Source organism: Methylobacterium sp. CM6246 (assembly GCF_054818005.1).
In genome coordinates this window covers 4,519,651-4,631,704 of the sequence record NZ_JBTXKY010000001.1, presented here as the reverse complement: position 1 = coordinate 4,631,704, position 112,054 = coordinate 4,519,651, and the positions used below count along the sequence as shown (strand labels likewise).

Sequence of the window (112,054 nt, the reverse complement as noted above, 5' to 3'; positions counted from 1 at the left end):
GACGTCGCCGGCGGCCGCTGAGCCGCCCCCGACACCTCTCTTCTCTTCGACCGCCCCAGGCGGCATGACCGACCGGAAGCGAACTCTCATGTCCTACGATCTCGTCGTCATCGGCACCGGCCCAGGCGGCTACGTCTGCGCGATCCGCGCGGCGCAGCTCGGCCTGCGGACCGCCGTGGTCGAGAAGCGGGCGACCCACGGCGGTACCTGCCTCAATGTCGGCTGCATCCCGTCGAAGGCACTGCTGCACGCCTCCGAGGCGTTCGAGGAGGCGACCAAGCATTTCGCCGATCTCGGCATCGAGGTGAGCGGCGTGAAGCTCGATCTCAAGAAGATGATGAGCTTCAAGGCTGAGGGCGTCGCCGGCAACACCAAGGGCGTCGAGTTCCTGCTCAAGAAGAACAAGGTCGACACCTTCCACGGCACCGGCAGGATCGCGGGCGCCGGCCGGGTCGAGGTCGTGTCCGAGGATGGCGGCAACCAGATGCTCGAGACCAAGAGCATCGTCATCGCCACCGGATCCGACGTGACGCGCCTTCCGGGCGTGACCATCGACGAGACGGTCGTGGTCTCCTCCACGGGCGCCTTGGAGCTCGACCGGGTGCCGAAGAAGCTCCTGGTCATCGGCGCCGGGGTGATCGGCCTGGAACTGGGCTCGGTCTGGCGCCGGCTCGGCGCCGAAGTCACCGTGGTGGAATACCTCGACCGGGTGCTGCCCGGCATGGACGGCGAGGTCGGCAAGCAGTTCCAGCGGATCCTGACCAAGCAGGGCATCCAGTTCAAGCTGTCGACCAAGGTGACCGGCGTCGAGGTCGGCAAGAAGGGCGCCAGCGTCAGCGTTGAGCCGGCAGCGGGCGGCGCGACCGAGACCGTGCAGGCGGACGTGGTCCTCGTGGCGATCGGCCGGGTGCCCTACACCGAGGGTCTCGGGCTGGACACCGTGGGCGTGCAGCGCGACGACAAGGGCCGGATCCTCACGGATTCCCACTACGCCACCAACGTCACGGGCATCTACGCGATCGGCGACGTGATCGCGGGGCCGATGCTGGCCCACAAGGCGGAGGACGAGGGCGTCGCCATCGCCGAGATGCTGGCCGGCCAGTCAGGCCACGTCAATTACGGCGTTATCCCGAACGTGGTCTACACGTTCCCGGAGGTGGCCTCGGTCGGCAAGACCGAGGAGGAGCTGACCAAGGACGGCATCGCCTACAATGTCGGCAAATTCCCGTTCACGGCCAACGGCCGCGCCAAGGCGAACGGCACCACGGACGGGTTCGTCAAGGTGCTGGCCGACGCGCAGACCGACCGGGTTCTCGGCGTGCACATCGTGGGCGCGGATGCCGGCAACCTGATCGCCGAGGTCGCGGTGGCGATGGAGTTCGGCGCCTCGTCCGAGGATATCGCCCGCACCTGCCACGCGCATCCCACGCTGACCGAGGCGGTCAAGGAGGCAGCCCTGGCCGTGTCCAAGCGCGCCATCCACGTCTGACCGGTCCAGCCGATCCGGCGCGGGATCAGGCGATCTTGCGCCGGGCGTTCGGGAGGTCCGCGATCCGCAGGAGCGCGCTTGGGGCCGGCGGCGCCGTCAGGGCGTTCAGGAGATACGGCCGGCGCAAGCCCAGGGCGTTGTGCAGCGCCAGGTCGATGTCGCGGGCGTAGAACGGCATCCGCAGCACCGCATCGACCCCGAAGTAGCGCCCGGCCTGTGCGATCGGCTCCAGCTCCGACGTGGTCAGCAGGGTGATCCGTGTCGGCAGCCCGAGGGGCTGGATCTGACAGGCGAGTTCCATCCCTTCGATGCCACCGAGCTTCACGTCGAGGAACGCGAAATCGTAGGCACGGAGCTTGAGCTGGCTCAGGGCATGGTGGCCGCAATTGGTCTCTTCGAGTTCGATTGCGAAGCCGCTGCGGGCCACCACCCGGCTGATCGCGGTCCGCCCGGCGGGGGACGAGCAGGCCAGCAGCGCCCGGGTCGGGGTGCGGCGGCGGGCATCGGCATGCAGCAATGGCTCGATATGGCCCGGGTCGAGCGGCGTCTTCAGCACCTCGTAGGCGCCGAGGCTCTGGGCGATCTCCTGCCAGTGCGGCAGCACCCGGTTGGCGACCAGGACCAGGCAGGGCGGCTCGGCACCGGCCCGGCGTGCGACCGCGACCGCCTCGGGCCCGCTCAGGTCGGCGAGCTGGAGCCCCACGAAGGCGAGGCTCGGGCGTTTCTTCAGAAGGATGTCGCACAGCGCCTGACCCGACGTGGCCTCGTCGATCACGGCGCGGGAGTCGAAGCGTTCGACGATTGCCCGCAGGGCGGCGCGGCGTCCCGCATCGCAATCCGCGATTGCGACACGCGCCGGCGACCCCGCCTGATCAAGCTCCATGGCCATGCCCCGACACTCGCATCCCCCAATCCGGATCATGGATGCAGGTGATGACGAAGCCCTTAAAAAGCAGCCTAATAAGCTCAGTCTACGGATTATTCGAACGGACAACCCATAAGAATAGCAACTTGCACTATCACCGACAGTCTAGATCACCGGCCCGCCCGCGGATGCGCCGCCGTGTAGGCGCTCATCAGCCGGGCGGCGTCGACCTGGGTATAGAGCTGCGTGGTCGACAGGGAGGCGTGGCCGAGCAGTTCCTGGATCGCCCGCAACTCGCCCTGGCGGGCGAGCAGATGCGTCGCGAAGGAGTGGCGCAGGGCATGGGGCGTCGCACTTTCGGGCAGGCCGAGCGCCCCCCGGGCGCGGGCCACCGTGTACTGGATGATGCGCGGCGAGAGCGGCCCGCCGCGGGCCCCCACGAAGAGCGGCCCCTCCGGCGGCAGCGGCAGCGGGCAGGCGGCGACGTAGTCGGCCACCGCCCGCGCCACCACGGGCAGGATCGGCACCATGCGCTGCTTGCCGCCCTTGCCGAGCACCGTGACCTGATCGCTGCCTGGGAGCGGGGCGTCGCGCCGGGTGAGGCCGAGGGCCTCGGAGATGCGCAGGCCGGCGCCGTAGAGCAAGGCGAGGACGGCGGCGTCCCGGGCCAGCACCCACGGCGCGCGCTCCTCGCCGGCCCGGATGGCCGTGTCGGTGAGCGCCACCGCGGCGGCGACGGGCATCGGCCGGGGCAGCCGGCGCGGGACCTTGGGCGCACGCACGCCGCCGAGCGCCGAGACGCTGCCGTAGCCCTCGCGCTCCAGGAAGCGCCCGAACGAGCGCAAGCCCGCCAGCATCCGCATCAGCGAGCGTCCGGATACCTCGTCGGCCCGGCGGGCGGCCATGAAGGCGCGGATGTCGCGGACCTTCAGGGCCACCAGCATCGGAATGGTCGGGGTGCCGAAGCGCGAGGCCAGGTGGACCAGGAACTGGCGCAGGTCCCGGCTGTAGGCCTCGACGGTGTTGTGCGACATCCGCCGCTCCCGCGCCAGCCCGTCGGCCCAGGCATGGACCACCTCGCGCAGGCGCGCGTCGCCGGGAATCAGGATCAGGTCGTCTGCCGTGTCGCGCGCGCTCATCGCCTCACTCGACCGGTATTTTATTGTCGGGGACTTAACGACGCGCAGGGCCGCGCGTCAGTTCAGAATTCCATCCTTGCCCTGGAAACCCGCCAGCGGCGCGGTGAGGACGCAGAGCAGACCGGTCTCCCGGTACTCCAAGGCGACGTCCCCGGCGACCGTGCCCGCGAAGGCGCGCTCGATCAGGCGGGTTCCGAACCCCTTGCGCGACGGCGCGGTCACCGGAGGCCCACCGGACTCGGCCCAGCTGAGCCGAAGGTGCGGATTGTCGTCCCGGGTCTCGATCTGCCAGGTGACGCCGACAGCGCCGGCTGCCGCCGAGAGGGCCCCGAACTTCGCCGCGTTGGTCGCCAGCTCGTGGATCATCAGCGCCAGGGCGAGGGCCGCCTTCGGCCCGATGTCGAGGGGCGGCCCCTCGATCCGCAGCCGGCCGGCGCGGGCGTTGTCGTGGAGCGCCAGCGCGCCGCGGATCACCGCCTCCATGCCGGCCCGCTCGGCATTGCCGGCGAGCAGGATATCGTGCGCCTTGCCGAGCGCCAGCAGGCGCTGCAGCAGGGCGTCGCGGGCCGACGCGACGTCGGGGGCGTCGCGCAGGGTCTGCGAGGCAATTGCCTGGACCATCGCCAGGGTGTTCTTCAGCCGATGGCTGAGTTCCTGGCTGAGCATCTCGCGGTGGGCGTCGGCCTCGGCCTGCTGGGTCGCATCCAGCATCACGCCGGTCATTCGGGTGGCCCTGCCCTCCGAGCCCCGGACGATGATCGCCCGGTTGAGGACGGTGGCATAGCTCCCGTCGGCCCGCCGGAAACGGTATCCCTCGCTCCAGCGCAGGGGTGCGCCGTCGATGGCCGCCTGGACGCTGCGGCGAACGCGGTCGCGATCCTCGGGATGGATGTGCGCGTACCACCAGTCGTTGCTGGGTTCGATCTCGCCCGGCTGAAATCCGTACAGCGCCGACAACCCGTCATCCCAGTGGATCCGGCCCGTCTGCGGGTTCCAGTCCCAGATCAGGTCCGTGGTCGCCCGCGACGAGAGGCGGTAACGCTCCTCGGAGACCGCCAGGGCGTCGCGGACCAGGCGCTCGGCCGCCAGCGCCGCCTCCCGCTCCCGGACCGCGCGGCGCAGTTCGAGCTGCGCCATCACCTGCCGCGCCAGGGCCCGCAGTGCGAAGGCCTGATCCGGCTTCAGCCCGTCCGGCCGAGGTTTCGTGTCGATCACGCACAGGGTTCCGAGCGAGACGCCGTCATCGGTCCGCAGCACAGCCCCGGCATAGAACCGGATGAACGGCGTTTCCGTCACCAGCGTGTTCTCGCGGGTGCGCGGATCGGCCGTCAGGTCGGGGATCACCAGCAGCCCGTCCTCGGCGGTCAGCGCATGGGCGCAGACCGACTGGCTCAAGGGCGTCTCGCAGGATGGGAAGCCGCATTGAGCCTTGAACCATTGCCGGTCGGCCGCGACGAGGCTGACGAGGCCCACCGGCACCGCGCAGATCTGCGTAGCCAGCGTGACGATGTCGTCGAAGGCCGGCTCGCGCGGCGTATCGAGGATACCGTAGCTGTGGAGGACCTGGAGGCGGGCGGTCTCGATCGGGTCTGACATGGCCGGGGTGGTGGATCGGGCGGGGCCCGGGAAGCACGCGGAAGCGATCGGGACAGGTCTTAGCCGATCTTGCGCGCGTGAGCATCTTGCACTTCGGGGTAAGGTTTTCCGAGGATGCGGCGTCGCCCGCTTGTCCATCTCACCTCGCCCCTGGTCGATACCCATGCCAAGGCTCGTGCGATGACGCTCCTCGTCTATGCCGGCGCCGCCCTCGCGGAAATCGCTGGATGCTTCGCCTTCTGGGCCTGGCTCCGGCTCGGCCGCTCGGCCTGGTGGGCGCTGCCGGGGACCGCCTCCCTGGTGGCGTTCGCCGGCCTGCTGACCCTGGTGGACAGCCCGGCGGCGGGGCGCGCCTTCGCGGCTTATGGCGGAGTCTACGTGGCCGCCTCGGTGCTGTGGTTGTGGCTCGCGGAAGGGCAGCGGCCGGACCGCTGGGACCTCGCCGGCAGCGCCGTCTGCCTCGCCGGCACGGCAATCATTTTGCTCGGGCGGCGGGGGTGAGGGCGCCTCATCGCCCCATCGTGTAGAACTCGTCGTTGGGCCGCAGATCCGTCACGCTGGCCAGCCGGTTCGACAGGGCGAACAATGCGGTGATCGCGGCGACGTCCCAGATGTCGTCGGGGCTGAAGCCGTGGCCCGCCAGCACGTCATGGTCTTCGGCCTCGACCGTGTGGGCCGCCTGGGCCACCTTGAGCGCGAAGGCCAGCATCGCGCGCTGGCGCGGGGTGATGTCGGCCTTGGCGTAGGCGACCGCGACCTGGTCGGCGAGCAGCGGGTTCTTGGCGCGGACCCGCAGGATCGCCCCGTGGGCGATCACGCAGTAGAGGCAGTTGTTGGCCGCGCTGGTGGCGACCACGATCATCTCGCGCTCGGCCTTGGTCAGGCCGCCGGGCTTGTCCATCAGCGCGTCGTGATAGGCCATGAAGGCGCGGAACTCGTCCGGGCGGTGCGCCAACGCCAGGAAGATGTTGGGCACGAAGCCCGCCTTCTCCTGCACCAGGGCGATGCGGGCGCGCAGATCCTCGGGCATCTCGGACAGCTTCGGCACCGGGAAGCGGCTGATCGGTGCTGACGCGCTCATGGTCGGGCTCCCTGAATCCCGGTCCCTTGGTGAAACCAGGCGTTCACGATACGTACGGCACGCTCGGGCCGATCGTCGAGGGCGGACGGCCGATAGGATGCGGCCGCCTTTCGGAACACGACGATGGACGAGACAAAAAGCCCTGGAGCGTCATGAGCAGCATCGTCCGCATCCTGGGGATCGACCCGGGGCTCCGCCGCACCGGCTGGGGCCTGATCACCGCGCAGGGCAGCAAGCTGAGCTACGGCGATTGCGGGGTCGTCACCTCGGACGGCGACCTGCCGCTGGCGCTGCGCCTGCGCGAGCTGTTCGAAGGGATCGGGCGCATCGTGGCGGCGCAGACACCCGACGAGGTCGCCGTGGAGGAGACCTTCGTCAACAAGGACGCCCAGGCTACACTCAAGCTGGGCCATGCCCGGGCCATGGCGCTGGTGGTGCCGGCGCTCGCCGGCCTCCCGGTGTTCGAGTACGCCGCCAACCTGATCAAGAAGACCGTGGCGGGCTCCGGCCACGCCGAGAAGGTGCAGATCCAGGCGATGGTCCGCTTCCTGCTCCCGAAGGCCGAATTCCGTGTCGCCGACGCCGCCGACGCGCTGGCCATCGCGATCACTCATGCCAGCCACCGCGACGCGCACGCCCTGCGCAAGACGCACCTGCCGGAGGGCAAGCGGCGCAACCTCACCGGACAGGCGGCCGCTGGGCAGGGGCTGGCCGGAAAGGGATTCTCGGCCGCGGCCGCCGCGCGCATCGAGGCGGCCCTGGCGAAGCAGGTATGATCGGGCAGGATCTTCAGAAAGCTTGGTGGGGGAAGTAGGACTCGAACCTACGAAGCTTACGCAGCGGATTTACAGTCCGCCCCCTTTGCCGCTCGGGACATTCCCCCAAGGCAGGTTTCTCACCCGCGGCGCCCTTATGGTGAGGGGCTGGCCGGGTGTCAACGCTTGTCGTGGCCGGATCCCGCCTCCCGGGCTGGGTTTACGACACTTCTGCGGGGTTGAGGGAGCCGAACCGCTGCGCGGCGCATGCGGTGCTGGGTCCCGGATCAGGTTCCGCTCCGCTCCACATGCCGGGAAAGCGGCCGTGCGGAATGCGGCCCGGAATTCAACATGGGATGCCCCGCGCAGCGGCTCAATCTGAAAGAACCTGCGCCAGCGACCTCAGCGCCCGGGAAGAAAACGCGAACGTTCCGTGTCCCGAGGGATTCACAAAGGAATCCGGATCGGCCACGGTGCGCCGATGTCGCCCTGCTTCGCCGGCCCTTGACCCGTCCCGCCCCGTCCCTGCGGTCGCACCAGCGTACGTTGATGGCCCTCGTCGCGGCCATGGCGAGCGGGCAGGCGGGGCATGTCCAGAAGATCCTGGCGGCGGTGACGCCTGGCGGCGGCAAGTCGCTGCTCCCGGTGATTGCGGCGCATACGCTGATCGCCGCGGGCCGGGTGGACCGCGTGGTCTGGGTGGTGCCGCGGGACTCCCTGCGCCTCCAGGCCGAGGAGGCCTTCGCCGATCCGCTTTGGCGGGCGACGTTCGGGCATGCGCTCAGCGTGCGCGCGGCCGACAACGAGCGCGATCCCGCCCGGGGCCTGGCCGGCTACGTCACCACCTATCAGGCGGTGGCGGCTGCCCCGGCGCTGCACCTCGCGGAGGCGCGGGCCCACCGCACCCTGCTGGTGGTCGACGAGGTCCACCACCTGCCGGTCCCGGGACGTCCCGGCGCGGAGGAATCCTCCACCGAGGAGGCCGAGGCCGGGGCGTGGTCCCGGGCGATGCTGCCCGTGATGGAGGCGGCCGAGATCGGCCTGTTCCTGTCCGGCACCCTGGAGCGGGCGGACGGGCGGCGCATCCTCGGCCTGCCCTACCGGCCGTCCGCCCTCGGTCGCGGGCCGGAACTGGAGCTGGAAGCGCCGGGGCTCGCGGTGATCGGCTACTCGCGTTCGCAGGCGCTGGCCGAGCGGGCGGTGCTCCCGGTCACCTTCGGGGCGATCGACGGCGAGGCGAGCTGGCTCGAAGGCGGCCGCATCGCGGGCGACAGCCCCCGGGTCGGGCCGCACCGGCTGGGCGCCGGCTCGGTGCGGGTCACCACCCGGCCGGCCCTGTTCACGGCCCTGCGAACCGGCTTCGCCCGGGATCTCCTCAGCGAATCCTTTTTCGCCACCAAGCGCCTGCGCGCTCGGCGCCGGCTCGAACGCGACCTGCCGGCCGGCGAGATGGCACGGGGACTCGGCAAGCTCCTAGTGGTCGCCCCGGACCAGGCCAGCGCGCGCGCCTACCTGACGACCTTGCGGAGCTGGATGCCGGCCGGGCAGGGCGAGCGCGACGTCCGCCTGGCAACGTCGGGGCAGGGCGATGCCCATGCGGCCCTGGCGGCGTTCCGCCTGACCGCGGAGCCGGCCGTGCTGGTCACCGTGGCGATGGCCTACGAGGGGCTCGACGCCCCCGAGGTCGCCGTGGTGGCAGCCCTGACCCATATCCGCTCCCGGCCCTGGCTCGAGCAGATGCTGGCCCGGGCAACCCGGGTCGATCCGCATGCGGGACCCTACGAGTTCCAGCAGGCGCTGATCTTCCACCCGGACGACCCGCTCTTCGCCCGGTTCCGCCTGGAGCTGGAGACCGAGCAGGGCAGCAGCGTACGGCCCAAGCGCGAGCGGCCGGCCACCGCGCTCGTGCCGGAGCGGACCCCGTGGCGGGACGAGGATCCCGGGGGGATCACGCCGCTGGAGAGCAATGCGATCGGGCTGCGCTACGCTCTGCTGCGTCCGCGCCTCGCCGAACCCGCCCCGATGGCGCCGGCGCCCGAGCCGCCGTCGGTCACGGAGCGGACCCTGCGCCAGCGGCTGGCCGTCGCGGTGGCGAGCCAAGCCGTGGAAGACGAGGCGTCACTGCGCGTTCCCCGCGGCAGCAACCTCGCGCATCGCTATAACGCGGTCCTGAAGCGCGTGCTCGGCAAGGGTCGCGCGACCATGACCCTGCCCGAACTCGAGGCCGCGCTCGCCTGGCTTGAACGCAACCGGCTTTCGGACCATCTCGACCGCCTCGACGGCGATACCCGCTACGCGTGGTCCGCCCGCCAGCGCCGCAGCCGCTGGCTGCCGGAGCGCGCCGCGGGACGCTGACCCGTCGCGGATGGGGAGGAGTGCCCGATGACCGAGACCCTGCCGGCCGCCTTCGCGGCGACGCTGACCGAGCCCGAGCCGCCTTCCGCCTGGCCGGCGCCGCGCGTCGCCCTCTGGTGGCTCGCCAAGGATGGCACCGAGACCGCCGACGCTGCCTGGGCGCAGGCGCATGCCCTCGTCCAGGACGCCTCCGGGCCGGACGCCGCCTGGGTCCACGCCCATCTCCACCGGATCGAGGGCGATGCCGGCAATGCGCGCTACTGGTACGACCGCGCCGGCCGCCCGGTGCCGCGCGGCACGCTCGCCGAGGAACGCGCGGAGCTCGCCGCCGCCCTGTCGGGCGCGGATTGAGCGTCGAACTCACGGTCGTCGTGGGGCAGGGGAGGGTTCCGGTCCTCAGCCGGTCGGCCAACCCTGCTGATGTCTGCTGCCGACCCTATCGGGGAACCAAGACCGAATATCCGACCGACATATCCTTCAAATGCGGTGTGACAGGATTGATTTTCCGACCGATATTCAAATCGAGAGCGTCAGAGGTTCTACATCGACCGAGTCTGCTCAGATCGAACCCTGTGCATTTCCCGTTGACTACGTGGTCTTCGGTACCGCACAGCGCCCAGATCTGACTAAGGCTGGACCCGTCGAGTTCGGACCACGAGGAACGTGCCGGTTATCGTAATGAGCCTGGGGTGCTTAGTCTGCAGTGTGGGTCTGGCGGGTCTTTCGCTGCGCGACCCGGCGCGCGCCGTCGTCCTCGAACGCTGGAGCGGCATCTTCCTGGTGCTCGGGCTGACCCTGCTGGGGATCGCGCTGCACGGCGCCCGCGGCTAGTCTCGGCACCGCGCAAACCGATTCTCGGAACGCCTGGGCCGACAACCGGTTGACAGCCCGCCCGGCGCACAGGTCGGGCCTCGATTATCGGAGCGGACCTATGAGCCTCCTCGGCAGCATCGTCGGCAAGATCCTCCATCCGTTCGGCGGCGGTTCCGCGGACGCCGCGCCCGCGTCCACGTCGGGCTCCGCGAGCGGCTCGACCGGCTCGGGCACGGCTTCGGCCCCCGGCAGCGCGGGCGGCGGCGAGCCCGTGGACGTGGAGGCGGTGCTCACCGGCCTCGCCGAGAAGAACGGGCAGAAGCTCGACTGGCGCCACTCGATCGTGGACCTGATGAAGCTGCTCGGCCTCGAGTCGAGCCTGACCGAGCGGAAGCAGCTCGCCGACGAGCTGCACTACACCGGCGACAAGGACGACTCGGCTTCGATGAACATCTGGCTGCACAAGCAGGTGATGAAGAAGCTCGCCGAGAACGGCGGCAAGGTTCCGGAAGACCTGAAGAACTAAAACCGAGACCTGAAGGCCCGGCGCATCGAGCGGCGCCGGGCCTTTCTTTCAGCGCCCGGTGCGGACCCTGGTCCAGAGCCGGGTGACGTAGCGCTGAGTCCGGTCGTCCCAGGCCGTGTTGATCGACAGGCGCTGCATCGTCGCCTCGTCCGGGTAGATGCCGGGGTTGCTCAGGATCTCCGGTTTCACGAACTTCTTCGCCGCGAGGTTGCCGCTGGCATAGGCCACAAAGTTCGTGTTGGCCGCCGCCACCTCGGGCCGCAGCATGTAGTCGATGAAGGCCAGGGCCTCGGCCGGGTGGGCGGCATCCTTCGGAATCGCGAAGGTGTCGAACCACATCAGCGCGCCCTCCTTGGGCACCACATACGCGATCTCGATACCGTTCTTGGCCTCCTCGGCCCGGCGCTTGGCCTGCAGCACGTCGCCCGAATAGCCGACCGCCACACAGATATCGCCGTTGGCGAGCGCCTGGATGTATTCCGATGCGTGGAACTTCCGCACGGTGCCTCGGACCTTGTAGAGCGCGTCGGTGACCAGGGTCAGGTCGTCCAAGCGCTTGGAATCGGCCTTCGCGCCGAAGACCGGCAGCATGCTGGGGATCAGATCCTCGGGACTGTCGAGCATCATGATCCCGCAATCCTTGAGCTTGTTCGCGGATGTGGGATTGAGGACGACGGTCCAGGAGTTCAGCGCCGCGTTGACACCCAATCGCTCGCGCACGGCGGCGACGTTGTAGCCGATGCCGGTGGTGCCCCACATGTAGTCGACCGCGTAGGTGTTGCCGGGGTCGTAGACGGCCAGCCGGCCCGCGATCTCGGGCCAGAGATTGCCGAGATTCTTTAGCTTCGCCTTGTCGAGGGGCAGGAAGGCGCCGGCCCGGATCAGCCGCTGGAGATAGGGGCCCGACGGCACCACGATGTCATATCCGGAGCGGCCGGCCAGCAGCTTGGTCTCCAAGATCTCGTTGTTGTCGTAGGTGTCGTAGACGACCTTGATCCCGGTCTCCCGGGTGAAGGCGTCGAGCACCTTCGGGTCGATGTAGTCCGACCAGTTGTAGATGTTGACGACCCGCTCGTCCGCGGCCCGCACGGGCGCGGCCGGGCCGAGGACGAGGAGGGCGGCGAGCAGCGCTGCCATCCCGGTCCGCAAGCCGCTCTCCGAGCGCGCAGCCGCCCAGCGTCGGGCCGGGACGAGGCGCCGGAGCGATCGTCCGACCCGGCCCGTCCCGGCCGCGATCACGCCAGCCTCGCCGCGACGACCACGATCTCGACCAGATATTGAGGATCGCACAGCCGCGCCTCGACGGTGGCACGCGCCGGCGGCTGATCCTTGGACACCCAGGCATCCCAGGCGGCGTTCATCTCAGCGAAATGGCCGATGTCGGCGAGGTAGATCGTTGCCGTGAGGATGTGATCCTTGTCGCTGCCGGCGGCCGCGAGCAGGCGGTCGATCTGGTCCAGGATATTCTGGGTCTGGGCGGTGACCCCGGTGCCGACCGGGTCGGATGCAACCTGGCCGGCAAGGTAGATGGTGTTGCCGTGGATGGCGCCCTGCGACATCCGCGAGCCCGGTTCGATCCGTTCGATGTTCATTCAAGTCTCCAGCCGGCGAAACGCCGGTATCTGCCGCGGCTCCGGGCCGATCGTAAAGGGCCGCGCGCCGACGCGCCGCGGGAACCGGCGGAAAATTCTCCCTTCGTGTGCAGTTGCGAGCAACCGGTGCCGACCGACGTGCGTTCACACGGCATCGCTTGTCACGCCTTGGGGTTCGTCATGGGTATTCTCTGGACCATCATCATCGGGTTCCTCGCTGGAATCATCGCGAAGTTCCTCATGCCCGGACCGAACGAGCCGTCGGGCTTCATCCTCACCACCATCCTGGGCATCGTCGGCGCCTTCGTGGCGACCTTCCTGGGCCAGGCTATCGGCTGGTACGGACCGAACCAGGGAGCGGGCTTCATCGGAGCCATCGTGGGCGCCGTCGTGGTGCTGTTCATCTACGGCATGATCGCCGGCCGCCGCCGCACGACCATCTGACCGATTCCGGCACATCGGAAAACGAAGGGGCGCCTCGCGGGGCGCCCCTTTTTTGTGGCCGGTCGATCCGGTCGGACCCTCAGAGGTGATCGGCGGCCGCCTTGACGGCGCAGTGGCCGGTGGCGCCGCGCACTGCCAGGCCGACGCCGACGACCAGCGCCAGCAGGCTGAGGATCTTGTTCGGCCGGGGCTGCGCGGCCGCCGCGGCGATCCCCAGACCGAGCGCGACCGACACGGCCCGCTCGGTGGTGGACAGGTTCGGCTGCCCACTGAAGATGTCGTTGATCATATCGTTGGCCATGAAACGCTTCCCGTTGTGAGATCGCGGTGCGAACGCGGGCGCGGAGCCAGCGTTCCGTCCGCGCCGCACGATGGAGCGCTGCATATCGCGCACGGCGATCAGTCGTCGCAGCTGAACGCGGCCGGCAATCTCGGCCCCGGGACGGCGGCGGTGCCGGCTGCGCGTCGGCCGTGACGCGGTGCAGTCAGAAATCGGCCTCACCGCGGCAGACATGCGTCGTCACGCATGAAAAAGGCGCGGCCCCGGGGGACCGCGCCTCGCGCATCGTACCCGTGCGGGCCAAAGCCCGCACGGGAATGTCTCAAGCGATTACTCGCCGGCGGGTTCGCGGCGACGCTCGCCACGGTGGCGGCCGCCGTTATCCTCGCGCCGGGGCTCGCCGTCCCGGTCGCTGCGGCTGGAATCGCGCTCGGACTTCACCTTCTCGGTGATGTCCTCGCCGGTCTGCTGATCGACGACGCGCATGGACAGGCGGATCTTTCCGCGGTCGTCCTGACCGAGGAACTTCACCTTGACCTTGTCGCCTTCCTTGACGACGTCCGTCACCTTGGCGACCCGCTGGGCGGCGAGCTCCGAGATGTGGACGAGGCCGTCCTTGGCGCCGAAGAAGTTCACGAAGGCACCGAACTCCATGCACTTCACGATCGTGCCGTCGTAGATCATGCCGTTCTCGGGCTCGGCGACGATCGAGCGGATCCAGTTATAGGCCGCCTTGATCGCCTTGCCGTCGGCCGAGGCGATCTTCACGATGCCGGTGTCCTCGATGTTGATCTTGGCGCCGGTCTTCTCGACGATCTCGCGGATCACCTTGCCGCCGGTGCCGATCACGTCGCGGATCTTGTCGGTCGGGATCTGCATCGTCTCGATGCGCGGGGCGTATTCGCCCAGCTCCGGCCGGGCGTCGGTGAGGGCCTTGGCCATCTCCTGCAGGATGTGGGCGCGCCCGTCCTTCGCCTGGTCGAGGGCGACCCGCATGATCTCCTCGGTGATGCCGGCGATCTTGATGTCCATCTGGAGCGAGGTCACGCCCTCGTCCGTGCCGGCCACCTTGAAGTCCATGTCGCCGAGGTGATCCTCGTCGCCCAGGATGTCGGACAGGACCGCGAAGCGCTCACCCTCGAGGATGAGGCCCATGGCGATGCCGGCCACCGGGCGGCGCAGGGGCACGCCGGCATCCATCAGCGACAGCGAGCCGCCGCAGACCGAGGCCATCGAGGACGAGCCGTTGGACTCGGTGATCTCGGACACGACGCGGATCGTGTACGGGAACTCGTGGGCCGGCGGCAGGACCGGCCGGATCGCCCGCCACGCCAGCTTGCCGTGGCCGATCTCGCGACGGCCCGGGGAGCCCATGCGGCCGGTCTCGCCCACCGAATAGGGAGGGAAGTTGTAGTGGAGCAGGAAGCGCTCCTTGTAGGTGCCGTCCAGCGAGTCGATGAACTGCTCGTCCTCGCCGGTGCCCAGCGTGGCGACCACGAGGGCCTGTGTCTCGCCGCGGGTGAACAGCGACGAGCCGTGGGCGCGGGGCAGCACGCCGACCTCGGAGACGATCGGGCGGACCGTCTTCAGGTCGCGGCCGTCGATGCGCGAGCCGGTGTCGAGCACGTTCCAGCGCACGACCTTCGACTGCGCCTCCTTGAAGGCGGCCTTGACCTTCTCGGCCGGGAACTTCTCGGCACCCTCGGCGCAGAGGGCGGCCATCACCGTCGCCTTCACGGCGTCGACGGCGGCGTAGCGCTCCTGCTTGACGGTCTTGGTGTAGGCGGCGCGCAACTCGGTCTCGCAGACCTCGAGGACGGCCTTCTCGACGTCGGCGTTCTCGGGGGCCTTGAAGTCGCGCGGCTCCTTGGCGGCCTTCTCGGCCAGGCGGATGATCGCCTCGATGACCGGCTGGAAGTGCTTGTGGCCGAACATCACGGCGCCGAGCATCACGTCCTCGGACAGCTCCTTGGCCTCCGACTCGACCATCAGGACGGCGTCCTGGGTGCCGGCGACGACGAGGTCGAGGCTCGACTCCTCCTTGGTCTCGGTGACCAGCGGGTTCAGCCGGTAGCCGCCGTTGATGTAGCCGACGCGGGCGGCGCCGATCGGGCCCATGAACGGCACGCCCGACAGGGTCAGGGCGGCGGAGGCGGCGACCATCGACACGATGTCGGGATCGTTCTCGAGGTCGTGGGTCAGGACCGTGATGACGACCTGGGTGTCGTTGCGCCAGCCGTTGATGAACAGCGGGCGGATCGGGCGGTCGATCAGGCGGGAGACCAGGGTCTCCTTCTCGGAGGGACGGCCTTCGCGCTTGAAGTAGCCGCCCGGGATCCGGCCGGCGGCGTAGGCGCGCTCCTGGTAGTTCACGGTGAGCGGGAGGAAGTCGATGCCGGGCTTCGGCTCCTTGGTGGCGACCACGGTGGCGAGCACTGAGGTCTCGCCGTAGGTGGCGATCACGGCGCCGTCAGCCTGCCGGGCAACCTTGCCGGTCTCCAGGACGAGCTTGCGGTCGCCCCACATCAGCTCTTCACGTTGAACGTCGAACATTCTTGTCTCTTCCTTACCTTCGGCGGGCCCGGCCCGGCGCCGTCGGGGGCAAGACGGCGAGACACTTCGTCCAATGAAGTGTCTCGCGATCCTGCCCCGACGCTGGCGCCTCGAAGCGGCCCGTTTTCGAGCGGCCGGACCCATTCCGGCAGCCCGAGATTGTGAAACGCGGCCCCGAGCCGGGCTCGGAACCGCGCGTGGTCGGTCTTAGCGGCGGATGCCGAGGCGCTCGATGAGGGCGCGGTAGCGGGCCTCGTCCTTGCGCTTGACGTAGTCGAGCAGCGAGCGGCGCTGCGAGACCATCTTCAGCAGGCCCCGGCGGGAGTGGTTGTCCTTGCCGTGGGTCTTGAAGTGGCCGGTCAGGTTGGTGATCCGCTCGGTGAGGATCGCGACCTGGACCTCGGGGGACCCGGTGTCCTTGGCGTCCTTGCGGTGTTCCTTGATGAGCGCGGTCTTGCGCTCTGCCGTGATCGACATCGCATACCTTTCGGGTTGTGCAGGTCAGATGCGGCGCCCCGATCGGGGCGCTCGAGCTCGGCGTTCGGCCGGTGCCGGGATGTCGTCCAGCACGGTCACAGCGCCAAGCGGCTCAAGCCCCGCCCGGTAACCCGGGCCGAGGCTGCGCGATCCATACACGAAACCACCGGATAAACCAGCCCCGGGCCCGGGCGGCCCGCCGAGGGAAGGTTTAACACCGGCGTGCTAGAGCATCGTCCCGAAAGGTTGCCGCCGGCTTTCGGACAAAGACGATGCAGGATCAGACACTTACGGCTTCATCCCGGCTGCCGGGACGAGGCTGGGGCGGGAAGGCCCGACGCAGAGCGGCCCGCCGATGAACGCCAGTCTCACGGACGCGTGCGGGATCCTGGCGGCGACGCTGCTCGGTGTCCCCCTGCTGCTGCTGCCGGGCTACGCGCTGGGCGCTCTGACCGGGATCCTCGGCTTCCGCGCCCTCTCGCCCGGCGATCGGCTCCTGTGCGCGGCTCTGCTGGGCATCAGCCTGCTGCCAGTTCTCGACAGCCTGCTGGTCCAGGCCGCCGGCATCCCGGCCGCAGCGCTGGCCAACCTCGCGCTGGGGCTGGCCGGGCTGGTGCCGGCGATCCGCGCGCTGCGGGGCCGGATCGATCTCTCCGCCGCGGCGTGCGGCCTGGCGCTCGCCGGGCTCTGGCTCGGGATCGTCGGTTACGCGCTGATCGACATCGATACCGGCACGGGCCTGTACCAGCCCGTCACCGTCATCGACCTCGTGAAGCACGCAAGCCTGACCCGCGCGATCGTCCAGGACGGCCTGCCGCCGGTCGATCCGTTCTTCGCCCGGCCCGAGCGCGCCGGCTACTATTACTTCTTCTACACGCTGTGCGCCCTGATCGACCGGGCCGGCGGAACGCTCGTGGACGGGCGCACCGCCTTCGCGGGGCTCGCGTTCTGGACCGGGGTCGGGCTGCTCGGCCTGTTGGACCGGTTGCTCGCCGCCACCGGCCTGGTGCGGGAGGCCTCCCCGCGCCTCGTACGCCGTGCGACCCTCCTGCTGCTGCCGGCGGCCGGGCTCGACATCCTGCTGGTCCTCCGCGACCGAATCGCCACCGGGCTCTGGATCCCGATGCCGGAATGGCTGAACGACCAGGTCCTGAATTGGCCGAGCTCCCTGGTCTGGGTCCCGCACCACGTCGCCGCCACCCTTGCGGCCTGGCTCGGGCTTCTGATCCTCGCGGAGGCGGCGGACGGCACCCGGCGCGCACCGGGCGTCGCGGTCGCGGTGGCGGGCATCGCCTTCGCGGCCTGCGCGGGCCTGTCGGTCTGGGTGTGCCTGGGCGCGGTCGCGGCGGCCGGAACCTGGCTGACGCTGCTCGCGCTCGAGCGCCGCTGGCGCGATGCAGGACGCCTCGTCGCGGCCGGGCTCGTCGCCGCACTCCTCGCAGCACCCTACCTGTCCGGGCTCGTTGCGAGCCGGCATGAGGCCGGGCAAGCGATCGTCCTGGCGGTCCGGAGCTTCGGCCCCCTGGAGGGATTCGCGGACGGGCCGGTCCTGAGCCTGCTCCGCCTGATCCTGCTGCCGGTCAACTACTACCTGGCCTTCGGCGTCTTCGCCGCCGGCGCGTTCCTGTTCTGGCGTGTCGTCCCCCGGCGCGCCGCGCATGCGCGCGAGGCGGGACGCCTGCTCACCATCGTGGCGGCGTCGTCCCTGCTGATCGGCGGCTTCCTGCGCTCGGCGATCCTCTACAACGACCTGGGCTGGCGCGTGGTGTTGCTGGCGCAGGTCGCCGCCCTGGCCTGGACCGTCGCGGCGCTGGCGCGGGGCGCCGGCACGCGGCTCCGGCTGCCCGGCCTGCTCGCGGCGCTGCTCCTGCTCGGCTATGCGACGACGCTCTACGGCTTCGCCGGGATGCGGGCCTACCGCATCTCCGGCCATCCGAGCTTCGCGTTCCTCAACGCACGCCCCGACATCGATCGTGCCCTGCGGATGGCCTATGAATGGGCCGGCACGCATCTGCCGCGGAGTCTCGTGCTTCAGCACGCGGCCGCCGAACCGCGCGTGTTCGACTTCGGCCTCTACGGACGCCAGCCGGTCGCGGTGGCCGACCGGGAGGCGCGGCTGTTCGGGGCCTCCCCCGAAGCGGTCGCGGCGCGGCTCGCGCAGGTCGGGCCGATCTTCTCCGAGACCCTCGGGGCAGACGACGTCCGGCTCCGGGCCGCCGCCGCCGGCATCGGCGCACTCATCGTCACCGCCCGAGACGCCCCCTGGACGGACCCTGATTCCTGGGTCTGGCGGAGCCGGCCGCTCTACGCGTCACCGTTGGTCCGGATCCTGTCCGTTCAGGATCTCAGCCAGGACTCGAGCGGGGCAGCGCGATGACCCGGCCCGCCCCCGCACGTCTGAATGGGGCGCTGCGCTGGCTCGCGGCCCAAGGGGCGCTGCATGCCGGAGCAATCCTCATCGGGTTCGGCTGCTTCGTGCTGCTGTTCCGGACGGACCTCGCATCCAACGTGACGATCCTGTTCTATCGCGGCCTGATCCTGCTGCTGGTGGCTTTCGCGGTCACGGCCGGCGCGATGACGACGCTTGCCGGCCTCGGCCGTCCCTGGGGCCTGCATCGCAGGGATGCTCTAGGAGCCTGCGTGCTATCGCTCGCCCTGAACCTCAGCGTGTTCGTGATTCTTCCGGTGACGATCGACCGCTCGATCAGCGTCTTCCTGCTCGGCCAGATGGCGGCCCGTCCCGAGGAGAGGTTCAGCGCCGCGCGCGCGCGCGCCTTGTTCGAATCGGTCTATCTCGGGGAGTACCGGCAGATCGAGCGGCGCCTGGCGGAGCAGACCGCCTCTGGCAACGTCGCGCCGTCCGGGGACGGCTACGTGATCACCCCGCAGGGCCGCGCCTTCATCAAATTCTCGGCCTCCGTGGCCCGACTCTTCCGAACCGATCCGCGGATGGTCGAGGTACAGCCGCCGGCCTCGGACAAGGCAACGCCATGAACACGACGCCGGCACCAAGAAGCAGAAAGCTTCAATGTGCCTAAAAATTCGACCTTTTGCATATTTTGTATTCCATTTCGGTATAAAAATCTATTCGATACCAGAAACCGATCAAACACCAAAAATTACATTGATAAAATTGCGAGATCGATCAAAGATTTTACTGAGTTATAATAGGGGTTGAATTTCATTGGTGCATTGCACTCGTGATCTCAAGTGGGATCCCCTGCACCAAGCAGGACGCGTGATCGTCGCCAGGTCGGCGGGATCCTCGACCCCGGCGCCGTCGAGTCTGGCGGCCGGCACCGCGGCCACGAAGGCGGACCGGTCCCTGTCTGTGGCGGCCTGCGCGGGGGATGCCGCCTTCGAGGTCCAGCGGGCCTCTGCGGCCGCCGCGGAGCTGGGTTCGTCGATCGTCGAGCTCGGCCGGCAGGTGGGCGCGTCGGCGACGTGGCGGCGCTGATCTCGGACATCGCGGGCCAGACCCAACTGCTGGCTCAAAGCGCCAGGGTCGAAGCGGCACGGGCTGGGGCTTCGCGGTTGTGAACGCCGAGGTCCAGGAACGCGACCAGCAGACGGCCCGGGTGACGCAGGCGATCGCCACGCAGGTCTACCGCATCCAGACCTCGACCGGGCAGGCCATCACGGCCGTGGACGGCATCACCGTACGGATGCGCGACATGAGCGGCGTCGCCCCGGCGATTACCACGGCGGTCGAGGAGCAGGGCGTGGCAAATCGGGACATCCTCAGGACCGGCTCGGAGGCCGGCACCGGCACCGGCACCGGAGCGATCACCGCCACCCTGACCGATGTCACCCGAGACGTGCAGGTCACGGGCTCAGGGGCCGGCCCCGTGCTCGCCTCGGTCACGGACCTGCCGCAGGTTTTCACGAGCCTGCGCGCCGAAGCCGGCGGCGTCCTGAACGCCGTACGTGCGGCTTGACGTCGCGGCTCGGATCTTGCTCACCGGGTTCCCATCCGACACAGCTGATGCCGGATGACCGTGAGCCGCGACATGACCGACACCGCTGCAATCGCCCGGATCGAGAGCCCGGCGAACGGTCATCCCGAACTCGCGCGGAGCCTTACGGCCCCCGGCCTCATCGCCATCGGGCTCGGCGCCACGATCGGCGCCGGCATCTTCGTTCTGACAGGAACCGCGGCGGCGCAATATGCTGGGCCGGCCCTCAGTCTGTCCTTCGTGATCGGCGGCATCGCCTGCGGCTTCGTCGGCCTGTGCTACGCCGAGCTGGCCGCCATGATCCCGGAGGCGGGATCGACCTACACCTACACCCGGGCGACCCTCGGGGTTTTCCCGGCCTGGATCATCGGCTGGGACCTCGTGCTCGAATTCGCCCTGGCGGCGGCCACGGTGGCGGTGGGATGGTCCGGCTACGCGCAGTCGCTCGCGGCGGATTTTGGCCTGACGCTGCCGGCCGCGCTGTCGGGGGCGCCGGGGGATGGCGGCTGGTTGAACCTGCCGGCGGTCGGCATCGTGCTGGCGCTGACCGCGCTCTTGACCCGCTCGACCCGGGACGCCTCCCTGATCAACGGGCTCCTGGTGGTTGCCAAGATCGCGATCATCCTGGCCTTCGTTGGCGTCGGCGCCGTCCATCTGCAGCCGGCGCTGTGGCACCCATTAGTGCCCGAGAACGCCGGCACCTTCGGCAGCTACGGCTGGAGCGGCGTGTTCCGCGGGGCCGCGGTGGTGTTCTTCGCCTTCATCGGCTTCGAGACCGTGGCCACCGCGGCGGGCGAGTGCCGGGCGCCTCAACGCGACGCGCCGGCCGGGCTGATCGGCTCGCTGGCGATCAGCACGGTCCTGTACGTGGCGGTGGCGGCGGTGCTCACCGGCCTCGTGCCCTACCGGGAGCTCGACGTCGCCGACCCGATCGCCAAGGCGATCGACCGGCTGGCGCTGCCCAGCTTCGCCATCGTCATCAAGATCGGTGCGCTGATCGGGCTGACCACCTCGGCGCTCACCGCGCTCTACGGGCAGGGCCGGATCTTCTTCGCCATGGCCCGGGACGGGCTGCTGCCGCCCCTGTTCTGCCGGGTCGATCCGGCGACCCGGGCGCCGGTGTCGAGCCAGGTGGTGATCGGACTGTTCACGGCGGCGGTGGCCGGGCTGGTGCCGATCGACATCCTTGGCGAGCTCGTCAGCATCGGCACACTCCTGGCCTTCAGCCTCGTCTGCGCGATCGTGCTGATCCTGCGCCGCACGGACCCAGGCAGGCCCCGGCCGTTCCGAGTCCCGGCGGCGACCCCGATCGCCGTGCTCGGCATCCTGTCCTGCGTGATCCTGATGGCTTCGCTGCCGCCGGACACCTGGATCAGGCTCGCACTCTGGCTGGTGATCGGGCTGGCGATCTACGCCGGCTACGGCCGCCGCAACGCCCGGCTCACCCGAGAAGGTTGAGCGTCGCCCGGCTCACCGTGTCGATCGACGCCTCGGCGCTGAGGTTCAGCTCGTAGTTGCGGATCACGCGCTGCAGGTCGGCCGATTCGAGGGCGACGTTGACGTTGGGCAGGCGGACATAGCCCTGCCGATCGGCGGACACGTTGGTCGGGTCGTAACGCCTGCGGAAGTCGCTCGAATCGCGCACGATGCGGCCGACCGGCTCGCGCCCCGCCTCGACATCGACCGGACGGAACACCGCGATCTTCCGGGCGTAGGGCGCCCCATTGGGATTGGCCGGGACCGAATCGGCGTTCGCGATGTTCTCGGAGATCGCACGGATCTGGCCGCTCTGGATCCGGCGGCCGTAGGCCAACGCATCGGTGGCCGCCTTGAGGGGGCTTGTATCCGGCATGCGATCGGGCTCGGTCGGAACGGGACGTTGGGCTGACCGATCCTTCTCGAAACAGGCTTAAGGGCCGGTTAACCGGCCCGGCCCGACAGGCTCACCGCCTCGCGCAGGTCCCGTCCGTCGGTCAGGCGCAGGCCCCTCCGGCGCAGGGAAGCGAGCAGCGCGCGATCCGGAAACGGACAGTAGGGCAGGACGGCGGTGCTACGGCCCTCGGGCATGCGGCCGGTGCAGGCGATCTCATCGAGCAGGCGGTCCAGCAGACCGCGGCCATGGGCGTGAAGCGCCATGGCCGCCCGGGTGGCGGTGGTGTCCGCGGGCAGCGGCACGGCCTCCTGGGCGAGGATAGCCCCGGTGTCGATCGTGGCGGCGAGCCGGTGCAGGGTCATGCCGAAGGCGCCCGGGCCGTCCGCCAGGGCGTGGATCGTCGGGACCGGCCCGCGATGGCGCGGCAGCAGCCCGGGATGGCCGTTGATGCCGCCGAGCCGCGCCAGCCCGATGGTCTCGGCCTTCAGGATCTGATCGAAATGGTAGGTCAGGATCAGGTCGGGGGCGGTCTCGCGCACCCTCTGTGCGACCTCGGGACCGTTGACGTCGTCCACCGTCAGGGTCGGGATGCCGAGGCGCCGACACAGGGTCTTGAGCGGCGTCGATTCCGGCGCGTCGCCGCTGCCGGCCACGGCCTGGGTCAGGGGCGCCAGCGGCCGCAGCAGGTCGGGCAGCCCGAAATTCACTGCCAGATACGGAAGGATCCCGGTCCCCGACCGCGTGAGGTGGCGCCGGACCTGCCCGGTCAGCCCGCCGCTCGACGGCCGCTCCGCGTTCGAGAGCCCGACGAAGGCGATGTCGGCGCTGTGATCGGCCACGAACCGGCGCACCACCCGGGCATTCGGCAGCGCCTCCAGCACGAACAGGGCGATCCGGGCGCGGCTCATCAGCGGCGCGGCCGCCGCTGGAACCGGAAGGCGTAGAGCCCGGCCCGGCGAATGCTCTCAGGAAGAAGCAGGACGGTCCTGGCCAGGGCCGCCAGCGCGAACGGGAAGGCGATCACGTCGCGATCCTTGGCGACGCCCTTGGCGATGCGCAGGGCAGCCTGCTCGGCGCTCATCTCCAGGGGCCGCCAGCCCTTCAGCTCGCCGCCCATCGGGGTCTTCACGTAGCCCGGCGCAACGACGTTGACTTTCACGCCCCGTGGCCCGACCTTCTGGCGCAAGGCCAGCCCGTGGGCGACCAGGGCGGCCTTGGCGCCGCTATAGGCCGGGGCATCCTGCAGCGGCGCGTAGGCCGCCAGGGAGGAGACGAGCACGATCTGGCCGCTGCCGCGCTGAAGCATCAACGTCAGGGTGGGCAGCACGATGTTGAGAGAGCCTGTGTAATTGATGTCGGAGGTCTCGAAGGCCGTCTCCTCGGACTCGACCTCGCCCTTCTGGTTACCGCCGTTCACGGCCGCGTTGGCGATCACGAGGTCCAGCGGCTGCGCGGCGTGAAGCCTGTGGATCAGGGCGATCGCGGCGGCCCGGTCACGGGTGTCGAGCCGCACGGGCTCGACGGTCGCGCCGCTCGCCCGGCAATCCCGGGCCACGGCTTCGAGCCGCTCGACGTTGCGTCCGACGAGGATGAGGCTGGCGTCGGCACGCGCGTAGTGGCGTGCGAGCGCAGCGCCGATACCGCTCGACGCGCCAGTGATCAGAATGCGGGGCATGGTGCGGGTGCTACGCCGCGGAGCACGGACAAATCAAGGCCGGGGACGGCTCTTCGGTGACTTAATGGGTCGGCCGGCCCCGGAAACTGTCAGCCGGAACCGACACGTTTGCCGCCACGCTTCAGTAGACGGGCGCGAGTTGCCCGTCGCTCTCGCCGCCTTCGCGGATCACCCGCGCGGCGGCCAGCATCGAATCGGGGAGGGCGGATTCCATCCGCGGCACCGAGCCGGCCACCGCCCGCTCGATCGCCCCCTTGGAGAAGAAGCCGCCGTTGACCTGTGTCCGGTGTAGCACCACGCGGCGGAAATCGGCCATCAGGCCCATGTCCGGCGGGGTCGGGTTCGTCCAGAACCCATCGAGGTCGGCCTGATGGGTCAGTCCGGCCATGTTGTAGATCGCGGTGCCGACCGCATGAGTCGGCCGGCCCATCTCCAGCGACAGCATGCCGACGGTCGAGTTGACGATCACGACGCCGCGGGCGCCCTTGATCAGCGACGGAAGGTCGCCGCCGTCGATGAAGTCGAGCCGGTCGCTGACGCCGTGGCGCCGGGCCGAGGCACGGGCGAACTTGCGCCAGTTGATCAGGCCGCTGTCCAGCGGATGCAGCTTCACGAGGAGGCGCGTCGGCGCCGAGGACGCGTCCGCGAAGGACTTGATCACCCGGTCCATGAAGCCTTCGACGCCCAGGAACGGCGAGTGCACCCGGATCTGGTAGTCGCTGTCGAGCTGGAGCGGCAGAAGGAAGTAGTCGCAGCCGACCGCACGGTAGATCTCGTCGCAGCGCGCTGCCTCGCGGCGGGTGTGGGAGCGGCGGCTGAACTTCTTGATCCAGCCCGCGTACTCGGCCGCGATATGGGTCGGCCGGTGGCTGCGGAAATGTGGGAAGAGATAAGGAAAGGCGATGTTGGCGATGTTGTAGCCGACATCCCAGACGCTGCGGCGGGCCATATCGCCGGTTGAGGGCATCGCCCGGCCGGGCTGGGGCAGGCGGCGCGCCAGCGCGCGGACTTCGGCCGCCGTGCGGGGCAGGGACGAGAAGCCGTTCACCCCACCGAGCTCGCAGGTGATCCAGTTGGGACGGATGTAGCCTTCCTCGAAGACGTGGACGCGCAGGCCGCGGACCTCCGCGATCATCCGGGCCGCCCGGTGGAACGGCCGGCAATCGCCGAACAGCACGATGTCCGTGACGGCCTCGCGGTCGAGATATGATTCGAGATACGTGCCCCACGCCTCGCGGCGGCCGCGGTAATTGTCCGCCTTACCGTTCCAGAACAGCCAGTCGCCGGGGCACAGGTTGATGCGCCGGACCTCGTGTCCCCGGGCGCGCAGCGCCGTGCCGAGATCGGAGAAGAACGGAGACGCGATGCCCTGCAGGAACAGAAAGGTTGCGGGGCGGTCGCGGAGGGCGTCGGGGGCGGTCTTATGCATTCCGCGGCGCTTCTATCCTTGACCCTCGGCCGGACGGAGCCGGACCGGAAAGACTGACCTGAGGTGGCACGCCTCGGCGCGAGCCGGCAATCCGAGGCCGCGTCGCAGGAGGGCGTTTCCGCTCCGGCGTGGCCCGTCTGCAACGGTCGCACTTTCGCGGCCCCCGCCTGGATTGAAGGGTCAATCACGGCGACGATATGTCCAAATCCTTTCCGCGACGTGACGCTTTGCGCGAACGGCCGCGCTTGTCCCTGTGATTTCGGTGGTTTTGGGCCGGCCATCCCATGCCGGGGAAAATGCGCTACACGACGGCCCGAACGAGTCAGATGACCGGAGCCGGGCGCCCCATCATGTCCCTTGAACCGACCCCGTCGCTCTATGCGACCGGCCGGACGATCCACCGCCTGCGGACGGAGATCGAGGCCGCGACGGGTCTCGCCTTCGGGCCGGTGCGGCCCGGTGCAGTCGGCGCCGTCTGGCAGGCGGGAAGCCTGGCGGCGCGGCTGCTCGCGCTGACCGGCCGGCGCAGGCTCGTCGTCGCGCCGGGTCCCCTGGTCAGCCCGTACGATCGGCCGGAGACGGGCTTCGCATCTTTGCGGATCAGCCTCGACGACGTGCCGCTCGGCGGGGAGGGCGGCATCCACTACCTCGATCCCTGGACCCGCGCGCCGATCGGCCGCGAGGCCTGCGCCGAGGCGGTGGCCTGGCTCGCCGCACGCTTCGCCGAGAACGACCGGCGCGTCGTCTATGTCGGCATGTCACGCTGGAAGAGGCCGGCCCTCGACGTGCTCGGCACCGGGCCCGCCGGGCGCCCGGTCCACACCATGACGGCCGAGGCCGCGGTCGAAGCGGGCCAGCGCCATCACGGCCGGATCCTCGCCTGGGCGACGCGGGCCCCGGGCAAGCTTGAAGACGCCTGCACGCTGGCCGGCCTGCCGCTCGCCCGGGTGGAGGACGGATTCCTACGCTCGGTGGGCCTCGGGGCGAGCTTGCAGCCCGGCGCCTCGATCGTGGTCGACGACCTCGGCATCTACTACGATCCCCGCAGGGAGAGCCGCCTGCAACGGCTGCTGGCCGAATCGGATTTCCCGCCCGAACTCGTGAGCCGGGCTAAGCGCCTGCGTGAGGAGGTCGTGGCCCGCCGCCTCAGCAAGTACAATGTTGGCCTGGACGCCGCATCGCTCGATTGGCCGGCCGGCCGCAGGATCGTGCTGGTGCCGGGACAGGTGGAGGACGACGCCTCGGTGCAGCACGGCTCGCCGCTGGTCCGGTCCAACCGGGCGCTGCTCGAGGCCGCCCGGCGGCGCAACCCCGACGCCTTCCTGCTCTACAAGCCCCATCCCGACGTCGAGGCGGGGTTTCGCCCCGGCATCATCCCGGAGGCGGAGGCGCTGGCGCTCGCCGACCGGATCGTGGCGGGGGTCAGCATCGTCGACCTGCTCGACCGGGTCCACCACGTCGAGACCATGACCTCGCTCGCGGGCTTCGAGGCGCTGATCCGCGGGCTCACCGTGGCCACTCATGGCCGTCCGTTCTACTCGGGCTGGGGCCTGTCCGAGGATCTGGCGCCGGGAGCCGACCGTGGCCGCAAGCTCACCCTGGACGAGTTGGTAGCCGGGGCGATGATCCTCTATTCGCGCTACCTCGACCCCGTGGCGATGAAACCCTGCAGCCCCGAGCAGCTTCTCGACCGGCTGAGCGCCGCCCGCGAGGCCGCACCGCGCAGCGCGCTCTCGATTGGCCGCACCGCCCATTGGGTCATGCGCGCCCGCTACGGCTTGTTCAATCCGATCGTGCGGGCGTTGCGCCGGCGCCGCGGCGTCGGCCGCGAGGCTGGACCGCGCTGAGGGCAGGGAGCACCGCCGTGACATCCGGTGTCCCGGATTTTTCGAGCCCGCAAACGGGGATAGGGCCGGCTTCTCTTGTAGCGGAAGAGGGGGTGACGCCGAGGCCCCCGCTTCAGGGAACGTCCCGAAGCCCTTGTTTCAACATGTTCTTCCGTGCCGGGTCGGATGCCGTATCGCTCGCTCGCGCGCTTGCCCCTCTCCGAGTTCCAGGACCTTGACGACGTTCCTCACCGCCGCCAGCCTCGCGCTGGCCCTCTGCCTCGCCCTCGAAGTCTTCGTCGGCGATTCGCTCACCCGGGCCAGTCTCGCGCCGCGCGATCTCGCCCTGCGGTTGCTCGGCTACTCGCTGATCCTGCTGTTCTGGTTCTGCTTCTCGTGGCGGCCGTGGCTGGCTGCCCTGACCTGCGTGGTCTCCGTGGCGGCGCTGATCTATGTCAGCCGCGCGAAGCGATCGGTGATCGGCGAGCCGCTGCTGTTCAGCGACTTCGTCCTGCTGCCGCAGGTGCCGCGACACCCGCAGCTCTACTACATCCCGCCGCTCTGGGATCCGCGCATCGCGGTCCCGGTGATCCTGACCCTGATCGCGACGGTGATCTGGTACCGGACCGAGCCCAGCGTCTTGCCGGGCGGGCCGCTCCTGCGCGTCGCGGCGCTGCTCGGCTTGCCGCTCGCCCTGTGGATCCTGTTCCGCGCCGCGTCCCGGCCGCCGCTCGCTGGCCTCGTCGCGCAATGGTTCCCGGAGCCCGACCTGGAGGCCGATGTCGCGCAGGTCGGCCTGCCGGCGAGCCTGCTCGGCTACACGGCCCGGGCGCTGGCGGGCAGCGCCCCGGTCCCGGACGTGCCGGTGCTGCCGGCCGGCCCGGGCGACGACGTGGTCGTGGTGATCCAGCTCGAATCGTTCATCGACCCGGAGCGCCTCGGCGGCCCGGCACTGCCCGCGATGGAGCTGTTCCGCACCCGGGCTGCGCAATACGGCCGGCTGCGGGTCCCGGCGCACGGCGCCTACACCATGCGCAGCGAGCACGCCGTGCTCACGGGCCGCCCCTCCGAAAGCCTCGGCTTCGGCCGGTACGATCCCTATACCTCCCGCAGCGGCGACGAGCCGACCAGCCTCGCCCGGCTGGCCCGGAGCCGGGGTTACGGCACCCTGTTCCTGCACCCGTTCCACCGGGATTTCTTTCGCCGGGCGAAGGTCATGCAGGCCTTCGGCTTCGGCGACCTGGTGATGGGCGAAACATTCGCGGCCGCCCCCCGCATCGGCCCCTATGTCGGCGACGTCGCCCTCGGGGAGCGTCTGCTCGACGAGGTCCGGGGGCGGCGCACCCCGCTGTTCCTGTTCTGCGTCACGATGGAGAATCACGGACCGTGGAAGCCCGGTCGGCTGCCCGGGATCGACGCCCCGGAGGCGCAGTACCTCCACCACGTGGTCAATACCGGGCGGATGGTCGAGAACCTCGTGGCCGGGCTCGACGCCCTGGCGCGCGAGCGCGGCCAGACCGTCACGCTCTGCGTCTTCGGGGACCACGCCCCATCGCTGCCGACCTGCAAGCCCGGGTTCGGCGGCCAAGCGACCGATTACGCCCTGTTCCGCTTCGGCGGGCCCCCTGTCCCGCCGAACCGACGGGACATCGCTGCCGATGCCCTGGGGCGGGAGCTGCGGTCCACCCTGGCTGGCGCCCTTGCGGACATGCCGGCAAGGACGCGATAAGGTTAAGCTTGACGGTAACAAGCTCGGCAGTGCCACGCTGGTGACGCATTGCCGGCCGATAGCGAAGCTGTCCGAGAAGTGGGTTCCGCACGGCGCCCGCCTGTTCGACGCGGCCGTTAAAGCGATCGCAGCGTTTGGCGGTCACCATGGATGTCCCGGTCCGAGCCAGCGATGGCGCGGAGGCCGGCGAGGAGAAGTCTCTGTGATGCTGCGTAAGACGGCGCTCTCAGCGCTGATGGCCGCCCTCGCGGCAGGGTCCATCGGCGGCTGCACGTACCTGCCCGCGGCGGGTCCGACGGCCAGCGCGATCGAGGCTGGCGCGGAAGTCGCCACCGCCGACGGCGGCGTGCTCGCCCGCTACGAAATCATCGACGTCACCCCATCCGTGGTCGAGGCCCTGCGCGGCCGGCCCCTCGACAGCCTGCTCGCCTCCTTCGGTGACCACCGCCCCTCCACCGAGCCGGTGATCGGCATCGGCGACATGGTCTCGGTCTCGGTCTGGGAGGCCGGTTCCGGCGGCCTGTTCTCCGGCCCGCTGGTGGCCGACCGCTTCTCCGCCGGCTCCAAGTCCGCCCTCATCCCCGAGCAGCCGGTCGGCCGCGACGGCGCGATCTCGGTGCCCTATGCCGGGCGCATCAAGGTCGCCGGCCGCCGGCCCCAGGACGTCCAGGGCCTGATCGAGAACGAGCTCGCCGGCAAGGCGATCCAGCCGCAGGTGCTGGTCTCGGTCACCCGGCCGATCAGCCAGGCGGTGACCGTCACCGGCGAGGGCGCCGCCGGCGCGCGCCTGCCGCTGTCGGGCCACGGCGACCGCATCCTCGACGTCATCGCGTCGGCGGGCGGCAACCGCTCGCCGGTCTCGGAGACCTTCGTGCGCCTGTCGCGCGGGCCGCTCACCGCCACGGTGCCGCTGACCACGGTGGTGTCGAACCCCAAGGAGAACATCTACCTGCGGCCCAACGACGTGCTGACCCTGGTGCGCGATCCGCAGACCTTCCTGGCGGTGGGCGCGCTCGGCCAGGCGACCGAGCTGCCGTTCCAGGCCGACGGGATCACCCTGGCCCAGGCGCTCGCCAAGGCGCGCGGCCTCTCGGACTTCGCCGCCGACCCGGCCGGCACCTTCATCTTCCGGTTCGAGCCCGCCAGCGTGGTGCGCCGCCTCAACCCGGCCACCAAGCTCACCGGCACCCCGCTGGTGCCGGTGGTGTACCGGATCAACATGCGCGACCCCAACAGCCTGTTCACCACCCAGGCGTTCCGCATGCGCAACCGCGACCTGATCTACGTCTCGAACGCCCCGTTCACCGAGGTCCAGAAGGTGCTGACCGCCTTCAGCGGCGTCACCGGCCCGCTCAGCTCCGCGGCCACCGCCTACGCCTACGCCAAGTAGGCTGGCCGACACGCCGGCCTCTGGGCCGGCGTGGGATCCGGAGCCCACATGCAAACAGGGCGCGGATGCCATCCGCGCCCTGTTTGCATGTGGGGGTGGTGGAACGCGCCGTGACCGGCGCGGTCCGGATGCTCAGCCGCGCTTGGCCAGAAGCTGCTCGATCAGCGAGCCGCCCTTGTCGATCGCCGTCATCTCCTCGGCCACCGCGTTCACGGTGTCGCGGATCTGGTCCGCGGTGTGCTCGGAGGTGAGGAAGAAGCGCAGGCGCGAGGCCCGCTCGGGCACGGCCGGGTGGATGATCGGCTGCACGTTGATGCCGCGGCGGAACAGGCGGTCCGACAGGGTCACGGCCTTGAGCGAGTCGCCCACGATGATCGGCACCACCGCGAGGCCGAGGCTGAAGCCGGTATCGAGGCCGAGCTTCTTGGCGGTGGCGAGGAACAGCGTGCCGTTCTGGCGCAGGCGCTCGACCCGCTCCGGCTCGGCATGCATCACCGCCAGCGCCGCCTCGGCGGCGGCGGCGAGGGGCGGCGACATGCCGACGCTGTACACGAAGCCGCCCGCCGTGTGCTTGAGGTACTCGATCAGCGCGATCGGGCCGCAGATATAGCCGCCGCATGTCGAGAGCGTCTTCGACAGCGTGCCCATCCAGAGGTCGACCTCCTTCGGGTCGACGCCGCAATGCTCGAACAGGCCCGCCCCGGTGCGGCCGGTGACGCCGAGGCCGTGCGCCTCGTCGACCATAAGCCACGCATCGTAGCGCTTCTTGAGCGCGACGAGACCCGCGAGGTCCGGCGCGTCGCCGTCCATGCTGTACAGGCCCTCGACCACGATCAGCGCCCGGCGGTGCTCGTGGCGGGTGTTCTGGAGCAGGCTCTCCAGGGCGTCGAGGTCGTTATGCGCGAAGGAGCGGCGCTGGGCGCCGGAGAGCTGCGCGCCGGTGACGATGCTGTTGTGGGACAGCGCGTCGTGGAAGATCACGTCGCCGGCTTCCAGGAGCGCCCCGATGGTCGTGACGTTGGTGGCGTGGCCGCTCACCATCACGATGCAGCCTTCGGTGCGGTAGTGCTTGGCCAGGGCCTGCTCGAGGCTGATATGGCCCGGCCGCTCGCCCGCCACCACACGGCTCGCCGACGCGGAGGTGCCGTAGGCGTCGATCGCCTCCCGGGCCGCGTTGCTGACCCGGGGATGCCCGTTCAGGCCGAGATAGTCGTAGGACGAGAAGTTGGTGAAGGTCTTCTGGTCGATCCGCGTGGTCGCACCGGCCTTCGCGTCGTGGACGCGAAAGAACGGGTTGCCCAGCCCGATCAGCTGCGCCGCCTGGCGCTGCAGCTGCAGCTCGCGGTAGCCCGGCAGGTTCTCGAAGTTCTGTGCGGCCGATTGCCCGGCCGGCGAAGCCGCCTTGACGGGCGCCGGGCGCGGCGTCGCGCGTCCGAGGCGGTTCGTCACGAAGCCGGCGAGCGCCGCGCGCCCGCCGTCAGGCCGTGCCGTATCGGTCATGAGTTGGTCTCTTTGAGCTCGCTGTTGGTCTTCTCGATGAGTTCCCTGAGCGGCGCCATCATCTGCGCGTCGATCTCACCACCGATATGCTTCGAGACGAGGCTCATCGCGACACCGGCCGCTTCATCCATGGGCGCGGAAACCGCCTGAATTAAGGACTCCGACAACTCGTTGACCGTCATGCCGGACGACAGGCCGGCGGGCGGCGCATCGAGGGCGAAGCGCTCCTGAAGGCTGGCGCCGAGCTCGACGCCCATCAGCGAGTCGAGACCGATCTCGGAGAGCTGGCGTACGCGGCTGATATCGTCCTTGGGCAGGCGCAGGATGCGCGCGATGTCCTCGACGATCGCGTCCGACACCGTCTTGCGGACCGCATCCACGTCGCCTCCCTTGAGGAGCGCGCCGATGTTGATCGCCTGGACGCCGCCGGCCTCCGCCTGCTGATCCGACCCGAGACCGGCGTAGCTCGGCGAGCGCATCGTGGCGAGCCGCTCGCGCGCCTTGCCCCAATGCATCGCCGCGATGGCGATCACCGCCTCGTCCGGCGAGGTCCCCTGGCTTTCCAAGGCGTCCGCCATCAGCTCGAGGCAGCGGCGCGCCTCCATCGGTGTGACGCCGACGCGGCCGGCGAGGCCTTCCATGACCGCCTTGTTGCGGGCGAGCATGCCGACATCGCCGATCGCGCCCCAGGCCACCGCCAGCGCGGGCAGGCCGCGACGACGGCGCTGCCGGGCCAGGCCTTCCATGAAGCCGTTGGCGGCGACGTAGGAGCCCTGGCCGGGGTTGCCGATAAACGTCGTCGCCGACGAGAACATCACGAAGTAGTCGAGGCTGCGGTCCCGGGTGGCGGCGTCCAGGTGCTGGGCGCCGACCACCTTCGGGCCGATCACGGCGTCCAGCGCCGCCGCGTCGATGTTGGCGATCAGGCCGTCCTGAAGCACCGCCGCGGCGTGGAGAACGCCCGCGAGCGTCTTTCCACCCTGCTCGATCTCCACGATCAGGCGATCCACCGCCGAACGGCTGGTGATGTCGACGGCCTTGGCCTCGACCTTGACGCCGCGCCCGGCGAGTTCGGCGACGATCGCCTTGGCCTCGTCGGTGGTCGCGCCCTTGCGGCCGGCGAGAACGAGGTGCCGGGCGCCCCTGTCGACGAGCCAGCGGGCCGCCTCCAGGCCGAAGCCGCCGAGGCCGCCGGTCACGAGGTGGACGCCGGTCTCCGAGACCGTGAACGGCCGCTTGGTCTCCTTGATGATCGTGCCGGCCTTGGGCGGGCTGATCACGATCTTACCGATGTGACCCGATTGCTGCATCAGCCGGAACGCGTCGGAGGTCTCGGCCGCCGTGAACGGCTGGTAGGGCAGGGGCTTGAGGCCGCCGTCGTTGAACAGGGCCATGACCTCCCGGAACATCCGCGCGCCGTCGTCGCCCTGGTGCTGGATCACCTGATCCAGGTCGACGCCGAAGTAGCTGAGGTTCCGCCGGAACGGACGCAGGCCGATATGGGTGTTGGCGACGTAGTCGCGCTTGCCCAGCTCGACGAAGCGGCCGAACGGCCGGAGGGCGTTGAGCGAGCGCTCCATCGCCTCGCCGAACAGGCTGTTCAGCACGATGTCGACGCCGTCGCCGGTGATCGCCCGGATCTCGTCCACGAAGGCGAGGGAGCGGGAATCGAGCACGTGCTCGGCGCCCAGCGCCTTCACCAGGGCCCGCTTCTCGCGGGAGCCGGCGGTGGCGATGACCCGCGCGCCCTTCAGCTTGGCGATCTGCAGCGCAGCGAGGCCGACGCCGCCCGCGCCGCCATGGACCAGCACCCACTCGCCGCGCCGCATCCGGGCGCAGGAGACGAGGCCGTAATAGGCGGTCAGGAACGCCACCGGGACGGTCGCGGCCGCCATCGGGTCCAGGCCCTGCGGACTCGGCGCGACGACGATCTCGGGCACCACGATGTGGGTGGCGAAGCCCGATTGGGCGAAGGCGACGACCGGGTCGCCGGCCTTGAAGCCCTTCACGCCGGGGCCGACGGCGGTGACGCGGCCGGCGCATTCGAGGCCGAGGCGGGGGCCGGCGAAGCCGTCCTCCAGGATCTCCTCGGGCAGCATCGAGAGCGCCCACAGGACGTCGCGGAAGTTCAGGCCGGTGGCCTCGACCGCGATCTCGATCTCACCCTTGCCGGGGGTGCGGCGCTCGGCCGGACCCCAAACCATCTCGTTGAGGCCGCCGGTGTTGCTGCGCTCCAGGCGCGCGGCCTCGGCGGGGACGGCATCCGCCGGATCCCGGTGCTTCGGCCGGCCGGCATGGAAGCGCACGACCTGCGTCCGCTCGTCGTCGAGGACGATCTCGGTCTCCGGCGTACCGGAGAGGATGAGGTCGCGCAGGCGCTCGGACGCCCGCTTCGACGACATCTCGGGCGAGAGGTCGATGCGGCGCACGTCGAGGTTCGGCGCCTCGTTGGCGAGCGTCCGGGAGAACGCCCACACGCCGGCCTCGATGTTGGTGGTCTGGCCGCCGCGGTCGCGGGTGGCGCCCGGCGCCACGACCCACAGGCGGGTCTGGCGGGCACCGAGATGCTCCGTGCAGCGCTTCAGGCTGAGGCAGCGGTCGCGCAGCCGCTCGGACGCCTCGCCGCCGCGGGTGAAGGCGCCGGCCAGGAACACCACCGTGTCGGGGGTCTCCTTCTCCAGCTCCATCAGCGACGTCTCGGAGTCGAGGATGATCGAGACGTGCACGCCGCCCGCGACCAGCAGGGTCGCCAGGGACGAGGCCGTCTCGGCGGCGAACTCGTCGTCCGAGCCGATCACGAAGGCGAAGCTCTGCGCCGGGGCGGGGCCCGGACGCACCGGGGCCTCGGCGACCAGCAGCAGGTCGTCGCCGTTGGCCGACGCCGCGCGCTCCACCGCGACCTTGACCAGGCCGTGGGCGCTGAGCGTGCGCTGCCAGCCCTCGATATCCTCGAGGCGGCCGACGGGCATGCCGCCCACGGCCTCCTCGAACCAGCCGCCCGTGAGGCCGAACACGAGGTCGCGGAACAGGGACGCGCCCGGCTCCACGGCCACCAGCAGGCCACCGGTGGCGAGCGCCCCGGAGAGCTGCCCCGGCAGGGCGCGGTCGCCGCGATGCAGGCTGCCGGCCGCCAGGATCAGGTCGAAGCTGCCGGGGGCGAGTTCGTCGGCAGCCTCGACGACGGCGGCGCCGTTGGTGAGCGACAGGCGGGCACGCTCGGCGAGCCGGCGATCCGCCTCGAACACGGTGAGCCGGGCCTCGGCCGCGGCGGCGAAGGCCGCAGCCTGGGCGGAGAGCGGGCCGAATCCGACCTGCAGGACCCGCAGGGCGCGCTCCTTCGGCAGGTGTCCGCGGCTGGCCTCGATCAGGCCGGCGACCACGTCGGCCGTGTGGCGGGCGGTGGCCGAGCGCATGACGAAGGCGTCGATCGCGCCCTGAGGCAAGGCCGGGGCCTCGGTCAGCTTGCCCGCGAGCAGGCGATCGACCATGGCGCCGACATCGGCAATCAGCACCAGTTCGGCGGAGAGATCCGGGTGGTCGCCCGCGATCCAACGCATGATCTCGTCGGGAGCCGGCAGCGCCGAGCCGTCTTCGCCCAGGGTCCAGTTCTGGCCGGCACGCTCGGCCAGGCCGCTGCTCTCCAGAGCGTAGAGCGCGTTCAGCACCCAGGGGCGCAGGGCCTCGGGCACCCGCCGGTCGGCGACCGAGACGGTCCCGCCCTCGGCCAGCCCGGAGGCGAGACGATAGGCCAGCGAGGTCGCCCAACCCTCCAGCAGGAGGTGGCCCGGGGACAGGGCGGCGTCGGCCGGCCCCTTCGCCTCGGCGGTGAGCGGACGCAGGCGGGCGGCCACGCTCGGCCGGCGCTCCATCGGGATCGCGGTCGGCTCGGTGGCGAGTTCCGGCACCTGCGAGATCGCGAAGGCCGAGAGGTCGCCGCCGCCCTTGGCGCGCAGGGCCTGGAAACGGCCCTCGCGGATCGTGGCGACCACTGCGCCGTCGGCGTCGAGCAGGGTGAAGTCGGCCAGGATCGAGCGCTCGTTGCAGCGGCGCGTCCGGATGATCGAACGGGCGATCACCGCACCGGGGCGCAGAAGCCGCACCTCGCCGAAGCGCACCGGGATGTAGGCCTTGCCGGCGTTCTCGCCGAGCAGGTCCGCGAACAGCAGGATCAGCCCGTGGAAGCAGGCGTCGAGGCGGGCCGGGACCAGGGTGAACCGGTCGTCGGCCACGGCCGGCAGCAGGTCGGACACGATGGTGGTGTCATCCAGCCGGGCGCTCATGGCGACCTGCTGGAAGCTCGGGCCGAAGCCGAGGCCCGAGGCCCGGGCGCGGCCGTAGAGCGCGTCGCCGGACAGGACCTGCTCGCCGGCGGTGTCGAAGTCGAACCCGTTCAGGTCGGGCGCCTTCGGAGCCGTGAACGTGCCGTCGACGATCTTGGCCTGGGCGTGGAGCTGCCAGGGGGTCTGGGTCAGGCGCGGGCGGCTGAGGACCTGGATGCCGTTGCCGGTCCCCGACAGACGCACCGCGACCTCGCGCAGGGCCTCCTCGGCGAACACCATGGGCGACAGGATCTCGAAATCGGCCAGCACCACCTCGTCGTGGCGCATCGCCTCGCGGACGCAGGCCAGCGCCATCTCGACGAAGCCGGCGCCGGGCATGATCACCTGGCCGTCGACCCGATGATCCTCCAGCTCGGGCAGGGTGGCCGGATCGACGAAGCCGTTCCACTCCAGGCCGTCGAAGGTGGTCCGCGATCCGATCAGCGGGTGGTAGGGGCGGGCGCTCATCGCGCCGACGCTCTCCGGGGTGTCGGCCAGGCGGAACGGACGCCGCTGCCACGGATAGGTCGGCAGGCGCACGTCGCCCCGGGGGGCGTCGCCGAAGAGCAGGGATTCGTCGACCTGCGCGCCCTGGACCAGGGCGGCGCTGACCGCCTTGGCGATCGGGTCGCCGCCCGACGCCTTGCGGTGCATGACGCCGACCGTGGCGGTCTCGATGCCGAGCGGCTCGACCGCGTCGCCGACATGGGACATCAGCGTCGCGCGCGGGCCGACCTCGACGAACACGCGGGCGCCGCGGCGGGTGGCATCCTGCACGGCCTCGCTGAAGCGCACCGGCTCACGGATGTTGCGCCACCAGTAACCGGCGCCGAAATTGTCGCCCTCCAGCACGCTGCCGGTGACGGTGGAGACCATCGCGGTGGTGCCGGCCTTCGCCTTCAGCCCGGCGAGATCGCGCAGCAGCGGCTTCTCGGTCGGGTCCATCAGGCGCCCGTGGAAGGCGTAGGCCAGGTCGAGCTTGCGGCCGCGACGGCGCTTGCGCGACAGCGCCTTCAGGGCGGCCTCGATGTCGGCCACCGGCCCGGCGACCGTGACGGCCTTCGGGCTGTTGTAGGCGGCGATGTCGAGGGACGGGTAGTCCTTGAGGAAAGCCTCGACCTCCTCGGACGGCATCAGCAGCACCGCCATGGTGCCCTGGCCGTGCGTCGTCTCCTGGTGGTGGCTGCGATAGTAGATGACCCGGACCGCGTCCTCGAGGCTCAGGACGCCGGCCGCCTCGGCGGCGGCGATCTCGCCGACGCTGTGGCCGAGCACGTAAGAGGGGATCAGGCCCTTGGCCTTGAGGGCCGCCGTCGAGGCGCTCTCGATGGCGAAGATCAGCGGCTGCGAGACGCTGGTGAGCGCCAGGCGCTCGTCGAGGTCCTCGGCGTAGAGGGCCTGCTTCAGCGACCAGTCGGCATAGGCCTGGAACAGGGTGTCGACCCGGTCGAAGGCGGCCCGGAAGGTCGGGTTCTCCTCGTAGGCCTCGCGGCCCATGCCGGCCCACTGGCTGCCATTGCCGGAATAGACGAACGCCACCTCGGCGGCGCGGTCGACCGCGGTGCCGGTGAAGGCGTCCTGGGCATCCTCGCCCTCGCCGACGGCGCGCAGGGCGGCGGCCACGTCGGTCTTGCCGTCCAGCGTGATCGCCAGGCGGGCGGGCAGGCGCTCGCGCCGGTGCGCGACCGCGGCGGCCACCGTGGCGATCCGGCCGGGCTCGGCTTCGAGCCGCTCGGCATAGTCGAGGGCGAGCTCGTTCAGCGCGGCGCGGGTCTGGGCCGAGAGCAGCAGAACCTGCGCGGACGGCGCCGGGGTGGCCTCCGCCGCCTGCGTGCCGACGTTGCCGTCGGTGATCACGACGTGCGCGTTGGTGCCGCCGAAGCCGAAGGAGTTCACGCCCGCGTAGCGCTCGCGCAGACCGCGGGTGATCGGCAGCGCCTCGCGGACGACGCTGAGGTTCAACTCGTCGAACGGGATGTCGGGATTCAGCTCGGCCGCGTGCAGCGAGGGCGGCACGAGATTGTGCTCCAGCGCCAGCGTCGCCTTCATCAGGCCGGCGAGGCCGGAAACCGGCTCGGTGTGGCCGATATTCGTCTTGATCGAGCCGATCGGCAGCGGCGACTGGCGCCCGCGCCCGAGCTTGGTCCCGATGGCCGAGGCCTCGATCGGGTCGCCCACCGGGGTGCCGGTGCCGTGCGCCTCCATGAAGGCGAGGTCGTCGAGGCCGATCTCCGCGTCGCGGTACACCCGCTCCAGCAGGGCACCCTGGGCGTAGCCCGACGGCAGCGAGATGCCGGTGGTGCGACCGTCGGAATTGATGCCCGATGCCACGATCCGGGCGCGCACGGTGGCGCCGTTGCGCCGCGCGGCCTCGGCCGATTGCAGCACGAACACCACGCCACCCTCGGAGCGCACGTAGCCGTCTGCGTTCTTCGAGAACGCCTGGCACAGGCCGGTGCGCGAGAGCATCTGCGCGGTGGAGAAGCAGATGAAGTTGAACGGGCTCGCCAGCACGTTGACGCCGGCCACGACCGCGGTGTCAACGCGGCCCGACTGGATCGCCTGCACAGCGTTGTCGAAGGCGACGAGGGAGGACGAGCAGGCCGTGTCGACCGTGAAGCTCGGGCCCTTCAGATCGAAGATATACGAGATGCGGTTCGAGATGATCGAGAGCGTGTTGCCGGTGGCCGCGTAGGCGTCGCCGGAGGCCGCGTCGAGGATGCGCAGGTTGCCGTAATCGAGCGACGAGGCGCCGACGAACACGCCGATGTTGCTGCCGGCCACGCTTGACGGGCGCAGGCCTGCATCCTCGAGGGCTTCCCAGGTCAGCTCCAGCAGCATCCGCTGCTGCGGATCCATCTGCTCGGCCTCGCGGGGCGAGATGCCGAACACGGCCGGGTCGAACGACCAGATATCGTCGATGACGCCCGCGGCCCAGGTGTAGCTCTTCCCGCGCTCCTGGGCGCGCGGATGCGCGAACCGGTCGAGGGAGAAGCGGTCACTGGGAACCTTGCTGACGGCGCAGCGTCCCTCGGACAGGAGTTGCCATAGCCCATCGACGCTGGGGGCCCCGGGCAGTCGGCATGCGCGTCCGACGATCGCAATGTCTGTACGTTGTGTCACGTTCGGTTCGCACACGCTCGTTATCGGAAGTCGGCTCGGCTCGCGACGAGTGAGTACCGTCTCACCCCTTACTGTGGCACCATTGCGGTGTCCAACCTGCCCCCAGGCAAGGTCATCCCCGCCCGGCCAGATTGCGCCGCGCTGTGACATGTATTCATCAGACTGCAGTCCAGTGCCGGCGGCCGAAATGCCAAGTTTGCTCGGCATGACGGCCTGTTGAGACGGTCGCGCGACCATCGAAATGCCACAGTTGCGCGTCGGCGGACGGAGCCCGTCTACCCGGGCCGCGAGGGTTTTCCAAAGAGATCTTTGCAGCAGCCTGCAGATCTAGAACCGCAACGGGACGGCTCATCGCTGGTCCGCCAACGCTCAAGACGTGCCCGGAGCGGCATAATCCTTGGCGCTATCCTTGGATCGTCCGACGCCGCGATAGGTGAAACCGTGGCGCTCGGCCGTCTCGGGATCGTAGATGTTGCGCAGGTCGATGAGCACGGGCGCGGACCCGGCCGGCGCCATGATCTGCCGCAGCCGGTCGAGATCGAGCGCCCGGAACGCGTTCCACTCGGTGACGATCACCAAGGCGTCCGCGCCATCCGCGCAAGCGTAGGCGTCTTGCGCGAAGTCCACCCCCGGCAAAAGCGGCCGGGCCTGCTCCATCCCCTCCGGGTCATAGGCGCGCACCTTGGCGCCGGCATCCTGAAGGCCGGCCACGATCGACAGGGACGGCGCCTCGCGCATGTCGTCGGTGTCGGGCTTGAAGGTCAGGCCGAGCAGCGACACGGTCTTGCCCCGGACGCTGCCGCCGCAGGCCTTGATCACCTTGCGGGCCATGGCGCGCTTGCGCTGATCGTTGACCGCCACCACGGTCTCGACCAGCCGCAGCGGCGTGCCGGCATCCTGGGCGGTCTTGACCAGAGCCAGCGTGTCCTTCGGGAAGCACGAGCCGCCGTAGCCAGGGCCGGCATGCAGGAACTTGCTGCCGATCCGGTTGTCGAGGCCGATGCCGCGGGCCACCTGCTGCACATCGGCGCCGACCTCCTCGCACAGGTCGGCGATCTCGTTGATGAAGGTGATCTTGGCGGCCAGGAATGCGTTGGCGGCGTACTTGGTCAGCTCCGCCGTGCGGCGACTGGTCACCACGATCGGCGCGGCGTTGAGATAGAGCGGCCGGTAGACCTCGCGCATCACCGCCTCGGCCCGGGGATCCTCGCTGCCGACCACGATCCGGTCCGGACGCTTGAAGTCGGAGATCGCCGCGCCCTCGCGCAGGAATTCCGGGTTCGACGCCACGGCGACATCCGCCTCGGGCCGCAAGTCACGGATGATGCGCTCGACCTCGTCGCCGGTGCCCACCGGGACCGTCGACTTCGTCACCACCACGGTGAAGCCCGAGAGCGCCCCGGCGATCTCCCGGGCGGCATCGAACACGAAGGACAGGTCGGCGAAGCCGTCGCCGCGCCGCGAGGGGGTCCCCACCGCGATGAACACCGCGTCGGCCTCGGCCACGGCGTCCTGCAGGCTGGAGCCGAAGGCGAGGCGGCCCTGGCGGACGTTCTCGGCGACGAGGGCGTCGAGCCCGGGCTCGTAGATCGGCATGCGGCCGGCGTTCAGGCTCGCGATCTTGTCCGGGTCGCGGTCGATGCAGACCACGCTGTGGCCGAAATCGGCGAGGCAGGCCCCGGACACCAGGCCCACATACCCGGCCCCAATCATCGCAATCCGCATACGGCCCTCCCGGCGACCCGCCGTGCGGCTCGTTGCACTGCAGCATGGTCCGAGACCAGCGACGATGCAACCCGGGCCGCTCGGCAGCGCCCATTTCTATCATGCGCGTGCAACACCGCGGAAACACGACTGTTTTTTGACAGCGTCGACGCTCGCAGCTTGACGGGGCCCGGAGCTTGTCGCCGGCGCGGGCCTTCCGCAGGCGCGTTCGCGGCTTCGCAGCGCGGTCGGCTTCCTGTAGAAGCGCGCCCGCCGGCCGAACGAGGCCGGGCGCCGCCAGGCCCCATACATAGGATCGGCGAAGGACCGCGATGACCGAATTGCCGAACGTGCACGTGCGCGCCGAAATCCTGGCCCAAGCGCTGCCCCACATGCAGCGCTACGACCAGGAGATCGTGGTCATCAAGTATGGCGGCCACGCCATGGGCGACCGCGCCGCGGCCGAGGATTTCGCCGAGGACATCGTCCTCCTGGAGCAATCCGGCGTGAAGCCGATCGTGGTGCACGGCGGCGGCCCGCAGATCGGCAAGATGCTGGACCGGCTCGGCATCCAGTCCGAGTTCCGCGGTGGCCTGCGGGTCACCGACGAGGCCACCGTCGAGGTGGTCGAGATGGTCCTGGCCGGCTCGATCAACAAGCAGATCGTCGGCTGGATCTCGGCGGAGGGCGGCCGGGCCATCGGCCTGTGCGGCAAGGACGGCAACATGGTCCGCGCCAAGCGGGCGATGAAGACCGTCATCGATCCGGAGAATCACACCGAGCAGACCGTCGATCTCGGCCTGGTCGGCGAGCCGGACCATGTCGAGCGCGGCGTCCTCGACGCGGTGCTGAAGGCCGAGCTGATCCCGGTCCTCGCGCCGGTGGCCTACGGGGCCGACGGGCAGACCTACAACGTCAACGCCGACACCTTCGCGGGTGCCATCGCGGGGGCTCTGCGGGCCAAGCGGCTGCTGCTGCTCACCGATGTCCCGGGCGTGCTCGACAAGGACAAGAAGCTGATCCCCGAGCTGACCGTGGAGGATTGCCGGCGCCTGATCGCCGACGGCACGATCACGGGCGGCATGATCCCGAAGATCGAGACCTGCATGTACGCAATCGAGCGGGGTGTGGAGGCGGTCGTCATCCTGGACGGCAAGGTCAACCACGCGGTGCTGCTGGAGCTGTTCACCGATTACGGTGCCGGCACCCTGATCCGCCGGAGCTGATCTCCCTGGGACGGCGATGGGCGGATCGGACGCGGCAACGCCCGCGCCGCTCGCGCATTGTCGTCGTCCCGGCTCAGCCTCGCGCAAGCCCGCGCTGCAAGCCTGACCGCTCCAGGGCGCCGATTCCGGAGGGATCGTCGGCCGGGCCCGCATCGCACCGAGGGTTTTGGGCTGCATCCGATTGCAACGCGATCGGGCCTGGCCCTAGAATCCCTCAGGTTCAGGATCTCAAAGGGACACGGTGCACCACCCGGAGAAAGCCCAGTTCACCACACCCGCCTCCCGTGGGTTTGCCGATGTCGACACCTGGGTGTTCGACCTCGACAACACGCTCTATCCGAGCGACGCGCAGGTCTGGCCGCAGGTGGACGAGCGCATCACGCTCTATGTCATGCGGCTCTATGGGATCGATGGCATCTCGGCCCGCGCCCTGCAGAAATACTTCTACCACCGCTACGGCACGACCCTGACGGCGCTGCTGACGGAGGAGGGGGTCGATCCGCACGACTTCCTCGATTTCGCCCACGACATCGACCACTCGACGATCAAGCTCGACCAGAGCCTCGGCGACGCGATCGAGCGGCTGCCCGGGCGCAAGCTGATCCTGACCAACGGGTCGCGCCGCCATGCCGAGAACGTCGCGGCCAAGCTCGGTATCCTCGACCATTTCGAGGACGTGTTCGACATCGCAGCCGCCAACTTCGTGCCGAAACCCGAGCGCTCGACCTACGAACGGTTCCTGGACGCCCACGGGGTCGAGCCGACTCGCGCCGTCCTCTTCGAGGACATCGCCCGCAACCTCGCGGTACCGCACGATCTCGGCATGGCCACCGTGCTGGTCGTCCCCAAGATCGTCGACCCCTACCGCGAGGCCTTCGAGCAGGAGGCGGTGCGCGAGCCGCATATCGACCACATCACGGACGATCTGGCCGCCTTCCTGTCGGCCTGCGTGCTGCCCGAGGCCACGCGGGGCTCAACGCCCGCGGATCGCCCCTGACGCGACGGCCGGCATCGGCAATCGACAAGCCGTCGGGGATCCTGTAGAGGGCTGCGCAACTCACAACAGGATCGCCGAAATCCTGGTGCCGGACGCCCATGAGGGGCGGCACGGCGCAACGGCTGGAGCTATGCCATGAACATCATCGAGCAGCTGGAGCGCGAGGAAGTCGCGCGCCTCGCCAAGACCATTCCCGATTTCGAGCCGGGTGACACGCTCATCGTCAACGTCCGCGTCAAGGAAGGCGAGCGCACCCGCGTCCAGGCCTACGAGGGCGTCTGCATCGGTCGCCAGGGCGGCGGCCTCAACGAGAGCTTCACGGTCCGCAAGATCTCCTACGGCGAGGGCGTCGAGCGCGTCTTCCCGGTGCATTCGCCGATGATCGATTCGATCAAGGTCGTCCGCCGGGGCAAGGTGCGCCGGGCCAAGCTGTACTACCTGCGCGACCGCCGCGGGAAATCGGCCCGCATCGTCGAGCGCACCGATCGCTACAAGTCCAAGGATACCCCGAAGGCGGCCCCCGCCGCCGCCGAGTAAGGCCCTCGGGTACCCCGGCTCGCAGCCGGGGAACCCGCAGTTTTCAACCGGCCCGGCTCAGCCTGGCCGGTTTTTTCATGCAAGCGGCTCAGGCGGCCCGGACCCGATCGAGGAAGTGGGTGATCTCCGCGGAGAGCAGCCTGGACTTCTGCGACAGTTCGGCGGCGGCACCGAGCACCTGCTCGGCCGCGCCCCCGGATTCCTGGGCGGCGGTCGAGACCTCGGCTATGTTGCCGGTCACCGTGCTGGTGCCGTCCGCCGCCTGCGCCACGCTGCGCACGATCTCGCCGGTGGTCGCCTCCTGCTCCTCGATCGCGGCCGCGACGCTGGTGGCCAGCGTGTTGACCTCGGTGACCGTGCGGCCGATCTCCTGGATCGCCTCCACGGCCTGCCGGGTCGAGACCTGCACGGCGCCGACCCGGATCGCGATCTCCGCCGTCGCCTGCGCGGTCTGGTTGGCCAGTTCCTTCACCTCGCTGGCCACCACCGCGAAGCCGCGCCCGGCCTCGCCGGCGCGGGCCGCCTCGATCGTGGCGTTGAGCGCGAGGAGGTTCGTCTGGCTGGCGATCGCCGCGATCATGCTGGCCACCGCGCCGATCTTCTCCGCGACCTCGGCGAGGTCGCGCACGATCGCGTCGGTCCGCTGCGCCTCCGTGGCCGCCTGGCCGATCATGGCCGACGAGCGCGCCATCTGGCCGGAGATCTCCCGGATGGTCGTCGACATCTCCTCGGTCGCAGCGGCCACGGTCTGCACGCTGGCGGAGGTCTCCTGCGCGGCCTCGGCGACCTGGGCGGAGCGCGCGCTCGTCCGCGTCGCGCTCTGCGCCATCGTGGCGGCGTTGGCCTGCATCGCCGTGGCGGCTGAGGTCAGGCCCCGCATCAGGGTCCCGGCACTGCCCTCGAACTGCCGGGTCAGGGCATCGAGAGCCTGAGCGCGCTCGATCTTGGCCTCGGCATCCCGGGCGGCCGCGACGTCCATCTCGCCCTTGGCGACCAGGGCCTGGCGGAACACCTCGACGGTGGCGGACATCCGGCCGATCTCGTCGCGCCGCTCGCTATCGGAGACCGGGCTCGTGATGTCACCCTCCGCCAGGGCCTGCATCCTCCGGTGCAGGCGGCCGAGCGGCCGGGTGATGCTGCGCCCGATCAGCAGCGAGCCGAGCACCGAGACGCCGACGATGCCCAGGAGCAGGCCCACCACTGTGATCGCCAGCGACCGGAACGCGGCCGCGATGTCGTCGGTATAGGCGCCGGTGACGATGAAGATGTCCCAGGGTGCGAAGCGGGACGCCACGGACACCTTCGGAAAGACACCCTCCCGTCCGGGCCGGAGGTAGGTGTATTCCAGCATCGTCGAGTCTGACGATCTCAGGCCAGCGATGAAGGCGCGAATGATCGGTATGCCGTTGACCGTGAGATCCAGCTGGTTCTTGCCGACGTCCTTCCGGTTCGGCGCGGCGATGGTCCTGCCGTCCATCGCGTAGATCGATATGTAGTTGGTACCGCCACTGTAGCGCATCGCCATGGTCGATTCGGCCAGCTCGGTCAGGGCCGCTTCCTTGGTCATGGTCCCGGCCTTGACCCGCTCGTCGAGGGCCTGGGCGTGCGACTGGATCAGCTCGACCATGGCGCGCAGCGACTGGACGCGCTCGTCCAGCATTTCACGGTGGAATAGATTGAGGCCCAAGCCACCGATCGTAGCAATAATCAGACACGTCAGTATCGTGAGAAGCGAAAGCTTGCGTGACAGCGTCAAATTCGCGAGAGAAAAGCGCATATTGATCTTGATCCTATACGATTGAGGATCAATATGCTCAGCGCAGCGCATAACTCAAGATTTTCTATCAAAAAACCTTTCGCGGACAGTAAAATAATTTCTATATTTGCAACCGTAGTGCGATTAAATACCGACAATCATTATTTGATCTTAAGTAATCGTTCGACCAAACGCAGATCATATCAACAATTTATATTGGAGAGTACGACAGTTCGGATACAGTGCAGCCGATCCATCTCATCGCCGCATGGCAGATCCGCGATGGTGAATGTGAGCGTGCGGATCGTGGCGGCGGGACAGGCCTGGCCCGCAGGGACCGTTCGAGCAGGAGCCGTGCGCCACAAGGGGGCAAGCCGCGCCGATGGCCGTGGCGGTCACCCTCCAACGTCCTCGAGCGCGCGATACTCCGGGCGGCGCGGGGCCGACCAGCGGCGAAGGGCAGGATGCGGGTCTCCGTCCGATTCGAGCGCGAGACAGGGTGCACCTGTTCCACCGAACCCCGGTCCCTCACCCCGCTCCTTTCCGGAGCGGGGGGGCGTCACTGCGCTCTCGCGTCGATTCCGGCCCAAAACCTTCGGGGACCATCCTGCCTCTCTTGGCGAGCCAGGATGACTTCCTTGGCGAGCCAGGATGACTCCCCGCGAAAACCACCGCGTCGGCCGCCGTGCGTGGAGACCCAAGCGGCCTACACCCTCTCAGCTTCCGCGCAGGGCTTCCAGCACCTTGCCGCCGGGGCGACCCGTCGGAGTCATGCCGAGCTTGCGCTCGACGTCCTTGATCGCGTCGCGGGTCTTCTGGCCGACCTTGCCGTCCGGCTCCCCGACATCGTAGCCGCGGGCGGCCAGCCGGGTCTGGAGGTCCCGCCGCTCGGCCCGGGACAGGGGCGGGTCGTCGGTCGGCCAGGCCGCCTGGACGCCGGCCTTGCCGCGCAGCCGGTCCGACAGGACCGCGATGGCGAGACCGTAGGATTCGGCCGCGTTGTAGGAGTAGATCGCGTCGAAGTTCCGGGTGACCAGGAAGGCCGGTCCGTCGATGCCGGCGGGTGCGATGATGCCGGCCGGTCCCTCGCCCGAGAGCGAGCGGCCATCCGCCCGGGTCACGCCGAGCGCGGCCCAGTGGGCGATCGGCTTCTTGTTCTTCCGGCCGGCGGAGGCGACGCTGAAGCCGCGGGGCAGCTTGACCTCGTAGCCCCAGACCTGGCCGTTCTGCCACTTGGCCACGTGCAGGAAGTTCGCCGTGGAGCCGACAGCATCGGCAACCGAATCGACCACGTCCCGCCGGCCGTCGCCGTCACCGTCCACCGCGAGCCTTTGATAGGTGGTCGGCATGAACTGGGTCTGGCCGAAGGCGCCGGCCCAGGAGCCGGTGAGCCTCTCCGGCGCGATGTCGCCGCGCTCGATGATCCGCAGGGTGGCGATCAACTCGCCGCGGAAGAAGTCCCGGCGGCGATTGCTCGAGCAGGCGAGCGTCGCCAGCGACTGCACCAGCGGCATCTTGCCGAGGTTCTTGCCGAAGTTGGACTCGACGCCCCAGACCGCCGCGATGGTGTAGCGGTCGACCCCGTAGCGCGCCTCGGCCTGGGCCAGGGCGGACGCATTCTGGCGCATGGCCGCGCGTCCGTCCTCGACCCGCTCATCGTCCACGAGCGCCGCCATGTAGTCCCAGATCGGCGTCTTGAACTCGGGCTGCGCCTGCGAGAGCTCGATCACCTTGTCGTCGAAGCTGATGCCGCGGGTGGCCGCCTGGAAGGCCTGGGCCGACACCCCGGCCGCCGCCGCCTGCCTCTGGATGCCGGCGAGGCACGAATCGAAATCGGCGCGCGCCGGCACCGCGGCGAGGCCGGCGAGCAGACCGACCCCGAGCGCGACGCCCGATCCGAGGGAGTGAATCCGCATCCTGGCGATCCCGTTCGACGTCCGTTGCATGAACTTCGAATCAGGCAACACCAGGGTTAAGGAGCGGTTAGGCCGCACCGAATCCACCGGCCCGCCCGACGGGCCCGGACGCCGCCGCGCTGCGCCCGAAGTCCGGACCGTGAAATTCAATCGTCCGGTCGCGGTGTCAGTACGGAAATAGATTTGGCGGCGGCTTTAGTTTTCCGACAATCGATGCCTTGGTTGTTGCTAATTAATATCTTCTAATACTTCACAAATGCAGCAATATATTAGAATATTCCCGCCTATTCAATCGGCAATCCGCTCGGAACGATGTGATTCTTGACGGCAACTTATTAACCCACGACTGTTCATATATGACGGAATCAGTTTTTGGACGACGGCAGGAAATCTGGACCATGCGCCTGGTAGATCTATCGATTGCGAAGAAAGTCGTTGGTTCATTCGCTGTTTTAATGATTATTGCGCTGGTAAGCGCGGTTATCAATCATCGGAAACTATCGTTCATCCAATCGTCGATTGGATGGTCGGAGCATACCTACGACGTCCTGAACGTGAACGCGTCCCTGATCACCACGATGGTCGATCGCGAGACCGGCCTGCGGGGCTATCTGGTGACCGCAGACCCGGCGTTCCTCGCGCCGTATCGCAGCGGCACGCAGGCCTTCGACGCGAATCTACAGCGGCTTCGGACGCTGACATCGGACAATCCGGTGCAGCAGGCCCGCATCGCCGAGGTCGAGACCCTGGCGAAGCGCTGGCAGGCCGACATCGCCGAGCCGGAGATCGGCCTGATGGGTCAGCCGAGTACCCAGGCGGAGGCCCGCGCACGCGTGGGGGGCGGCGCCGGCCGGGCGCTCATGGACGCCATTCGCGCCAAGGGTGGGGAGATCGAGGCGACCGAGCGCACCCTGCTGACGGCCCGGCAGGCCGACGAGGCCGACGCCTTCTCGAAATCCTACGCGGCGACGCTGCTGTCCCTCGTCGCCCTCCTGGCGACCGCCATCGCGGGCGCCTTCCTGCTGACCAAGCTCATCGCCATCCCGACGCGCACGATGACGCTGGTGATGGGGGAGCTGGCCCGGGACAATCTCGACGTCACCGTCCCGAGCAGCGACCGGCGCGACGAGATCGGCGGCATGGCGGCGGCGGTCGAGGTGTTCAAGGCCGCGCTGATCGCCAAGCGGTCAGGCGACGCCGCGACCGCCCGGGAAGCGGATGCCAAGGCCCGCCGCGCCGCCCATCTCGACGCCGTGGTGACGCGGTTCGAGACCGAGGTGTCCGGCCTCACCCAAGCCATGGCCGGGGCCGCCACCGAACTCGAAGCGACGGCGCAGTCGATGACCGGCATCGCCGAAGAGACCGACGCGCAGGCGCAGACGGTGGCGGGCGCCGCCGAGCAGGCCTCCTCGAACGTGCAGACGGTGGCCGCCGCCACCGAGGAGCTGTCGATCTCGATCCGGGAGATCAACAGCCAGGTCACCCGGGCGGCCCAGGCCGCGAGCGCGGCCTCCGACGAGGCGATCCAGACCGACGGGGCCGTACAGGTGCTCGCCGAGAGCGCGGAGAAGATCGGCAGCGTCATCGCGTTGATCTCGCAGATCGCCGGGCAGACCAACCTGCTGGCGCTCAACGCCACCATCGAGGCCGCCCGGGCCGGCGATGCCGGCCGCGGCTTCGCGGTGGTCGCCAGCGAGGTCAAGGAGCTGGCCGGCCAGACCACCCGCGCCACCGAGGAGATCGGCGCGCAGATCGGCGCGATCCAGACGGCCACCGGCCACGCGGTCTCGGCGATCCGGTCGATCGCCCGCATCGTCGGCGAGATCGCCACCAGCTCCACCGCGATCGCGGCCGCGATCGAGGAGCAGGGGGCGGCCACCCAGGAGATCGCCCGCAACGTCCAGCAGGCCGCCTCCGGGACCGAGCGGGTCACCGGCAACATCGTCGACGTCAAGCGCGCCGCCGGCGAGACCGGCTCCGCGGCGACCCAGGTGCTGGGCGCAGCGCGCGGCCTCTCCCAGAACTCGAACGACCTCACCCGCGCGGTCGCGACGTTCCTGGCGGACGTGAAGGCGGCCTAAGCGGAGGTCCGCTCAGACTTGCGAGAGCTTTCGCGTCGCCCGCTCAGGCCCATTCCCGAGCGGCGAGCTTCTGCTCGTAGGCGTCGATCGCGGCGGCGCGCTGCAGGGTCAGGCCGATCTCGTCGAGGCCGTTGAGCAGGCTGTGCTTGAGGCCGCCGTCGATGTCGAAATGCAGGGTGCCGCCGTCCGGCCCCTTGATGGTCTGGGCGTCGAGATCGACCGACAGGGTCGCGTTCGAGCCGCGCTCGGCGTCCTCGAACAGCTTCTCAAGGTCGTCCGGAGCGACCGTGATCGCCAGGATGCCGTTCTTCGCGCAGTTGTTGAAGAAGATGTCGGCGAAGCTCGTGGAGATCACGCAGCGGATGCCGAAATCGGCCAGCGCCCAGGGGGCGTGCTCCCGGGACGAGCCGCAGCCGAAATTGTCGCCGCACACCAGGATCTTCGCGTTCCGGTAGGCCGGCTTGTTGAGCACGAAGTCCGGGTTTTCGGAGCCGTCGTCCTTGTAGCGCATCTCGGCGAACAGGCCCTTGCCCAGGCCGGTCCGCTTGATCGTCTTCAGGTACTGCTTCGGGATGATCCGGTCGGTGTCGACGTTGATGATCCGCATGGGCGCCGCGACGCCCTCCAGCGTGGTGAATTTTTCCATCGTCTGCAGGCTCTTGGTGAAGGCACGGTCTGGCGCCGGTTTAGCAGCCTCGGCGGCGGGTCGGAAGCGTCAGGCCAGATCCCCGGCCTCGGCGCTCCGCAGGGTGCCGTCGTGGAGCGCCGAGGCGACCAGCGCCCCGGCGATCCCGGCCGCGCGCAGGGCCCGCAGGTCGTCCGCCCCGCGCACCCCGCCGGCCGCGTAGACCCGGCGGCCCGGGGCCCGCACGGCCCGGAGCGCGTCAAGGTCGGGCCCGGCCCCGGCGCCGACCCGGGCCAGCGTCATCGCGATCACGTCCGGCGGCCAGAGCCCCGGATCGTCGTGGAGCGCGGCCGGGCCGAGGCGCTCGGATCCGCGCGTATCGAGGGACAGCACGGCGCGTTCGCCGAGATCGGTGACGAGCCCGGTATCGTGCTGGCTCTCGCTGCCGATCACGGGCCGCCCGAGGCCGGCGGCGAGGAACGCCGCGACGCCCGCCGATTCGGAAAAGCCCGCATCGACCCACAGGCCGAGTCCCGGGCATGCGCGGGCGATCGCCTCCAGGGCCCGGAGGTCCGGCCTGATCCCGTCGATGATCGCGTCGAGATCGGCGACGTAGAGCGTTTGGGCGGGCCACGCGTCGAGAAGACCGCGCGCGATCGCATCGGGCGCGGAGCCCTTTGCCAAGGGCGTCTCGATCGGGGCATAGGAGGAGCGCTCGCCGCGGCGCGCCCGCACCACGCGGCCGCCGCGCAGGTCGAGCACCGGGATCACCGCGAAGCCGGGGCGCCCGAGTCCGTCATCCATCGAGGCGCGCGTCGCGGTCATATGCCCATGCCAGTCCCAAAGCAGATCGGGTGGGACCTCGGTGGGGTCCACGTCAAGGCCGCGCTGGTCGAGGATGGCCGGGTCGTGGCGGCGGCCCAGGTCCCGTGCCCGCTCTGGCAGGGCGTCCCGGCCCTGGACGGGTCCCTGGCGGCCTTGCCCGACTGGGCGCGCGGCGAGGCCCGACACGCGGTCACCATGACGGGCGAGTTGACCGACTGCTTCGCCGGCCGCCGGGAAGGCGTGGCAGCGCTCTCGGGCTGGGCCGAGCGGCACCTCGCCGGCCCGGTGCGGATCTACGCCGGCCGCTCAGGCCTCGTGGCCCCGAACGCGGCAGCGGAGGTTTTCGCGGACGTCGCCTCGGCCAATTGGCACGCCACGGCGGCGCTCGCCGGGCAGCATGCGCCGGACGCGCTCCTGATCGATGTCGGCTCGACCACTGCCGACCTGATCCCGATCGCCGCCGGCCGCCCGGCGGCCGCCGGCTACAGCGACGCCGAGCGCCTGGAAACCGGGGAGCTCGTCTATACCGGGATCGTCCGCACCCCGGTGATCGCGCTCGCCGACCACGCCCCCTTCGGCGGTCGCCGCACCCGGCTGATGACCGAGACGTTCTCCCACATGGCCGACGTCTACCGGATCCTGGGGCTGCTGCCCGAGGGGGCCGACCAGCAGGTCAGCGGCGATCGCAAGGGCAAGTCCGTCGCCGAGAGCGAGACGCGGCTCGCCCGAATCGTCGGGCGGGACCGCGAGGAGGGCACCCCCGAGGCCTGGGCGCTGCTGGCAGGCCACTTCGCCGAGGCGCAGCTGCGGCTGCTGCACGACGCCGCCGCCACCCTGCTGAGCCGGTCCGATCTCACCCCAGGAGCGCCGCTCATCGCGTGCGGCGCCGGCGCCTTCCTGGGCCCGCGCCTCGCCACGCGGCTCGGGCGGCCGACCATCCCGCTGGTGAGCCTGCTGCGCGGCCGGATCGCCGGAGAGCCCGACTGGATCTCGACCTGCGGGCCGGCGGTCGCCGTCGGCCTCATCGCCTCGGAGGACGCATTCGCATGAGCGCCATCAAGATCCTGGCCCGGGTTCTGACCACCCGGGTCGGGCCGCATATCGAACTGGCCGTGGAGACCGAAACCGGTGAAGTCCTGAAGGTGCTCGCCACCGAGGATCAGATCGACCGGCTGGTGGACGAATTGGAGGACATGCTGAACTCGCCCGTGGAGCCGGAGGATGGCGAGCCGCCGGAGGCGGCCTGAGGGTCGGCGGGTCGAGACCGGCCCTGAGACCGGCATGAGACCGGCATGAGCCTGATCGCCGCCAAGATCGCCATCACCCCGGCCCTGATGTGGGCCGTGTCGGCGGCGGCCCGCCGGTGGGGCAGCCTGGTCGGCGGCCTGCTGTCGGGCCTGCCGCTCACCTCGGCGCCGATCTCGATCTACCTCGCGCTCGAGCAGGGCAAGACCTTCGCGGCCGATGCCGCCGTCGGCTCGGCGGAGGGGCTGGGGGCGGTCACGCTCTGCTATCTCGCCTACGTGGTCTGCGCCCCCCGGATGGGCCCGGTCGCGGCCCTCTGCGCCGCCCTGTCGGCCTTCGTCCTCGGCGGTCTCGTGCTGCACGGGCTGATCCGGCCCGGGCTATGGTTCGCGGCGGCGATCGACCTGCCGGCCATGGCCCTGGTCGTGGCGCTCTGCCCACCGCCCGCCGGACCCGCGCCCGCCGGAGCGCGCCCGATCCCGCCGCGGTGGGACATGCCGGCGCGCCTCGCGGCCGCGACCGCGCTGGTCCTGCTGGTCTCCAACCTCGCGCCGTATCTCGGCTCCGGCCTGAGCGGCCTGCTGGCGCCGATCCCGATCATCTCCTGGCCGCTGATCGCCTTCGCCCGGTTCCAGGATGGCGTCCGCGCCTCCCTCGACGTGGTGCGCGGCAGCGCCCAGGGCGCCTTCGGCGTGCTGGCCTTTTATGGGTGCGTGCACCTGTCGCTCGGGCAGACCGGGCTGGTCACGGCCTACGCGGTGTCGATCGCGGTGTCGGCGGCCTGCGTGCTGCCGTGGCTGATCGTGGGGCGCCGCCGACGCGCCAAGCGTTCGGCCGCGGCCCGGCCGGCCTGATCGGACCGGGTCGAGGCGGGGTCACCCGTGTTCCTGGACGTAATCCCAGACCTTCGAAATGACGACCGATCCCTCGCCGACCGACGATGCGACGCGCTTCACGGACGCGGCGCGCACGTCGCCGACCGCGAAGATGCCCGGTTGCGACGTGGCATAGGGCGAGCCGGCGCCGACGGCTTCCCCGGTCAGGACAAAGCCGTTGCGATCGAGTTCGACGAGGCCGGACAGCCAGCCGGTATTGGGGGCCGCCCCCACCATGACGAACACCGCGCAGGTCTGGATCGTCCGGACCGTCCCGTCGGCGATGGTGCGGATCGACACCGCGTCGAGGGCGTCCTCCCCATGTAGCGCGCTGAGCTCGGCGCCGTACTCGATCGTGATGGCCGGATCCGCCTCCAGGCGGCTCGACAGGTAGCGCGACATCGAGGTTGCCAGCGACGGCCCGCGGACCAGAAGCCGGACATGCCGGGCGGAGCGGCTGAGGAACATCGCCGCCTGCCCGGCCGAGTTGCCGCCGCCGACAATGACGGTCTCAGTGTTCTTGCAATAGCGGGCCTCGATTTCGGTGGCCGCATAATAGACGCCCGCCCCCTCGAACGCCTCCAGGCGATCGATCGGCAGGCGTCGGTACTGGACGCCGGTCGCCACGACCACGGCCCGGCCGCGCACCCGCTGGCCGTTGTCGAAGGTCGCGCAGTACGCGTCGTCGTCGAGGCGCTCGAGCTTCGCCACGCGCCGAGGCATCGCGAACCGCGTGCCGAACTTCATCGCCTGGACTTCGCCGCGCCAGACCAGATCGGCCCCGGAGATCCCGGTCGGAAACCCCATGTAGTTCTCGATCCGGCTCGACGTGCCGGCCTGCCCGCCGATCGCAACGTCTTCGACCACCAGGGCGCGCAGCCCCTCGGCGCCCGCATAGACGCCCGCCGCCACGCCGGCTGGACCGCCGCCGACGATCAGCACGTCGAAAGCCTCGTCGTCGATCAGGTTGTAGTTCAGGCCGAACAGCTGCGCGACCTTGTCGGGCGTCGGGTCTGCGACGACGTTGTTCCGGCCGAAGATCACGGCCGGCCGGTCGGCGGGAACCGAACAGGTCGTGGCGACACCCGCGGCCTCCGGACTGCCGAGCGCGTAGGACCGATAGGGCAGGCGGTTGCGGCTGGCGAACTCCGCGATCCGCCGGACCGCCCGGTCGACGTCCTCGCCGATCAGGACGAGCGTGCCGTCGCGCGAATCGAGCTGCCGCCGCCGCCGTGCCGCCAAGACCGTGATGACGATGTCCGACATCTCGGGGATCTCGGCCATCAGACGCAGCATCGCGGCCCGCGGCACCTCAATCACATCCGTATCGGTGACCGTCCGCATCGGCATCGACCAGCTGCCGCCGTTGAGGAAGGAGATCTCGCCCATGAACTGCGTCGGCCCCAGGGTCGAGGGCAGGTGGCGCTCGTCCGTGAACGGGTTCACCACCTCGATCTCGCCGTCCTCGACATAGACGAAGCGGTCCGCCGGCTCGCCGGCGCGAACCAGGACGGTCCCGGCCGGGTAATGCCGCGGGACTCCCACGGCTCTGATCGCGGCGACATGCGAGGCCGCGAGGGGGACGCGCTGCATCACGCGCAGATCCGGGCCGATCGTTTCCATGGCCTGCTCCCTCGCACTTCTGCCGCCGTGACGCCCGGTCGGCCACGGGGGACGAGGACCCGTTCCAGGGGCGGGTTCGTCTTCGCGACCTGTGCGGGCGAATATCCGCCCGAGGTGCAACGAAGGATTGTCCAAGGTCAAGCTTGACCGGCCTGGCCCATCCGATTCGAGGGCCTTCGCCCAAACGCGCGACGGGCTCGGCCCGCCTGGTCATGCCCGGTCACAGCGTGCCGGTGACCGCAGTCTCCAAAACGAGAAGACCCGCGGCCGTGGGGCCGCGGGTCTTTTGAGAACACTCCGATACCAGTGGGTCAGGCGGCCGTGCGCTTGCGGGCTTCCTGCTTGGTATCGACGCCGGCCGCTTTGATCTCGGACAGCTTCTGGGCGACGTTGCGCGAGAACACGAACTCGGCCGGGCGCTGGTTCTCCAGGCTGACCTCGGGGGCCATCGCACCGTCGGTCTTGATGCCGCGGATCGCGTGAACGAGTGGCTTCCAGGGCTTGCGGACTGAATCGACCACCGAGGAGGCCTCGTAGCCCGAGTGGACCATGCAGTCGGCGCACTTCTCGTAGTTGCCGGTGCCGTAGGAATCCCAGTCGGTCTCTTCCATCAACTCCTTGAAGGTCGCCGCGTAGCCCTCACCGAGCAGGTAGCAGGGCTTCTGCCAGCCGAACACGGTGCGGGTCGGGTTGCCCCAAGGCGTGCAATGGTAGGTCTGGTTCCCGGCCAGGAAGTCGAGGAACAGGCCCGACTGCTGGAAGGTCCACTTCTCGCGGCCCTTCTCCTTGCCGTGACGGAACACGCCGCGGAACAGCTCCTTGGTCGCCTTCCGGTTCAGGAAGTGCTTCTGGTCGGGGGCGCGCTCGTAGGCGTAGCCGGGGGAGACGGTGATGCCGTCGATGCCCATCCGGGTCACGCTGTCGAAGAAGTCGGCGATCTTCTCGGGCGAGGAATTGTTGAAGAAGGTGCAGTTGATGGTGACCCGGAAGCCCATCTCTTTGGCCTTGGCGATCGCCGCGACTGCCTTGTCGTAGACGCCGCGCTGGCACACCGACTGGTCGTGCATCGACTGGTCGCCGTCCAGGTGGATCGACCAGGTGAAGTACGGGCTGGGCTTGTAGTCCTTGATCTTCTTCTCGAGCAGAAGCGCGTTCGTGCAGACGATCGCGAACTTCTTCTGGTCGATAATGCCTTGCACGATCTGCGGCAGATCCTTGTGCAGCAGCGGCTCGCCGCCGGCGATCACCACCACGGGTGCACCGCACTCGCGGACCGACTCAAGCGCGTCGGCAACCGGGAGACGCTTGTTGAGGATCTCGTCCGGGTAATCGATCTTGCCGCAGCCGGCGCATGCGAGATTGCAGCGGAACAGAGGTTCCATCATCATCACAAGCGGGTAGCGCTTGCGGCCCGTGAGGTGCTGCTTGAGGATGTAGCCGCCGATCTTCGCGACGTACCGGAGGGGGATACCCAAGATTGCGGCTCCTTGACTGCGTCGGCCCCGGGGCGATCGGGGTGCTTACCGCGAAAAAAACACGAATTCCAGCGCTCTAGCTTGGAACTAATCTGAAATGATCCCGTTTCGGCGGGACCATGACGACTTATTCTGTTCCTGACGCAACCGCGCCACACGGGCGGCGATCGGCAGGGAGGACGGATGGGATCGCCCGACGGTTGAGGACAGCACGCGCAATGCGTCCGCAATGCGACCGAAATCCCAAGATTTTGATCCCGATCCCACGATTGCAGTGCGGTATCGCACATCCGCCCAGGCGAAGACCGAGCCCCGGCCTTCGCGTTGCAATCTGGGATCGCCCTCTTTACTGAGCCCTGTGGCCGCGATGCAAGGGGCGGCCCGTACCGAGCGGCTGCGCGCGGGCCCGCATCGGACAGGTTCGACTTGCGCGCGCCCGCGGCGCGACCAGATCGGGCGGTGCGGCGTTCCCCGAACGCGAAGGTTGCTTGTGCGGCTCAGCTGCGCGCGCACGGACCTTGGGGCGTATCTCGGGCCGGACTTCACGCGGCCCGTCGAGCCCGGCAGGCCTTCGAAGCTGGTCGGGCCGATCCGGCCGGGGCATTTGGGATGAGCCGGTCGCGCATGGGGCGCGTCCGGGGCGAACAGGCAGGGTGCTCGTGATCGAAGGTCTCGTCGCGTTCTCGGTGCGGTATCGGTGGATCGTGATCGCCCTGATGGCGTTCGTCACGGTCGCGAGCCTCGGGGTTGCGGCGCATCTGTTCCGCATCAATACCGATGTCGAGCGGCTGATCGATCCCAAGGAGCCCTGGCGCCAGGACGAGATCAACTTCGAGAAGGCGTTCCCGCAGCGCGGCAACACCCTCGTGGCGGTGATCAACGGCGAGACGCCCGAGGAGACCGAGGAGGCGGCCGCCAACCTGGCCAAGGCGCTGAGCGCCCACAAGAACCTGATCGAGACCGTCTACCGGCCCGACGGCGGCCCGTTCTTCGACAAGAACGGCCTGCTGCTGATGCCCCAGGCCCAGCTCGACAAGACGCTGGAGGAGTTGACCCAGCAGCAGGGCCTGCTCGGCCCGCTTGCGGCCGACCCGTCCCTGCGCGGCGTGATGCGGGTGCTGTCGCTCGGCGCGCGGGGCGTGAAGACCGGAGACGCCAAGCTCGAAGACCTCGACAAGCCCATGGGGCAGATCGATGCGACCCTGCGGAAGGTACTGGACGGCAAGCCCGCCCGGATGTCCTGGCAGGAGCTGCTGGCCAACGGCGAGAGCAGTGTCACGGACAAGATGAAGTTCGTGATGATCCAGCCGGTGCTGGACTTCAACGCGCTGGAGCCCGGCTATCAGGCGACCAAGCTGATCCGCAACGTGGCGCAGGATCTCAAGATCAACGCCGAGAATGGCCTGCGCATGCGGCTCACCGGCACGGTGGCGGTGGCGGACGAGGAGTTCGCGACGCTTTCGGAGGACGCCGCCCTCAACAACAGCATCATCGTCGGCGCGATCGTGCTGTTCCTGTGGCTGGCCCTGCGCTCCGGCAAGCTCGTCGGCGCGGTGCTGATCACGACCTTCGCGGGCCTCATCGTCACCGCCGCCCTCGGCCTCGTCATGGTCAAGGAGCTGAACCCGATCTCGGTGGCGTTCGCGGCCCTGTTCGTCGGACTCGGCATCGATTTCGGCATCCAGTTCTCGGTGCGCTACCGGGCCGACCGCTACGAGCAGCCGACGCTCCAAAGCGCGATCCGGGCCGCCGCCCGCGGGGTCGGCTGGTCGCTGACGCTGGCCGCCGTATCGCTGGTGGCGGGCTTCTTCGCGTTCCTGCCGACCGCCTTCCGGGGCGTCTCGGAGCTGGGCCTGATCGCCGGCGTCGGCATGGTCGTGGCCTTCCTGTTCTCCCTGACCCTGCTGCCGGCGCTGATCGCGGTGTTCAAGCCCAAGGGTGAGAAGGCCGCGGTGCAGACCGAATGGCTGGTCGGCGTCGATCCGTGGATCATCCGCAAGCGCAAGCCGATCCTGATCGCGGTGGGCCTCGTGACCCTGGCCGGCGCGCCGCTGCTCTGGCACTTGCCGTTCGACTCGAACCCGATGCACCTGCGCAGCACCAAGACCGAATCGATCGCCACCTATCTCGACCTGATCAAGAACCCCGAGACCAGCCCGAACCTCATCGACGTGCTGGCCCCCAACGTGGACGCGGTGCCGGGCCTCACGAAGACGCTGGCGGCGCTGCCGGTGACCTCGTCGATCAACAGCATCGACACCTTCGTGCCGCGGGACCAGGACAAGAAGCTCGCTTCCATCGCCGACACGGCGCAACTGCTCGATCCGGTGCTCAATCCGGGCCGCAAGCCGCCGCCGCCGACCGACGCCGAGAACGTCAAGGCGCTCAAGGATGCCGCCACGGCGCTGAACGGCGTGGCGGGCGACGGGAAGGGCGGGGCCGCGGGCGTGCAGACCGCCAAGCAGCTTGCCGGCACCCTCGACACGCTCGCCGGTGGGCCGGTGCAGATGCGCGAGGCAGCCTCGGTCGCCCTCACGAAGGACCTCGTCCCGCTGCTCCAGCGGCTGCGCGACCTGCTCCATCCGGAGAGGATCACGCTCGACAACCTGCCGCCCCAGCTCAAGGCCGATTGGGTCGCAGCGGACGGGCGCGCCCGCATCGAGGTGCATCCCAAGGGCGATTCGAACGACGACGAGGTGCTGCGGACCTTCTCGGACGAGGTGCTGAAGGTCGCTCCCCACGCCACCGGTGCACCCGTGGCGACGACGCGGTCGACCTACACGATCCTGGGCGCCTTCGTTCAGGCGGCCATCACGGCGTTCGTGCTGATCTTCGTCATCCTGTCCGTGGCGCTCCGCAAGCCGTGGGACGTGGCGATGACCCTGGGCCCGCTGGTGATCGCGACCCTGTGGACCCTGATGGCCCTGCGCATCATCGGCATGCCGCTGAACTTCGCCAACATCATCGCCCTGCCGCTGATGCTCGCGGTCGGCGTCGCGTTCCACATCTACTACGTGATCGCATGGCGGGCGGGCGTCACCGACATGCTGGCCTCCAGCCTGACCCGGGCGATCTTCTTCTCGGCGCTGACCACCGGCAGCGCCTTCGGGTCCCTCGTGCTGTCAAGCCATCCGGGCACGGCCAGCATGGGCAAGCTGCTGGCGCTGTCGCTGTTCTTCACGCTGATCGCGGCGTTCTTCGTGGTGCCGGCGACCCTGGGCGAACCGCCCACGCAAGCCGACGACGACCGCCCGGAGGGCGAGAAGGCCGCGGCGGCCGCGCTTCGGAAGAGCGCCGCCCTCTCGGATCCGGTGCCCGCCAAGTAGCGTCCTCGTCACCGGGACGGACGCATCATCGAGAGCCCGGTGCGGGGACACGCCGGGCTCTCGATCCGTCAGAGCACCTTTTCGAAGAAACGGTCGGGGTAGGGGTCGTCGTTGAAGCGTTCGATCTCGACCCAGCCCGTCTTGCGGTAGAGCGCCAGGGCCTCCGGCAGGGCACTGTTGGTGTCCAGGCGCAGCGCCGTGACCGACAATGCACGGGCCCTGTCCTCGACGGCCTGCATCAGCCGTCCGGCCACGCCGAGGCCCCGGGCGACGGGGTCGATCCAGAGCCGCTTGACCTCGGCGACCGGGCCGCCGCTCCCCTTCAGGGCGACGCAGCCGACCGGCAGGCCGTCGGCCATCGCGAGCAGGAACGCTCCGCGCGGCCGGACCATCGCGGCCGCCTCCGGGTCGCGCGACAGGGTGACGTCGAACCCGGTCCGCAATCGGGATGCGAGTTCGGCGTAGTACGCCTCCAGGCAGGTGCGGGCGGCCTCGCCCCGGGGATCGACCTCCGCGATCGCGATCCTGTCGCGTCCGAGCATCAGGGCGACGAGATCCATCGCGCGCAGAAGGTCCTCGGCCCGGGGCGCCCGCGTCAGCACCGCCGAGGCGCGGGCGTCGGACAGGCCCTCGTAGGCCGCGAATTCCCGCTGCCCGGCCTCGGTCAGACGCGCGACCCGGCGGCGGGCATCGTCCGGATGGGGCTCGGTGACGACAAGACCCTCCTCTTCCAGGCTCCGCAGCAAGCGGCTCATCAGACCCGAATCGAGGTCGAGATAAGCGCGGATCTCGGCGACATCGGTCCGTCCGGCGCCGATCGCGTTGACCACACGGGCCGCCCCAAGGGGACGGCCTCGGCCGAGGAAGGAACTATCGAGAGCCCCGACCTCCGCGGTGACGGCACGGGCGAAGCGACGGAAGCGGGCAATGGAGTCGGGCGTCATGATACCTGACTTTAGTCAGGTATCATGACGGGTCAATCAGGGCGACTGGTCAAGCCCAGCAGCTACGCGGCGAAGTCCGAAAACCCGCCCCTGAGTGCCCCTGACGCGTCGGCGGCCGCCCGGGAGGCGGGGGCGATCAGCGCGTCGCGCTCGGCGCCGTAGACGTAGCCCGGCGCCTCGCCGGCAAAGCCACCTTCCGTGGCCGGGTGCGTGTACAATTCGGTGAGGCCGTCCGGGAGATGGGCCAGGAGCGCTGCGACCCGGGCCGGCGTCATCGCGCCGGACCAAGCGAGGCCGAGGGTCCGGTCCGGGATCAGCAGGCCGGCTTGGCGGGCGCGCACGGCGAGCAGGGCCGCCCAGGGGGCGATGTCCAGGGCCGGCCGGGGCCGGGCGCTGGCCTCGGCCCGGCGGAGCAACGCGCGAGGCTCCCGGGGCACACGGATCGCCCGCATGTCGTAGCCGCGGCCGATGCGCAGCACCGCGCCGGCGATCAGCGGATGGACGTGGAAGTGCTTGTGGGCGTTGACGTGGTCGAGGGCTAGGCCGGTCGCCCGGTAAGCTTCGAACTGCGCCTCGATCTCGGCGGCGAGCTGACGCCGGGCGGCTGGCTTCCGGGCGAGGTCGAGGCCGACGCGGGCCATGTCGGCGCGCATCAGGCCGGTCGCATCGGTGAGGTCGGGGAGTTGCGCCGCCGGAAGGGTCGGCCAGGCCTCCACCAGCACGAGATGGAGGCCGACCCGCAGGGACGGCATCCGCTTGGCCCGGGCCACGGCGTCGGCGGCGGCCGGCGCCGAGACCATCAGGCTCGCCGCGGTGAGGATCCCCTCACGGTGAGCCTGCTCGACGGCCTCGTTGACTTCGAGGCTCAGCCCGAAATCGTCGGCCGTAACGACAAGACGCTTCACAACGACCTCGTAAGGGGTGTCGAGAGGGCGAGCCCTCTCGCGGGTCCAGGGCGGAGCCCTGGGGAGGGTGCGGGGCGCTGCCCCGCCCCCGCCGGGGCCGCAGGCCCCGGACCCTGGTTCTTACGCCGCGTTGGCGGTGCCCTGACGCTCCTTGAGGAAGCGGTAGAACTCCACGCCCTCGCGCAGGCGGCGCTTCATCATGTCGGGGGAGCGCACCATCTCGCTGACGATGGAGGCGATCTTCGGGGCGCGGAAGTAGAACTTCCGGTAGAACTCTTCCACCGCCGCGAAGATTTCGGAATGCGACAGGTGCGGGTAGTGCAGCGGAGCGATCTGCACGCCGTTCTCATCGACCAGTTCGGCGTTCTCGATGTCGAGCCAGCCGTTCTCCACCGCCTGCTTGTACAGGAACGTGCCCGGATACGGCGCGGCCAGCGACGCCTGGATCGTGTGCGGGTTGATCCGCTTGGCGAAGGCGATCGTCTCCTGGATCGTCTCCTTGGTCTCGCCCGGCAGGCCCACGATGAAGGTGCCATGGATGGCGATGCCGAGGTCGTGGCAATCCTTGGTGAACCGCTCGGCCACCTCGACGCGCATGCCCTTCTTGATGTTGTTCAGGATCTGCTGGTTGCCGGACTCGTAGCCGACCAGCAGCAGGCGCAGGCCGTTCTCCTTGAGCACCTTCAGGGTCTCGCGCGGCACGTTCGCCTTGGCGTTGCACGACCAGGTCACGCCGAGCTTGCCCAGCTCGCGGGCGATCTCTTCCGCGCGCGGGAGGTTGTCGGTGAAGGTGTCGTCGTCGAAGAAGAACTCCTTGGTCTGGGGGAACTCCTTCAGGCAGTACTTGATCTCCTCGATCACGTGGGCGACCGAGCGGGTGCGGTAGGTGTGCCCGCCGACCGTCTGCGGCCACAGGCAGAAGGTGCAGCGGCTCTTGCATCCCCGGCCGGAATAGAACGAGATGTAGGGGTGCTTCAGGTAGCCGATGAAGTACTTCTCCATCTGCAGATCGCGCTTGTAGACGCTGGTGACGAACGGCAGCTGGTCCATGTCCGTCATGATCTCGCGGTCCTCGTTATGGACCACGACGCCGTTCTCGTCGCGATAGGACAGGCCCTTGATCTCAGACATCGGCGTGCCGTCGGCGACTTCCTTGACGGTGAAGTCGAACTCGTTGCGGGCGCAGAAATCGATGCAGGGCGCCTGGGCCATGGCGCCGGCGGCGTCGACCGCCACCTTGGCGCCGATCAGGCCGGCCTTGAGCTTCGGGTTGGCAGCCTTGAGCGCCTCGACGGTCTTCACGTCCGACTTGAACGACGGCACCGAGGTGTGGAGCACCACGAGGTCGAAATCGTTGGCCTGGGCAACGATCTCGGCGAGCTTGATGTTGTGCGGGGGCGCGTCGATCAGCTTCGAGTTCGGCACCAGGGCGGCCGGCTGGGCCAGCCAGGTCGGGTACCAGAACGACTTGATCTCGCGCTTGGCTTGATAACGGGAGCCGGCACCGCCGTCGAAACCGTCGAAGGTGGGGGCCTGGAGGAAGAGCGTGCGCATGGGGTTCAAGGCCTCAGGGCGTTGCCGGGGGAGGGGTGAGGAAGCGAGAGCCGGGTTCAACGTGTGGGTGCGCCGGCGTCACGGCCGAGGTCGGCGTCCGGGATCAGGGTACCGTCCGCAACCACGTGATAATCATGACCTTTCCATGTCACCGCCCCCGACATGAAGGCCCAGGAGAAGTTCAGGAACGAGAGGATGTCGCGGATCGGCAACAGTCCGTAGGGGTGCGGGGCGAGGCCGAAGGCCCGCTCGAGCTGCCGGCACAGGACGATCCGGCCGGCGAGCGCCAGGCCCGCCACCACCAGCGCGCCGGTGCCGGCGCCGGGCAGGAGCGCGCCCACCAGGGCCAGCGGGAAGGCGTGGGTGACGATCGAGCCGGCATACCCGGCCGGGTCGACGTTGCGGATGGTGCGGTTCCAGCGCAGCTCGTGCCGCCACAGGCCGGAGAGGTCGGTGTCGACGCTGGTATGGCCGATGGTGAAGCTCGGGATCACCACCCGGCCGCCGAGGCCGCGCAGGGCCGCACCGATGGCGTAGTCGTCGGCCAGGTCGTTGCGGAAGCGGCGGAAGCCGCCGACCGCGTCGAGGTTCGTCCGGGTGAACGCGATGGTGGAGCCGAAGCACGGCTTGGCGAGCCCGAGGCTCAGGCCCATCACCACGTTGGGCAGGAACTGTACGTCGATCGCCAGCGCCGAGAGCTGGTCGTAGAGGCCCCGGAAGGCCGGGACGCCGTGGTACAGGCAGGTGACGCCCGAGACGCCGTCCTGCGACAGCTCGGCGACGAGCCGCTCCAGGTAATCCGGCCGGACCACCATGTCGCTGTCGGCCAGCACGATCACGTCGTGGGCGATCCGCTCGGCCATGTTGATCAGGTTCGAGACCTTGCGGTTCGAGCCGTGCTGGCGGCCGTCGATCACCAGGTCGATGCGGGCGGCCGGGTAGGCCTGCTTCAGCCGCTCGACCACGCCGATGGCCGGGTCGGCGGCCTTCTGCACCCCGAACACCACCTGGACCGGGCCGGCGTAATCCTGGCGCAGCACGGTCTCGAGATTCTCGTACAGGTTGGGCTCGAGGCCGCAGAGCGGCTTCAGCACCGTGACGGACGGGCGGGGCGCGCCCGGCTCCAGCGCAGGCACGGGACGCGCGGCGAACCGGCCGGCGCAGTAGGCGGCCGCCAGCGCGTAGAGGCAGCCCGCCGCCGCCAGGAGCAGGCAGAACAGCGAGAGCCACGACAATGCGTTGAGCGCCAGCGAGGTGAGATCCATCCGGTCGGGTCCGTGCGGTCGTCCGGCCGCCTCAGGCGGCGTTCGCCGCGTGCGACCCGATCGGGACGGCACGCATAGCGGCTGTGAGTACGACGTCGGCAGTCACGGTGTCGGTTTTGCGGCGAGCATGCCGTCGGCGCGCTGCCGGAGGAACTTCACCGCCCCGTCGGCACCGCCGGACTTCAGCGGGGCGGACAGCGCGTTGCGCTGGGCGGCGATCTCGCTGACGTCGCCGTTGAGCAGCACGTCCTGGATCCGGTTGTCGGCATTGACCACGAAATCGACCGCGGAATCGTCGCCGTCGGCCGCGGTGACCCGGGTGGGCACCACGCGCTGGCTGCCGCGCTCCTCGACCTTCGGGGTCACGTCGAACTTGCCGCCGGCCGCCCGGGCCAAGCGGTTGGCGTAGGTCACGGTCAGGCTGCGCTTGAACGCGTCGGTGACCGCCGCCTGCTGCTCCGGGGTGAAGCCCGACCATTTCGAGCCGACCGCGATCCGGGTCATGGCCGGGAAATCGAACGCCTTCTCCAAGGCCGGCCCCACGGCCGCGACCCGGTCGGGCAGGGGGCTCGGGCCGCCCTTCAGGGCGTCGGTGAACGCGGCGTAGAGGTCGCGCACGGTCTGAACCGCGGGATCGTCCGCGGCCCAGGCCGAGACCGGGGCGAAGAGGGGGGCGGCCAGGAGGACAGCGGCCGCGAGCCGACGGGTCAGGCGCACTTCTTCAACTCCTCGCCGTCGCCGATCCGCGAACCCATGCGGGGCGGGGCGTAGCTGTAGAACGGGCCGAGCGTGGCCGGTTGCGGCACCAGCTTGGCGGTGCGGCCGATGCCGGCGCCCGGCTCGGCGGCGGACTCGGCGGCGGATTCGGCAGCGACCTCGGCGGCGGTCTCGGCCGCGAGCTTGGCCTCGATCCGGTGCCAGAGCAGCAGGCCCGGCACGCCGACGCCGAGATCGGCGAAGCGCTTGACCAGCGACAGGGCCAGCGCCGCCTCGGCCGGAATGTTGAACAGGCCGCAGAGCGCGATCAGGCCACCCTCCTGGGCGCCGAGCGCGCCCGGCACCGCGAAGGCCGCGCCGCGGACCGCCTGGGCCAGGCTCTCGATCACCAGCGCCTGAGCAAAGTCGACCGGGTAACCCATGAAATGCAGGCAGATGTAGACTTCGAGGGTCCCAATGACCCAGCCGACGAGGTGGATCGCCAGCGCCGCGACGAAGCGGCCATGGTTGCCGTACATCCGGCGCAGGCTGTCGTAGAGCTGGTCGATGGCACCGAACGCGCGCCATTCACGGCCGGAGGCGAAGCGGGTCATCAGGCCCTGGATGATCCGGTGCCCGGCCCGCCGCTGGATGAGGTAGAAGGCGCCCAGCGCCGGCACAGCGACGGCCAGGCCACCCGCCACCGTCCGGGCGATCGGCCCGTCGCCCGCGATCAGGACCAGCAGGCCGAGGCCGATCACCGTGAACAGGAGCTGGGTCAGCGCCTGCGTCATCAGGTCCACGAACATGCTGGCGCCGGCCATGGCACCGGGGACGCCGCGCTTGGACATCAGCCGTGCGCCGACGAAATCGCCGCCCACGGTCGCCACCGGCAGCAGCGTGTTGATCCCCTCGCGCACGAACCGCAGCGACACGCAGTCGCCGAGCCGGGCCATGCCCGCGGGGAACACGATGTGCCAGCCGAGCCCCGCCCAGGCGACGGCGGCCAGGCGGGCCACCACCACCAGGGCGGCACCCCAGCCGGCGCTCATGACGGCGGCCGACACGTCCTCCAAGCCGGAGGACATGAACAGGCCGACGACCGTGCAGAGACCGGCGATCGAGGCCAAGGTCGTCAGGCGCTTCATAATGGTCTTTCAAGCTCGCAAGTGGCTTGATGCGGGAAATCGGTCACGGTCGCGGCAGAAATAGGTCCGGGCGGCCAAGAACGTTTCTGCCACGTTGCAGCACGGATTACCGGTGTCTATCACCCGTTTGACACACCGGGGGCCAAAGCGGTGGCCGGGCCGAGGAGCCCGCGCAGAAGACCGCGGCACGTCGCAGAAGGGGCACACGTCATGGAGCGCGAATCACCGATCACGGCCGTTGAGGCCGTGAGCGACGACACGCATGCCGGCGGCCTCCGGGGCGGAATAGAGCCCGGCGTCCCGGCGCCTCACTCCCCGGTCATGGCCTGGAACGAGTGGGACCCGCTGGAGGAGGTGATCGTCGGATCCCTCGACGGCGCCACCATCCCGACCCATCACCTCACGGTGATCTTCAACCTGCCGCGGGCGGCCCAGCCGTTCTACCGCTTCGCCAGCGGCTGGAAATACCCGAAGTTCATGAAGAAGCTCGCGCAGCAGGAGCTCGACAACTTCATCAAGATCCTCGCCGGAGAGGGCGTCAAGATCCGCCGCCCGGACGCGGTGGACTTCTCCCGCAAATTCAAGGCGCCGCGCTGGACCTCCCGGGGCTTCTGCGTCGCCTGCCCGCGCGACCCGTACCTGGTCATCGGCGACGAGATCATCGAGAGCCCGATGTGCTGGCGCTCGCGCTACTTCGAGGGCGACGCCTACCGGTCGCTGTTCAAGGAGTATTTCCGCGCTGGCGCCCGCTGGACCTCGGCCCCGCGCCCGCAGCTGACCGACGACCTCTACAACTACGATTACCGGGTGCCGAACCTGAAGGCCGGCGAGCCCATGCAGTTCACGGTCAACGAGTTCGAGCCGGTCTTCGACGCCGCCGACTTCGTCCGCTGCGGCCGTGACCTGTTCGTGACCCGCTCGAACGTCACCAACCTCATGGGCATCGAGTGGCTGCGCCGCCACCTCGGCCCGGGCTTCCGCATCCACGAGATCGAGAGCCGCTGCCCGCAGCCGATGCACATCGACTCGTCGTTCATGCCGCTCGCCCCCGGCAAGGTACTGGTGAACCCGGACTACATCGACGTCGAGAAGCTGCCCGCCGTGCTCAAGAAGTGGGACGTGCTGATCGCCCCGCGCCCCGACCCGGTCGAGGGCTTCATGAGCAAGATCTCGATGTGCTCGCCCTGGACCTCGATCAACGTCCTGGCGATCACCGAGAAGAAGATCGTCGTGGACCAGAGCCAGCCGACCCTTATCAAGGCGCTCAAGGACTGGGGCTTCGACCCGATCCCGGCGCCGTTCCTCAGCTACGGTCCGTTCGGCGGCTCGTTCCACTGCGCCACCCTCGACGTCCGCCGCCGCGGTGTGCTGAAGTCGTATTTCTAGGGTTTCGGAGCTGCGTGACGGCGTCCAACGCCGTCCGCAGGACAAAGCACCGCGTCATCCCGGGGCGCTGCAGGCGGCCTCGGGATGACGAGGCGGGTGTTCAAGCGCCCGTGCAACGCTGGCACCCCCGCGAGAACGCGCGCGGCTTCACGGTGTGGCGCCCGCCGGTCACGGCGCGGAAATCCCCGCGATCAGCGCCGTGTTGAACCCCTCGGGATCGGACATCTGCGGCGCGTGGCCGAGCGCCGGGAACTCCACGAGCCTGGCCCCCGGGATCGCCTTGGCCGCCGCCTTGCCCAGCTCCGGATAGTTCCCGAGCTTGCTGCGCATGTCCGGCGGGGCGAGGTCCTTGCCGATCGCCGTGTTGTCCTTCTGGCCGATCATCAGCAGGGTCGGCACCGCGATCTGCGGCAGGCGGTAGACCACCGGCTGGGTCAGGATCATGTCGTAGAGGAGCGCCGAGTCCCAGGCGACCACCTCCTTGCCCGGGCCGGCGTTCAGCCCGGCCAGCATCGTCACCCAGGGCTCGTAGCGGGGCTCCCACTGGCCGGCGTAGTAGGTGGCGGTCTCGTAGGCGCGGATCGAAGCCGCCGAGACCTTGAGCTCGCGCTGGTACCATTGCTCCACCGAGACCGGGGGGACGCCCTTGGCGCTCCAATCCTCCAGGCCGATCGGGTTGACCAGCACCAGCTGCGCGACGTCCTTCGGGTAGAGCAGGGCGTAATGCGCGGCCATCATGCCGCCGGTGGAATGCCCCACCAGGATCGGCCGCGCGACCCCGAGCTTGTCGAGCAGGGCGTGGGTGTTCTCGGCGAGCTGCCGGAAGGTGAACTGATAGGCGGCCGGCTTGCTCGACTTGCAGAACCCGATCTGGTCCGGGGCGATCACCCGGTAGCCGGCCCCGGTCAGCGCCCGGATCTGGCTCTCCCAGGTCGCCGCGCAGAAGTTCTTGCCGTGGAGCAGCACCGCGGTGCGCCCGTTCGGCGTCGCGGGCCGCACGTCGAGATAGGCCATCTGCACGTCCTGGCGCTGCGACGTGAGGGTGAAGCGCTCGACCGGGAAGGGGTACTCGAACCCTTCGAGTTCGGGCCCGTAGGCCGGCTCGGCCGCAGCAGCGCTCGGAAGCGGGAGGGCCGGGATAGCCACGGCCAGGAGGGTGAGGGCGAGGACGGATCTGAGCATGGGCTGCCGGAAGCTTGAGCGGCGAGGGGCGTTGCGCCGTCCGCTCAGATCGGGCGGGCAGGACGCCCTGTCTACAGGATACCCTGTCCGAGTGGCGGCGACGCGCATCTTCGCGGCCGCGCCGGCCCGCGCTATCTGTCTCGCGTCCCGCCGGTCCGTGGCCCGGAGCCCCCACAAGGAATTTCCGACGATGCGCTTCCCCGCCGTGGCCGTCCTCACCGGCGCCCTGGTCCTCGCCGCGGTACCGGCCCGGGCCGCGGATGCCTGCGACGCGCTTGCCGCCAAGGTGATCCGGATCACGGGCGCCTCGCTCGCGGGCCGGGAGGGGCCCTACGCGGTGTTCCGGGCCCAGGATGCCGAGCGGATGAGCCTCGATTGCCGGGCACCGGCCCGGATCACCATCGCCTCCCGCGACCGGGAGCCCGGAATCGCCTTCTTCGTCCTGGTCGGGCTGGCCGCCCGGGCGCTCACCGGCGCGGAGCCGCAAGCGGCCGAGGTGCTGGCGCTCAACCTTCACCAGGACAGCCTGCTGGCCGACGCGCCGCGGCGGGGCGGCACCAGCCGGGCGCTGATGCTGTGCGAGACCGGACCCCGGACGGATGGGCTCCGGGACGACCTGACGGTCTGCCGGGTCGCACCCCGGGCCGGGGTTTCGCGAATCCGCCGCGCGGGGTAGAGCGCTGCCCATGTCGACAAACGCAACACCCGGTCCCGTCGTCCAGGTCGGTCCCGTCGTCCAGGTCGGTCCCGTCGTCCAGGTCGGCGCGGCGCGCTTCGGAAATCACCTGCCGCTGACGCTGATCGCCGGCCCCTGCCAGCTCGAGGGGCGCAGCCACGCCCTGGAGATCGCCGCAGCGCTCAAGGAGATGGCTGCGGGTCTCGGCATCGGCCTCGTGTTCAAGACCTCGTTCGACAAGGCCAACCGGACGTCCGGGAGCGCCGCGCGGGGCATCGGCCTCGAAGGCGCCTTGCCGGTCTTCGCCGAGATCCGCGAATCCCTCGGCCTGCCGGTGCTGACAGACGTGCACGCCGCCGAGCATTGCGCGCCAACCGCCGAGGCCGTGGACGTGCTCCAGATCCCGGCCTTCCTGTGCCGCCAGACCGACCTCCTCCTGGCGGCCGCCGCCACGGGCCGGGCGGTCAACATCAAGAAGGGACAGTTCCTGGCCCCCTGGGACATGAAGCACGTCGCCGCCAAGGTGACGGAGGCCGGCAACCCCAACGTCATCGTCACCGAGCGCGGTGCCTCGTTCGGCTACAACACCCTCGTCTCGGACATGCGCAGCCTGCCGATCATGGCGCAGGTGACCCACGGCGCGCCGGTGGTGTTCGACGCCACTCATTCGGTGCAGCAGCCGGGCGGGCAGGGCGCCAGCTCCGGCGGCCAGCGCGAATTCGTCGCCGTGCTGGCCCGGGCCGCCGTAGCGGTCGGCGTGGCGGGGGTGTTCATCGAGACCCACCCGGATCCAGACCGGGCCCCGTCGGACGGCCCCAACATGGTCGCCCTGCGCGACCTGCCGGCTTTGCTCGAGGACCTGATCGCCTTCGATCGCCTGGCCAAGCGCCGCTACGCCTGAGCGCGGTCAAGCCGGCCGGAGCACGTGGATCCGCAGGGGCTGGACCAGGGCGTAGCGCCCGTCTGCCTCGCACTCGGCCGCGCCCAGGAAGGCCGCCTCGACGATCGGCCGCCGGTCCCGGATCGTCGCCGTGCGGGCGGGATCGACCGCGCTGACCCGTGCCAGGAAACCGTCCAGGTCGGCGAAGCTCTCGCGCCGGGCGAGGGTCACGTCCTGGCGGCACAGGAAGGTCCCGGCCGCCAGGGCCGACGCGATGGCGTCCTGCGCTGCGGCCCGGACCGCCGTCTCGTCCTCGATCGGTCGCAGGGCGTCGAAGAAGCTGCCCTCGGCCAGGGGCTCCACCACCACCAGGGTCCCACCCGGCACCAGGATCCGGGCCGCCTCGCCGAGGGCGGCGGTGGGGTTGGGCACGTGATGCAGGGCATTGACCATCACGGCGGCATCGAAATGCGCGTCGGGAAACGGCAGGGCCTCGGCCGAGGCGGCTTCGAATCGCGCGGCCGGCACGGCGTCGCGGGCCTTGCCCAGGGCCGTCTCGCCCGGATCGACGCCCGTGACCAACGCGCCGTCCTCGGCGAGCCGTTTCGCCAGGGTCCCGGGTCCGCATCCGATGTCGAGGATGCGCTTGCCGGCGAGCGGCGCGAAGGTGTCGCGGATCAGCGTGAGGGCATCCATGGCGTTGGCTTTCCGGAACCGCGCCGTTCGCGGCGCCAGCGTAGGTAAGCAGTTTCCGCTTGGAACGGGATGCGCGAGCCGGCGTCATACCGGCTGGGATTGCGTCGGACGTCTCTCCGGTCGCGCCCGCATCCTGAGCTTGGAAGACCTCGAAGGCGCCCTCCAGCCAGCCGCGCGACCTCTGGAGGGCTAGCCCCGTCACACCTCAGGACGGGGGTGAGATTGGGACCTTCGTCCCTCGAAACGGGCGTGAGATAGGAACCGGGCGGTCGGACGGTCGCGGCACCAAAGCCCCGCCCTCACCCGCGACGCGACACCCGCCCGGTGCAGGCGCACCATGATGCGGAAAGTATTCACAAGATCAGTGGCTGGCACTTGCGAGTGCCCAGGCCACCGGCAGTGATTCTGGCCTACGATGCGGAGATGAACCGTCGTTCAGGCCGTCATGGTTATCAAAATCCGCACGTGAAAACTCGGAACCGTTCGTCGTGCAGCCACGTTGGTGGGCATGTTCGATCGAGGATCGAGAAGGAACGTCATGCGCAAGATCGGTATCATTGCCACCGCCGCCGCCCTGGCCCTCGGTAGCGTCGCCGCCACGACCGGCGCCGAGGCCCGTCCGTACGGCTTCCATGGTGGATACGGCCACGGCTATGGTCACGGCTACGGCTACCGGGGCGGACGTCGCGGCATCGGAACCGGCGCGGCCATCGGCCTCGGGATTGCCGGCCTGGCGGCCGGCGCGGTCGCTGCCGGCGCGGCCAACAACTACTACAACCGTGGCGGCTACGGCCCGACCTACGGCGCCCCGGCTTACGGCTACGGCGCTCCGGCGTACGGCGGCTATTACGGCGCCCCCTACTAAGGGCGACGATCCCAACGGATCTGAAGGGCGACCGGCGCGAGCCGGTCGCCTTTTTCATGTCCGGTCAGCGACCGCGATAGGGGGCGACCCCGGTGTCAGGCAGCCAGATCGTCTTCGGCGGCTCGCCGGTCTGCCAGAACACGTCGATCGGAATGCCGCCGCGGGGGTACCAGTATCCACCGATCCGCAGGTAGCGCGGCTCCAGCAGGTCGCGCAGGCGCTTGCCGATCGCCACGGTGCAATCCTCGTGGAACGCCCCATGGTTGCGGAACGCGCCGAGATAAAGCTTGAGCGACTTCGATTCCACGAGCCAGTCGCCCGGCACGTAGTCGATTACCAGGATGGCGAAATCCGGCTGGCCGGTGACCGGGCAGATCGAGGTGAACTCGGGCGCGGTGAACCGCGCCACGTAATCGGTATCGGCATGCGGGTTCGGCACCCGGTCGAGGCGGGCATCCGCGGGGGAGGACGGCAGCGGGGTGGGCTGGCCGAGCTGCAGGGTCTCAGGCGTGGTCATGGCGTCTTTATAAGCCCGCGTGCGGTCCGACGCACCCATGCGCGCCGCGACCAATTCTTTACCGGTTTCCGTCACGATCCGTGCAGCGGGTGGCCGTCGACGCTGTCCTAAGCCGGTACGATACGATGCGTCTCGTTGCCTTCGGGTTGATTGCGATGGTCGCGGCTGCAGCCGCTCCCGCCCGCGCTCGGGAAGACGACGCGGTCCAGCGCATGCTCGATGCCATGACCAGCCACGACCTCTGTGCCCGCAACGACGTCCAGCTGCGCCGGCTGAACCGATCCCTGGCCGCGACGCCGGTCCGGCACCCGGCCCCGCTGCGCGTGCGGTAGGCCCGCACGTCAGCGTTGCGCTTCATCGCTGTCACGACACGTGCACAGGCGCCGCCTAACCGGATGCTTGCCGCCGGACGCGGCTTGACGGATAAGCCGCCGCGATGCGCCGCACCCCGGATCGGGGCCGCCGCTGCCGACAAGCGGCCCCGCGAGAGGACCTGTAATGACCGCGATCACCAATATCAGCGCCCGCGAGATCCTCGATAGCCGCGGCAACCCCACGGTCGAGGTCGATGTCCTGCTGGAGGACGGCTCGTTCGGCCGCGCCGCCGTCCCGTCGGGGGCGTCCACGGGCGCCCACGAGGCGGTCGAGCTGCGCGACGGCGACCAGAGCCGCTTCATGGGCAAGGGCGTGCTCAAGGCGGTCGAGGCCGCACAGACCGAGATCCTAGACGCGATCGGCGGCATGGAGGCCGAGGATCAGGTCGCGGTCGACGAAGCGATGATCGAGCTCGACGGCACCCCCAACAAGGCGCGCCTCGGGGCGAACGCGATCCTCGGTGTCTCGCTCGCGGTCGCCAAGGCGGCGGCCGAGGCCTCGGGCCTGCCACTCTACCGCTACGTCGGCGGCGTGCAGGGCCGGGTCCTGCCGGTGCCGATGATGAACATCATCAACGGCGGGGCGCACGCCGACAACCCGATCGACTTCCAGGAATTCATGATCATGCCGGTGGGCGCGGAGTCGCTCGCCGACGCCGTGCGCATGGGCTCCGAGGTGTTCCACACCCTCAAGGGCAAGCTGAAGAAGGCCGGCCACAACACCAATGTCGGCGACGAGGGCGGCTTCGCCCCGAACCTGCCGTCGGCCGAGGCCGCCCTCGACTTCGTGATGGACGCGATCAGTGCCGCGGGCTTCAAGCCGGGCACCGACATCGCGCTGGCGCTCGACTGCGCCGCCACCGAATTCTTCAAGGGCGGCGCCTACGCGTACGAGGGCGAGGGCACGACCCGGTCCATCGAGGCCCAGGTCGATTACCTGGCCCAGCTGGTCGCCAACTACCCGATCCTGTCGATCGAGGACGGCATGTCCGAGGACGACTGGGCCGGCTGGAAGCTCTTGACCGACAAGATCGGCGCGCGCTGCCAGCTCGTGGGCGACGACCTGTTCGTCACCAACGTCGAGCGCCTCTCCCGGGGCATCGCGGAGCAGACCGCCAACTCGATCCTGATCAAGGTCAACCAGATCGGCTCGCTCACCGAGACCCTGGCGGCCGTCGATATGGCCCAGCGCGCCGGCTACACCGCGGTGATGTCCCACCGCTCCGGCGAGACGGAGGATTCGACCATCGCGGATCTCGCGGTCGCCACGAATTGCGGGCAGATCAAGACCGGCTCGCTGGCCCGCTCCGACAGACTGGCGAAGTACAACCAGCTGATCCGCATCGAGGAGGGCCTCGGTCCGCAGGCACTCTACGCCGGACCCGCGGCGATCAAGCACCTGGCGCGCGGCTGATCTGTCAACGGCCGTATAAACCACCTTGTCATTCCGGGGCCGCGAGGCGGTACCCGGAATCCAGAAACTCCGTCGCGTCAGGACCGTGCACCGTGGGCGGTCCTGGAGTCCGGGGCTCGCCTGCGGGGCCCCGGAATGACGGGGTTGGTATCCGAGTGCGCCTGCGCCGGTTCACGCCGCCGGCAGCGTCCAGACCTTCTGCGGCCGCGCCAGCCCCCGCAGCTCGATGATCCCCACCGGCTCCAGCGGCCGGGCGCACCGCTCCGCGAAGGAATCCGAGACCAGCAGCGTGTGGCCGAGCGCCTCGCACTGGCTCTCGATCCGGCTTGCCTCGTTCACCGCCCGCCCGATCACCGTGAAGTCGAGGCGGCGCTCGGTGCCGACATTGCCGTAGACCACCGTCCCGAAATGCACGACGCAGTCGGCCGTCAGTTCCGGTAGCCCCGCGGCCCGGCGGCGATCGTTGAGTGCGGCGTTGGCCGCCAGCCCGTCCGCGGCGGCGTCGAGGGCGCTGTTGCAGACGGGGCAGGGCAGGATGCCGGCGTCGGCCACCGGGAAGATCGCCAGGAAGCCGTCGCCGAGGAATTTCAGGATCTCGCCGCCGTGCCGGGCCACGGGATCGCCCAGCGCGTCGAAATGCTCGTTGAGCCAGGCGACCATGTCGTAAGGGTCGGCCCGGTCGGACAGGGCCGTGAAGCCGCGTAAGTCCGTGAGCAAGATCGCGGCCGGGACGGCCCGGCCCTGGCCGCGCTGGATCTGCCCGTCGAGGACCCGCTCCGCGGTGGAGCGCCCGAGATAGGTCGCCGTGACCTCGCGCAGGGTATGCCCGAGGCCGAGCTTGGCCACCGCCAGCGCGAAGGTCGGCATGACCGCCGCGACCGCCGCGAGGTCGGCCTGCGAGAAGCCCGCGCGGGCCTGGGTGCAGAACGAGATCGCGATGCCGCGCAACGCCGTGCCGGGTGCGAAGCCGACGATCTGGACCGCGTACTCGGTGCCGCCCTCGGCGCGCAGGGCGTGCAGGATCGGATAATCCGTTTCCGGACCGGGGCTGTCGAGGCGCCAGCGTCCGAAGGTCTGGCCCCGCTCCAGCATCGCGAAGATCGGGCTGCGGAGCCAGTCGGCCTCCTGCTCGGCGCCGTGCGGATTCGGCACGAAGGTCAGACCCTGGTCGAGGAGCCAGTTCAGGCTGACGCCCCGCACCGTCGGGTCGATGGCCGGCGACATGACGCTGACCCGCCAGAGCGGGACGCCGGCCGCGCACAGGGCCTCGCAGACCCGGGCCAGCATCGTGTCGTGGTCGTCGGTCGCGGTCGCGTGCTCCGCGATCCAGCGCGTCAGCTCCGTCATGTCCATCGGTGCGCCGGAGTTCCCTTCCCTGGGTCCGGATCATACCCGATGGGCACGAACCGGCAGCACCGAAAAACTCCGTTAACCTTTCCGCGCGAGGCTGGCGCCATGGTCGTCCGTCGCCGCGTCAGAATGGTCGTTTTGCCCCTGGGTCTCTGGACCCTGTCGGCGCTCGTGGTCGGCTTCTTCGTGTGGCAGGCCGAGAGCGGCAACCGCGGCCTCGAAGCCAAGAAGGTGCTGAAGATCCGCGCCTACGGCCTCACCCGGGAACTCGCCGCCGTTCGGGCGGAGCGGGCGACCTGGGAGCACCGGGTCACCCTGCTCAAGAGCGACCAGATCGACCGCGACCTCCTCGAGGAGCGCGCCCGGATCGTGCTGGGCCGCGTCCACGCCAACGACGTGGTCATCATCACACCCTGAGATCACGCCCTGCCGTCGCGCTGCGACCTGAGGTCAGCCCTGTCGCGCCCTGAAAGCCGGTAGTTCCCGGTCGGGGCGATGCCGTCGTTTCGCTCTGACAAGAGGGGCGACCTGTCAGAGCGTCCACCCTCGCTTTCCAAACGGTGCTGTCCTACACCCCGTTCCAGTCGCGTGGAATCACGGGGAGAGCGCCGATGGACGCTGCCAAGGAGCCTGCGAAGGACGATTCGTCCTCGCAACCGCAGATCGGAAGCTCGGAGGCTGGAAGCGCTCAGGTTATCGACGCGCACAAGCCGGCGCCCAACATGCCGCAATTCAACCGCGAAGAAGATCTCCACGCCTATCACGAGATGCTGCTGATCCGGCGTTTCGAGGAGAAGGCCGGCCAGCTCTACGGCATGGGCCTGATCGGCGGGTTCTGCCACCTCTATATCGGCCAGGAAGCCGTGGTGATCGGCATGCAGATGGCCTCGGTCGACGGCGACCAGGTCATCACCGGCTACCGCGACCACGGCCACATGCTGGCCTGCGGCATGGACCCCAAGGGCGTCATGGCCGAGCTGACCGGGCGCCGGGGCGGCTACAGCCGTGGCAAGGGCGGCTCCATGCACATGTTCAGCCGGGAGAAGCAGTTCTTCGGCGGCCACGGCATCGTCGGCGCCCAGGTCTCGCTCGGCACCGGCCTAGCCTTCGCAGACCGTTACCGGGAGAACGGCAAGGTCAGCCTCACCTACATGGGCGACGGCGCGGCCAACCAGGGCCAGGTCTACGAGAGCTTCAACATGGCGGCGTTGTGGAAGCTGCCCGTGGTCTACGTGATCGAGAACAACCGCTACGCCATGGGCACCTCGGTGGCCCGGGCCTCGGCGCAGACCGACTTCTCCAAGCGCGGCCTCTCCTTCGGCATCCCGGGCGAGCAGGTCGACGGCATGGACGTGCGCACGGTGCGCGAGGCGGCGGCGCGGGCGGTCGAGCACGCCCGCTCGGGCAAGGGCCCCTACATCCTGGAGATGCAGACCTACCGCTACCGCGGCCATTCCATGTCCGATCCGGCCAAGTACCGGACCAAGGACGAGGTCTCGAAGATGCGCGACGAGCACGACCCGATCGAGATGGTGCGCAAGCGCCTGCTCGAGCTGCACGGGGTGCCGGAGGCGGAGATCAAGGCGACCGACGCCAAGGTCCGCGAGACCGTGAACGCGGCGGCCGAGTTCGCCACCAACGATCCCGAGCCGGATCCCGCCGAGCTCTGGACCGACATCCTGCTGGATGCGCACGCCTAGCGCGTCCGCGAAACCCTGGCCGCCCCGACCGAAAAGACGACCGCAGAGCTGAGCATGGCGACCGACATCCTGATGCCCGCCCTCTCCCCCACCATGGAGGAGGGCAAGCTCGCCAAGTGGCTGAAGAAAGAGGGTGACCCGGTCAAATCCGGCGACGTGCTGGCCGAGATCGAGACCGACAAGGCAACCATGGAGGTCGAGGCGATCGACGAGGGCGTGCTCGCCAAGATCCTGATCGCGGAGGGCACCGAGGGCGTCGCGGTCAACACGCCGATCGCCATCATCGCGGGTGAGGGCGAGGACGTGGCCGAGGCGGCCGCCGGCGGCGGCAAGGCCAAGCCCAACGGCGCGGGCGGCCACCCGGCCCCGACGCCGGACATGCAGGCCGAGGGGATGGCCGAGAAGCCCGCCCCGGCGGCCAAGACCGGCTCCGACGCCCCGAACGCGCCGGCGGCGCCGGCCATCATCACCAACAAGGCCGACGAGCCGGTGATGGAGGAGTTCCCGGCCAACACCCCGATGGTCACCACCACGGTCCGCGAGGCCCTGCGCGACGCCATGGCGGAGGAGATGCGCCGCGACGGCGACGTCTTCGTCATGGGTGAGGAGGTCGCCGAGTATCAGGGCGCCTACAAGATCACGCAGGGGCTGCTGCAGGAATTCGGCGCCCGGCGGGTGGTCGACACCCCGATCACCGAGCACGGCTTCGCCGGCATCGGCGTCGGCGCGGCGTTGTCCGGCCTGAAGCCGATCGTCGAGTTCATGACCTTCAACTTCGCCATGCAGGCGATCGACCACATCATCAACTCGGCGGCCAAGACCCTGTACATGTCCGGCGGCCAGCTCGGCTGCCCGATCGTGTTCCGCGGCCCCAACGGCGCGGCCGCCCGGGTCGGCGCCCAGCACAGCCACGATTATTCCGCGTGGTACTCCAACGTGCCGGGCCTGAAGGTGATCGCCCCCTACACGGCCTCGGACGCCAAGGGCCTGCTCAAGGCCGCGATCCGCGACCCGAACCCGATCATCTTCCTGGAGAACGAGATCCTCTACGGCCAGTCCTTCCCGGTGCCGCAGCTCGACGACTTCGTGCTGCCGATCGGCAAGGCGCGGGTTCACCGCACCGGCAAGGACGTGACCATCGTGTCCTTCGCGATCGGCATGACCTACGCGCTCAAGGCCGCCCAGGCCCTGGCCGAGCAGGGCATCGAGGCCGAGGTGATCGACCTGCGCACGATCCGCCCGATGGATTCCGAGACGGTGGTGCGCTCGGTGAAGAAGACCGGCCGCTGCATCACCGTGGAGGAGGGCTTCCCGCAATCCGGCATCGGCGCCGAGATCGTGGCCCGCCTGATGGTCGACGCCTTCGACTACCTCGACGCCCCGGTCCTGCGCATCACCGGCAAGGACGTGCCGATGCCCTACGCGGCGAACCTGGAAAAGCTCGCTCTGCCGACCGTGGCCGAGGTCGTCGAGGCGGCCAAGAGCGTCTGCTACAAGTGACGGGACTCGCGGGCGGCGCCGCAGCCCCGTCCGTCTGCCTCGAACGGGTTCGGAAACCAGCCGGCGCGCCATGAGCCAGGATCCCACACAGGACTTCGTCGAGCTGGCCGTCCCGCCGGACGCCCGCGCGCAGGGCGGCATTGAGGTGCTGCGCGCGGCCGTGGTGGACGGTGCCGTGAGCGTGGCGCTGCGTCGGTCGTTCGACGATCCCGCGACCTGGGGACGGCTGCTGCTCGACCTCGGCCGGCAGGCGGCCCGCGCCTACGCGCTGGAGACCGACATGTCGGAAGAGGAGGCGTTCGAGCGCATCCGCGCCGGCTGGGAGGCCGAGGGGCTCGACCCCGGCGGCTTCAACTAGCGATGGCGGCATCCGACCATGGCTGAGGCAGCGATCCGACTGGCAACCTACGCCGATCTCGTGGCCGTGCCGGAGCATCTCGTCGCCGAGATCATCGATGGCACCCTGGAGACACACCCGCGTCCGCGGCCTGGGCACGCCAGCGCGGCAGTACGGCTCTCCAGCGAGCTCGATTTTACCTTCAGCCGTGGGCGTGGGGGTCCCGGGGGTTGGATCTTCATGATCGAGCCGGAGCTTCATCTCGACCCTCACGTGGTCGTGCCCGATCTCGCTGGCTGGCGCCGCGAGCGGATGCCGACCGAACCCGCGGATGCCTTCATCACGACCGCGCCGGATTGGGTCTGCGAGATCCTGTCGCCGTCCACCATGCGCCTCGACCGCGGTCCCAAGCGCCGCATCTACGCGGAGGCGGGGATCGGCCACCTCTGGCTGCTCGATCCGGCCGCGGGCGTGCTGGAAGGGTTTGCCCTGATGGACGGGCGCTGGCTGCTGCTGGCCACGATCCAGCGCGGCGAGACCGTGGCCCTGCCGCCCTTCGACGCCGTCCCGTTCCCCCTGGACGACCTGTTTCCTTTCGACGATCCGGCCGCCCCGGCCTTGCCCGAGACCTGATGCCATGCCGATCAACGTGCTCATGCCCGCCCTCTCGCCGACCATGGAGAAGGGCAACCTGGCCAAGTGGCTGAAGAAGGAGGGCGACGCCGTGAAATCCGGCGACATCCTCGCCGAGATCGAGACCGACAAGGCGACCATGGAGGTCGAGGCGATCGACGAGGGCGTGCTCGCCAAGATCGTCGTGCCCGAGGGCACCGCCGACGTGCCGGTCAACGACCTGATCGCGGTGATCGCCGTCGAAGGCGAGGATCCGTCGAGCGTGCCGGCCACGGGCGGCGGCAAGGCCGAGCCGGAGGTCAAGGCCCAGCCAAAATCCGGGCCGACATCGGCCGAGCCGGCGCCGGCCGACCAGAACACCACGCCCGGCGGCGGCCACATGTCCTACGAGCGGGTGAACGCGGCGCCGGAGGGCGCCCAGCCGGGCGGGACCGCGCCGCAGCAGCAGGGCGGTTCGGGCGGCCGGGTCTTCGCCTCGCCGCTCGCGCGCCGGATCGCCAAGCAGGAGGGCGTCGAGCTCGCCGCCGTGGAGGGCACCGGCCCGCACGGGCGGATCATCGCTCGCGACGTCCAGGCCGCCAAGGCCTCCGGGACCACCAAGGCGCCGGCCGCCCAGCAGCCCGCCGCCGAGGCGCCCAAGGCGGCAGCGCCCGCTCCGAAGGCGGCGCCCGTGGGCGGGGCGCCGGCCGGCCTCACCCTCGATCAGGTCCGGGGCTTCTACGCCAAGGGCTCCTACGAGGAGGTGCCGCTCGACGGCATGCGCAAGACCATCGCCAAGCGCCTCACCGAGGCGATGCAGGTGGCCCCGCACTTCTACCTCACGGTGGATTGCGAGCTCGACGCGCTGATGGCGCTGCGCGAGACGCTCAACGCCTCCGCGGGCAAGGACAAGGACGGCAAGCCGGCCTTCAAGCTGTCGGTCAACGACTTCGTCATCAAGGCGATGGGCCTGGCGCTCACCCGCGTGCCCGCCGCCAATGCGGTCTGGGCCGAGGACCGGGTGCTGCGTTTCAAGCAGGCCGAGGTCGGCGTCGCGGTGGCGATCGACGGCGGGTTGTTCACTCCGGTGATCCGCCGGGCCGACGAGAAGACCCTGTCCACCATCTCGAAGGAGATGAAGGATTTCGCCGCCCGGGCGCGTGCGAAGAAGCTCAAGCCGGAGGAGTACCAGGGCGGCGTCACCTCGGTGTCGAACCTCGGCATGTTCGGGATCAAGCACTTCACCGCGGTGATCAACCCGCCGCAATCGAGCATCCTGGCGGTGGGGGCCGGCGAGAAGCGCGTCGTCGTCAAGGACGGCGCCCCGGCGGTGGTCCAGGTGATGACCGCCACCCTGTCCTGCGACCACCGCGTCCTCGACGGTGCGCTGGGCGCGGAGCTAGTCGCGGCCTTCAAGGGGCTGATCGAGAACCCGATGGGCATGTTGGTCTGAGCCGGAGCACGCAATGTCCGACACCTACGACATCCTCATCATCGGCGCTGGCCCCGGCGGCTACGTCACGGCGATCCGGGCGGCGCAGCTCGGCTACAAGACGGCGGTGATCGACCGGGAGCACCTGGGCGGCATCTGCCTGAACTGGGGCTGCATCCCCACCAAGGCGCTGCTGCGCTCGGCCGAGATCTACCACTACATGCAGCACGCCTCCGATTACGGCCTGTCGGCCAAGGAGGTGTCGTTCGACACCGCGGCCATCGTGAAGCGCTCGCGGGGCGTCTCGGGTCGGCTCAACGGCGGCGTCGGCATGCTGCTGAAGAAGAACAAGGTCGACGTCATCTGGGGCGAGGCCTCGGTCGACAGCGTCGCCACGGGCAACCAGCCCGGCCAGGTCACCGTAAAGGAGTCCAAGCGCGCCGAGCCGCCCAAGGGCGCCAAGGGAGCGGGCAGCTACCAGGCCAAGCACATCATCGTGGCCACCGGCGCCCGGCCGCGGGCGATCCCCGGGATCGAGCCCGACAAGAAGCAGATCTGGACCTATTACGAGGCCATGGTCCCCGAGACGATGCCCAAGAGCCTGCTCGTCATGGGCTCGGGCGCGATCGGTATCGAGTTCGCCTCGTTCTACCGGACCATGGGCGCCGAGGTGACCGTGGTGGAGCTGCTGCCGCAGATCCTGCCGGTGGAGGATGCCGAGATCGCGGGCCTGGCGCGCAAGCGCTTCGAGAAGCAGGGCATCAAGATCCTCACCGGCGCCAAGGTGACCAAGGTCGAGAAGGGCGCCGATTCGGTCACGGCGACCATCGAGGGCGGGGACGGCACGTCACAGACAATCACCGCGGAGAAGCTGATCTCGGCGGTGGGAGTGGTCGGCAACATCGAGAATATCGGCCTCGAAAAACTCGGGGTGAAGATCGACCGCGGTATCGTCGTCACCGACGGGCTGGGCCGGACCAACGTCCCGGGCCTGTACGCTATCGGCGACGTTGCCGGCCCCCCGATGCTGGCCCACAAGGCCGAGCACGAGGGCGTCATCTGCGTCGAGACCATCAAGGGCCTGCCCACCCACCCGATGGACAAGGCCAAGATCCCGGGCTGCACCTATTGCCAGCCGCAGATCGCCAGCGTCGGCCTAACCGAGGCCAAGGCCAAGGAGCTGGGCTTCGCCGTCAAGGTCGGTCGCTTCCCGTTCGCCGGCAACGGCAAGGCGATTGCGCTGGGTGAGCCGGACGGCCTCGTCAAAACGGTGTTCGACGCCAAGACCGGCCAGCTGCTCGGCGCCCACATGGTCGGCGCCGAGGTGACCGAGCTGATCCAGGGCTACGTCGTGGCGATGAACCTGGAGAGCACCGAGGAGGAGCTGATGCACACGGTGTTCCCGCACCCGACGCTCAGCGAGATGATGCACGAGAGCGTGCTCGACGCCTATGGCAAGGTGATCCACAGCTGACCGGTGGCGCGTCACGCCTGCGCACAACGGTTTTCGGCGGTCTCACACGTCCGACAGCCGAAACGCGCGTTGCTTGACGCAACAGCGCGGAAAGCAACGCGGGATAAGCGTGAGGATCGCTGCTCGTGGAGGCGCCGCTACGTCGGCGCCGCGGCGTTCGCGCGCGCCGTCATGGCAAGGCCGATGCCCTGGAACAGGGCGATTACGAACACGGTCGCCAGGCTTCCCCCGATAGGAATTAGCGCCAGAGCCCACGGATCGAAACGACAGACCAACAGCAATGTGACAACGCTTCCGATCACGGACGCGATGATCATGCGAAAAATACAGCATTCCGACGGCTGCATGATGTCTCCCGGTCGGCTACCCCCCCAACCTATAATTGTAATTTTAACCAAAGATTGCAATCGAAAATAGTACGCAGCACCGTGGCGTGATCTCTGTTCCGCTGTTTCGCCGCCAAGGCGGCTGCGCGGTCTACGGTCTCAACCCGTTCGCCGACGGCATGCAGGGACCGGCGGCCCGTCTCCAATGGCGTTTGGTTTACTTAAACGATCAAGGAGCCCGGATCGGGGGCGGTGAAACGGCTTGAGCGATTACCTGTGTCAAACGCTCATCCGGTCCCGCGCTCCACCGGCTCCGCCTGATCTTGAGACGGCACATAGGCGCACCACTCGCAGATGCCGCGCTCGGCGCCGCGACTGGCGTTACGCTGCGAACAGAGCGGGCAGACGAGCAGGATCAGCCGTCCGCCCGACCGGAGCGCCAGGCCCCGCCCGCGGAACGTGACCTCCGTCACCTCATCGCCAGCCCGCCGATCGCGCATCCTGTCGCTCATCGGGCCTCCGCGGTACCGCGCTGCGGGCCAGCGAGAAACGCGACTCGAACCTTCGATTTCAACGGCATGGCGACGCGACCCTCGAACGAATTCAGGGATACAAGCGGCGGGCCAACGAATGGCTCCGCTTGGCCTGTGAATCCCACGGATGCACGGGGCGCAAATCCTGCCTAAGAGTGGCCGCGACCGGGAGTGGTCCGCCGGCCTGATTCCGGTTTGGAGCGGGCGCGCGCAGGCGGTCGAGGGCAGGCGGCCGGAGCCGATCGCAGCGCGATCGAGCGCGGTTCTCAGGCAGGAGCTTTGTGGGATACAATGCCGGAGCAAGCACAGACGACGACCGCCGAAAGCGGCGTTCCGACCTTCGGGGACGTTGCCCGGGCCGCGGAGCGGATCGCCGGGATCGCCCACCGGACCCCCGTGCTGACCTCGCGCACCGCCGATGCGCGGACCGGCGCGAAACTGTTCTTCAAGGCCGAGAACCTGCAGCGGGGCGGGGCCTTCAAGTTCCGCGGCGCCTACAACGCGATCAGTGCCCTGCCGGAGGCGGTCCGCGCCCGCGGGGTGCTGTCGTTCTCCTCGGGTAACCACGCCCAGGCGATCGCCCTGGCGAGCCAACTGCTCGGCATCCCGGCGACCATCGTGATGCCGGGCGACGCCCCCACGGCCAAGATCGCGGCGACCCGGGGCTACGGCGCCGAGGTCGTGCTGTACGACCGCTACACCCAGGATCGGGAGGCGCTCGGCCGGGAACTCGCCGAGCCCCGGGGCATGACGGTGATCCCGCCGTTCAACCACCGCGACGTGATCGCCGGACAAGGGACGCTGGCGCAGGAACTGATCGCGGAGGCCGGCCCCCTCGACGTGCTGGTGGCCTGCCTCGGCGGCGGCGGCCAGCTCGCGGGCTGCGCGCTCGCCGCCGCGGAATTGTCGCCCGGCTGCCGGGTGATCGGCGTGGAGCCGGAGGCCGGCAACGACGGGCAGCAATCGTTCCGCGGGGGCGCGATCGTGACCATCCCGGTTCCTCGGACCATCGCGGACGGGGCGCAATCGACGGCGCTCGGCGACCTTACCTTCGCGATCATCCGCCGGGATGTCGCCGACATCCTGACCGTTTCGGACGCGCAGCTCGTCGAGACCATGCGGTTCTTCGCCGAGCGCATGAAGATTTTGGTCGAGCCGACCGGCTGCCTGGCGGCGGCAGCGGTTTTGCACGGGCTGGTCGACGTCAAGGACAAGCGCGTCGGCGTGGTGATCAGCGGCGGCAACGTCGATCTCGCCACCTTCGCGCGGCTCACGGGCGAAACGGCCTGACGCGCCGAATGCCGCGGCCCTGTGGCCCGGCCGTAGTGGACCGGGCGGGGACGGATGCTTATCTTGTGCCTGTCAGAATGCGCGCTCCCGGGCCTTGAACCCGGATGGGCGGGAGGGTGACGATGTTTGCAGGCTTCAAGGTTCTTTCGCTGACCGATCGCGCGGCCGAGCGGATCAAGGCGATCATGGCGGATGCCGACCGGCCGATCGCGGGCCTACGGGTCGGCGTTCGCAACGGCGGCTGCGCCGGCATGTCCTACACGATGGAATATGCCGAGGCGGCCAATCCCGGCGAGGACGTGGTCGAGGATCGCGGCGTCCGGGTGTTCGTCGATCCGAAGGCGGTGCTGTTCCTGCTCGGCACCGAGATGGACTTCACCACCACCAAGCTCGCCTCGCAGTTCGTCTTCAACAACCCGAATCAGACCTCGGCCTGTGGCTGCGGCGAGTCGGTGGCGATCACGCCGGTCTCGGAAGAGCGGATCCCGGCCCGGGTCTAGGGCGTCGTCCCGAAGGATGACGTCCGGCCTTCGGGAAATTCGATGTGCGATCGACGACCTAGCGCATCATTCTGGCTGCGGTACCCAGGATGATGCCCGAACGCTTCGCGTCAGGCCACCTGCGGGAGCGACTCGGCCGCATCGTCCACGACGCGGTTCCGGCCGGCGCGCTTGGCCGCGAACATGCACAGGTCGGCGCGCTCCAGGAGTGAGGCCGGGCTGTCGCTGGCGTGCAGAACCGCGATGCCGAGCGAGATCGTGACCTTGCCGAGCGACTCGCCGGTGGAGCGCTTCACGAGTTCCCGGCCCATCACGCTGGTCCGGACCTTCTCGGCCACCTGTCGGGCCAGGACCCGGTCGGCGCCGGGCAGCACGATGCCGAACTCCTCGCCACCGAACCGGGCGAGCAGCGCCTGCGGGCCGGCATTCTCCCGCATCACGATCGCCACGAGCCGCAATACCTGATCGCCCGTGAGATGGCCGTACAGGTCGTTGAAGCGCTTGAAGAAGTCGATGTCGAGCACGACCAGGCTCATCGGCACGCCCCCGAAGCGGGACGTGTCCAGGGACGCCTTCAGCATCTCCTCGAAATGCTTGCGGTTCGCCAGCCCGGTCAGCGCATCGGTCAGGCTCTCGATCCGGCTCGCCTCAAGCTTCTCGCGCAGGGTCTCGATCTCGGTGCGGGTCTCGCGCATCCGGGCCTCGAGGACGCGGTTGTTCACCGCGACCTCGCGGGTGGTGGAGACCAGGGTCGATACGATCTCGCCGAGGCGCACCCGGGTCGGCATGCCCTCCTGGGCGAGGTCCTGGGCCAGGCCGCGCAGGGCTTCGCCATATTGCGTGGTGGAACCGAGCGACAGGTCGAGGATCTCGGTCACCGCTCCGATCTCATCGAGCACGCTGCGGCTGACGTCGCCGGCGGCGCTCGTGAGCTGGCGCCCATCGAGATAGGTCTCGTGCAGGTCGTCGATGTCCGACTCGGTCAGGCAGCCGTTCTCGGTGGTCCGGCGCTTGACCGCGTCGCCCAGCAGCGGCAGCTCACCGGACACGTAGGCGTACCAGACCGCGTAGGCCCGGGGGGTGGCTGAGGGACCGTAATCGTGGATCAGATCGTGAGCCCGCTTCGCCAGCGCGAAGCTGCGGTCACGATCGGAATAGGTCTCCTGGCTCATCCGTAACCTGCGGTCCGAGGCCGCCGGTGGATCAATAAACCCGGCCCAAGACCAGTCTAGTGCCGGTTCGTAGCCGGAACGTTAAGCCGGACGTTACTTCTCTTTCTTTGCCAAAACTGGTCGAAGCAAGAAGGCCGGGACATGTGAACCAAGTCCGACCGGGGTATCCCCGTCGGGCTCGTTGCGGCGGCTGCGATCTTCGCGCACCCGCTCCTCGCGAACGGGTTCGGGGCGCGGAGCCGGACGGGTGTCGCCACGCGCGGCGGCCGACCCGCCGCGGGAGCGCTGGCGCCCACCGCCCTCGCGGCCATTCGGCTTGGCCTCGGCCCGAGGCTCCGACCTGCCATCGGTCGCGCGCGGCTCCGGTGCCCTGGCCTCCACCAGACCGGTCTCCGACGATCTGCTGTCGGGAGTCCTGCTGTCGGAAGTCTTACCCTCGGATGATCTGCCCTCGGAGGCGCGCCGCTCGGAGCGTCCCCCCGATGACCGCCCTTCGGACGAGCGCCCCTCGGACGACCGGCCCTCGGACGAGCGCCCCTCGGATTTGCCCGAACGCGCGCCGCGGCGGCCCTCGCCCGAGCGGCCGCGATGCCGCGTGCCGGTATCGGCGGACGGATCGGCCACGGTGGACAGGTCACCGTCGAACCAAGGGATCGGCTGCCCGATCAGCGCCTCGATGGCGACCAGCGAGCGGTCGTCCCCGGGAGCGACCAGGGTGTAGGCGGCGCCGCTCCGGCCCGCCCGGCCGGTGCGGCCGATCCGGTGAACGTAATCCTCGGGGTGGTGCGGGATGTCGAAGTTGAAGACGTGGCTGACCGCCGGGATGTCGAGGCCGCGGGCCGCCACGTCGCTGGCGACCAGCAGGGCGGTCTCGCCGGCGCGGAACGCGTCCAGCGCGGTTGTACGCGCCCGCTGGTCCATGTCGCCGTGGAGCGCGGCGGCGTCGAAGCCGTGGCTGACCAGCGACTTCTGCAGCAGCGCGACGTCGCGCTTGCGGTTGCAGAAGATGATCGCATTGTTCAACTCGGACTCACCGCGGATCAGGGTGCGCAGGCGCTCGCGCTTGGCATGACCCTCGGAGCCGACCGCCACCAGCCGTTGCGTGATGGTCGAGGCCGTGGAGGCCGGCCGCGCCACCTCGATCCGCTGCGGGTTGTGCAGGAACATATCCGCCAGCCGCTCGATCTCCGGCGGCATGGTCGCCGAGAAGAACAGCGTCTGCCGGGTGAACGGCACCATCTTCACGATCCGCTCGATGTCGGGGATGAACCCCATGTCGAGCATGCGGTCGGCCTCGTCGATGACCAGCAGCTCGACTCCGGTGAGCAGCAGCTTGCCGCGCTCGAAATGGTCGAGGAGCCGGCCCGGCGTGGCGATCAGCACGTCGGTGCCGCGCGTCAGCTTGGCGTCCTGGTCCGCGAAGGACACGCCGCCGATGATCAGCGCGACGTTGAGCTTGTGGTTGGTGCCGTAGCGATCGAAATTCTCGACCACCTGCGCGGCGAGCTCGCGCGTCGGCTCCAGGATCAGCGTGCGGGGCATCCGGGCGCGGGCGCGGCCGTTCTCCAGCAGCGTCAGCATCGGCAGCGTGAACGCCGCGGTCTTGCCAGTGCCGGTCTGGGCGATGCCAAGGACGTCCCGGCGCGCGAGCACGTGAGGGATCGCCTGCGCCTGGATCGGCGTCGGCTCGGTGTAGCCCGCCGTCTCGACGGCGTTGAGGACTTTTTCGCTCAGTCCCAGGTCGGAAAAAGGCATCTGCGTTCAGGAACCGTTGCGCGCCCGGCCGGCGCGGTGGACACCGTCGCGGCAACGGCTCGGGAGGGCTCACGTAAGGCGCACGAACGCACCCGTGGCCGCGGGGCGCATGGGCCAGTCAGTTAGGGGCTTGGCGCAGCTTGTCAATCTCGCAATGCGCGCATCGGGGTCCCGCACACAGCCGATCAGGGCAGGTGACGGTCCAGGGCGGGCAGGAGGCAGGGGTCGAGACGTGTCGCCCGAGCGGCGCCGGCCGGCGCGAGCGAGCCGGTCGTCTCAGGATCGGCCGGAAGCCCGTGTCCGGCCAGGGCGAGCTGCCCCGGCGCGGGGCCGGCCTGGCTCAAACGGGCGAGCTGGTGAGTCGCGGCCAGGGCGAGCAGACCCACGACGGCCGAGATGCGCAGCGCCCAGGCCAGGGATCCTGTGGGCCGGGCCGTTCGGCTCGGGGCCGGATGCGCCGGTACGGGCCTGTCCGACTCGGCGGCGGGTCGGCGCGTCCCGAAGGGCTTCTGACTCCGCTCGGCGGGCGGGAGCATGGTCTGTCCTTCTCGGTCCGGCATGCGGCCGGCGACGGTCGATCCGGGACGGTTACCACCCCATGGTTAACCGCCGACTTACGCGGGACGGGACGAGCAAGCGCTCACCGTACCAGAATAAAACGGTGTCCCCGGCGCCCTTGCGGAAGAGCCCGACTTGCGCCGGGCCCGAATCGGACAGATCCCGGCGTCTCCTGATAATGAAGCCCGAATAATCTTCAGGCTTTGCTCAAACGCCGTTGCAGCTTCCGATACACAGTCCTTCGCCGAGGACAGGGATCTTCACGCTTAACCTTCACCTTTCGTTGACAAGATCGGGCTAGTCTCGGCGGGCTTGTTGCAGGAAAGCGACAGACCCGCCGACCGAGAGCGCCTAGAAGGCAGCCGGCTCAAGCCAACCCCAGGACCCATGGCACCATGAAAAAAGTTCTTCTTGCATCGACCGTTCTCGCCGGCATGACTGTCGCCGCTTCCGCGGCCGACCTGCCGCGTCGCGCTGCGCCGCCGCCGGTGTTCACGCCGGTGCCGGTGTTCACCTGGACCGGCGCCTACTTCGGCGTGAATGCCGGCTACGGCTTCGATGCCAGCAGCCGCAACACCGCCAGCTACGGCCTGCCGGCCGGCTCGCTGGTCAATTCGCCCGGCACGAACGCCGTCGTCAGCGTCGGCAACCGCAGCAACAACGACGGTTTCACCGGCGGCGCCCAGATCGGCTACAACTACCAGTTCACCCCGGGCTCCGGCATCGTGGTCGGCTTCGAGGCTGACGCCCAGTACGTCGACTTCGCCCGCCGCGCCAACGTCACCCAGAACTACGGCATCGCCGGCGCCCCGGGCTTTGCGTTCTCGAACCCGCGCGCCTTCGTCGCCACCAGCGGCAACGGCCTCGACTACTTCGGCACCGCCCGCGGCCGCCTCGGCTACGCCTTCGACCGGACCCTCGTGTACGCCACCGGCGGTTACGCTTACGGCTCGGGCCAGGACGACCAGAACTTCGCTGGCCGCAGCTTCCGCAACAGCTTCCGCACCGGCTACGCCGTCGGCGGCGGCATCGAGTACGCCCTGCCCACCGACTCGTTCCTGAACTTCTTCAAGTCCTCGGCCGTGACCCTCAAGGTCGAAGGCCTGTACGTGAACCTGGACCGCCAGAAGAACACCGCCGGTGGCGTGTTCTACGGCAACCTGCTGGCCCCGAACGGCACCGCCTACCTCAACGGCGCCGCCGCCAACACCGAGTTCGCCGTCGTCCGCGCCGGCGTGAACTACAAGTTCGGCTCGTACTAAGATCGCACTTCGGCGCCGGCTTGGCCGGCGCCATCGTGACCCGGGGCCCGGCCGCAAGGTCGGGCCCTTCTGCGTTTTAGGACCACCGAGGCCCGGTGCGACAGGGGCGACAGGAACACCCGTCGCCGCCGGCGCCTTTCACGGTCGGCGCCCGGATGGCTCGGCCGCGCCGGAGCGATCCCGATGCGCAAGATCCGACTGATCACGTCCCGTCTGCTGCTGCCGCTGAATGTCCTGTCCCTGTCCGGACTCCCGGCTCCGGCTCAGGATGCCAGCGTGATCGGCACCAAGACTGTGCTGCCCGGGACCGGGCCGGGCACCTCCACCAGCGGGGAGGGCGGCGGCCGGCTGATGACGGCGGCCAGCGCCGAGGCCGCGGCCAGGCGCCAGGGCCTCAAGCCGGCGGCGTTCCTGGCCTCCAGGATGATCGGCGTGACGGTCCGCAACGCGGCCGGCGACAATGTCGGCACCATCGACGACCTGCTGATCGCCGATGGCGGTGCCCTGAAGGCGGTCGTGCTGGATGTCGGCGGCCCGCTGGGCCTCGGCAGCAAACGGATCGCCGTGGAGCCCGGCGCCCTCGTGCTGCGCCCGGGCGGGGAGCGGTTCTCGGCCGTTCTCAACATGAGCACCGACACCGTCGCGGCCGCCCAGCCCTTCGATCCGGCCAAGGCCATGGCGTCGGAGTAGCCTCGCCGGCAATCGCTTGACGCGGACGCGATCCAGGCGCTCCGACCCGAAAGCGGTCTGCAAGTCCGTCAGTGCGACCGTCGCGAAGCAACCCAGTGTCGCGCGCGATCCCCAGGTGTCGCGTTCCCCCGTGTCGCGTTTCCCCGAATCGCTTCGCTGCGGCCACGCTGACGAAGCGTCGTTTTACTGCCGCCCTGTCGCCTCAGATATCCAGATCGACCCCGTCGGCGAAGGCGGCGCGCTCGCTGATGAAGGCGAAGCGGGCTTCGGGCTTGTTGCCCATCAGGCGCTCCACCGTATCGCCGGTGGATTCCCGGGCCTCCTCGAGGATCGCGACGCGCAGGAGCGTGCGCTTCTTCGGATCCATGGTGGTCTCCTTGAGCTGGGCCGGCATCATCTCGCCCAGGCCCTTGAAGCGCCCGATCTCGACCTTGCCGCTCTTGAACACCGTTTTGGTGATCCGCTCCCGGTCGGCGTCGTCCCGCGCATACACGACCTTCGAGCCCTGCTGCAGCCGGTAGAGCGGCGGGATCGCCAGGTAGAGGTGGCCGCGATCAATCAACTTCGGCATCTGCCGGTAGAAGAACGTGATCAGCAGCGATGCGATGTGGGCGCCGTCCACGTCGGCGTCCGTCATGATGATCACCTTGTCGTAGCGCAGGTCCGCCTCACGGAAGGCCGCGCCGGTGCCGCAGCCGAGCGCCAGGGTGAGGTCCGAGATCAGCTGGTTGGCCCCGAGCTTGTCCCGGGAGGCCGAGGCGACGTTGAGGATCTTGCCGCGCAGGGGCAGGATCGCCTGGGTCGTCCGGTCCCGGGCCTGCTTGGCCGAGCCGCCGGCGGAATCGCCCTCGACGATGAAGATCTCGGAGTTGGCCGTTCCGGCGGCCGAGCAATCGGCCAGCTTGCCGGGCAGGCGCAGCTTGCGGGTCGCGCTCTTGCGGGCGACCTCCTTCTCCTGGCGCCGGCGCAACCGCTCCTCGGCCCGGTCGATCACCCAGTCCAGCAGCTTGTTGGCCTGGGCCGGGGAGGCCGCCAGCCAATGGTCGAAGGCGTCCCGCACCGCCGTCTCGACGATCCGCTGCGCCTCGACGGTGGCCAGCTTGTCCTTGGTCTGGCCCTGGAATTCCGGCTCGCGGATGAACACCGACATCATCGACGCGCAGGTCGCCATGACGTCGTCGGTGGTCACGGCCGTCATGCGCTTGGCCTGGTTCACGCGCTCGGCGTGCTCGCGCAGGCCCCGCAGCAGCGCGACCCGCAGGCCGGCCTCGTGGGTGCCGCCCTCCGGCGTCGGGATGGTGTTGCAGTAGGAATGCGAGAAGCCGTCCTCGGCGACCATCCAGGCCACCGCCCATTCGAGCGAGCCGTGGGAGCCGGGCTTGGTCACCTTGCCGGTGAACATCGCGTCGGTGACCAGGTCCTTGCCCTCGATGTCCCGGGCCAGGTAGTCGCGCAACCCGTCCGGGAACCGGTGCACCGCCTCGGCCGGTACGCCCTCCAGCCCTTCGAGCAGGGCGGGGGCGCAGCGCCAGCGGATCTCGACGCCGCCGAACAGGTAGGCCTTGGAGCGCGCCATCTTGAACAGGCGGCGCGGGTCGAACTTCAGGGAGCCGAAGATCTCGGCATCGGGGTGGAACCGCACCCGGGTGCCGCGCCGGTTCTGGACTCGTCCGACGAGTTCGAGGGCCCCCTGCGCGTGGCCGCGCGAAAAGGTCTGGCGGTAGAGGGTCTGGTTGCGGGCGACTTCGACTTCGAGGAGGTCGGACAGGGCGTTCACCACCGAGATGCCGACGCCGTGCAGGCCGCCGGAGGTCTCGTAGACCTTCGAGTCGAACTTACCGCCCGCATGCAGCGTCGTCATGATGACTTCGAGGGCCGACTTGCCGGGGAATTTCGGGTGCGGGTCCACCGGGATGCCGCGGCCGTTATCGGTGATCACCAGGGAGCCGGATTCCTCCAGCTCGACCTCGATGAAGCTGGCATGGCCGGCCACCGCCTCGTCCATGGAATTGTCGATCACCTCGGCGAAGAGGTGGTGCAGCGCCCGCTCGTCGGTGCCGCCGATATACATGCCGGGCCGGCGCCGGACCGGCTCCAGGCCCTCCAGCACCTCGATGTCGGAAGCCGTGTAGCCGGCCTCCGGCTCGGCCGCCGCGATGGCCGGGACCGAGGCCGATTCCACCAACCGCCGCCGCGGCTCCGCCGGACGCGGGGCAGGGGGCTTGCCGCCAGGCCCGAACAGGTCGCGCGCCGGATCGCTCACGCGCGGCCTCCGCGCGCACGGCGCGTCGGCCGGCTCGGCGTCGGGCAGACGGGCCTTTGGCGATCGGACCTGGGATCGTGCAGCATGCGCCTTCATCCCCGCATGATAGCGGAACAAAACAGAAACATCTAGAGGGTCCGGTGCGTCGCCGAACCGACCCATCATCGCATGCTGCGCCGCCGCGAGCGAGGGGCGCGGCCGGCGCGGCGCGAAGGCGCCGTCATCGCCACGTTGCACAATCGTGGGTTAACGGTTTCTCCGCCGCCGCTCGGATCGGAACCGGGTGGCTCCGACCGCGTTCTGTCGGAAAAGAACTTGACCGTGGTCCGGGAGCCGCCGTCGATGAGCAACGCCGCTATCGAGGCCCGCCGCCTCACCCTGATCCGCTTTGAGCGAGCCGCCGGCACCGTATTCGGGTGCGAGGACGATGCGCCCTCGGTCGTTCCGCAGGCCCGCATCTTCGTGAACGGCCTGACCATCGCGTTGGCGACCGTCGCGACCGCGTTGGCAGCCACGATCACCTACCTGGCCTGAACGCGACGAACCGCGACGCTTTCTTCGCGGTTAGCGGGTCCGGCGCTCAGCCGGCCCCGGATTTCTTCGCCGTCGTCTTCTTGGCCGCTGGCTTCTTCGCGGCCGTCTTCTTCACCGCCGGCTTCTTCTCGCCCGTCGCCGCGCGCGCCGGCGCCTTCCGGGCCGAGCTGCGCTTGGCCGGCTTGCCGCCGCCCGACGCCCGCTTGGCGTTCACCAGCGCGATCCCCTCATCGAGGGTCAGCGCCTCGGAATTCATCGTCTTCGGCAGCGTCGCGTTGACTTCGCCATCGGTGACGTAGGGGCCGTACTTGCCGGCCTTGACCACGAGGTCCCGCCCACTCGTCTCGTCCTTGCCGAGCGGGCGGCCCGGATCGGCGGCAGCGCGGCCGCGGCCGCCGCCCTGCTCCTTGGCGACGATCAGGTCGATGGCGCGGTTGGCGCCGATCTCCAGCACGTCGTCGTCCTTGCCGAGGTTGGCGTACATCTTCCCGTGCTGCACGTAGGGACCGAACCGGCCGAGATTGGCCAGGATCGGTTCGCCGGTCTCGGGGTGGCGCGCCACCTCGCGGGGCAGCGCCAGCAGCGCCAGGGCCTTGTCGAGGCCGACCTCGGACGGCGAGAGCCCCTTGGGCAGCGACGAGCGCTTCGGCTTCGCGGCGTCCTTCTCGGTGGAGGCTTCGCCGAGCTGCACGAACGGCCCGAAACGCCCGTCCCGGATCGTCACCGGCATCCCGGTCACCGGATCGTCGCCCAGCACCCGGACGCCCGGCTGGCCACCCTCGCCCGAGGAGCCGTCGCCGTCGCCGTCGATCCCCGAGGCCGAGAGCTGACGGGTGTACTTGCACTCCGGATAGTTCGAGCAGCCGATGAAGGCGCCGAACTTGCCGAGCTTCAAAGAGAGCTGGCCGGTGCCGCAGACCGTGCAGGTTCGCGGGTTCGCGCCGTCGCCTCTGTCGGGGAAGATATGCGGACCGAGAAGGCCGTTGAGCGCCTCCAGCACGTCGGTGACGCGCAGCTCCTTGGTCTCCCCGATCGCCGCGGAGAAGTCCTTCCAGAAGTCGCGCAGCACCGCCCGCCAGTCGATCTCGGCGTTGGAGACCCGGTCGAGCTGGCCTTCGAGGTCGGCCGTGAAATCGTACTCGACATAGCGCCGGAAGAAGCTCTCCAGGAAGCCGGTGACGAGGCGTCCCTTGTCCTCCGGCTGCAGCCGCTTCTTTTCGATCTTGACGTATTCGCGATCCCGCAGGGTCTGGAGAACGGCGGCGTACGTGGACGGCCGGCCGATGCCGAGCTCCTCCATGCGCTTGACCAGGCTCGCCTCGGAATAGCGCGGCGGCGGCTCGGTGAAGTGCTGGGTCGAGGTGATACGCTCACGGGTGAGCGGGTCGCCGGCCTTCATCGGCGGCAGGCGCTTGCTCTCCTCGTCCTCCTCGTCGTCCTTGCCCTCCTGGTAGAGGGCCAGGAAGCCGTCGAACTTCACGACCTGGCCGGTGGCGCGCAGGTCGATCCGGCGCGGGCCGACGCTCGCCGCCACCTCCACGGTGGTGCGCTCCAGCTCAGCCGATTCCATCTGGCTCGCCATCGTGCGGGTCCAGATCAGGTCGTAGAGCTTGGCCTGCTCCGGCTCGAGGTGGCGGGCCACCATCTTGGGCAGGCGGCTCATGTCGGTCGGGCGCACGGCCTCGTGGGCCTCCTGCGCGTTCTTGGCCTTGACGCTGTACTTGCGCGGGACGTCCGGCACGTAGCGGTCGCCGAACTCGGTGCCGATGACCTTGCGGGTGTCCTGGATCGCCTCCGGCGCCATGTCGACGCCGTCGGTCCGCATGTAGGTGATGATGCCGACCGTCTCGCCGCCGACGTCCACGCCCTCGTAGAGGCGCTGCGCGACCCGCATGGTCTGCGCCGGCGCCATCCCGAGCTTTCGCGATGCTTCCTGCTGCAACGTCGAGGTGGTGAAGGGCGGCTGCGGGTGGCGCTTGGCGGGCTTCGCCTCGACGCTCGCAACCTGGAAGCTCGCGAGCTCGAGGTCGCGCTTGAATGCGGCGGCGTCCGCGCCGGTGCCGACGTCGAGCCGCTGGATCCGCTTGCCGTCGGCCCCGACCAGGCGGGCCTCGAAGGTCGCGCCGTCCTTGGTGGTCAGGGTCGCGACGATCGACCAATACTCGCGCGGCTTGAAGCTCTCGATCTCCATCTCGCGCTCGACCACGAGCCGCAGAGCCACGGACTGCACGCGGCCGGCCGAGCGGGCGCCGGGGAGCTTGCGCCACAGCACCGGCGAGAGGTTGAAGCCGACGAGGTAATCAAGCGCCCGGCGCGCCAGGTAGGCGTCCACCAGCGCCTGGTCGATCTCCCGCGGCTTGCGCATCGCCGCCTCGACCGAGGCCTTGGTGATGGCGTTGAAGGTGACGCGCTCGACCGGGATTCCCTTGAGCGCCTTTCGGGCGTTCAGCGCCTCCAGGACGTGCCAGGAGATCGCCTCGCCCTCGCGATCCGGGTCGGTCGCCAGGATCAGCTTGTCCGCGCCCTTGCAGGCCTTGGCGATCTCGCTGACGCGGCTGGCGCCGCGGTCCGCGAGTTCCCAGACCATGTGGAAATCCTGCTCGGGATCGACCGAGCCGTCCTTGGCCGGCAGGTCGCGGATGTGCCCGAAGGAGGCGATCACCTCATAGTCGCGGCCAAGATACTTATTGATCGTCTTGGCTTTGGCCGGCGACTCGACGACGACGACTTTCATTCAGACCTCTGCCCCTCGACGGGGCCTGGGCGCGACGGACGAATTCTGTTCGAAATTCGCGTGGGACAAGTGCCCGCCGTCGGGCCGGGGCCGCGCGCCGGGGACAAGTGGGTTACGGGGCACGGGTTGTCAAATGGCAACGGTCGCCGAACGGCTCGCCGGGGCTGTCATGCGCGGGGCGCGAATCCGACAGGATTGCGGATCGCCGGCAATCACCGTCGACCTGGCCGGCTTGCCTCATGCCGTCGTGGGACGCCCAGCCAAGCGACCTGCCCAGCCAAGCGACGCGCCCAGCTAAGCGACCTGCCCAGCGCTACACGCGGGAATCGCGCGCCAGACCGGGTTGCCCCGCCGCGCGCGCACTGACGGCGGGGCGGGCTCGACCTGTTCAGATCCCCGCGTACCACTCGTAGCCGCGATCCTCCCAGTAGCCGCCGCTGCCCTGGCCGAAGCCCGCCAGCGAGTCCACCAGCTCGACCCGCATCACGTACTTGGCCTGCTTATAGCCGAGCTGGCGCTCGACGCGCAGGCGCAGGGGGGCGCCGTTCGAGACCGCCAGCGGCTTGCCGTTGAGGTCGTAGGCGAGGATCGTCTGCGGGTTGACGGCGTCGAACAGGTCGATGCTCTCGTAGTAGCGGATCGGGGTCCGCTTATCCTCGGGCGCCTCCGGCTCCGGCGCGCCCTGGCCCCAATCGTCCGTGCCTTTGTCGTCCGTGCCTTTGTCGGCCTTGGGCGGGGCACCGCCCCAATCCTCGGCGGCGGCAAGTTGGATCATGCCGTCGCGGACCGAGCCCGGATGCTCGGGGCGCCACAGGGAGGCACCGTCGCCGCCCTCGAGGCCGCCGCCGGCATATTCCAGCGTGTCGGCGCAATGGAACACGGCGTAGCGCGACTGCGGCTTCAGACCGGCCCGGGTGAGCAGCTCGGCCAGCGGCACGCCCGACCATTGGCCGATGCAGCTCCAGCCCTCGACGCAATCGTGGCGGGTGATCTGAGTGCGCGCCGGCAACCCGCGCAGGTCCGCAAGGCTGAGCGACAGCGGCGTCTGCACCAGCCCGTCGACCGTCAGCTTGAAGTCGGCGAATTTCTTGGCCGCCAGGGCGCGAAAATCCCTGTCCGGCGGGTCGATGGTGCCGTTCGGCTTGAACCACGGCGAAATCATCGCGGCCGGATATTCCCGGGCCAGGGTGGCGGGGGACATCAGCAGCCGCTGAACGAACAGGTTGGCATCCTCGCCGACCTTGAGGGTGCGGCGCCCGGTCTCGGTCCCGGCGAAGCGGTCGCAGCCGCCGAGCAGGGCGGTCCCCGCCAATCCGGCGCCGGCGGTGAGCAGCTTGCGGCGGTGCAGGATCATCGCGCGGTCTCCTTCTCGGGACGGCCGAGGCTGAACCAGCCGGTGAGCATGCCGCGCATGTTGTTGACGAGGCCGGAGACCAGAACGAGGAGCACGTGGACGACGACGAACAGCACCAGCAGCCCGGCGGCGATGAAGTGGATGCTGCGCGCCGATTGCCGGCCGCCGAACAGCTCCGGCAGCCAGGGCCAAGCGGCGTCGACGCCGGGCGACATGGCGAGCCCCGCCAGCACCATGGCGGGCAGGAGGCCCAGCACCACGACGAGGTAGGTCAGCTTCTGGATCACGTTGTAGCGCTTGGCCTCCTCACCTTCGGGGAAGCGTAAGAGCAGGTGCTCCTTCACGGAGCCGGCGAAGTCGCGGATCTGGTCGCCGTCCGGGATCAGGCGGCGGCGGAGCTGGCCGCTGAACAGCCCGTAGAGCAGATAGACCGCGCCGTTGATCACCAGGAGCCACGCGAACAGGAAATGCCAGCGCCGCCCGGTGGCGAGGTCCTGATCGGCCGGAAGGGTCGCCCAGGCCGGGAAGGCCCGGTCCACCGCGGTGCCGCCCTCCCGGGACAGGCCGAGCACCCCGGTCGTGTCGAAGCTGTGCGATCCGACCGTCACCACACCGCGATTCGTGCCGTCGCGTCCCTGCTCGCTGGTGATCGCCAGGGCCGGATCGTCGAAGGTCGAGACCGCCCCCCAGTACAGCGCCGGGTGGGCGTTGAAGATCTGCAGGCCGCTCATCAGCAGCACCAGCAGCACCCCCGCGTTGACCCAATGCGCCACCCGGATCACCGCGGGGTGCCGGTAGAACCAGCGCCGCCCGGAGGCGTCGACGGTCTCCGGGGCTTCGAGCGCCGGGGCGGCGTCCAGAGTATCGGTTCTCAAGCGTGCGTCTCGCGAGGCGATGGCGGCGCGAATGCCGCGCGATCCGGCTGATACGTGGCGCGGGCGCCGAAGTTACCAACCGGTGAAAAAAGGCCGCCGGCACAGGCCATGAAAAGGGCCGCAGGCGCTCGTCCGCCTTGCCGGAACGACCGGCCGGACCTACACCCCGGTCTCATCATGACGAGCCCCGCGCCCCCGGCCTTCCCGCACCGGCATCTCCTCGGCATCGAGGGCCTGACCCGCCCCGACATCGAGGGGCTGCTCGACGCCGCCGACGCCGCCGTCGACATCTCGCGGCAGGTGGAGAAGAAGCGCACGACCCTGCGGGGCCGCACGCAGATCAACCTGTTCTTCGAGCCCTCCACCCGGACTCAGTCGTCGTTCGAACTCGCCGGCAAGCGACTCGGCGCCGACGTGATGAACATGTCGGTGGCCTCGTCCTCGGTGAAGAAGGGCGAGACCCTGATCGACACCGCGGCGACGCTGAACGCCATGCGGCCGGACATCATCGTGGTGCGCCACGAATCGGCCGGTGCGGTGCATCTGCTCGCCCGCAAGGTCGATTGCGCGGTGGTGAATGCCGGCGACGGGGCGCACGAGCATCCGACCCAGGCGCTGCTCGACGCGCTGACGATCCGCCGCAACAAGGGCCGGATCGAAGGGCTTCAGGTTGCGATCTGCGGCGACGTCCTGCACTCGCGGGTGGCGCGCTCGAACATCATCCTGTTGCAGGCGATGGGCGCCCGGGTTCGCCTGATCGCGCCCTCGACGCTGCTGCCCGCGGGAATCGAGCGGTTCGGCGTCGAGACCTTCACGGACATGCGCAAGGGCCTGGACGGCTGCGACATCGTGATGATGCTGCGCCTCCAGCGCGAGCGCATGAACGGCTCGTTCGTGCCCTCCGTGAAGGAGTATTTTCGGTACTTCGGCCTGGACGGCGAGAAGCTGGCGCTCGCCAAACCGGACGCCCTGGTGATGCATCCGGGTCCGATGAACCGCGGGGTCGAGATCTCCTCGGAGATCGCAGACGGCGCGCAGTCCTTGATCCGCGAGCAGGTCGAGATGGGGGTGGCGGTGCGCATGGCCGTGCTGGAATCGCTGGCCCGGCACCTGCCGAACGGCTGAGCACCGTCCCGGATCGATTTCGACCCCGCATAAGCCCGACAAAGCCGGGGCGCTTTCACCCGCGCGGCTTGATCGCCGGGCGGCTGCAGCGCAGTTTCCTGCCGAATACGGCCTCGGCCGGACCTTCAAGCATCATCCCGAGCGGCGGTTGCCGGCTTTCGGGGAACGATGATGCACCATCAAACGCTGGCGCATCGTACCGGATCGGATATCCAGGACGTTGCTCTACAGACGACCTCACATGCAGATCGCGTCATGACCGCCTACACGCTCGACGACCTCGCCAAGCTCGTCGCGAGCCGCGCCGGGACCGACCCGGAGACCTCCTACACGGCCAAGCTCCTGTCGGAAGGCCCAGCGAAGGCGGCGAAGAAGCTCGGCGAGGAGGCCGTGGAGGCGGCCATCGCGGCCGTGCAGGGCGACAAGACCGGCCTCCGGAACGAGGCCGCGGACGTTCTCTACCACCTGGTTGTTCTGCTCCGCGCCGGCGGCGTCGAGCTCGACGCCGTAATGGCGGAGCTGGAACGCCGCACCGCCCAGAGCGGGATCGCCGAGAAGGCCGCGAGGCAGCCCGCGTGAACGCGGCCGCGCTGCCGGGCTCCGTCGAGGCGATCCTCGACGGATCGGATCGGCTCTCGCCGTATCGCCGGTTCAGCCGCGAGGAATGGGCGCAGCTGCGCGCCGACACGCCGCTGACCCTGAAGGCCGAGGACATCGAGCGGCTGCAGTCGATCAACGACCCGATCTCGGTCGAGGAGGTGGTGGCGATCTACCTGCCGCTGTCGCGGCTGCTCTCGCTCTACGTCGCGGCGACGCAGGGGCTGTTCAAGGCGACGCAGCGCTTCCTGCTGGCCGAGCGCGAGACCAAGGCCCCCTACATCATCGGCCTGGCCGGATCGGTGGCGGTGGGCAAGTCGACCACCGCCCGCATCCTGGCCGCGCTGCTGGCCCGCTGGCCCAACACCCCGAAGGTCGACCTAGTCACCACCGACGGCTTCCTGCTCCCCAACGCCGCGCTCACCGCCAACGGCATCATGGAGCGCAAGGGGTTCCCGGAGAGCTACGACACCGCCTCGCTGCTGCGCTTCCTCCACGACGTGAAGGCCGGGCACAAGCGCGTGACCGCGCCGCTCTACTCCCACTTGGTCTACGACCGGGTGCCGGGGGAGGAGCGGGTGGTCGAGAGCCCCGACATCCTGATCGTCGAGGGCCTGAACGTGCTCCAGCCCGCCCGCCTGCCGCGGGACGGCACCGCGATCCCGTTCGTCTCCGACTTCTTCGACTTCTCGATCTATCTCGACGGCCACGAGGACGACCTGCACCGCTGGTACGTCACCCGGTTCATGAAGCTGCGCCAGACCGCGTTCCGGGACCCGCGCTCGTACTTCCGGAAATACGCCGAGGTGCCGGAGACCGAGGCGCTGGACATCGCCGACCGGCTCTGGACCACGATCAACTTGCCGAACCTGCGCGAGAACATCTTACCGACCCGACAGCGGGCGAGCCTGATCCTGACCAAGGGCGCGAGCCACCGGATCGAGAGCGTGGCGCTGCGGCGGCTGTAGGTCCAATCCGGGGATCCAACCCAACGCCCTCATCCTGAGGTGGTGGGTTGGACTGCGGGCGTTAGACGAACGGAAACTCAGCCTCCGCGAGGTACGGCCCGCCCCCGGTCGATTCCTTGGCCGAGAACATGGTCACCCGGTCGGCGGTGAAGGCCAGGGGCGCGAAGGCCGGAGCCTGGGAGAGATACATCGCCACCGCCTCCGGGCTGGCGTCGCGCTTGAGGCGGGCCAGGGTGACGTGGGGTGTGAACTTCCTGCGTTCGGGCGCGATGCCGGTGCGCCGCACCAGCCGCTCCTGCTCGGCCTGGAGGTCGATCAGCTCCGGGCTCGGTGCCACCGACGCATAGAGGGCCCGCGGCCTGTCGCCTCCGAAGATTCCGAGCCCGTCGAGGGTCACCGTGAGGGCGGGGCGCACCCGCATCTCGGCCATCGCCTCCAGCACGTCCTCGGCCGCGGGCACCTCGACATCGCCGAGGAACCGCAGGGTGACGTGGTAGTCGCCGGGCTCGATCCAGCGCGCGCCGGGCAGGCCGCCCCGGTAGATCCGCAGCGCCTCGGCAATCTCCGTCGGGATCGCGAGCCCTGTGAACAGGCGCGGCATTACCGCGACGCCCCCTGCCGGAGGCCGCCCAAGAAAGTCTCGACCGTGGGGAGGATCTGGGCCGCGATGGTCTCGACGCCCTGCCGGTTCGGGTGCAGCCCGTCGTCGAGGTGCTGGGCCCGGTCGCCGATGATCCCGTCGAGGAAGAACGGGTAGAGGGTCAGCCCGTAGCGCTTGGCCAGGGTCGGGTAGATCGCGTCGAACCGCGCCTTGTAGTCCGGCCCGAGATTGGGGGCGGCCTGCATGCCGGCGAGCAGCACCGGGATCCCCCGGGCCTGCAACCGCTCGATGATCGCCGCGAGCGCCCCCTCGGTGACCTTCGGGTCGGTGCCGCGCAGCATGTCGTTGGCGCCGAGTTCCAGGATCACCCCGGCGGTCCCGTCCGGCACCGACCAGTCGACCCGGTCGAGGCCGCCCGTGGCGGTGTCGCCGGAGACGCCGGCATTGGCGACGGTCACGTCCGCGCCCTTGGCCTTGAGCAGGCGCTCCAGCACGGTCGGGAAGGCTGCGTCGGATGGCAGGCGGTAGCCGGCGGTGAGGCTGTCCCCGAGGGCGACGAGCTTGACCGGGCCGGTGGTGGCGGCGTGAGTCGCTGTCATGAAAGGGAATACCAGACCCGCTAGCGCTGCGACAAACAGGGCGGCCCGCCGCACGCGGCCGGCGCCGTCATGGCGTAGCCCCAATGCGCCCCCCATATCGCGGTGCATCAACGGGCGGTGCCGCCAAGTTCGTCGCCACGTCAGCGGCCAAGTCAGCAGCCAAGTCAGGACCTCGCGCGCCATGCTCGTCATCGCCCACAGATCGGCCGCCCGGTGAGCAACGGCAAGGTGCTGCGCGAGCCGGCGATCGCGTTGTCCGACATCGATCTCAGCCTGGGACGCGGTGCCGCCCGGGTCCACGTCCTGCGCGGAATCTCGCTCACCGTCGATCGCGGCGAAGCGGTCGGGCTGGTCGGCCCCTCGGGCTCGGGCAAGTCGACCCTGCTGATGGTCATGGCCGGGCTGGAGCGACCCGATTCCGGCGGCGTGGTGATCGAGGACACCGACCTCGCCCGCCTCGACGAGGACGCGCTCGCCCGGTTCCGGGGCCGGCGGATCGGAATCGTGTTCCAGGCCTTCCACCTCGTTCCGACCATGACCGCGCTGGAGAACGTCGCGCTGCCGCTCGAGCTCGCCGACCGGCCCGGCGCCCTGGAGCGGGCCCGCGCCGAGCTGGAGGCGGTCGGCCTCGGGCACCGGCTGCACCATTATCCGGCCCAGCTCTCCGGGGGCGAGCAGCAGCGCGTCGCCATCGCCCGCGCGGTGGCGCCGGATCCGGCGATCCTGGTGGCCGATGAGCCCACCGGCAACCTCGACGAGGCCACCGGCCGGCAGATCGTGGACCTGCTGTTCCGGCTGAAGCGCGACCGGGGCGCCACCCTGGTGCTGGTCACTCACGACAACGGCCTCGCCCGCCTGTGCGACCGCACCGTGCGCCTGCGCTCCGGCCGGGTCGAGGAGGCGGTGAGCGCCTGATGCACGGCACGATCTCGCATCCCGAGCCCGCGCCTCGGCGCGTCCCGCTCACCCTGCGTCTGGCCGTGCGCGAATTGCGCGCGGGCCTGTCCGGCTTCGGGGTGTTCCTCGCCTGCATCGCGCTCGGCGTCGCGGCGATCGCCGGCGTGGCGTCGATCTCGCGCTCGCTCTCCGACGGTCTCGGCCGGGAGGGGCGGCGGATCCTCGGGGGCGACCTCGCCTACAACCTGATCAACCGCGAGGCGACCGACGCGGAGCGGCAGGCCCTGTCGCGCGAGGGCACGGTCGACGCCGTGGCGTCCCTGCGTGCCATGGCGGTGGCGGCCAGTGGCGACGCCGCGCTGGTGGAGCTGAAGGCCGTCGATCCCGCGACCTACCCGGCGGCCGGCGAACTCGTCACAGATCCGCCGGGCCGGCTCGCCGACCTGCTGGCGGAACGCGACGGGACGCCCGGCGCCCTCGCGGACCCGGCCCTGCTCACCCGCCTCGACGTCAAGGTCGGCGACCGGATCGCGCTCGCCGGGCACCCGGTCGTGATCCGCGGCACGCTTACCTCCGAGCCCGACAAGATCGCCGGCGGCATCGGCTTCGGCCCGCGGCTGATGATCTCGGAGCCGACGCTGCGCGCCACCGGCCTCGTCCAGCCGGGCAGCCTCAACCGCTGGAGCTACCGGATCGTCCTGCCGAAAGACGCCGCCCGGGACCCGGACCTCGACGCCGCGCAGGTGCGGATCCGGACCGCGACTCCGGAGGCCGGCTGGGAGATCCGGTCTCGCGGCAACGCCGACCCGCGCTTCGCCAAGAGCATCGAGCGCTTCACCCAGTTCCTGACCCTGGTGGGACTGACGGCGCTGATCGTCGGGGGCGTGGGCGTCGGCAACGCGGTCCACGCCTTCGTGGAGCGCAAGCGGCCCTCGATCGCGACGCTCAAGAGCGTCGGCGCCCCGGGCTCGCAGGTGGTCGCCCTCTACCTGACCCAGGTGATGCTGATCGCGGGCATCGGCACGGCGAACGGCCTCGCGGTCGGTGCGAGCCTGCCGTTCGTCCTGGATGCGCTGTTCTCCGCCGACCTGCCGCTGCCCCTGAACCCGACGCTGGCGCCCGGGGAATTGCTGCTCGCCGCCGCCTACGGGCTGCTGACCGCCTTCGCGTTCGCGATCACGCCGCTCGGCCGTGCCCACGACGTGCCGGTCTCGGGCTTGTTCCGCGACACGGTCGATCCTGCCCGGGTCAGCCCGCGCTGGCGCTACCGGATCTGGCTGGCCCTCAGCCTCGCCGCCCTGGTCGGCCTGGCGGTCGGCACGGCGTTCGACCGGCGCGTGGCCCTGATCTTCATCGCGGCCGCCGCCATCGCGTTCGCGCTGCTGCACGGGGTTGCGCTCGGCCTGATGGCGCTCGCCCGCCGCCTGCCGCATCCGCGCTGGCCGGCGCCCCGGATGGCGCTGGCGAACCTCCACCGGCCGGGCGCGCTGACCCCCGCCATCGTGCTGTCCCTCGGGCTCGGCGTGACCCTGCTGGTCACCCTCAGCCTGATCGACGCCAACGTCCGCCGGACGATCAGCGCGACCCTGCCGGCGCGCGCGCCGAACCTGTTCTTCCTCGATATCCCGTCCCGCGACGCCGCCGAATTCCGCGCGTTCCTGGCGCGCTCGGCCCCCAACGGCAAGATCGAGGACGTGCCGATGATGCGCGGCCGGATCGTCGCCCTGAACGGCGTGCCGGCCAACAAGATCCGCCCCCCGGAGGACGCCGCCTGGGTCCTCGACGGCGACCGGGGCATCACCTACGGCGACACGGTGCCGGAAGGCTCGACCCTCACCGAGGGGGCGTGGTGGAGCGCCGAGCAGGGGGCCAAGCCGCTGGTCTCGTTCGAGGCGGACCTCGCGCGCCAGCTCGGGCTGAAGGTCGGCGACACCGTCACCGTCAACGTGCTCGGGCGCGACCTGACCGCGACGATCTTCAACCTGCGCCGGGTGGAGTGGCGCAACCTCGGCATCAACTTCGTCATGGTGTTCTCAGCCGGCACCTTCCGGGGCGCGCCCCACTCGGATCTCGCGACCCTGTCGCTGCCCGGCGGCACCGATGCGGGCGCCGAGAACCGCATCCTGCGCGACGTCGCCAAGACGTTCCCGTCGGTGAGCGCCGTGCGTGTGAAGGACGCGCTCGACGCGATCGGCGACCTCGTCGGCCGCCTGGTCCTGGCGATCCGCGGGGCGAGCGCGGTGGCGGTGCTGGCGAGCCTGTTCGTGCTGGCCGGGGCCATCGCGGCCGGCCACCGGGCCCGCCTCTACGACGCCGTGGTGCTGAAGGTCCTGGGCGCCAGCCGGGCGCGACTGCTCAGCGCCTACGCCATCGAGTACGCGGCCCTGGGGCTCGCCACGGCCGTATTCGGCCTCGCCGCCGGCAGCCTCGCCGGCTGGGTGATCGTCGCGAAGGTCATGCACCTCGACTTCCACCTCGACCTGTCCGGCGCGCTTGTGGCGGCGACCGCCGCGGTGGCGCTGGCGATCCTGCTCGGGCTGGCCGGCACGTGGCGCATCCTCGGCCAGAAGCCGGCGCCGTATCTCCGGCAGATCTAGCGGGCGGTCTTCGCGGCTCGGCCCGCGGTCTCCGCGCAGGGTTAAGACTTGGGCCGAGAGACATCGACCTGACGCGATCCGGGCAACCGTCAGTCGAACATGGTGCCGCCGGCGCGAGGATCCATTTTAATCCCTGACTTCATGGACAAAAATACATCCTCCGACACCGGAAAAGCGGCCCCGCAACCGTAGCTGGGGACTTGTGCGGGCGGCGGCCGCGCAACATATTCCTGTGCGAGGTGCCAGCCTGGCGCCAGAGGTCCTGCGTGGGCCTCGCCCGAAACACCACGCTGAGAGAGCCTCCGCAAGGAAACTCCCATGGCATTCGAGAACTCTCCCTTCCGGTACGGCGCCCAGCAGCCGTCCGGGTATGCAGGCACCCAGGTCGATGTCGATCAGGGCCTGCGCACCTTCATGCTCGGCGTCTACAACAACATGGTCGTCGGGCTCGGCATCTCCGGCCTCGTCGCCCTCGGCCTGAACATGGCCGCGGTTGCGTCCTACCAGGGTACGCGCCCGATCCTGACCTCCTTCGGTCAGACCCTCTACACGAGCCCGCTCAAGTGGGTTCTGATGCTGGCCCCGCTCGCGTTCATCTTCGTCTTCTCGATGCGGATGGACCGGATGTCGGCCTCGTCGGCCCGGACGATGTTCTGGGCCTTCGCGGCGGTGATGGGCGCCTCGATGTCCTCGCTCCTCCTGGTCTTCACCGGGGCGAGCGTGGTGCGGGTGTTCTTCATCACGGCGGCGGCGTTCGGTTCGCTGAGCCTCTACGGCTACACGACCAAGCGCAGCCTGTCGGGCATGGGCTCGTTCCTGATGATGGGCCTGATTGGCATCATCCTGGCTTCGCTGGTGAACATCTTCTTCGCCTCGTCGGCGCTGCAGTTCGCCATCTCGGTGCTCGGCGTGCTGATCTTCGCGGGCCTGACCGCCTACGACACCCAGAAGCTCAAGGAGATGTATCTCTCCAGCAGCTTCGACGGTGAGATGGCGGCCAAGATGTCGGTGAACGGCGCCCTGACCCTCTATCTCGACTTCATCAACATGTTCCAGTTCCTGCTCAGCCTGGTCGGCGATCGCCGCTAAGTCCCGCACGAACCCGGATCCAGAAGCCCCGGCGGGAAACCGCCGGGGCTTCTTTTTTGGCCTGCGCGGATCGGGTGAGGGCGGCTATCATGCCGGCATGCCCCAACCGATCTCCGGCCTCTCCGCCTTCCCGATCACCCCGAGCGACGCGGACGGCCGCGTCGATGCCGCCGCCATGTGCCGGCTGCTGGAACGCCTCGTCGATGCACGGGTCGATTCGATCGGCCTGCTCGGCAGCACCGGGACCTACGCCTACCTGTCCCCGGACGAGCGGCGCCGCGTCGTCGAGATCGCCGCCGAGGCGGTGGCCGGCCGCGTGCCGCTTCTGGTGGGGATCGGGGCGCTGCGCACCGACGACGCGATCCGGCACGCTCGGGCGGCCCGGGCCGCGGGGGCCGACGTGGGCCTGCTTGCCCCCGTCTCGTACACGCCGCTCACCGACGACGAGGTGTATCGGCATTTCGCGGCCGTGGCGGGGGAGGGCGGCCTGCCGCTCGTGATCTACGACAACCCGGCGACCACGCATTTCCGGTTCTCGCCGGCGCTGATCGGCCGGATCGCGCGCCTGCCGGGCGTCGTGGCGGCCAAGTGCCCCGCGCCGGAGCCGGCGGCGGCCGAAGCGGGAGTTGCCGGTCTGACGGAAGCGGTCCCGGCGGAGTTTCCGGTCGGGTTCAGCGGAGACTGGAACGTGACCGAGGCGCTGCTCGCGGGCGGTACGGCCTGGTTCAGCGTGGCCGGCGGCCTGTTTCCGAAAACCTGCCTGGCGATCGTGCGCGCCGCCGAGGCCGGCGACGCCGCGCAGGCCCGGGCGTTGAACGAAGCGCTCGCGCCGCTCTGGGCGCTGTTCAAGGCGCACTCGAGCCTGCGGGTGGTCTACGCCCTCGCCGACCATCTCGGCCTCTGCCGCGCCGAACCACCGCGGCCGATCCTGCCGCTGCCGCCGGAGGTTCAGGCGGACATCGTCAGCACCGTCGAGCGGTTGAACCTCGCCTGAGGCGATCCTGGAACACTCACACCGCCCGGGGAGGGGGCTCCAGCACGGCGAGCACCCGGGCCAGCTCGGTCCCGCGCTTCATCACCAGTCCGCTGGCGGCGATCACTGCGTAGGCGCCCTGGCGGCGGGCGAGCTTCGGGTCCTTCTCGATCCGGTAGAGCGGCATCTCGGAGGCGCGGCGGTAGATCGAGAACACCGCCTTGTCCCGGCGGAAATCCATGGCGTAGTCGCGCCACTCGCCCGCCGCGACCTGCCGGCCGTAGAGGTTGAAGATCGTGCGCAGCTCGTCCCGGTTGAAGGCGATCTGCGGGGGTTCCGCACGGGCGGGGAACGGAATGACATGGCCCGCCGCTTCCTCGGGCCTCGACTCCGCGCTCGTCCGCTCCGTCATCGTCACTCCGTGGTGCCCATGCTGTGCCGAATGATGGCCCCCGCGCCCGCGACCCGCAAGGGTGGCCGCACCGGGGCCCCGTGTCGCCCACGACACATCCAAGCGACAAAAAACACGGTTCTGCCCGAATGCCGCCTTTCCCGGGCCGCGTTGCACTGGCACAACACTGCCTGAACCTCGCCGGCTCCTGCCGGACCAGCGGCCGAAACCCAGCTCCCCAGCCTTCGGTCGCCGGTCGGGATTCCAGAATTCGGCACTCCGAGGTTTCGAGACCCAATGACTTCAGGCCGCCCCTCTGGGCGGCCTTTTTTCGTGGCCTGTCCTGCGCCCCGGCAGGAGGGTCGTCCCGAGAGGCCGCTGCCGGCTCCGACATGCGGCCCGATGCGCGGCCCGATGCGCGGCCCGATGCGCGGCCCGATGCGCGGCCGGGGTGTTTTCGTTCTCCCGTTTGAAGCCGGATGCAGGTAAGGCGAGCCGCATCATGGGTCCGCCCGCCTTCGACGTCAGCTTCATCCAGGCCCTCGACACGCTGTTCGCGTGGCGCCGCGACGTGCGTCGGTTCCGGCCGGACGCCGTGGACCCGGACGCCCTGCGCGCCTGCCTGGCCGCGGCGCACCGGGCGCCGTCGGTGGGCAACAGCCGGCCCTGGCGGTTCGTACGCGTGTCCGACCCGACCCGGCGCGCTGCCGTGGCAAGCGACTTCTCCCGCTGCAACGCGGCAGCCGCGGAGGGCTACGACGCGGCACGGGCCGCCCGCTACCGGGCACTCAAGCTCGCCGGCTTGAACGAGGCGCCGGAACACCTCGCGGTGTTCTGCGACGACGCCACCGAGACCGGCCTCGGCCTCGGCCGCGCCAGCATGCCGGAGACCCTGGCCTATTCGGTGGTCGGGGCGGTTCAGTGCTTCTGGCTGGCGGCGCGGGCGCGCGGCCTCGGGGTCGGCTGGGTCTCGATCCTGGAGCCCGCCCGCGTCGCCGGGATCCTTGCGGTGCCGGAGACCTGGCGGCTGGTCGCCTACCTGTGCGTCGGCCATCCCGTCGAGGAGCATCGCGACCCGGAACTGGAGCGCCACGGCTGGCAGGCGGAAGACCCCCGCGGCACCCAGTTGTTTGAGCGCTGAGCCGTCCGGCCTCACGATTGAGGCTACTTCTTTACCCTCCCCAAGACTTCCCGGGAGAAGCAGAGCGTCAACCATAGCGCTCAAGGGAACGGCAAGCGCGGCCGTGGATTACTGGCCGGCATACGCTCACGCTTGTCGAGGAAGTCCAGGATGTCGGGTCGGGTGACGGCTTTATTCGGTTTGGCCGGCGCGATGCTGGCGGGTTGCTTCGGGGCGGCCCAGGCGCGGGAGGTGGTGCCGTTCCAGAACGGCGTCGCGCCGGGCTCGGTGGTGATCAGCGTGTCCCAGCGCAAGCTCTACCTGGTTAACGGCGACGGCACCGCGATCCGCTATCCCGTGGCGGTGGGCAAGCCCGGCAAGCAATGGTTCGGCACGGCCGCGATCGACGGCAAGTACGTCGCCCCGGCCTGGTCGCCGCCGGCCGAGGTCAAGCGCGACAACCCCCGGCTGCCGAACGTCATCGCGGGCGGCTCGCCCAGCAACCCGATGGGGGCGGCCGCGATGACGCTGGCCGGCGGAGAGTACGCGATCCACGGCACCAACCGGCCGAACTCGGTCGGGACCTACGCGTCTTATGGGTGCATCCGGATGTACAACCAGGATGTGGTCGATCTCTACGCCCGGGTCGATGTCGGCGCGCAGGTCTACATGACCCGGTGAGGGATTTCCCTTACTTCGCCGGCGGCGCCGTCGCCTCGACGGACGTGAAGGTCTCGAGGATCCGGTAGGTGTGCTCGGCGCCCGCCGGCACACAGTAGGAATCCCCCGGCGCGAGCGCGACCGTCTCGCCGCCGACCACCAGCTCCGCCCGGCCGCTGATGACGTAGCCCACGGTCTCGTGGGGCGAGGACGTCATCGGCTTGTCGGCGTTCGGCTCCTCGGCCCGCCACATGCGCATTCCGAGTCGCTCGCCGCGGGCCAGGGTGATCTCGCCGTGCGGTCCCGCGGCCGCGCCGTGGGCCGATACCTTCGTCGCCATCATCGTCTCCTGTCGGTGAACCAGCCCAACGGCGCCCGGCCCGCGACGTTCCGCGCCCGGTGTCGCGGCCTCGGCCTGGGTCGCCGCTTGACGCCTCCCGGGGGCGACAACAGGATGCGGTACCGGTCCGACAAGGCGCCCGACAGAGGCGTGGGCCGGTGCGACGCCGCGAATACGTTTGGGTCCGGCGCGTCGCCGAATCGACCGGAGGGACGCGCCATGCAGATCAAGGCGGCGATCGACAGGATTCCCGGCGGGCTCATGCTGGTCCCGCTCCTGCTGGGCGCCCTGTGCAAGACGTTCGCGCCGGGAGCGCCGGCCTATTTCAAGGGCTTCACGCAGGGGATCATGACCGGGGTGATCCCGATCCTGGCGGTCTGGTTCTTCTGCATGGGCGCGTCGGTCAGCCTGAAGGCGACCGGCACCGTCCTGCGCAAGTCCGGCACCCTCGTGCTGACCAAGCTGCTGTCGGCCTGGGCGATCGTGCTGGTGGCTGCGCTGTTCATCCCGCCCGAGGGCATCCAAACCGGCTTCTTCGCGGGCCTCTCGATCCTCGCGATCGTCTGCGCGATGGATATGACCAATGGCGGGCTCTACGCCTCCCTGATGCAGACCTACGGCAGCCCGGAGGAGGCGGGCGCGTTCATCCTGACCTCGATCGAGTCCGGCCCGCTGATGAGCATGATCATCCTGGGCGCTTCCGGGGCGGCGCATTTCGAGCCGCAGATCTTCGTCGGCGCGGTGCTGCCGTTCCTGGTCGGATTCCTGCTCGGCAACCTCGATCCGAAACTGCGCGCCCTGTTCGCCCCGGGCGGCCAGCTGATGATCCCGTTCTTCGCCTTCGCGCTGGGCAACACGGTGGATCTCAACAACCTGCTCTCGCCCCTCGCCGGACTCGGGATCGTGCTCGCGCTGGCCGTCATCGTGCTCACCGGGATACCGCTGATCCTGGCCGACAAGGCCATCGGGGGCGGAACCGGGACGGCGGGGCTCGCGGCCTCGTCCACCGCCGGGGCGGCCGCCGCCAACCCGCTGGCGATCGCGGCGGTGGCGCCGCAATTCGCCCCGGCGGCGCAGACCGCCACGGTGCTGGTGACGATCTGCATCATCGTCACGTCGATCCTAGTGCCGATCCTCACCGGGCTCTGGTACCGCCGGTTCGGGGCGGGCGCGGCGGAGGCCAGGGCCGAGCCGCCGCCGACGCCGACGCCCTTCGAGGGCGTGCCCGCGGAGTAGGGTCGGGGGGCGGCTCAGAAATCGACCGCGAGACCCTTCACCTCCCAATCCTGGTAGCGCACCGGCTCCAGGCCACCGCGGCCGAGATGCTCCGGCGCGGCGCGGATCGCAGCCGCGCGGGCATCGATCGCGGCCCGGCGCTCGGCCGCCTCGGCCAGGGCACGCTCGGCCGCAGGGCTGAGTTTGCGCGGGGCCGCGGCGGCGCCATCGGTCGCATCCTGTCCGTTCGGGTCTTGCATCGCGGTCGCTCGGGTGTGAGGGCGTGTGTCAGCGGATCATCGGGTTCAGGAGTAGAAGTGGCATCGCGGGACACAGGCCGCAACATTCCGGTCGAGACATCGACGGGTACGCCCGACACCGCGGGGCTCGGCGCCCGGCGGGCCGCCCTGAATGCGGTGGCCGAGATCATCGGCCAGGAGCGCCCCCCGGCCCTCGAGGAGACCCTGGCCCAGGCGATCCGGACGGAGAACCTGAGCCCCGCCGATGCGGGCCTGGCCCGGGCGATCGCGGTGGCGACCTTCCGGCGCTACGGCCTGATCCGGGCGGCCCTCGCCGCCCGGCTCGAGCGCGGCCTGCCGGTCGACAAGCCGCGGCTCACCGCGCTGCTCGCCACCGCGACGGCCCAGATCCTCGACCTCGCGGTCCCCGACCACGCCGCGGTCGATTGCGCGGTGCGACTCGCCAAGGGGGACAACCGCACCGCGCATCTGGCCGGCCTGGTCAACGCGGTGCTGCGCCGGGTCGTGCGGGAGCGCGACGCGATCCTGGCCGCCTCCGCCGACGCGCTGGCCGTCAACACGCCGGACTGGCTGGCGAGCCGCTGGGTCGCGGCCTACGGACCGGAGCGGGCGGCCGCCATCGCGCAGGCCCATCTCGCCGGGGCGGCGATCGACCTGACCCCACGCGGCGACGCGGCCGCGTGGGTCGAGCCGCTCGGTGCGGTGCGCCTGCCGACCGGCTCCCTCCGGCTGCCGGAGAACGGGCCGGCGATTCCCGACCTGCCGGGCTTCCAGGAGGGCGCCTGGTGGGTTCAGGACGCCGCCGCCGCGATCCCGGCGCGGCTGCTCGCCCCGCAGGCGGGCGCCCGGGTGCTCGATCTCTGCGCCGCCCCG

General features: G+C 69.8%; 100 protein-coding genes and 1 tRNA gene (2 of these 101 running past the window's edge). 54 read left to right on the top strand and 47 right to left on the bottom strand.

Translation table 11 applies throughout. The features are described 5' to 3' along the window. Together ACYQPG_RS22425 and lpdA (ACYQPG_RS22420) are read left to right on the top strand one after the other, a co-directional pair. Positions 1–21, top strand: the final stretch of a protein-coding gene (locus ACYQPG_RS22425) for an SDR family oxidoreductase (protein WP_419830251.1). Its footprint begins 729 nt before the window's first position; 21 of the gene's 750 nt are visible here — the last part of the coding sequence; its start codon lies off the left edge, out of view; it ends in the stop codon at positions 19–21. Positions 22–88: 67 nt separating this feature from the next. After that, positions 89–1,489, top strand: a complete 1,401-nt coding sequence (gene lpdA / locus ACYQPG_RS22420; RefSeq protein ID WP_147909296.1) for a dihydrolipoyl dehydrogenase — start codon at positions 89–91, stop codon at positions 1,487–1,489. A 25-nt stretch (positions 1,490–1,514) separates the two neighbouring features. Here lpdA (ACYQPG_RS22420) and ACYQPG_RS22415 read toward each other — a convergent pair whose 3' ends face one another. From ACYQPG_RS22415 to ACYQPG_RS22405, 3 genes are all read right to left on the bottom strand, one after another. Continuing rightward, entirely contained in the window at positions 1,515–2,378 is an 864-nt protein-coding gene (locus ACYQPG_RS22415; protein WP_246692373.1) for a response regulator, read from the bottom strand. Between the two features lie 146 nt (positions 2,379–2,524). Then, positions 2,525–3,493 carry a tyrosine recombinase XerC gene (locus tag ACYQPG_RS22410; RefSeq protein ID WP_461231791.1) on the bottom strand — a complete coding sequence of 323 codons (969 nt, stop codon included), beginning with the start codon at positions 3,491–3,493 and terminating at the stop codon, positions 2,525–2,527. 57 nt (positions 3,494–3,550) lie between these two features. Next, positions 3,551–5,089: a PAS domain-containing protein gene (locus tag ACYQPG_RS22405; protein WP_187193649.1), complete on the bottom strand. Its 1,539-nt coding sequence runs from the start codon at positions 5,087–5,089 to the stop codon at positions 3,551–3,553. Between the two features lie 180 nt (positions 5,090–5,269). Here ACYQPG_RS22405 and ACYQPG_RS22400 point away from each other — a divergent pair, with 180 nt between their 5' ends. Further along, positions 5,270–5,590 carry a YnfA family protein gene (locus ACYQPG_RS22400; RefSeq protein WP_147909293.1) on the top strand — a complete coding sequence of 107 codons (321 nt, stop codon included), beginning with the start codon at positions 5,270–5,272 and terminating at the stop codon, positions 5,588–5,590. 7 nt (positions 5,591–5,597) lie between these two features. On the opposite strand, the gene ACYQPG_RS22395 is transcribed toward ACYQPG_RS22400, so the two are convergent. Beyond that, on the bottom strand, positions 5,598–6,170 hold the full coding sequence (locus ACYQPG_RS22395) for a peroxidase-related enzyme (protein WP_419830250.1): 573 nt from the start codon (positions 6,168–6,170) through the stop codon (positions 5,598–5,600). 152 nt (positions 6,171–6,322) lie between these two features. On the opposite strand from ACYQPG_RS22395, the gene ruvC reads away from it, so the two are divergent. Further along, the gene (gene ruvC / locus ACYQPG_RS22390; protein WP_147940450.1) at positions 6,323–6,946 is read left to right on the top strand and encodes a crossover junction endodeoxyribonuclease RuvC; all 624 of its coding nucleotides are present in this window, start codon (positions 6,323–6,325) and stop codon (positions 6,944–6,946) included. 23 nt (positions 6,947–6,969) lie between these two features. On the opposite strand, the gene ACYQPG_RS22385 is transcribed toward ruvC, so the two are convergent. After that, positions 6,970–7,053: transfer RNA gene (locus ACYQPG_RS22385), tRNA-Tyr, on the bottom strand. A 376-nt stretch (positions 7,054–7,429) separates the two neighbouring features. Here ACYQPG_RS22385 and ACYQPG_RS22380 point away from each other — a divergent pair. The 4 genes from ACYQPG_RS22380 (at position 7,430) to ACYQPG_RS22365 (ending at position 10,619) form a co-directional block, all read left to right on the top strand. Then, a complete protein-coding gene (locus tag ACYQPG_RS22380) occupies positions 7,430–9,280 on the top strand; it encodes a DEAD/DEAH box helicase (RefSeq protein WP_461231790.1) in 1,851 nt (616 codons plus the stop codon). Positions 9,281–9,307: 27 nt separating this feature from the next. Then, positions 9,308–9,631 (top strand): hypothetical protein, encoded by a 324-nt coding sequence (locus tag ACYQPG_RS22375; RefSeq protein ID WP_419830248.1) that lies wholly within the window; start codon positions 9,308–9,310, stop codon positions 9,629–9,631. Between the two features lie 354 nt (positions 9,632–9,985). Beyond that, positions 9,986–10,111, top strand: a complete 126-nt coding sequence (locus tag ACYQPG_RS22370) for a hypothetical protein (RefSeq protein WP_281408711.1) — start codon at positions 9,986–9,988, stop codon at positions 10,109–10,111. Positions 10,112–10,211: 100 nt separating this feature from the next. Next, positions 10,212–10,619, top strand: a complete 408-nt coding sequence (locus ACYQPG_RS22365) for a DUF3597 domain-containing protein (RefSeq protein ID WP_147940452.1) — start codon at positions 10,212–10,214, stop codon at positions 10,617–10,619. A 48-nt stretch (positions 10,620–10,667) separates the two neighbouring features. On the opposite strand, the gene ACYQPG_RS22360 is transcribed toward ACYQPG_RS22365, so the two are convergent. Together ACYQPG_RS22360 and ACYQPG_RS22355 are read right to left on the bottom strand one after the other, a co-directional pair. Then, positions 10,668–11,756: a polyamine ABC transporter substrate-binding protein gene (locus ACYQPG_RS22360; RefSeq protein ID WP_147940464.1), complete on the bottom strand. Its 1,089-nt coding sequence runs from the start codon at positions 11,754–11,756 to the stop codon at positions 10,668–10,670. 98 nt (positions 11,757–11,854) lie between these two features. Next, entirely contained in the window at positions 11,855–12,211 is a 357-nt protein-coding gene (locus tag ACYQPG_RS22355; RefSeq protein WP_419830247.1) for a RidA family protein, read from the bottom strand. A gap of 180 nt (positions 12,212–12,391) precedes the next feature. Here ACYQPG_RS22355 and ACYQPG_RS22350 point away from each other — a divergent pair, with 180 nt between their 5' ends. Continuing rightward, positions 12,392–12,655 carry a GlsB/YeaQ/YmgE family stress response membrane protein gene (locus ACYQPG_RS22350; RefSeq protein WP_147909286.1) on the top strand — a complete coding sequence of 88 codons (264 nt, stop codon included), beginning with the start codon at positions 12,392–12,394 and terminating at the stop codon, positions 12,653–12,655. A gap of 79 nt (positions 12,656–12,734) precedes the next feature. Here the strand turns inward: ACYQPG_RS22350 and ACYQPG_RS22345 are convergent, their stop codons facing one another. The 3 genes from ACYQPG_RS22345 to rpsO all read right to left on the bottom strand — a co-directional run bounded on the left by ACYQPG_RS22345 (position 12,735) and on the right by rpsO (position 15,965). Then, complete coding sequence (locus ACYQPG_RS22345; RefSeq protein WP_147909285.1) at positions 12,735–12,956, bottom strand: YgaP-like transmembrane domain; 222 nt, start codon at positions 12,954–12,956, stop codon at positions 12,735–12,737. A gap of 309 nt (positions 12,957–13,265) precedes the next feature. Next, on the bottom strand, positions 13,266–15,488 hold the full coding sequence (pnp, locus tag ACYQPG_RS22340; protein WP_147940454.1) for a polyribonucleotide nucleotidyltransferase: 2,223 nt from the start codon (positions 15,486–15,488) through the stop codon (positions 13,266–13,268). Between the two features lie 207 nt (positions 15,489–15,695). Continuing rightward, a complete protein-coding gene (gene rpsO, locus ACYQPG_RS22335; RefSeq protein WP_007560136.1) occupies positions 15,696–15,965 on the bottom strand; it encodes a 30S ribosomal protein S15 in 270 nt (89 codons plus the stop codon). Between the two features lie 355 nt (positions 15,966–16,320). Here rpsO and ACYQPG_RS22330 point away from each other — a divergent pair, with 355 nt between their 5' ends. The 5 genes from ACYQPG_RS22330 to ACYQPG_RS22310 all read left to right on the top strand — a co-directional run bounded on the left by ACYQPG_RS22330 (position 16,321) and on the right by ACYQPG_RS22310 (position 21,379). Further along, entirely contained in the window at positions 16,321–18,342 is a 2,022-nt protein-coding gene (locus ACYQPG_RS22330) for a hypothetical protein (RefSeq protein ID WP_419830246.1), read from the top strand. Continuing rightward, positions 18,339–18,959, top strand: a complete 621-nt coding sequence (locus ACYQPG_RS22325; protein ID WP_147909282.1) for a hypothetical protein — start codon at positions 18,339–18,341, stop codon at positions 18,957–18,959. The genes ACYQPG_RS22330 and ACYQPG_RS22325 overlap by 4 nt, the downstream gene beginning before the upstream one ends. Positions 18,960–19,203: 244 nt before the next feature. Further along, positions 19,204–19,422 carry a hypothetical protein gene (locus ACYQPG_RS22320; protein ID WP_461231789.1) on the top strand — a complete coding sequence of 73 codons (219 nt, stop codon included), beginning with the start codon at positions 19,204–19,206 and terminating at the stop codon, positions 19,420–19,422. Positions 19,423–19,501: 79 nt separating this feature from the next. Continuing rightward, entirely contained in the window at positions 19,502–19,903 is a 402-nt protein-coding gene (locus ACYQPG_RS22315; protein WP_461231788.1) for a hypothetical protein, read from the top strand. Between the two features lie 72 nt (positions 19,904–19,975). Beyond that, on the top strand, positions 19,976–21,379 hold the full coding sequence (locus ACYQPG_RS22310) for an amino acid permease (RefSeq protein WP_461231787.1): 1,404 nt from the start codon (positions 19,976–19,978) through the stop codon (positions 21,377–21,379). Here ACYQPG_RS22310 and ACYQPG_RS22305 read toward each other — a convergent pair. The 4 genes from ACYQPG_RS22305 to ACYQPG_RS22290 all read right to left on the bottom strand — a co-directional run bounded on the left by ACYQPG_RS22305 (position 21,363) and on the right by ACYQPG_RS22290 (position 24,898). Then, a complete protein-coding gene (locus ACYQPG_RS22305) occupies positions 21,363–21,773 on the bottom strand; it encodes a flagellar basal body rod protein FlgC (RefSeq protein ID WP_147940460.1) in 411 nt (136 codons plus the stop codon). The two genes, ACYQPG_RS22310 and ACYQPG_RS22305, sit on opposite strands and share 17 nt — an antisense overlap. A gap of 68 nt (positions 21,774–21,841) precedes the next feature. Further along, positions 21,842–22,702, bottom strand: a complete 861-nt coding sequence (locus tag ACYQPG_RS22300; RefSeq protein WP_461231786.1) for a formyltransferase family protein — start codon at positions 22,700–22,702, stop codon at positions 21,842–21,844. After that, positions 22,702–23,469: an SDR family NAD(P)-dependent oxidoreductase gene (locus tag ACYQPG_RS22295; protein ID WP_147909276.1), complete on the bottom strand. Its 768-nt coding sequence runs from the start codon at positions 23,467–23,469 to the stop codon at positions 22,702–22,704. The genes ACYQPG_RS22300 and ACYQPG_RS22295 overlap by 1 nt, the downstream gene beginning before the upstream one ends. A 121-nt stretch (positions 23,470–23,590) precedes the next feature. Further along, positions 23,591–24,898, bottom strand: a complete 1,308-nt coding sequence (locus ACYQPG_RS22290; RefSeq protein WP_147909275.1) for a capsule biosynthesis protein — start codon at positions 24,896–24,898, stop codon at positions 23,591–23,593. Positions 24,899–25,248: 350 nt separating this feature from the next. Here ACYQPG_RS22290 and ACYQPG_RS22285 point away from each other — a divergent pair, with 350 nt between their 5' ends. The 3 genes from ACYQPG_RS22285 to ACYQPG_RS22275 all read left to right on the top strand — a co-directional run bounded on the left by ACYQPG_RS22285 (position 25,249) and on the right by ACYQPG_RS22275 (position 29,843). Continuing rightward, positions 25,249–26,745, top strand: coding sequence for a capsular polysaccharide export protein, LipB/KpsS family (locus ACYQPG_RS22285; RefSeq protein WP_461231785.1), 1,497 nt, complete (start codon positions 25,249–25,251; stop codon positions 26,743–26,745). Positions 26,746–26,959: 214 nt separating this feature from the next. After that, positions 26,960–28,453 (top strand): LTA synthase family protein, encoded by a 1,494-nt coding sequence (locus tag ACYQPG_RS22280; RefSeq protein ID WP_461231784.1) that lies wholly within the window; start codon positions 26,960–26,962, stop codon positions 28,451–28,453. Positions 28,454–28,658: 205 nt separating this feature from the next. Beyond that, complete coding sequence (locus tag ACYQPG_RS22275; RefSeq protein WP_461231783.1) at positions 28,659–29,843, top strand: polysaccharide biosynthesis/export family protein; 1,185 nt, start codon at positions 28,659–28,661, stop codon at positions 29,841–29,843. Between the two features lie 132 nt (positions 29,844–29,975). On the opposite strand, the gene ACYQPG_RS22270 is transcribed toward ACYQPG_RS22275, so the two are convergent. The 3 genes from ACYQPG_RS22270 to ACYQPG_RS22260 all read right to left on the bottom strand — a co-directional run bounded on the left by ACYQPG_RS22270 (position 29,976) and on the right by ACYQPG_RS22260 (position 40,510). After that, positions 29,976–31,343 (bottom strand): aminotransferase class I/II-fold pyridoxal phosphate-dependent enzyme, encoded by a 1,368-nt coding sequence (locus ACYQPG_RS22270; RefSeq protein WP_147939207.1) that lies wholly within the window; start codon positions 31,341–31,343, stop codon positions 29,976–29,978. Continuing rightward, on the bottom strand, positions 31,340–38,785 hold the full coding sequence (locus ACYQPG_RS22265; RefSeq protein ID WP_461231782.1) for a type I polyketide synthase: 7,446 nt from the start codon (positions 38,783–38,785) through the stop codon (positions 31,340–31,342). Before ACYQPG_RS22265 ends, ACYQPG_RS22270 begins: the two co-directional genes overlap by 4 nt. 369 nt (positions 38,786–39,154) lie before the next feature. After that, positions 39,155–40,510 carry a UDP-glucose dehydrogenase family protein gene (locus ACYQPG_RS22260; protein ID WP_147910003.1) on the bottom strand — a complete coding sequence of 452 codons (1,356 nt, stop codon included), beginning with the start codon at positions 40,508–40,510 and terminating at the stop codon, positions 39,155–39,157. Positions 40,511–40,821: 311 nt separating this feature from the next. On the opposite strand from ACYQPG_RS22260, the gene argB reads away from it, so the two are divergent. The 3 genes from argB to rplS all read left to right on the top strand — a co-directional run bounded on the left by argB (position 40,822) and on the right by rplS (position 43,249). Further along, the gene (argB, locus tag ACYQPG_RS22255; RefSeq protein WP_147910002.1) at positions 40,822–41,715 is read left to right on the top strand and encodes an acetylglutamate kinase; all 894 of its coding nucleotides are present in this window, start codon (positions 40,822–40,824) and stop codon (positions 41,713–41,715) included. Between the two features lie 241 nt (positions 41,716–41,956). After that, positions 41,957–42,712, top strand: coding sequence for a pyrimidine 5'-nucleotidase (locus ACYQPG_RS22250; RefSeq protein ID WP_461231781.1), 756 nt, complete (start codon positions 41,957–41,959; stop codon positions 42,710–42,712). 135 nt (positions 42,713–42,847) lie between these two features. Further along, on the top strand, positions 42,848–43,249 hold the full coding sequence (gene rplS, locus ACYQPG_RS22245) for a 50S ribosomal protein L19 (protein WP_147910000.1): 402 nt from the start codon (positions 42,848–42,850) through the stop codon (positions 43,247–43,249). Positions 43,250–43,337: 88 nt separating this feature from the next. On the opposite strand, the gene ACYQPG_RS22240 is transcribed toward rplS, so the two are convergent. Both ACYQPG_RS22240 and ACYQPG_RS22235 read right to left on the bottom strand, forming a co-directional pair. Then, the gene (locus ACYQPG_RS22240) at positions 43,338–44,936 is read right to left on the bottom strand and encodes a methyl-accepting chemotaxis protein (protein WP_461231780.1); all 1,599 of its coding nucleotides are present in this window, start codon (positions 44,934–44,936) and stop codon (positions 43,338–43,340) included. Positions 44,937–45,721: 785 nt separating this feature from the next. Beyond that, positions 45,722–46,921, bottom strand: coding sequence for a lytic murein transglycosylase (locus ACYQPG_RS22235; protein ID WP_147939203.1), 1,200 nt, complete (start codon positions 46,919–46,921; stop codon positions 45,722–45,724). Positions 46,922–47,277: 356 nt separating this feature from the next. Between ACYQPG_RS22235 and ACYQPG_RS22230 the strand changes: the two genes are divergently transcribed. Further along, positions 47,278–49,002 carry a methyl-accepting chemotaxis protein gene (locus tag ACYQPG_RS22230; RefSeq protein WP_461231779.1) on the top strand — a complete coding sequence of 575 codons (1,725 nt, stop codon included), beginning with the start codon at positions 47,278–47,280 and terminating at the stop codon, positions 49,000–49,002. A gap of 43 nt (positions 49,003–49,045) precedes the next feature. On the opposite strand, the gene leuD is transcribed toward ACYQPG_RS22230, so the two are convergent. Both leuD and ACYQPG_RS22220 read right to left on the bottom strand, forming a co-directional pair. After that, complete coding sequence (gene leuD, locus ACYQPG_RS22225; protein ID WP_147909996.1) at positions 49,046–49,648, bottom strand: 3-isopropylmalate dehydratase small subunit; 603 nt, start codon at positions 49,646–49,648, stop codon at positions 49,046–49,048. 69 nt (positions 49,649–49,717) lie between these two features. Continuing rightward, positions 49,718–50,452, bottom strand: coding sequence for a HisA/HisF-related TIM barrel protein (locus ACYQPG_RS22220; protein ID WP_147939201.1), 735 nt, complete (start codon positions 50,450–50,452; stop codon positions 49,718–49,720). A 6-nt stretch (positions 50,453–50,458) separates the two neighbouring features. Here ACYQPG_RS22220 and ACYQPG_RS22215 point away from each other — a divergent pair, with 6 nt between their 5' ends. Genes ACYQPG_RS22215 through ACYQPG_RS22205 form a run of 3 tightly spaced genes read left to right on the top strand, consistent with a single transcriptional unit; the run spans position 50,459 to position 52,551 of the window. After that, positions 50,459–51,502 carry a hydantoinase/oxoprolinase family protein gene (locus ACYQPG_RS22215; protein WP_461231778.1) on the top strand — a complete coding sequence of 348 codons (1,044 nt, stop codon included), beginning with the start codon at positions 50,459–50,461 and terminating at the stop codon, positions 51,500–51,502. Then, a complete protein-coding gene (locus ACYQPG_RS22210; protein WP_147939199.1) occupies positions 51,499–51,699 on the top strand; it encodes a hypothetical protein in 201 nt (66 codons plus the stop codon). Before ACYQPG_RS22215 ends, ACYQPG_RS22210 begins: the two co-directional genes overlap by 4 nt. A 45-nt stretch (positions 51,700–51,744) precedes the next feature. Beyond that, complete coding sequence (locus ACYQPG_RS22205) at positions 51,745–52,551, top strand: hypothetical protein (protein WP_147907988.1); 807 nt, start codon at positions 51,745–51,747, stop codon at positions 52,549–52,551. Positions 52,552–52,572: 21 nt separating this feature from the next. Here the strand turns inward: ACYQPG_RS22205 and ACYQPG_RS22200 are convergent, their stop codons facing one another. Together ACYQPG_RS22200 and hpnH are read right to left on the bottom strand one after the other, a co-directional pair. Continuing rightward, on the bottom strand, positions 52,573–54,195 hold the full coding sequence (locus ACYQPG_RS22200) for an FAD-dependent oxidoreductase (RefSeq protein WP_461231777.1): 1,623 nt from the start codon (positions 54,193–54,195) through the stop codon (positions 52,573–52,575). A gap of 311 nt (positions 54,196–54,506) precedes the next feature. Beyond that, the gene (hpnH, locus tag ACYQPG_RS22195; RefSeq protein WP_147854312.1) at positions 54,507–55,670 is read right to left on the bottom strand and encodes an adenosyl-hopene transferase HpnH; all 1,164 of its coding nucleotides are present in this window, start codon (positions 55,668–55,670) and stop codon (positions 54,507–54,509) included. Between the two features lie 659 nt (positions 55,671–56,329). Here hpnH and ACYQPG_RS22190 point away from each other — a divergent pair. Continuing rightward, positions 56,330–58,996, top strand: a complete 2,667-nt coding sequence (locus ACYQPG_RS22190) for an MMPL family transporter (RefSeq protein WP_147907986.1) — start codon at positions 56,330–56,332, stop codon at positions 58,994–58,996. 68 nt (positions 58,997–59,064) lie between these two features. Here ACYQPG_RS22190 and ACYQPG_RS22185 read toward each other — a convergent pair whose 3' ends face one another. The 6 genes from ACYQPG_RS22185 to ACYQPG_RS22160 form a co-directional block, all read right to left on the bottom strand. Continuing rightward, positions 59,065–59,940, bottom strand: a complete 876-nt coding sequence (locus ACYQPG_RS22185) for a bifunctional helix-turn-helix transcriptional regulator/GNAT family N-acetyltransferase (protein ID WP_461231776.1) — start codon at positions 59,938–59,940, stop codon at positions 59,065–59,067. Positions 59,941–60,002: 62 nt separating this feature from the next. Beyond that, entirely contained in the window at positions 60,003–60,845 is an 843-nt protein-coding gene (hpnK, locus tag ACYQPG_RS22180; protein ID WP_461231775.1) for a hopanoid biosynthesis-associated protein HpnK, read from the bottom strand. Between the two features lie 120 nt (positions 60,846–60,965). Further along, a complete protein-coding gene (gene hpnJ / locus ACYQPG_RS22175) occupies positions 60,966–62,399 on the bottom strand; it encodes a hopanoid biosynthesis associated radical SAM protein HpnJ (protein WP_147939195.1) in 1,434 nt (477 codons plus the stop codon). A 56-nt stretch (positions 62,400–62,455) separates the two neighbouring features. Beyond that, positions 62,456–63,664 (bottom strand): bacteriohopanetetrol glucosamine biosynthesis glycosyltransferase HpnI, encoded by a 1,209-nt coding sequence (gene hpnI, locus ACYQPG_RS22170; protein ID WP_147907982.1) that lies wholly within the window; start codon positions 63,662–63,664, stop codon positions 62,456–62,458. A 102-nt stretch (positions 63,665–63,766) separates the two neighbouring features. Continuing rightward, entirely contained in the window at positions 63,767–64,381 is a 615-nt protein-coding gene (locus ACYQPG_RS22165; RefSeq protein WP_147907981.1) for an MlaC/ttg2D family ABC transporter substrate-binding protein, read from the bottom strand. Further along, complete coding sequence (locus tag ACYQPG_RS22160; RefSeq protein WP_147907980.1) at positions 64,372–65,508, bottom strand: flippase-like domain-containing protein; 1,137 nt, start codon at positions 65,506–65,508, stop codon at positions 64,372–64,374. Before ACYQPG_RS22160 ends, ACYQPG_RS22165 begins: the two co-directional genes overlap by 10 nt. 210 nt (positions 65,509–65,718) lie before the next feature. Here ACYQPG_RS22160 and ACYQPG_RS22155 point away from each other — a divergent pair, with 210 nt between their 5' ends. After that, positions 65,719–66,894 (top strand): amidinotransferase, encoded by a 1,176-nt coding sequence (locus tag ACYQPG_RS22155; RefSeq protein ID WP_461231774.1) that lies wholly within the window; start codon positions 65,719–65,721, stop codon positions 66,892–66,894. A 168-nt stretch (positions 66,895–67,062) separates the two neighbouring features. Here ACYQPG_RS22155 and ACYQPG_RS22150 read toward each other — a convergent pair whose 3' ends face one another. After that, the gene (locus ACYQPG_RS22150) at positions 67,063–68,076 is read right to left on the bottom strand and encodes an alpha/beta fold hydrolase (protein WP_461231772.1); all 1,014 of its coding nucleotides are present in this window, start codon (positions 68,074–68,076) and stop codon (positions 67,063–67,065) included. 190 nt (positions 68,077–68,266) lie between these two features. On the opposite strand from ACYQPG_RS22150, the gene ACYQPG_RS22145 reads away from it, so the two are divergent. Both ACYQPG_RS22145 and kdsA read left to right on the top strand, forming a co-directional pair. Continuing rightward, the gene (locus ACYQPG_RS22145) at positions 68,267–68,752 is read left to right on the top strand and encodes a hypothetical protein (RefSeq protein ID WP_147907978.1); all 486 of its coding nucleotides are present in this window, start codon (positions 68,267–68,269) and stop codon (positions 68,750–68,752) included. A 10-nt stretch (positions 68,753–68,762) separates the two neighbouring features. Next, positions 68,763–69,653, top strand: a complete 891-nt coding sequence (gene kdsA, locus ACYQPG_RS22140) for a 3-deoxy-8-phosphooctulonate synthase (protein ID WP_461231771.1) — start codon at positions 68,763–68,765, stop codon at positions 69,651–69,653. Between the two features lie 6 nt (positions 69,654–69,659). On the opposite strand, the gene ACYQPG_RS22135 is transcribed toward kdsA, so the two are convergent. Then, the gene (locus ACYQPG_RS22135) at positions 69,660–70,328 is read right to left on the bottom strand and encodes a class I SAM-dependent methyltransferase (RefSeq protein WP_147939192.1); all 669 of its coding nucleotides are present in this window, start codon (positions 70,326–70,328) and stop codon (positions 69,660–69,662) included. A 538-nt stretch (positions 70,329–70,866) separates the two neighbouring features. On the opposite strand from ACYQPG_RS22135, the gene ACYQPG_RS22130 reads away from it, so the two are divergent. Next, entirely contained in the window at positions 70,867–71,193 is a 327-nt protein-coding gene (locus ACYQPG_RS22130; protein WP_147907975.1) for a hypothetical protein, read from the top strand. Positions 71,194–71,257: 64 nt separating this feature from the next. Here the strand turns inward: ACYQPG_RS22130 and queF are convergent, their stop codons facing one another. Next, on the bottom strand, positions 71,258–71,710 hold the full coding sequence (gene queF / locus ACYQPG_RS22125) for a preQ(1) synthase (RefSeq protein WP_147907974.1): 453 nt from the start codon (positions 71,708–71,710) through the stop codon (positions 71,258–71,260). A 125-nt stretch (positions 71,711–71,835) separates the two neighbouring features. On the opposite strand from queF, the gene ACYQPG_RS22120 reads away from it, so the two are divergent. Beyond that, positions 71,836–72,042, top strand: coding sequence for a hypothetical protein (locus ACYQPG_RS22120; protein ID WP_147939190.1), 207 nt, complete (start codon positions 71,836–71,838; stop codon positions 72,040–72,042). A gap of 166 nt (positions 72,043–72,208) precedes the next feature. Then, entirely contained in the window at positions 72,209–73,498 is a 1,290-nt protein-coding gene (eno, locus tag ACYQPG_RS22115; protein WP_147907972.1) for a phosphopyruvate hydratase, read from the top strand. Positions 73,499–73,669: 171 nt separating this feature from the next. Here the strand turns inward: eno and ACYQPG_RS22110 are convergent, their stop codons facing one another. Next, the gene (locus ACYQPG_RS22110) at positions 73,670–74,851 is read right to left on the bottom strand and encodes an adenylate/guanylate cyclase domain-containing protein (RefSeq protein WP_147939188.1); all 1,182 of its coding nucleotides are present in this window, start codon (positions 74,849–74,851) and stop codon (positions 73,670–73,672) included. Between the two features lie 102 nt (positions 74,852–74,953). Between ACYQPG_RS22110 and ACYQPG_RS22105 the strand changes: the two genes are divergently transcribed. The 7 genes from ACYQPG_RS22105 (at position 74,954) to lpdA (ACYQPG_RS22075) (ending at position 81,903) form a co-directional block, all read left to right on the top strand. Further along, complete coding sequence (locus ACYQPG_RS22105; protein ID WP_147907970.1) at positions 74,954–75,265, top strand: FtsB family cell division protein; 312 nt, start codon at positions 74,954–74,956, stop codon at positions 75,263–75,265. A 194-nt stretch (positions 75,266–75,459) separates the two neighbouring features. Beyond that, on the top strand, positions 75,460–76,548 hold the full coding sequence (pdhA, locus tag ACYQPG_RS22100; protein ID WP_147907969.1) for a pyruvate dehydrogenase (acetyl-transferring) E1 component subunit alpha: 1,089 nt from the start codon (positions 75,460–75,462) through the stop codon (positions 76,546–76,548). A gap of 54 nt (positions 76,549–76,602) precedes the next feature. Further along, entirely contained in the window at positions 76,603–78,048 is a 1,446-nt protein-coding gene (locus ACYQPG_RS22095; RefSeq protein WP_461231770.1) for a pyruvate dehydrogenase complex E1 component subunit beta, read from the top strand. A gap of 70 nt (positions 78,049–78,118) precedes the next feature. After that, entirely contained in the window at positions 78,119–78,406 is a 288-nt protein-coding gene (locus tag ACYQPG_RS22090; RefSeq protein ID WP_419830229.1) for a DUF5076 domain-containing protein, read from the top strand. Between the two features lie 18 nt (positions 78,407–78,424). Beyond that, positions 78,425–79,018, top strand: a complete 594-nt coding sequence (locus ACYQPG_RS22085; protein ID WP_419830228.1) for a Uma2 family endonuclease — start codon at positions 78,425–78,427, stop codon at positions 79,016–79,018. 4 nt (positions 79,019–79,022) lie between these two features. Next, entirely contained in the window at positions 79,023–80,450 is a 1,428-nt protein-coding gene (locus ACYQPG_RS22080) for a pyruvate dehydrogenase complex dihydrolipoamide acetyltransferase (RefSeq protein WP_461231769.1), read from the top strand. Positions 80,451–80,463: 13 nt separating this feature from the next. Beyond that, positions 80,464–81,903 (top strand): dihydrolipoyl dehydrogenase, encoded by a 1,440-nt coding sequence (lpdA, locus tag ACYQPG_RS22075; protein WP_147907964.1) that lies wholly within the window; start codon positions 80,464–80,466, stop codon positions 81,901–81,903. Positions 81,904–82,040: 137 nt separating this feature from the next. On the opposite strand, the gene ACYQPG_RS22070 is transcribed toward lpdA (ACYQPG_RS22075), so the two are convergent. Both ACYQPG_RS22070 and ACYQPG_RS22065 read right to left on the bottom strand, forming a co-directional pair. After that, positions 82,041–82,250 (bottom strand): hypothetical protein, encoded by a 210-nt coding sequence (locus ACYQPG_RS22070; protein ID WP_461231768.1) that lies wholly within the window; start codon positions 82,248–82,250, stop codon positions 82,041–82,043. A 266-nt stretch (positions 82,251–82,516) separates the two neighbouring features. Further along, entirely contained in the window at positions 82,517–82,741 is a 225-nt protein-coding gene (locus ACYQPG_RS22065; protein ID WP_147907962.1) for a hypothetical protein, read from the bottom strand. A 312-nt stretch (positions 82,742–83,053) separates the two neighbouring features. Between ACYQPG_RS22065 and ACYQPG_RS22060 the strand changes: the two genes are divergently transcribed. Together ACYQPG_RS22060 and ACYQPG_RS22055 are read left to right on the top strand one after the other, a co-directional pair. Beyond that, positions 83,054–84,052 (top strand): threo-3-hydroxy-L-aspartate ammonia-lyase, encoded by a 999-nt coding sequence (locus ACYQPG_RS22060; protein WP_461231767.1) that lies wholly within the window; start codon positions 83,054–83,056, stop codon positions 84,050–84,052. Positions 84,053–84,174: 122 nt separating this feature from the next. After that, the gene (locus ACYQPG_RS22055; RefSeq protein ID WP_147907960.1) at positions 84,175–84,552 is read left to right on the top strand and encodes a HesB/IscA family protein; all 378 of its coding nucleotides are present in this window, start codon (positions 84,175–84,177) and stop codon (positions 84,550–84,552) included. 110 nt (positions 84,553–84,662) lie between these two features. On the opposite strand, the gene ACYQPG_RS22050 is transcribed toward ACYQPG_RS22055, so the two are convergent. The 3 genes from ACYQPG_RS22050 to ACYQPG_RS22040 all read right to left on the bottom strand — a co-directional run bounded on the left by ACYQPG_RS22050 (position 84,663) and on the right by ACYQPG_RS22040 (position 88,015). Then, positions 84,663–85,724 carry a GGDEF domain-containing protein gene (locus ACYQPG_RS22050; RefSeq protein WP_461231766.1) on the bottom strand — a complete coding sequence of 354 codons (1,062 nt, stop codon included), beginning with the start codon at positions 85,722–85,724 and terminating at the stop codon, positions 84,663–84,665. 93 nt (positions 85,725–85,817) lie between these two features. Then, the gene (locus tag ACYQPG_RS22045; RefSeq protein WP_419830225.1) at positions 85,818–87,479 is read right to left on the bottom strand and encodes a DEAD/DEAH box helicase; all 1,662 of its coding nucleotides are present in this window, start codon (positions 87,477–87,479) and stop codon (positions 85,818–85,820) included. A gap of 185 nt (positions 87,480–87,664) precedes the next feature. After that, the gene (locus ACYQPG_RS22040; RefSeq protein WP_461231765.1) at positions 87,665–88,015 is read right to left on the bottom strand and encodes a hypothetical protein; all 351 of its coding nucleotides are present in this window, start codon (positions 88,013–88,015) and stop codon (positions 87,665–87,667) included. 417 nt (positions 88,016–88,432) lie between these two features. Between ACYQPG_RS22040 and ACYQPG_RS22035 the strand changes: the two genes are divergently transcribed. Continuing rightward, positions 88,433–89,299 carry an outer membrane protein gene (locus ACYQPG_RS22035; RefSeq protein WP_419830224.1) on the top strand — a complete coding sequence of 289 codons (867 nt, stop codon included), beginning with the start codon at positions 88,433–88,435 and terminating at the stop codon, positions 89,297–89,299. A 183-nt stretch (positions 89,300–89,482) separates the two neighbouring features. Beyond that, complete coding sequence (locus ACYQPG_RS22030; RefSeq protein ID WP_461231764.1) at positions 89,483–89,989, top strand: PRC-barrel domain-containing protein; 507 nt, start codon at positions 89,483–89,485, stop codon at positions 89,987–89,989. Between the two features lie 202 nt (positions 89,990–90,191). Here the strand turns inward: ACYQPG_RS22030 and parE are convergent, their stop codons facing one another. Continuing rightward, on the bottom strand, positions 90,192–92,252 hold the full coding sequence (gene parE, locus ACYQPG_RS22025; protein WP_461231763.1) for a DNA topoisomerase IV subunit B: 2,061 nt from the start codon (positions 92,250–92,252) through the stop codon (positions 90,192–90,194). A gap of 168 nt (positions 92,253–92,420) precedes the next feature. On the opposite strand from parE, the gene ACYQPG_RS22020 reads away from it, so the two are divergent. Continuing rightward, positions 92,421–92,786 carry a hypothetical protein gene (locus ACYQPG_RS22020; protein WP_461231762.1) on the top strand — a complete coding sequence of 122 codons (366 nt, stop codon included), beginning with the start codon at positions 92,421–92,423 and terminating at the stop codon, positions 92,784–92,786. 46 nt (positions 92,787–92,832) lie between these two features. On the opposite strand, the gene topA is transcribed toward ACYQPG_RS22020, so the two are convergent. From topA to ACYQPG_RS22005, 3 genes are all read right to left on the bottom strand, one after another. Further along, positions 92,833–95,520, bottom strand: a complete 2,688-nt coding sequence (topA, locus tag ACYQPG_RS22015) for a type I DNA topoisomerase (RefSeq protein WP_461231761.1) — start codon at positions 95,518–95,520, stop codon at positions 92,833–92,835. A 388-nt stretch (positions 95,521–95,908) separates the two neighbouring features. Beyond that, complete coding sequence (locus ACYQPG_RS22010; protein WP_461231760.1) at positions 95,909–96,874, bottom strand: molybdopterin-dependent oxidoreductase; 966 nt, start codon at positions 96,872–96,874, stop codon at positions 95,909–95,911. Further along, positions 96,871–97,734: a cytochrome b/b6 domain-containing protein gene (locus ACYQPG_RS22005; RefSeq protein WP_147939485.1), complete on the bottom strand. Its 864-nt coding sequence runs from the start codon at positions 97,732–97,734 to the stop codon at positions 96,871–96,873. Before ACYQPG_RS22005 ends, ACYQPG_RS22010 begins: the two co-directional genes overlap by 4 nt. Before the next feature lie 192 nt (positions 97,735–97,926). Between ACYQPG_RS22005 and ACYQPG_RS22000 the strand changes: the two genes are divergently transcribed. The 3 genes from ACYQPG_RS22000 to coaA all read left to right on the top strand — a co-directional run bounded on the left by ACYQPG_RS22000 (position 97,927) and on the right by coaA (position 100,439). Next, positions 97,927–98,874, top strand: coding sequence for an aspartate carbamoyltransferase catalytic subunit (locus tag ACYQPG_RS22000; RefSeq protein WP_147907951.1), 948 nt, complete (start codon positions 97,927–97,929; stop codon positions 98,872–98,874). Positions 98,875–99,129: 255 nt separating this feature from the next. Continuing rightward, positions 99,130–99,453: a phosphoribosyl-ATP diphosphatase gene (locus ACYQPG_RS21995; protein WP_147907950.1), complete on the top strand. Its 324-nt coding sequence runs from the start codon at positions 99,130–99,132 to the stop codon at positions 99,451–99,453. After that, complete coding sequence (coaA, locus tag ACYQPG_RS21990; protein ID WP_147907949.1) at positions 99,450–100,439, top strand: type I pantothenate kinase; 990 nt, start codon at positions 99,450–99,452, stop codon at positions 100,437–100,439. The genes ACYQPG_RS21995 and coaA overlap by 4 nt, the downstream gene beginning before the upstream one ends. Before the next feature lie 61 nt (positions 100,440–100,500). Here the strand turns inward: coaA and thpR are convergent, their stop codons facing one another. Together thpR and ACYQPG_RS21980 are read right to left on the bottom strand one after the other, a co-directional pair. After that, the gene (thpR, locus tag ACYQPG_RS21985; RefSeq protein WP_147907948.1) at positions 100,501–101,040 is read right to left on the bottom strand and encodes an RNA 2',3'-cyclic phosphodiesterase; all 540 of its coding nucleotides are present in this window, start codon (positions 101,038–101,040) and stop codon (positions 100,501–100,503) included. Beyond that, positions 101,040–101,639: an arylesterase gene (locus ACYQPG_RS21980; RefSeq protein ID WP_147939461.1), complete on the bottom strand. Its 600-nt coding sequence runs from the start codon at positions 101,637–101,639 to the stop codon at positions 101,040–101,042. The genes thpR and ACYQPG_RS21980 overlap by 1 nt, the downstream gene beginning before the upstream one ends. 213 nt (positions 101,640–101,852) lie before the next feature. On the opposite strand from ACYQPG_RS21980, the gene ACYQPG_RS21975 reads away from it, so the two are divergent. The 4 genes from ACYQPG_RS21975 to ACYQPG_RS21960 all read left to right on the top strand — a co-directional run bounded on the left by ACYQPG_RS21975 (position 101,853) and on the right by ACYQPG_RS21960 (position 107,216). Continuing rightward, positions 101,853–102,554 carry an ABC transporter ATP-binding protein gene (locus tag ACYQPG_RS21975; protein ID WP_419830218.1) on the top strand — a complete coding sequence of 234 codons (702 nt, stop codon included), beginning with the start codon at positions 101,853–101,855 and terminating at the stop codon, positions 102,552–102,554. After that, positions 102,554–105,133: an ABC transporter permease gene (locus tag ACYQPG_RS21970; protein ID WP_461231759.1), complete on the top strand. Its 2,580-nt coding sequence runs from the start codon at positions 102,554–102,556 to the stop codon at positions 105,131–105,133. The genes ACYQPG_RS21975 and ACYQPG_RS21970 overlap by 1 nt, the downstream gene beginning before the upstream one ends. Positions 105,134–105,451: 318 nt before the next feature. Continuing rightward, positions 105,452–106,222, top strand: coding sequence for a Bax inhibitor-1/YccA family protein (locus ACYQPG_RS21965; protein WP_147907945.1), 771 nt, complete (start codon positions 105,452–105,454; stop codon positions 106,220–106,222). 97 nt (positions 106,223–106,319) lie between these two features. Next, positions 106,320–107,216 carry a dihydrodipicolinate synthase family protein gene (locus tag ACYQPG_RS21960; RefSeq protein ID WP_461231758.1) on the top strand — a complete coding sequence of 299 codons (897 nt, stop codon included), beginning with the start codon at positions 106,320–106,322 and terminating at the stop codon, positions 107,214–107,216. Positions 107,217–107,232: 16 nt separating this feature from the next. Here the strand turns inward: ACYQPG_RS21960 and ACYQPG_RS21955 are convergent, their stop codons facing one another. After that, positions 107,233–107,607: a DUF2794 domain-containing protein gene (locus ACYQPG_RS21955; RefSeq protein WP_147857607.1), complete on the bottom strand. Its 375-nt coding sequence runs from the start codon at positions 107,605–107,607 to the stop codon at positions 107,233–107,235. Positions 107,608–108,088: 481 nt separating this feature from the next. Between ACYQPG_RS21955 and bluB the strand changes: the two genes are divergently transcribed. Together bluB and ACYQPG_RS21945 are read left to right on the top strand one after the other, a co-directional pair. Next, complete coding sequence (gene bluB / locus ACYQPG_RS21950; RefSeq protein ID WP_187193647.1) at positions 108,089–108,727, top strand: 5,6-dimethylbenzimidazole synthase; 639 nt, start codon at positions 108,089–108,091, stop codon at positions 108,725–108,727. 150 nt (positions 108,728–108,877) lie between these two features. Next, on the top strand, positions 108,878–109,387 hold the full coding sequence (locus ACYQPG_RS21945) for a L,D-transpeptidase (protein WP_147907943.1): 510 nt from the start codon (positions 108,878–108,880) through the stop codon (positions 109,385–109,387). A 10-nt stretch (positions 109,388–109,397) separates the two neighbouring features. Here the strand turns inward: ACYQPG_RS21945 and ACYQPG_RS21940 are convergent, their stop codons facing one another. Next, positions 109,398–109,706 (bottom strand): cupin domain-containing protein, encoded by a 309-nt coding sequence (locus ACYQPG_RS21940; protein WP_147856879.1) that lies wholly within the window; start codon positions 109,704–109,706, stop codon positions 109,398–109,400. 219 nt (positions 109,707–109,925) lie between these two features. Here ACYQPG_RS21940 and ACYQPG_RS21935 point away from each other — a divergent pair, with 219 nt between their 5' ends. Then, positions 109,926–110,942: a 2-keto-3-deoxygluconate permease gene (locus ACYQPG_RS21935; protein ID WP_461231757.1), complete on the top strand. Its 1,017-nt coding sequence runs from the start codon at positions 109,926–109,928 to the stop codon at positions 110,940–110,942. A 14-nt stretch (positions 110,943–110,956) separates the two neighbouring features. On the opposite strand, the gene ACYQPG_RS21930 is transcribed toward ACYQPG_RS21935, so the two are convergent. After that, positions 110,957–111,181 (bottom strand): DUF1674 domain-containing protein, encoded by a 225-nt coding sequence (locus tag ACYQPG_RS21930; protein WP_147897031.1) that lies wholly within the window; start codon positions 111,179–111,181, stop codon positions 110,957–110,959. 57 nt (positions 111,182–111,238) lie between these two features. Between ACYQPG_RS21930 and ACYQPG_RS21925 the strand changes: the two genes are divergently transcribed. Then, positions 111,239–112,054: the 5' portion of an RsmB/NOP family class I SAM-dependent RNA methyltransferase gene (locus ACYQPG_RS21925; RefSeq protein ID WP_246693271.1), read on the top strand. Its footprint extends 558 nt past the window's final position; only the first 816 of its 1,374 coding nucleotides appear in the window; it begins with the start codon at positions 111,239–111,241; its stop codon lies off the right edge, out of view.

Excerpts from the sequence above, each read along its gene's own strand:
- lpdA (WP_147909296.1), top strand. The coding sequence starts at position 89 with ATGTCCTACGATCTCGTCGTCATCGGCACCGGCCCAGGCGGCTACGTC.
- ACYQPG_RS22415 (WP_246692373.1), bottom strand. The coding sequence starts at position 2,378 with ATGGCCATGGAGCTTGATCAGGCGGGGTCGCCGGCGCGTGTCGCAATC.
- ACYQPG_RS22410 (WP_461231791.1), bottom strand. The coding sequence starts at position 3,493 with ATGAGCGCGCGCGACACGGCAGACGACCTGATCCTGATTCCCGGCGAC.
- ACYQPG_RS22405 (WP_187193649.1), bottom strand. The coding sequence starts at position 5,089 with ATGTCAGACCCGATCGAGACCGCCCGCCTCCAGGTCCTCCACAGCTAC.
- ACYQPG_RS22400 (WP_147909293.1), top strand. The coding sequence starts at position 5,270 with ATGACGCTCCTCGTCTATGCCGGCGCCGCCCTCGCGGAAATCGCTGGA.
- ACYQPG_RS22395 (WP_419830250.1), bottom strand. The coding sequence starts at position 6,170 with ATGAGCGCGTCAGCACCGATCAGCCGCTTCCCGGTGCCGAAGCTGTCC.
- ruvC (WP_147940450.1), top strand. The coding sequence starts at position 6,323 with ATGAGCAGCATCGTCCGCATCCTGGGGATCGACCCGGGGCTCCGCCGC.
- ACYQPG_RS22375 (WP_419830248.1), top strand. The coding sequence starts at position 9,308 with ATGACCGAGACCCTGCCGGCCGCCTTCGCGGCGACGCTGACCGAGCCC.
- ACYQPG_RS22365 (WP_147940452.1), top strand. The coding sequence starts at position 10,212 with ATGAGCCTCCTCGGCAGCATCGTCGGCAAGATCCTCCATCCGTTCGGC.
- ACYQPG_RS22360 (WP_147940464.1), bottom strand. The coding sequence starts at position 11,756 with ATGGCAGCGCTGCTCGCCGCCCTCCTCGTCCTCGGCCCGGCCGCGCCC.
- ACYQPG_RS22355 (WP_419830247.1), bottom strand. The coding sequence starts at position 12,211 with ATGAACATCGAACGGATCGAACCGGGCTCGCGGATGTCGCAGGGCGCC.
- ACYQPG_RS22350 (WP_147909286.1), top strand. The coding sequence starts at position 12,392 with ATGGGTATTCTCTGGACCATCATCATCGGGTTCCTCGCTGGAATCATC.
- ACYQPG_RS22345 (WP_147909285.1), bottom strand. The coding sequence starts at position 12,956 with ATGGCCAACGATATGATCAACGACATCTTCAGTGGGCAGCCGAACCTG.
- pnp (WP_147940454.1), bottom strand. The coding sequence starts at position 15,488 with ATGTTCGACGTTCAACGTGAAGAGCTGATGTGGGGCGACCGCAAGCTC.
- rpsO (WP_007560136.1), bottom strand. The coding sequence starts at position 15,965 with ATGTCGATCACGGCAGAGCGCAAGACCGCGCTCATCAAGGAACACCGC.
- ACYQPG_RS22330 (WP_419830246.1), top strand. The coding sequence starts at position 16,321 with ATGAACGCCAGTCTCACGGACGCGTGCGGGATCCTGGCGGCGACGCTG.
- ACYQPG_RS22325 (WP_147909282.1), top strand. The coding sequence starts at position 18,339 with ATGACCCGGCCCGCCCCCGCACGTCTGAATGGGGCGCTGCGCTGGCTC.
- ACYQPG_RS22310 (WP_461231787.1), top strand. The coding sequence starts at position 19,976 with ATGACCGACACCGCTGCAATCGCCCGGATCGAGAGCCCGGCGAACGGT.
- ACYQPG_RS22305 (WP_147940460.1), bottom strand. The coding sequence starts at position 21,773 with ATGCCGGATACAAGCCCCCTCAAGGCGGCCACCGATGCGTTGGCCTAC.
- ACYQPG_RS22300 (WP_461231786.1), bottom strand. The coding sequence starts at position 22,702 with ATGAGCCGCGCCCGGATCGCCCTGTTCGTGCTGGAGGCGCTGCCGAAT.
- ACYQPG_RS22295 (WP_147909276.1), bottom strand. The coding sequence starts at position 23,469 with ATGCCCCGCATTCTGATCACTGGCGCGTCGAGCGGTATCGGCGCTGCG.
- ACYQPG_RS22290 (WP_147909275.1), bottom strand. The coding sequence starts at position 24,898 with ATGCATAAGACCGCCCCCGACGCCCTCCGCGACCGCCCCGCAACCTTT.
- ACYQPG_RS22285 (WP_461231785.1), top strand. The coding sequence starts at position 25,249 with ATGTCCCTTGAACCGACCCCGTCGCTCTATGCGACCGGCCGGACGATC.
- ACYQPG_RS22275 (WP_461231783.1), top strand. The coding sequence starts at position 28,659 with ATGCTGCGTAAGACGGCGCTCTCAGCGCTGATGGCCGCCCTCGCGGCA.
- ACYQPG_RS22270 (WP_147939207.1), bottom strand. The coding sequence starts at position 31,343 with ATGACCGATACGGCACGGCCTGACGGCGGGCGCGCGGCGCTCGCCGGC.
- ACYQPG_RS22260 (WP_147910003.1), bottom strand. The coding sequence starts at position 40,510 with ATGCGGATTGCGATGATTGGGGCCGGGTATGTGGGCCTGGTGTCCGGG.
- argB (WP_147910002.1), top strand. The coding sequence starts at position 40,822 with ATGACCGAATTGCCGAACGTGCACGTGCGCGCCGAAATCCTGGCCCAA.
- rplS (WP_147910000.1), top strand. The coding sequence starts at position 42,848 with ATGAACATCATCGAGCAGCTGGAGCGCGAGGAAGTCGCGCGCCTCGCC.
- ACYQPG_RS22235 (WP_147939203.1), bottom strand. The coding sequence starts at position 46,921 with ATGCGGATTCACTCCCTCGGATCGGGCGTCGCGCTCGGGGTCGGTCTG.
- ACYQPG_RS22230 (WP_461231779.1), top strand. The coding sequence starts at position 47,278 with ATGACGGAATCAGTTTTTGGACGACGGCAGGAAATCTGGACCATGCGC.
- leuD (WP_147909996.1), bottom strand. The coding sequence starts at position 49,648 with ATGGAAAAATTCACCACGCTGGAGGGCGTCGCGGCGCCCATGCGGATC.
- ACYQPG_RS22220 (WP_147939201.1), bottom strand. The coding sequence starts at position 50,452 with ATGACCGCGACGCGCGCCTCGATGGATGACGGACTCGGGCGCCCCGGC.
- ACYQPG_RS22215 (WP_461231778.1), top strand. The coding sequence starts at position 50,459 with ATGCCAGTCCCAAAGCAGATCGGGTGGGACCTCGGTGGGGTCCACGTC.
- ACYQPG_RS22210 (WP_147939199.1), top strand. The coding sequence starts at position 51,499 with ATGAGCGCCATCAAGATCCTGGCCCGGGTTCTGACCACCCGGGTCGGG.
- ACYQPG_RS22205 (WP_147907988.1), top strand. The coding sequence starts at position 51,745 with ATGAGCCTGATCGCCGCCAAGATCGCCATCACCCCGGCCCTGATGTGG.
- ACYQPG_RS22200 (WP_461231777.1), bottom strand. The coding sequence starts at position 54,195 with ATGGAAACGATCGGCCCGGATCTGCGCGTGATGCAGCGCGTCCCCCTC.
- ACYQPG_RS22185 (WP_461231776.1), bottom strand. The coding sequence starts at position 59,940 with ATGACGCCCGACTCCATTGCCCGCTTCCGTCGCTTCGCCCGTGCCGTC.
- hpnJ (WP_147939195.1), bottom strand. The coding sequence starts at position 62,399 with ATGCGCACGCTCTTCCTCCAGGCCCCCACCTTCGACGGTTTCGACGGC.
- hpnI (WP_147907982.1), bottom strand. The coding sequence starts at position 63,664 with ATGGATCTCACCTCGCTGGCGCTCAACGCATTGTCGTGGCTCTCGCTG.
- ACYQPG_RS22160 (WP_147907980.1), bottom strand. The coding sequence starts at position 65,508 with ATGAAGCGCCTGACGACCTTGGCCTCGATCGCCGGTCTCTGCACGGTC.
- ACYQPG_RS22155 (WP_461231774.1), top strand. The coding sequence starts at position 65,719 with ATGGAGCGCGAATCACCGATCACGGCCGTTGAGGCCGTGAGCGACGAC.
- ACYQPG_RS22150 (WP_461231772.1), bottom strand. The coding sequence starts at position 68,076 with ATGCTCAGATCCGTCCTCGCCCTCACCCTCCTGGCCGTGGCTATCCCG.
- ACYQPG_RS22145 (WP_147907978.1), top strand. The coding sequence starts at position 68,267 with ATGCGCTTCCCCGCCGTGGCCGTCCTCACCGGCGCCCTGGTCCTCGCC.
- kdsA (WP_461231771.1), top strand. The coding sequence starts at position 68,763 with ATGTCGACAAACGCAACACCCGGTCCCGTCGTCCAGGTCGGTCCCGTC.
- ACYQPG_RS22135 (WP_147939192.1), bottom strand. The coding sequence starts at position 70,328 with ATGGATGCCCTCACGCTGATCCGCGACACCTTCGCGCCGCTCGCCGGC.
- ACYQPG_RS22130 (WP_147907975.1), top strand. The coding sequence starts at position 70,867 with ATGCGCAAGATCGGTATCATTGCCACCGCCGCCGCCCTGGCCCTCGGT.
- queF (WP_147907974.1), bottom strand. The coding sequence starts at position 71,710 with ATGACCACGCCTGAGACCCTGCAGCTCGGCCAGCCCACCCCGCTGCCG.
- ACYQPG_RS22120 (WP_147939190.1), top strand. The coding sequence starts at position 71,836 with ATGCGTCTCGTTGCCTTCGGGTTGATTGCGATGGTCGCGGCTGCAGCC.
- eno (WP_147907972.1), top strand. The coding sequence starts at position 72,209 with ATGACCGCGATCACCAATATCAGCGCCCGCGAGATCCTCGATAGCCGC.
- ACYQPG_RS22110 (WP_147939188.1), bottom strand. The coding sequence starts at position 74,851 with ATGGACATGACGGAGCTGACGCGCTGGATCGCGGAGCACGCGACCGCG.
- ACYQPG_RS22105 (WP_147907970.1), top strand. The coding sequence starts at position 74,954 with ATGGTCGTCCGTCGCCGCGTCAGAATGGTCGTTTTGCCCCTGGGTCTC.
- pdhA (WP_147907969.1), top strand. The coding sequence starts at position 75,460 with ATGGACGCTGCCAAGGAGCCTGCGAAGGACGATTCGTCCTCGCAACCG.
- ACYQPG_RS22095 (WP_461231770.1), top strand. The coding sequence starts at position 76,603 with ATGGCGACCGACATCCTGATGCCCGCCCTCTCCCCCACCATGGAGGAG.
- ACYQPG_RS22090 (WP_419830229.1), top strand. The coding sequence starts at position 78,119 with ATGAGCCAGGATCCCACACAGGACTTCGTCGAGCTGGCCGTCCCGCCG.
- ACYQPG_RS22085 (WP_419830228.1), top strand. The coding sequence starts at position 78,425 with ATGGCTGAGGCAGCGATCCGACTGGCAACCTACGCCGATCTCGTGGCC.
- ACYQPG_RS22080 (WP_461231769.1), top strand. The coding sequence starts at position 79,023 with ATGCCGATCAACGTGCTCATGCCCGCCCTCTCGCCGACCATGGAGAAG.
- lpdA (WP_147907964.1), top strand. The coding sequence starts at position 80,464 with ATGTCCGACACCTACGACATCCTCATCATCGGCGCTGGCCCCGGCGGC.
- ACYQPG_RS22070 (WP_461231768.1), bottom strand. The coding sequence starts at position 82,250 with ATGCAGCCGTCGGAATGCTGTATTTTTCGCATGATCATCGCGTCCGTG.
- ACYQPG_RS22065 (WP_147907962.1), bottom strand. The coding sequence starts at position 82,741 with ATGAGCGACAGGATGCGCGATCGGCGGGCTGGCGATGAGGTGACGGAG.
- ACYQPG_RS22060 (WP_461231767.1), top strand. The coding sequence starts at position 83,054 with ATGCCGGAGCAAGCACAGACGACGACCGCCGAAAGCGGCGTTCCGACC.
- ACYQPG_RS22055 (WP_147907960.1), top strand. The coding sequence starts at position 84,175 with ATGTTTGCAGGCTTCAAGGTTCTTTCGCTGACCGATCGCGCGGCCGAG.
- ACYQPG_RS22050 (WP_461231766.1), bottom strand. The coding sequence starts at position 85,724 with ATGAGCCAGGAGACCTATTCCGATCGTGACCGCAGCTTCGCGCTGGCG.
- ACYQPG_RS22045 (WP_419830225.1), bottom strand. The coding sequence starts at position 87,479 with ATGCCTTTTTCCGACCTGGGACTGAGCGAAAAAGTCCTCAACGCCGTC.
- ACYQPG_RS22040 (WP_461231765.1), bottom strand. The coding sequence starts at position 88,015 with ATGCTCCCGCCCGCCGAGCGGAGTCAGAAGCCCTTCGGGACGCGCCGA.
- ACYQPG_RS22035 (WP_419830224.1), top strand. The coding sequence starts at position 88,433 with ATGAAAAAAGTTCTTCTTGCATCGACCGTTCTCGCCGGCATGACTGTC.
- ACYQPG_RS22030 (WP_461231764.1), top strand. The coding sequence starts at position 89,483 with ATGCGCAAGATCCGACTGATCACGTCCCGTCTGCTGCTGCCGCTGAAT.
- ACYQPG_RS22020 (WP_461231762.1), top strand. The coding sequence starts at position 92,421 with ATGCTGCGCCGCCGCGAGCGAGGGGCGCGGCCGGCGCGGCGCGAAGGC.
- topA (WP_461231761.1), bottom strand. The coding sequence starts at position 95,520 with ATGAAAGTCGTCGTCGTCGAGTCGCCGGCCAAAGCCAAGACGATCAAT.
- ACYQPG_RS22010 (WP_461231760.1), bottom strand. The coding sequence starts at position 96,874 with ATGATCCTGCACCGCCGCAAGCTGCTCACCGCCGGCGCCGGATTGGCG.
- ACYQPG_RS22000 (WP_147907951.1), top strand. The coding sequence starts at position 97,927 with ATGACGAGCCCCGCGCCCCCGGCCTTCCCGCACCGGCATCTCCTCGGC.
- ACYQPG_RS21995 (WP_147907950.1), top strand. The coding sequence starts at position 99,130 with ATGACCGCCTACACGCTCGACGACCTCGCCAAGCTCGTCGCGAGCCGC.
- thpR (WP_147907948.1), bottom strand. The coding sequence starts at position 101,040 with ATGCCGCGCCTGTTCACAGGGCTCGCGATCCCGACGGAGATTGCCGAG.
- ACYQPG_RS21980 (WP_147939461.1), bottom strand. The coding sequence starts at position 101,639 with ATGACAGCGACTCACGCCGCCACCACCGGCCCGGTCAAGCTCGTCGCC.
- ACYQPG_RS21970 (WP_461231759.1), top strand. The coding sequence starts at position 102,554 with ATGCACGGCACGATCTCGCATCCCGAGCCCGCGCCTCGGCGCGTCCCG.
- ACYQPG_RS21965 (WP_147907945.1), top strand. The coding sequence starts at position 105,452 with ATGGCATTCGAGAACTCTCCCTTCCGGTACGGCGCCCAGCAGCCGTCC.
- ACYQPG_RS21960 (WP_461231758.1), top strand. The coding sequence starts at position 106,320 with ATGCCCCAACCGATCTCCGGCCTCTCCGCCTTCCCGATCACCCCGAGC.
- ACYQPG_RS21955 (WP_147857607.1), bottom strand. The coding sequence starts at position 107,607 with ATGACGGAGCGGACGAGCGCGGAGTCGAGGCCCGAGGAAGCGGCGGGC.
- bluB (WP_187193647.1), top strand. The coding sequence starts at position 108,089 with ATGGGTCCGCCCGCCTTCGACGTCAGCTTCATCCAGGCCCTCGACACG.
- ACYQPG_RS21945 (WP_147907943.1), top strand. The coding sequence starts at position 108,878 with ATGTCGGGTCGGGTGACGGCTTTATTCGGTTTGGCCGGCGCGATGCTG.
- ACYQPG_RS21940 (WP_147856879.1), bottom strand. The coding sequence starts at position 109,706 with ATGGCGACGAAGGTATCGGCCCACGGCGCGGCCGCGGGACCGCACGGC.
- ACYQPG_RS21935 (WP_461231757.1), top strand. The coding sequence starts at position 109,926 with ATGCAGATCAAGGCGGCGATCGACAGGATTCCCGGCGGGCTCATGCTG.
- ACYQPG_RS21930 (WP_147897031.1), bottom strand. The coding sequence starts at position 111,181 with ATGCAAGACCCGAACGGACAGGATGCGACCGATGGCGCCGCCGCGGCC.